This window comes from Neobacillus sp. 204, assembly GCF_046562815.1.
Taxonomy (GTDB): domain Bacteria; phylum Bacillota; class Bacilli; order Bacillales; family Cytobacillaceae; genus Neobacillus.
Genome location: NZ_JBJORY010000002.1, coordinates 346030 through 461372 on the forward strand (window position 1 = coordinate 346030; position 115343 = coordinate 461372).

A 115343-nucleotide genomic window follows, 5' to 3' on the forward strand; every position below is an offset into this window, starting at 1 on the left:
ATAATGACATACAAAATAAGAGACTAGTAGCAAGTCTCTTATTTTGTATAACAAATTACCAGTTTTCTATTTATTACCTGGAGCAGGTTGGTCCACACCTCTTATTCGGTGCTTATGTCCATCGTTTTCGGTTGTATAAAAATCATAATGATGAACATGCATGCCATTCCCTACTGGTATAGCTGGCCCGGAATATGCCTTATAGTGATGGGTATGCCCATTCTCGAAAACAACATAACCTTCTGTATAATGAATATGATTTTGATCCTGAGTCTGAATGGGAGGCGAAGTCACATCTAAACACTGATGAACATGTCCTTGATCAACAGAAGTATAATCAACAGAACCATGATTATGGTGTGGCACAAAGCCTTGAATAAAATCATCCTTACTTACCTTACTCATGCATTCACCTCATTCATTATTTCAAGATTTATTTTATAGATTTTGTTCATTTATTATTTGGGATGCCTTCTTCTGCTGCACAAAACAATCGTAAAACCGATTTTCATGGGAAACCTCCTTTATATGCCATATTATTCATAATATTATTGGATTCACTGAATTATGTTTTAGACAGGAATTCATTTTTTCTTTTCATAAAAGAAGCAATAAAAATAGAACAAAAAAAGAGACTTTCGAAGTCTCTTTTTTTAGCCAAGAAGGAAAAAAGGAAAAATTATTCCGTTTTCTTATCTAATTCTTTCAAAGCATCTGTAAGCTGCTCGTTTAAAGTACCTAATGCTTCTTTATCAAGTGAAGCTGCTTCTGAACCAGCAATGGTTGGGTCCAGGTATTTTTCGATTTTCTCATAGAGGTCTTTGTTATCCTTTTTAACATCGTCTTCAAATGATGACCATTGATCTTCTAATGTTGGCCCCACTTCTTTTACCTTTGCTTGATCGCCACTATCAATTGCTTTTGATAACTCATCCGTAGTTTCTAGCATCTTATTTACCCCATCAGAAACTTTACTATCTGTTGAACCACAACCCGCTAATAGTAATGCACTGCCAAGACCGATTGTTAAAACCATTGACGTTAACTTTTTCATTATAATTTCCAACTTTCACTATAAATTATTGTTAATGATTGCAAGTTTATTATTTTTATATTTTTTGGCTAATAGAAGGATAACTGCTCCAACAACCAGCGCTATTTGAGGAATAGTACTTTCCCATGAAGGGTAGATAGCAAAAAAGTTAATACTTGGGATGTTTTGAGAATTTGTCGTCTGGATGAATCCTGCTAGTTGCAGGCTATGGATTCCCATACCCGTAAACTTAATGCATAGGTAAAATACGATAATACTAGAAACCATAAAGAATGGACGAAGCGGTAATTTCAATCCGACAAATACCATTAAATAAGCAAGAATTCCAAGAATGATTGCTCCAATAAGAAAACCGATAAGTAATGATTGAAGTTTTATTTGGCTTGCCATGCCGATATAGAATAATACTGTTTCTGTCCCTTCGCGAAAGACTGCTAGAAAAGCAAGCACACCTAACGATACAAGTTTACCCGTTGTTAAAGCTGTTTGACTTTTTTCTCGAATATACCGGTTCCAATCAGCAATATTCGATTGGCTATGGAGCCAGTAGCTCATATACAATAACATTACTGCTGCAAAAACACCGGTCCATCCAGCAATTTGAGCATTATTATTACCAAATGCTCCGGAGGAAATGACAAATTTTACAATAATGGCAAGAATCACACTAACTCCTAGACCCGATAATACACCGGACCAAATCCAGCCTTTTCCCTTTCCATCCGCTGATTTTTTTACAAATGACATAAGGGCAATGACTACAAGTAATGCTTCTAACCCTTCACGAATAAGAATCATTGCTGCATCCCAATAAGTGTATTGAGATTTTTCTGCTAAAGGGGTAAGGTATTTGACCATGTTATCGATTGTTTGATTAGCATCCTTATAATTAGGTGGATCAGCCGCAAGCATCGCTTGAATGGTTACTAAATCTCTTTCAGAATCGCTATAGACTGAGGCAGATTGTGCAACCACCACTCCTTCAACGCTTAACCAACTGTTACTCGCCTTTTTAATGCCTTCTAATGCTTTAGCTTGTTCCTGATCCTTTACTTCATTCTTTGTTTCTTGAAGAAGCATGATAAAATCATTTAATGAAATATCTTCCTTCTTAAAACCTGATTCTTTGGGGTAACCACCACTGACTACCTTTTCATTCACAGCCTTTAACCCTTGTAAAGCCTGTAAAACTTGGTCTTGCTTTTTTAAGGTTAAAGCATAGACAACTTTTCCCATATTCGATTCAATATCTCGATAAGCTGTGGCTGAGTCTGCTTTAATCCCTTCTTCAATTTTCCTCCAGGTTTTGTTAAATTGATCATAAGCTTTTTCTGCTGCTGTTAGGTCCCCTTTAGAAGCATATTTGATGGCTTGATCAACTGATTCCTCAGCCTGCTTCATCTCTTCACTTGAATTTCCTGTTGCAAGTACAGGGGTATGAAACCCAATACCGATTAATAAGAGAAGGATAAATATTTTATGTAATATGCTCTTTCTCATTGGATCCTCCTTTTTGGAATCATTCTAATTGAGAATGAATTTCAATATCACCCTATACCTATTGTATTTCTTGTGAAAATGATTGTCAATTAAATATTTTGATTGTTCTCCAAAAAACGTGGTTTTATATTATAGACTTTGGCGGAATTATGGAAAAACAGGTACAAACCTAGAGCCTGTCTTAGTTGTGATACATATACATACAGTACAAAAACACAACAGAGATAGATGGAAGGGGGAGACATCCGCGGATGCAAAAGGAGGAGGTAAAGTCGTATCATGATATTTCATGAATTACCAGCTTCCGAAAGGAGAAAAATTATTCAATGATTTGGTTAACAATCGTATCTTTTTTGCTTACATTAGGATTTATTCTTTGGAGACCCAGAGGAATGAATGAAGCAATTCCTGCCACAATTGGAGCAATTCTTGTCATACTAAGTGGGAGTGTTTCATTATCAGATCTAGGTTTAATTGCGGAAACGATCAGCGGTGCAGCGATTACAATTATGGCAACGATTGTAATGGCTATCGTCTTAGAAAGTTTCGGTTTCTTTAACTGGGTAGCAGAAAAGCTTGCAGAAAAAGCAAAGGGTTCAGGCATCCGATTATTCTGGTATGTCAATCTTTTATGTTTTCTGATGACCCTCTTTTTTAATAATGACGGGAGTATTTTAATCACCACTCCGATATTAGTCATGTTATTAAACAATATGGGCTTAAAAAACCATCAAAAAATACCATATTTACTGTCTGGTGCTTTAATTGCTACTGCGTCAAGTGCTCCAATTGGTGTAAGTAATATTGTCAATCTAATCGCTCTAAAAATCGTCCATATGAGTTTGTATTTGCATACGGCGATGATGTTTGTTCCTGCAACGCTTGGTTTACTAGTGCTGACATGGCTTTTGTTCCTTCGCTTCAAAAGAGTCTTACCGAAAACTGTTCCTACTAAGGTAACTGGTTTGTCACTCCCTTCTTATCATCCACTAAAACCCAGTTCAATGAAGCATGCTTCTGAAAAGGACCGTTCACGGTTTATGCGCAACGTTCTTCTATTTGTATTTGCTGTCCGTGTCAGCCTCTTTGTCGCATCGTTTCTGTCGATTCCAGTCTCACTAATGGCTGTTTTTGGATCGATTATCCTTTTAGGATGGAGATGGGCTTATTTAAAGATACCACCAACCGATATGCTAAAAAAAACGCCGTGGTACATTATCATTTTCGCTTTTAGTATGTATGTAATTATTTACGGCCTCAATAATATCGGTCTTACAGACTGGTTGATTCAATTTATGCGCCCAATGGTATCTGGAAGCCTGCTCCATACAAGTGTGTTAATGGGCGTCCTACTCTCGGTACTGTCAAATATTTTTAATAATCACCCTGCTCTTATGGTAGGAACACTCACGTTGACGAATATGAATTTAGATTTGTTATCCTTAAAAATCGCCTATCTTGCCAACGTCATTGGGAGTGACATGGGGTCATTACTACTTCCAATGGGAACACTGGCCACATTAATGTGGATGCATATCGTAAGAAAAGGAAAAGTAATGATCAGTTGGTGGCAATATATCAAAATCACCATCATAGTTATCCCGCCGGCTACTTTGTTTACGCTTGTTATTCTATATTATTGGGTTTCATGGCTTTTTGGTGGAACACTTCAACAATAAGACAATTGAAAAAAGGAGCAATAAAATGAATATAGATCTATTAGATTTAAGAGATAAATATATTGAGGTTGATATTTCCGGGGGTAGTTTTCACAAGGGGATTCTTATAGATTCTGGATTAGATATCGTTGTAATCTATGATTGCAGGAATAATACATTCCTCTATATCCCATTTGTCCACATTCAACAATTAAAAGAAGTCTTAATAAGTGAAGATACAATTTATGACCCGCCTTCAGAAAAACCAATTACTTCCGATTCAATCTCCTATCGTAAAATATTAATGAGTGCGAAGGGATTGTTCGTCGAGGTTTATGTGACAGGAAATAAATCCATTCATGGCTATTTAACCAGCATAATGAACGATTATTTTGTCTTCCACTCTCATGCTTATAAAACAATGTACATTTCTATGAACCATGTAAAATGGCTCATCCCTTATCCACCAAATACAACGCCCTATTCATTGGAAAATCAAAAACTACCCGGTAAACCAGTATCTGCTACATTATCTAGATCATTTGAAGAGCAGTTAAAAAAATTGGAAAATCAATTAATTATCATTGATGGTGGATATCATGAGGAGAAAATTGGCTTCCTCCAGAAGGTTCATAATAACAAAATGATTCTTATAACAGCTAAAGGGGAAAAAATATATCGGAATCTAGAGCATATTAAAACAATCCAGTTACCATAAAACGGATTTAATAAAGAATTTAACCAACAAATAGAAAGGTGCTATTCATATGAACAAAAAAATGGGCACGAAGAAAAATCCACCCTGTTTTTGCCGACGAGGATGGATTAATCAGTCACTACACTAGGAATATTTTAGACCGTGTTTTAAGGCCACGGTCTTTTTTTTTATTAGACCTACTACCTATTATTAATATATGGATTTTTGCTAACTTTTGTTCAATATTGTAAAAATTTCCATTAATATGTTAAACCATTAAGTAACACAAACTGGTCGAGATGTATTGGATGTAGCCATTTTTTTCGGCTTTTCTCATCAAAATCTAAAATGTATTGGGACTAGTACTAAACAACCATCAATCTCTATAAAATAAATGAATTAATACTTTACAAAAGGTTAACATCGACTCAACTATTTCTTAGTATTTACCGGATAAAATGTAACTATAGCAATTCCTATTCAATGATTCTTTTTAAAATTTCTGATTGGGAGGTAGTTGCATGTCTTATTTTCTTAATTTTCTGTTCCTAGCTTTTATTTCAGCTGCATTTATAAGAATTTTTTATTTCTCATTTTTCAAATCAAGATCAAATAGACATTAAGGGGAATAACCATTCAAAATCCATCTTTTCAACCACATATTTATCCAATCACTTTTTCCATCACCAAAAATTCCGCATCTGTGCTCTTTTACATTTTCTGTACTTCCAATTGACTAATAAACAAAAAAAGAGAAACCCTTTTGGGCTTCCCACAATGAAATCTGTCAAGGTTTGTTCTAATCTAAACTAATAGACACATGTCCTCAAATACTTCGTTCCAATTTTTTGTTTTAGCAAGTGCCTTGCGCTTCTGGATATAGTTTTCTTGGTTCTTGGTGTCTTCTAATTGTTCACAGACATTGATAAATTGGTTCGAGTCATTTGTATCTAAATGAACATAGACAGATTCCTCAGCATATTTTTCCGTTGAAGGTAAATGCATGCCAAGGACAGACTTCCCCGCTGCCAAAAATTCAAATAACTTTAATGGAAATACAGCTTGATTATATTGAGATGATTTGTAAGGCATAATTCCAATATCAATTAAATTCATATATTTTGGAACATCGGAAGGTGCAACACTTCCAGTCCAAAAAACATTACTCTCCGATAATAAATTTTTAAATTCTGGATGATCATTCGTACCATCTGGCCCGACAAATAGAAAAAGCCACTCTCGTTTTTTTTGTGCTACTTCCTTTATTAAATCAAAATCCAGCTTAGGTTTAATTCCTCCGATAAATCCTAAAACCGTTCCGTCAAAATGGTCAGGTAGAATGTTCTCCGTTTGTAATGGATTTGTTGCAAACAAATCGAATTCCACCCCATTTTCAAAGGTAAACACTTTTTCTTCGGAACCTAACTTTTCTACTATTCTTTTACGAAGATATTCTGAGGTGCAAAAAATCACATTTGCTTTTTGAATGATCCGATTTTCTGCTCCTGCTATGATATTCTTTCTAAAATTGGCAAGAATCGAGTTTTTCCCATTGATAGGAGAAGTCCATAAATCACTGCAATCATAAACGACTTTATTCCAAGAAAAGAGTTCAGTAAGTGATGGGAATCCAGGAAATGTATACCATAAATTAACAGTATACTGCTCCTGTTCTTCTTTTAAATATTGTAATAAGGGCTGCACCTTTGTTTTATGAAATACATCAAGATAGCGGCCAAACCGAAATACTTTTTGGGGAAACAAATCTTGGATGGCCCATTGTTTTATTCCATTTGATAATCGTGTATGAGAATTTTCTTTGCGATAGGGTGTTGGACATAACCAGATGACTTCTTTTGTATCTGGATGATTTTGCAGGTATTCTGCAAGCCGATGTCTTCGGTAGCGTAACTGGTCCTGTGCCCACTCTCCTGTTGCCACTAGGATATGTATATTTTTCATTTGTCCCCTCCCCTTTCTAGATTCTTTTAAGTACAGCATGAAAGGCATAATGAGAAAAACACCAAAATGCTTTAAGGACATTTAGCTTTTCAACTCTGCGATACACAAACCAATTCATTTTTGCCGCTTTCCACTTGTTTCTTGATATGGAGGGATTCCCTATCCGATACTCAGCCAAATTTTCATTTAATCCGTAGGCATGGATTCCTTTTTTTAATATTGCTAACCAGGTGGCTAAATCTTGGCGTGTTCGTATATTAGGCATTTGAAAATGGCCTACCATTTGTCGGTCGATCATGACTGTCAAACATCCGATGATCGTATTCTTTAACATATCATCGTACGAAATTTGCTCAGGAGCTGATATTTGTTTGTTCAATCGTACTCCCTCGTTGGTTACGAATTCATATCCGGTAAATGTAAAAGCATAATTGTTGGTTTGCATGAAAGAAAGCTGTTTTTGTAATTTTCCTGGTTTCCAGCAATCATCACTATCAAGAAATGCCACATATCTGCCCTTTGCATACTGCAAAGCTAGATTTCGGGCAACGGCCGCCCCACCATTCTGATTTAAATAAATAACATGAATTCTTTCATCTTCTTTTTCAATACGCTCTAAAATATCTGGTGTATCGTCAGTAGAACAATCATCGACAATAATCATTTCCCAGTTTTGATAGGTTTGCTTTCTTACAGAAGTAATTGTATGTTCGATATACAAACTAGCATTATATGAAGGCGTTATAATCGAGATCAATGGCTGCTGTGGACTCATGTGAAAACCTCCTATTAAAATGACTATTCCCGGAAAACGACGGGGAACACGATCCATAAAAAGCTTAATGTTAGACCTAATAAAATCCCTAATACTGCTCTTTCCTTTGAATTGAAAGCTCTGTTTTCAGTATCGATGGTGTTTATGTCAGCAGGTTTTAATAATTTGGCTGGTTTTATATCATTTAGAGTTGTCTCAAGTTCAATTAAGAGGCGCAACTGGTCAACTTTGGCCTCGGGTGCTACTTGTTCACCCTTTGTTGCTTCAATTTTTTCTTGAATGAATTTTTGTTTTTCTTGGAATTTTTTTTTGTCGATGTCCAGAAAAGCAGTTGTTATCTCGTTTAGCACTTTAGCCGTACTTTCCTCTGAATGATCTGAATACGAAAGTGTTATCAAGTTGTCAGGTCCTGCAGTTACATGTAAATTCGTATAAATTTCCTCAAACCTTTCTTCCCATAAATCCTTCAAATGTAATTCGTAAATCAGGATGTTCGGGTTCGTGAGCATATTAATGACACGTTTAGGATCATTTAGCTCTGGATTATCCTCATAGTTTCCTAAGGTAAGGACTGTATCGAAGGTATAATTTGATTTTGCCTTTCCAACTGGAAGAATCCATCCAATTACACCCAGCAATATCGTTGTTGCTAATAATAGTAGGAAGTATTTGTTCAATCTTTCTTTTAAAATTTGAATCTTATGTCCCATTTAAACCTTGCTCCTTAGTAGGAATTTTCTTCATGATGTTGATATTGTTTGTTCGAAAACACAGAAACCGTACAAATAACAAATCCTAGAAATACCCAATGAAAAAATAGATTACTGACAGAACTCGGACTGATACTAGAAACAATGAATCCGATCAACCCCATCATACACGCTTCAAGTAACCCTTTTTGGTTCCTGTTTCGTTGGACTTTATAAAATCTGTAGAGACTTATGAACAGATAGACATACATGGTGACGTAACCAAGCATTATGATGACTCCAAAATTGCCCATTATTTCAGCGAGCCAATTATGGACTTCAACCACATGGTTTGTTGCATAGACTGACTCGTTTTTTAAATAGTAAGGTACATTGCCTGCCCCCACCCCAAATCCAAAGGTTTCGATCAAGAAGTGAACGGTATTCTTCAGTAGATTTAATCTTGCTACATTAGATGGAAGAATTTCATACCCAGAATAAACAGTAGAAGAGTTAACCACTTTGATTATTTTTGGGATAATTGCAATCGTGCCCACTAGAAAAACCGATGAGCCGATTATAGCTGCCATTCTCTTTAAATAAGCCGGTAGAAGGATATACAGATAAACGGCTAAACCGATCATGACTCCAAGCAGACTTGCCCGTGAATCCGTCAAATAAATGAGATACACACAAATAATCGCAAGAAATAAGCTAGTTGTTTTTAAAAATAGTTGATTACTATTTTTGGTTAAAGATAGATAAAAAAAGAATGATATAGTAAGAAACGTGGCAAAGTCATTTTGATTAAAGAAAACAGATGTTGGAAATGACAGCTTATAAAGTGGAGCCCCATACAAAGTTGATGTCGGCAGCTGAATCTGAGCAAAATGATTTACTAATCCAATCACCATTAACAAGACTGTCATAACCAGCCAAATACCATAAAACAGGAACAAATGATTCATCTTTCTAAAGATAAAGACGGCTAAAAAGACAAACAATAATCCCATGCCCAATAGAATTAACGACTTAATTCCCTCGAAAACTGATTTTGCCCATAGCAGTGATACCGCCCCATAGGCAAACCAAAACAGTAGAAACAAGAGAACACCTTTTACATTTACTTGATTCCAATAATAAGGAAGATTCTTTTCTTTCATTACATGAGAGAAAAAGATCATAGCTGCAACGATTAATACCAAACGATACAAAAATATACTAAAAAAGCCTACATGAATACTTAAAACAGATTGATTCAAAAATGTTGTTATGACTAATAAGGACATCATGCTAGATAATTGGGGTTTATTAATAACGTTCATTTTTATAAGTAAGATTAAAACGATAATTGCCCATACCCCAAGAAAAATTATCATTTCAAACCGCATTTCAACAAGTGAATAGACAATGGCCAATCCTACTAAGAGAAAAGCTGACACACCTGTTGCTTGTTTAACTAGTAGATTACTTTGCATCAAACTTCCTTCTCCTTTTTTAAATTAACCATTTAGTGATAGCGATTGTTTATCCATTGAGAACTGCAGGGTCTCATGTAAACCTTCGTATAGCTTGATAGAAGGCTCCCAATTTAGTATTGCTTTTGTTTCTTCATTGGCAAGAATACTATGTCGAATATCGCCTGGACGATCTTGTTTATAGATTGGGTACAGATTGGAACCAGCTGCTTCCTTCATCGTTTCAAACAGCTCATTGATGGAAATGCATGTTCCAGATGACACTTGAACACAGATATTTTCCTTTGCATGAAGTGCTTTTACATTTGCAGCTGCCACATCTTTAACAAAAATAAAATCTCTCGTTTGCTCTCCATCTCCATAAATAACGGGTGCTCTATTTTCGGTAAGTTGATTGGAAAATATAGCTACAACTCCCCCTTCCCCCTTTGCGTCTTGTCTTGGTCCATATACATTGCTGTAGCGCAAAATACTATATGGCAGTTGATACAGTTCACAAGACATTTTTAAATAATTTTCAACAGATAACTTTGTAAGACCATATGGTGATTCTGGCTGAGTTGGGTGTGAAATGGTGACAGGCAATGAAACCGGGTTTCCATACACTGCTGCAGATGAAGCAAATACAAATTTTTTCACCTTTGATTCAATCGCTGCTTTTATAATGTGCAGCGATCCCTTAATATTTACTTTTTCATCAAATAGAAAGTCCTTTACAGAGGCAGCCACACTTACTTGTGCAGCTTGGTGAATAATATAATCCGGACAAAGAGAAACAATTAATTTAATTACACTAGGATCGGTTATGTCGTGATTATAGGTTTCAATAGGCAGGTGTTCGATGTTTTCTTGTCGACCTGTTGAAAAATTGTCAATTACTGTGACATTGTAATTATTTCGAAGCAATTCCTCCACTATATGGGAGCCAATAAATCCTGCTCCTCCTGTGACAATTACTTTACTCATCCGAAAAACCTCCTATATTGCTTTTGATATGACTGAATTTGTATGAATGGCTGGCCTTCCAACCGAAAGATAGGTAAATCCAAGTTCTTTCATCTTCTCTAAGTCAAAAAGATTTCGCCCATCTATAATCAGAGGCTGGTTCATTAATTGCTTTACTAATGGCAAATCTAATGTTTTTACATCCTGCCAGTCTGTTAAAATCATGCATGCATCTGAATGATCAATCGTTTCATAAATATCCTCTGAATAAGTGCACTGATATCCAATTTGTTTTTTTGCTTCTACAATTGCGATCGGATCATATGCCTTAACGATTGCACCCTGCTCTGTTAAGTAAGGAATAATATCTAGGGCTGGAGAAGACCGAATATCATCTGTATCTGGTTTAAACGCCAATCCTAGAACACTAATCGTTTTTCCTTTTAAGGACCCTAATGCAAGTAATAATTTTTTCACCAGCTGCACCCTTTGCCCTTCATTGGTTTCTATGACTGCTTTGATTAATTTAAAATCGTACCTGCATTCTTCAGCAATGTGCAGAAGTGCAGCGGTATCTTTAGGAAAACAGGATCCGCCAAATCCAACGCCTGCCTGTAAAAATTTATTGCCTATCCGGCTGTCTAGACCAATGCCTGCGGACACTTTGGTCACATCAGCCCCAACGCGTTCGCAAATGTTGGCAATATCATTAATAAATGAAATCTTTGTAGCCAAAAATGCATTGGCAGCATATTTAATGATTTCCGCTGTTTCTAAGGAAGCTTTCACAATATTTGCTGTAAAGGGCTGATGAATTTCCGCAATTATTTGAAAAGCTTTTTCACTTGTGGTGCCAATGACTGCGCGCTCCATATTCATCGTATCCTTGATAGCAGTACCTTCTCTTAAAAATTCGGGATTTGAGACTACGTCAAATGGATGTTTTCCATGGCTGGACTCTCTAATGACTGATTCAATTAATTTTCCAGTGCCGACGGGTACCGTGCTTTTTGTGACGACTACTTTGTAACCATTTAAATTTTCACCAATAGATTTAGCAACTTGCTTTATATAGGTTAAGTCCGCTTTACCTGATGAAGTCATCGGGGTCCCGACTGCAATAAAAATCACTTCAGCATCCTGGATCTCTTGACTGATATTGGCGCTGAATTGAAGTGTTCCTTTCCGAACATTTTTGTGGACCAGTTCTTTTAATCCAGGCTCATAAATTGGCATGATCCCCTGAATGAGATCATTTATTTTTAATTGATTAATATCACAGCAAGTCACCTGGTTTCCTGAATCTGCAAAACAAGTACCTGTAACGAGACCAACATATCCAGTTCCTAAAACAGCAATTTTTTTCATCCTTTTCAATCCTTCCAGTTCTTTAATACTTTCAAAAAAAGACTATATCGTTGAGTAAATGGATTCTATTGTCCGTTGATAGACAGCTTTTAGCAAAACAGCATTGTGATCAACATGAAAGTTTTTTTGAATATTTTCATACAGTTCCTGCTGAACCTGCGTGGTAAAAAGATTTCGATTTAAAACATCGTTTATTCGATTGACCAGGCTTGAAACTGACTTTGTTTCGATTAAAAGCTGACGATGCTCCCCAAATAACTCCGGGACACTTCCCACTGCCGTACTAATCACAGGCACCTTTAGGGCCAGTGCTTCAATGACAACGGTTGGCATTCCTTCTGAATAAGATGGGAGAGCAAACACATCACTAGCAAACAAATAATCTTTTACTCTTTCATTTTCAACCTGCCCTGTTAAGAACAGCCTTCGATTGAATTCAGCATGCTGCCTTAATTTATCTTTAGCTGGTCCATCTCCAACAAACAAAATGGCAACATCATTAGAAAGCCATTGGAGTGAATGAGCGAGTTCAAAAACTCCTTTTGCTTGTGTTAACCTACCAATAAATACAACAATCTTCTTTTCCTCAGGGAGTTGAAGGCGTCTTCTAATTTGGCTTTTGGCTTCATCGGTAGGTTGAAACCGAGTTAGATCGACCCCGATGGGAAGGACCATGCTATTTCTGTCTGTTAACTCCTTGGCTCGTATCTTTAAGCTTTCACCCACTGCTAATACCTGATTTGCAGCAAGGACAGCTTGTTTGAATACTTTTTTGGCACCTGCGCTATAATTGGGATAAATATTTACATCACTACCATGCAATGTTAAAATCCATGGCAGCTTAGTTTGTTCTGCAACAATTCTCGCTGCCCCTCCTGACGGCATGGCAAAATGGGCGTGAATTAAATCGGGCTCTATCTCATAATCAGACATTGTTTTTAAGATGGAAGCAGCAATTCGTTTATCCGGCTGGGCCCATCTAAGTTGGCCCGGAAGTGCTAAATAAGACGGACGGTAGACCGTCACTCCTTTTCGGAGGTACGTTAATGGAATTCTCCTATTAGCACGATATTGCTTTTTTACATATCTGATCAAGGTTGGATGATGCGGCACAGGACAAATCACTGTAACCTCTACGCCTAACCGGATTAATGCTTGAACTTGAGTTTCATGAAAAACACCAAGATCAGGTTTTTCGTCACTAGGATAGACACTTGTAATCCACAAAATTTTCATGATGTTTGCCCTCTTATTTGTTTTTTTACGATCTTTAAGAAAAAATGGGGATACATCTTCCATAAAAGAAAAATATAGACCACTGCACTTATGCCTACTGAAAATATAAGGGGCCAAATGCTTGTTTGATGAAAATAAAGGATAGAAATCTTTTTCAGACAAAAAGCGATCGTAGTTATGAGCAAAGCTAATAGAAATGGAACAGAAATAGTTTTCAAATATTGCCGGAAACGGAGCTGAATTAGCCAGTTTAATAACCATCTTCCAACCAAGAAATTCACAAGGCTTACTCCTGCATAGGTCCAGGCTACAACTTCCAATTTATTCGACATAACTGCTAGCCATAAAGACGCACTATAGACAATGAGGACGGCGGCATCCCAATAAAAAGCAATATTAGCTTTTCCTTTTGCTAAAATAATTGATCCATTTGGATTCATTAAAACCCTAAGAATGCCTACAACTGCCATGATTTGTAAAATAGGAACAGCGTCCAGCCACTTCTCTCCAAAAATAGTTAAGATAAACACATTAGACACGGCCGTGAGACCCATCAAGATGGGAAAGGAAACAAGACTTAACAGCTTTGTCATGTGTAAGAATCCATCTGTTAATAAAACTTGATTTTGGTAACTTTTTGAGAAAACCGGAAAAGCAACTCTGGTAATAATCGGATTAATCTTTAAGACCGGAATGGTCACGATTTGATAGGCAAGATTATAAATACCAAGTGCCTCAGCGCCCATAAATCGTCCGATTAATATCACGTCAATGTTGGAGCCAATTCGATTGACTAACCGTGAGGCTAATTGGTAGGCCCCAAACGCCAAGTATTCCTTGCACTCCGATAAATCAAATACGAATGAGGGCCGCCATTTTTTTTGATAACAGATAAAATAAAGAAGGCCCTTTAATGAATTCAGTACGACTTGTGAAATGACATAGGCATAAATAGGACTAATCGTTAAGATGAGAACGACCATCGTAATGAAAGAGATGATTGTAGTACCCGCTTCAATCGTCCCGAGCAAATTAAAACGTAATTCTTTTTGCAGCAAGTACTGGCATTGCTGCCCGACCGGAGCGATTAAAAACATCACAGCCAATAGTCGAATAAGATCAATTAATTCGCTTCGATGAAAGTACATCGCAATCAGAGGGCTAAAGAGGAATAGGAATACAAACAACCCGATTCCTACCACCACATTAAGCCAAAACAGAGTTGACAATACGCGCGCCGAAACCGCTTCTTTTTGAATCACAGCTGTACCAAAACCAAGATCAAGCACGATCTGGGCAAACACTACAATTGTAGTAATCATGCCGACTAGCCCAAATTCGGATATACTCATTAGTTTGCCAAGTAAGGCAAATTGGATAATTTGGACGGCTGTTATGATAAGAGTAGAAATTCCCGTCCACTTTACTCCTTTATGTAATTGGTTTCTGATGACTGACATATGCTTCCCGCCTTTTTTAACGTGCTCCCGCTCCTGTAAAAATGACTTTAAATGTCTTTAAAATAATTTTCACTTCAAGTGAGAATGTTAAATTTTGTATGTATGCCAGGTCATATTTAAGTTTTTCTCGTGGAGAAATATCATATCCCCCACTAACCTGAGCCAGACCCGTCAGGCCTGGTTTAACAAGCAATCGATTCTCGAATCCCTTTATCTCTTTATTAAATTTTTCTGTAAAGAAGGGTCTTTCGGGTCTTGGACCTACAATTGACATGTCTCCTTTTAAAACAGAGACCAATTGAGGAAGTTCGTCGATACGAGTCTTCCGGATGAATGCTCCCACTTTTGTGATACGAGGATCATTTATCTCTGCCCACTTTGCCCCTCCTTTTTCTGCATCCATTCTCATGGATCGTAACTTCATCATCTTAAATCGTTTGCCATTCTTGCCCATCCGCTCCTGAACATAAATTGGAGAACCTGGTGTTTCAATGACAATAAGGATTGTAAAGAAAAAAACAATTGGGATGGCAATAATTAACCCAACGGTTGCAAGGAAAATGTCATAGGCTCTTTTTAAATAGAGATAATGTTCCACATTCTTTGATAAAGTGAGATTGGATGAAGGGACTATTAGATATTCTTGGTAGTAATTGTAGCTTTTTTCAGTATTCACAAATTTTTCACCCCAAAAGATTTAATATAATGAGACTTGCTAGCTCATACGTAAAGTATAGGTTCATAATTTGAAGTTGCTGTTGAGGAAGGGTGAAGAGTTTGTAAAAGATTTTGAATATTTATTAAGTTTTTAAATACTTTGTAAAGTTTTTTACAAAACATAGGTAGATATAACGATGAAATGAAAAAAACTGCGACAAAAAGAGAATTGGATTTTCCCCTTTTGTCGCAGCTTATTAAATAGAATATTATAAGTTTCTGCTCAAACAACATAAAAACTCCCTCTTGTTTTGACAAGAGGGAGTTGGTTAGGCGATTGATTCTTGATTAGCTAATTTTAAAATTTCTAGAGATTTTATATGGTAGCCTTCGATTTCAAGGACTTTAAATACGTAATTGTCGTATCTAACTTTATCGCCTTCGACGACATCCATTTTTTCTGATAGAATCCATCCACCAATGGTATCCATATCTGAATTTTCGAGATCTAGCCCGAATAAGTCATTAATTTCATCAATAAGGACTTTACCATCAACGATTGTTTGGTTTTCACTAATTTTGTTTATTTCTGGTACTTCGTCTGCATCAAATTCATCACGAATTTCACCGACAATCTCTTCAAGGATATCTTCAACAGTGACTAAACCAGCTGTACCGCCATATTCATCCATTAATATAGCCATATGAACACGTTCTTTTTGCATTTTTACAAGTAAATCGTGAATAGGGATCGATTCAATCACTTGGATTACCGGGCGAATATATTCTTGAATAGAGGATTCAACATTCTTGCCTTTGATATATTCGGTAAAAACTTCTTTCATGTTGACCATACCGACGATGTTATCTTTCTCACCATCAATAACTGGGTACCTTGTATAATTTTCTGTCGTCACAATTTGCAGACATTCATTTAAGGACTGTGAAATGTCAAAGGCTACAATTTCGGTACGAGGTACCATAATTTCATTGGCATTTCGATCATCAAATTCAAAAATATTGTTTACATATTTATATTCTGATTGGTTAATCTCTCCGCTTTTGTAGCTTTCAGAGATGATTAATTGAAGTTCTTCTTCTGAGTGAGCCGCTTCATGCTCCGATGCAGGCTGCAACCCAAAAATTCCTGTAATGAAACGCGCAGAGCCATTTAACGCTTTAATAAAAGGATACATGATTTTGTAAAAGAGGATCATCGGTCTTGCAAACAACAAAGTGACCTCTTCTGCTTTTTGGATCGCAAAAGTCTTTGGTGCTAGTTCCCCTACTACCACATGAATAAATGTTACGGATGCAAATGCAAGGATAAATGAAGTAATACTTGAAACAGATTCAGGCATGTTAAAGTAATTTAATAGCGGGTGAAGAATATGCTCTACCGTTGGTTCTCCTAACCACCCAAGACCTAAAGCTGTAACGGTAATACCTAATTGACATGCAGATAAATATTCATCAAGATTGGTTACAATTGTTTTCGCCGCGATCGCATTCTTGTTCCCTTCACTTACGAGTTGATCAATTCTTGTACCGCGGATTTTAACAATAGCAAATTCATATGCTACAAAAAATCCTGTAAAAGCAATTAAAATTGCTATTATTAATAGATTAGTAATTATCAATGATCTCCTTACTTAATGATTAAGTAAGGATTACACCTCCTGTTTTTTACGTGCTTAAATGATTGATTCTAGCAAAATAGGTATTTAGTTAAATAGTAATAATAATGATTGTGCTAATGTACGGCTTTCTGCCGAAAGTCTGTTAGCAAGCTCTTCTTTTTGTTGTTGATTTAATCTTTGAAGAATCGGTTCCATTACATGAATTTCCTCTTTTAGATGCTGCATAATACTAGCAATCTGTTCAAAATGTTTTTCAGCTTTTTGCCTATCAATGGTATTGTCTGATTTAATCAATTCAATGGAAGACTTTATTTCCTCTAGGGGCATATTCAGATTTTTATAGTGCTCAATCATATTCAAAACCTGAAGACACTCTTCCCCGTACAATCGATAATTAGAATCCGTCCGAATAGGGTTTAGTAAGCCTATTTGGGTGTAATAATCGATTGTCCGTTTAGAAATATTCTTCAATTTTGCTATTTCACCAATACGATAAAACTCCCCAAATTACTCACCCCTTCCCAATTTAATGTTAGTATAACTATACCACACTTCAAACCGTACAGTCAACGTACCGGTTTATATAGTTGGAGCAGAAAGCAACTGTCAAGTTTAACAAAGGCAACAAAAAAGGATCTAGAGCTTAAGAAGTTGTCTCTAGATCCCCTTAGGATTATCGGGTTAAAATAACTGGTCCGTCTTTGGTTATGATTAACGTATGTTCGTACTGAGCCACAAAACTTTTTTCTGTAACAAATGTCCAGCCGTCATCAAGTTGAAATACTTCTTCATCATGGGTTGAGATGAAGGGTTCGAAGGCAATAACCATCCCTTCCTTTAACAAACCATTATCAGAAGTTTCATTATAATTATAAATATATTCTGGTGGTTCATGAATGGTACGTCCAATTCCGTGTCCCGTTAGATTTTTAATGACTGTTAATCCATGATTTCTTGCGGTTTGGAAGACTACTTTACCCATTCCATTTATTTTAGAGCCTGGTTTGGCCTTTTTAAGACCGGCTTCAAAGGCTTCCTTTGCCACTTCACAAATTTTGCTTAAAATTTCTTCGCCTTCTCCAACGACAATCGAGATCCCTGTATCAGCAAAATAACCGTTCTTTGAACCGGAAACATCGATATTTACAAGGTCCCCTTCTTTAATCACTCGGTGACTCGGAATTCCATGAGCTACTTCTTCGTTTACACTAATACACGTAAATCCAGGAAAATCATATTCGCCTTTTGGAGCTGAGACTGCTCCTTCCTTTTCAAATAACGCAGCAGCTATATCATCAAGTTCTTTAGTGGTAATCCCAGGTACCGCTTTTTGCACTAATTCATCGCGAATTGCAGCTACAATTCTGCCAATTTCCTTCAAGCCATTAAAATCTTCTTCCGTTTTTGCAATCATTCTTTTTCCCACCTATAATTTTTATCTTATAACGTTCACTTATTAGATTGTACATTTATCCTTAGGTAAAATCCAAGGATAACAATTTATAAGGGCTAAAAGGACAAAAAAAAACAGAGTCAACACGGCTACTCTGTATTTGTTTCCATCATAATGTTTTTATTTTTTTGATAAAATTTATTTCGAGTTGAAATTTTTCGAAGATTTCTTTGTAAGTGGAATTAATTAAGAGTGGAAAGAGATTTTCAATCGCTTCATCGTAATTTTGGCCTAAAGCTTCCCTAAGAAAGACATATTCATGAAAAAGCAGTGCTTTTTCAAAATCTATCCCTAGTTCGTGTAAACCTTTGTATAATTCCTTCTTAGGTATTTTTAAAATCTTTTTAAATATTTTAATGTTTTTATCAATGAATTTTTCTTCTATATAACGCGTGACATAGTCTGTATACACCATTTGACCAATTGTATTGGTTTCATTTTTGGAGTACTTGAAGCCAATCACTCGGTCTTCTTTATTTTCACGGATGATAAAGGTTTTACTACCTCGCAAATGGGAAATAAAATTTTTGACGCTCTTATCAAATATTTTATCAAATTGAATGATCTTTTGTAGTTTAACGGCAAAGTCAGTATGCTCTTCCCCAATTACAAATAAACGGTCCACAATCGGTAAAAGTTTTAATACCCCCTCCGACAATTGACTGGAGGCATCATAAATGATGATATCATATTCATTTTTCATTAATTTTACTTTTCGTTTTTGTTCCGTTACGGTTAATTTTGAAAATTCATGGATGAGCTCATTTGAAGTCTGCTCTTTTTCTAAGGTTCCGTAGGAAATAAATGCAGCAGATACATTTGTATTTAATTTGAGCCAATTGTATATGGATAAGGCTAATTCAGTAACACCTGATTTTTCTTTTGGAGAGTAAAAGCCAACTAAATACATGTCCCTCACATGCCTTTTATTTAAATAATATTCAAAAGGCAAATAAGTGTTAAAGACAACTATTAAACATTTTTTATTTTATGAAAGTTTATCTAATTCACATTCCTAAAAAAGTGATGTGTTAAAATAAATCTATTGTAAAAATTCTTATTACTGACAGGGGGTTCCGATGAAGAAAATGAATGGTATGGATATTCAATCATGGCTCGAGAGCAAACAGCTTCCATTGTTAGATAATCTCAAGACATTAAATGAAGTATTTTGGGTGAATCCGAACTTAAAAAAGGCACAGCTTGGAATTAACAACTCTCCCCTTACGGCAGCGGATATCAAGGATGCGGAGGAAAGATTAAATCGGTTTGCTCCCTTTCTCGCGTTAGTTTTTCCGGAAACCAAAGCAGCTAATGGGATCATTGAATCTCCATTAGTGAGAATCCCGTCTATGCAGCAAAAATTAGCGCACAATTTCGGTCCGCCTATTTTAGGTGATTTATTATTAAAATGTGATAGCCACCTGCCTATCTCAGGCTCAATTAAAGCAAGAGGCGGGATTTATGAAATCCTCAAACATGCAGAAGAATTGGCTTTAGCACATCAAATGCTAACCATTCATGATGATTATTCCAAATTAGCTAGTAAAAAATTCCTATCCTTCTTTTCTCAATATTCGATAGCTGTTGGTTCAACTGGAAATTTGGGTTTAAGTATTGGGATCATCAGTGCTAAATTAGGGTTTAAGGTAACTGTACATATGTCTGCCGACGCAAAACAATGGAAAAAGGACTTACTTCGCAGTAAAAATGTCATGGTCATTGAATACGAGGAGGATTATAGCAAAGCTGTCGAGCAAGGCCGAATTCAAGCGGAAGCAGATCCTCGTTGTTATTTTGTCGATGATGAAAACTCCCGTGATTTATTTTTAGGATATGCAGTGGCCGCCTCCCGGTTGAAGAACCAGCTGGATCAGTTAGAGATTCAAGTCGATGAAAATCACCCGTTGTTTGTATACCTGCCCTGTGGTGTTGGCGGTGGTCCAGGTGGAGTTGCGTTTGGTTTGAAACAATTGTTTAAAGATAACGTTCACTGTTTCTTTGCAGAACCAACCCATTCTCCTTGTATGTTACTCGGCTTAATGACAGGATTACATGATCAAATTTCTGTCCAAGATATCGGAATTGATAATATAACCGATGCAGATGGACTTGCAGTCGGCAGGGCATCGGGATTTGTTGGTAAAATAATCGAACCTTTTCTGAGTGGAAGTTATACGATTCATGACGAACATTTATACAAATTACTAAAAGACCTTGTTGATACCGAGGAGATTTATCTTGAGCCTTCCGCCTTAGCAGGTATGATGGGACCCATAATCTTATCTAACGAGGGAAAAGATTACTTAGAGAAGCATGATTTAGTGAAAAAAATGCGAAATGCCACCCATATTATTTGGGCAACAGGCGGAAGTATGGTCCCTAAAGAAATGATGGAAGAATATTATCAAAAAGGATCAAGATAAAGTGAAAAAACCATTAATTATTTCCATATTAATATCTATTGGAATATTTATTGTGTTGTCTCCTGTATTGATTCGTTTAGTTTCCTATTTACACCCCATCGTTTTAGGAGTTGTCTTATTATGTATTATGGGGATGGACTTATTGCTGGTTTTACTAATCAGAAAGGAAAAGATTTCTATTCCCTATCCATTATTTTTAGGTTTGATAACTCTCTATACCGTTGCACTTGTGATTTTATTATTTTTTCGACCCAACGATCAAAGCTATAATTCAATAAATCTTGTTCCCTTTTCCACTATAACATTTTATTTGTCAGGAAAAGTGAATTGGTTAATCGCTTTTTATAACCTAGCTGCTAATATTGGTTTGTTTATTCCCTACGGCCTATTCCTAAGATTTAAACGTTTATCTCTGCGGAAGGCATTATTAACTGCCTTCCTGATGATTGCATGCATTGAAGGTTTGCAATTTGTATCTCAACGCGGCAGCTTAGATATTGATGATTTGATTTTGAACGTTTTGGGAGTTTACCTGGGTTGTGTTCTATTCCCCTTTATTCAGCAAGTGGTGCAGATTGAATTAAATAAAGGACCCATCGAATGATGAGTCCTATTTTTTTTATTAAAATATCATCCTGCAAATACGAGCAATAGCCATATATATAAGCTAATTAAGGTGAAAATCAATGTGGCAGGAATGACAACAATGGTAACTTTTATATATTCCATCCAAGTTATTTTAATTTTATTCGTCTTTAAAATATGCATCCACAGTAGTGTGGCAAGAGTACCGATTGGAAGGATCAGTGAGCCGATGTCACTGCCTATGATGTTTGATAAGTAAACGGTTTTCGTTAATAGGGGATCTAGTCCCATGTCCGTTAAAGCAAAGGTTGAAATCATTAAGGCAGGATGATTGTTAAAGATATTGGAAAGAAAGGCGGTTATCACACCCATGGTTAAACTTGCATGGAGCAAACTATCATTGACGATCGGTTTTAGATAGGTTAATAGGAAATGCGATAATCCAATATTGTGTAAACCATACATAATGACATACATACTAAAGGCGAATATTAAGATATGCCACGGAATTTTTCCGACTACGTCTTTTGGGTTTACTTTTAAGTAAATCCATCTCCAAATCAATAAGATTATAGATCCACATACAGCAACCAAAGAGACGGAGATACCAATAAAAGATGCGACGAAAAGACTAATCCTGACAAGGAATACGAAGATAAGCATATTGATCATGAGCTTCTTTTGCTGATTAAATAAATTTTCTGACCCTGGTTGTAGTGGATGGTATGATCGGTTTTTTTGGAGTGGGATTGAGTAGGAGTGAAAGCGGATTTCTTTTGGAATATCTTTCTTGAATACTAGGAATAATAAGTAGGATAAAAATAGTAATCCTAGTACTCCAGGAACAAACATCATTTCCGTTTGAATGTACAAATCCATACCTATAATTTTCAACGCGATTAGATTAACAATATTACTAACACCTATCGGGGCACTTGAGGCAGTCGCAATTAGTGCGCCACTTAATAGGAATGGGATCTTTTGTTGATTTTTTAACTTCAGATTATTTAAAATTAAAATCAAAATTGGTGTTGTAATTAAAATACTTCCATCGTTGTTAAAAAATAGTGTCATTAAAAAGCAAAGTAATAAGGTATTCCAAAATAATCGAATGCCAGATCCTTTTGAAATTTTTAACATTAAAGCTGCTGTCCAACTAAAAAAGCCAAAACTTTCGAGTACAATCGCCATAACGATCGTGGCTATGATGGTAATAGCTGCCCCCGTAACCTTTGAACTTATATCGAGTAAATCTCCTATTGAAACGCTGCCACTTATAAAGACGAGAATGGCCCCTAATGTAGCTGGTATTGCTTCGTTCATATTTTTGGGACGGATAAAGATCAGGACCATTGTTAGAAAAAAAGCAAAGATGGTGATAAATACCGTCGATTGATGATACATAAAAGTTTATTTACTCCCTTCACTTAAGCTTCCTTCTTGATTTTCCGTTTCTTTTATTTCTTTTTTTCTTGTCCTTGCTTCATAGTACGTCCCATTGTGAAGGCTTGTTCTAAACGAATGCCTCGTATTTTGATAAATCAGCAAGTATCTAGAAATAATTTCAAAAATCATTCTAGATTTTTACCTATTTTTTTATTAATAGACGAATGTCACACAGGCTTTTTTCTAGGTTTATGTACAAGAAATGAACAAAAAACCGATACTTTTGAAAGTATCGGTTGCTGTTGTTAATGCTTTTTACCTTTTGGACCTTTTGGACCTTTTTTCCCCTTACTACCGTGGCTGCCGCTGCTACCACTGCCTGAACTTCCGTGACTACCAGAGCTTCCGCTGCCTGAACTTCCATGACTACCAGAGCTTCCGCTGCCTGAACTTCCATGACTACCAGAGCTTCCGCTGCCTGAACTTCCTGAGCTACCAGAGCTTCCGCTGCCTGAACTTCCGTGACTGCCAGAGCTTCCACTGCCTGAACTTCCTGAGCTACCAGAGCTTCCGCTGCCTGAACTTCCGTGGCTACCAGAGCTTCCGCTTCCAGAACTTCCGTGACTACCAGAGCTTCCTGAACTACCTGAACTTCCTGAGCTTCCTGAACTTCCTGAGCTTCCTGAACTTCCGCTGCTTCCTTTTTTTCCTTTAGGTCCTTTTGGTCCTTTTGGTTTTTTGCCGCTACCGCTGCTACCACTACTACCGCTTCCAGAGCTTCCAGAGCTTCCAGAGCTTCCGGAGCTTCCTGAGCTTCCGGAGCTTCCTGAGCTTCCAGAGCTTCCAGAGCTTCCGGAGCTTCCAGAGCTTCCGGAGCTTCCAGAGCTTCCAGAGCTTCCTGTGCTATCGCATCCGCATGTTCCGCAACTACTGCTGCTTCCGCTACCAGAGCTACCAGAACTTCCAGAGCTACCAGAACTTCCAGAACTACCTGAGCTACCTGAGCTACCTGAGCTTCCAGAACTACCTGAACTACCTGAACTACCTGAACTTCCTGAGCTACCTGAACTTCCTGAGCTACCTGAACTTCCGCTGCTTCCTTTTTTTCCTTTAGGCCCTTTAGGCCCTTTTGGTTTTTTGTGACTGCCGCTACTTCCGCTACTTCCACTACTTCCACTACCGCTCTTACCACTGCCAGAGCTTCCACTGCCGCTTTTACCGCTGCCACTCTTACCGCTGCCAGAACTTCCACTGCTGCTTTTGTTGCTTCCGCTCTTACCACTGCCAGAGCTTCCACTGCTGCTTTTGCTGCTTCCGCTCTTACCGCTGCCAGTAGATCCTGAACTTCCTGAACTTGATTTATTGTTACCTCCTTTTTTACCTACAGGATTATTATCTAAAAAACCTACAACACCATTTTCTTTAGCTTGTGAAAGTAAATGTTCAATATCAAGCTTTAGTACCATTTTTCCACCACTTTCTTAACAATTTTTTCTTTTCTATTTCAATTTATGAAGTTTTCTTCCATTTGACATAGACAATCATATAATTTTAGTCTCATTTTTTTTAAGTTTTTGCACACAAACACCCACACAAATGCATATATCTAGAAAAAATGTTATTTAGGAGAATTCAAGTGTTAAAATATGATATTTTAATTAATCCTAAGTGGTTAAGAAAATTGGAAAAAGACATTTGGAATGATGAATTAGTACCTGCTGAATTAAAAATAGGAGAAAATCGGTACAGTATTAAACTTTCTTATCGAGGAAATGTGATAAGGGATAAGAAAAAAAGATCCTATCGAATTGTTTTTCAAAAACCGTACAAGGTCAATGGGGCACATGAAATTCACCTCAATGCCGAATTTTCAGATGTATCATTAAGCAGAAACAAATTATCGCTCGATTTTTTCGATCGAATTGGCGTCATATCTCCCCGCTCTCAGCATGTTTTACTGTATATTAATGGATATAGTAAGGGAATTTATTTAGAGATTGAATCATTTGACCAATATCTACTTGCAAAAAGAAAATTGCCAGATGGAGCTATTATTTATGCAACCAATAATCGAGCAAATTTCTCCTTATTAACTAAGAAAAAAGAAATGAAAAAACGATTAGACCAAGGATACACATTAAAATATGGTGATCAAGAAGATATCCATGATTTACAGAACTTTATTGCTATGATTAATACGTTAAGTAATGAAGACTTTGAAAAAATAATCCCACAAGTACTTGATGTAGAGAAATATTTAAGATGGGTATCTGGGGCTGTGTGTGTGCAGAATTATGATGGTTTTATCCATAATTACGCATTGTATAAAAATGGTAAAACTGGACTATATGAAATCTCTCCTTGGGATTATGATGGGACCTGGGGAAGAAACCTTCACGGCAGGAAGCTTGACTATGACTATGTTCCATTAACTGGATACAACACGCTTTCTGCAAGACTTTTTCACTTTCCACGCTTTAGAAACCAATACAATGATATCCTAACAAATATTTTGGTAAACGACTTTACTCTAGATGTCCAAAGACCTGTTATTAATGACTTATTCGACTCGTTAAAACCACACATGAGACTTGATCCGTTTATAAACTCTACAGCTGAATCATTAGAGCAAGAAAAAAAGGTTTATTTTAATTTTATTAAAAAAAGAAACGCGTTTCTTAAGAAAGAATTATCATCTTTTATAAAGGTAAAGAGTATATGAAATTCAATCATATACTTTTTTTTGCCTATTTTTTCCCAAAACAGGAAAAAAAGGCTACTTTATTAGTACAACATCATCCCGTGATACATATAGATGCAGTGTAAATGTTTATTTAATTTAAAGGAGGATAATTCTTTTATGGAAAAAGAGATGATGAATTTATTTGTGGGCAAAACAATCAAGGTAGATCGCGGAGGGCCCGAATCAAGAAGTGGGAGATTACTAGCTGTTTTAGATGATTTTTTTGTCCTTTTAACTGAAAGCGATGGTGTCGTTTACTATAAGATGAATCACATTAGAAGCATTACAGAAAGTGCTAAAGACGATATGAAGTTCGATTTAAAGGTCCCAAAAAAATTGGATTTTAAATCAGCTGAAACCTTTGTAAAGCTTTTAGAAAGCATCAGATTTCAATGGGTAAGAATTAATCGTGGAGGTCCTGAATCATTTGAAGGTGTTCTGAGCGAAGTAAACAAACACTTTGCTTCCCTGATTGTTAAAGAAGAAGTTGTCCGTGTGTCGATGAAACACATTCGAAACGTAAGCTACGGACTAGTGGTTGATAAAAAAGGTAATGACGGTGACGAAAATTAGTAAAAAAAAGTCGCTTCTCCATAAGAGGAGCGACCCATTATCTCTTAAGGAGGATAACTATGGGGTTAGATAAATTTTCAGCTGCATTAGATTTATTAAAAGGCTTTGAAGTAAATCTATTTGTAGGTGAAGACGTATTTAAAGGAAAATTAATCGGTGTTGAGGCTGACCATGTTGTGTTAGAAACAGAAGATAAATACATTTTTTATTATAACATTGAAAAAATTCAAGCCATTACCAAAAACACAAGATCGTTCAAGCCTGATAAAACGACTGCCAAGTTTCAAAAAACACAGAGTTTAAAAGATTTACTCCAATCGTTTCAGCATACTTGGGTAACGATATTAACTATTAACAAGCAAAGATTTACTGGTGTGTTAAGTGAAATCGATACTGACTTTGCTACGTTAATTAACGGTGAAGAACGAATCTTAATTAAATTAACACATGTGTCCAACATTCTCAAAGGATTTATTAAAGAAGAAACTGTCAAGACATCATCATCAAAAGATAACGAGAAAAATGAAGATTCTGATAATAAAAAGAACTCCAAAGATCAATCATCTTCTTCCTCTAAAAAGGATGATTCTGATAAAGATGATTCCAAAAAAGATAAAAAAACAAAGTCAGAATCAAAAGATGATTCCAAAAAAGATGAGAAATCAAAGTCAGAATCAAAAGATGATTCCAAAAAAGATGAGAAATCAAAGTCAGAATCTAAAGATGAAAGCAATAGCTCTGATAAGAAACAAAAGTCCGAAAAGTCCGACAAAAAACATGAAGCAGCCATCAAAGAGGACTATGTTGATCCAAATAATACCATGGTATGGTCACAACCAATAAAAATTGAAGCAACAAGGGTTCAATCCAAGGATGTGATCACATCTAATTTCTTAAAGATTAAAAATTCTCAGACAGAAGTTAAGGACTCATCTAAAATTATGGCTGAAATGAAAAAGTCAAAAGATGATATGAGTACTAAAGATAAAAAGTCTGAAGAAGTTAAGTCGAGCAAATCGAAAGATAGCGATCAATCGAAGGACATGAAAGAAGTAAAAGAAGCAGTTACAATTCAAATAACAGATAATATACCAGCACCACCGTTAAAATTACAAATGAGTGACGGAAAATCAACAAAAACACAAGAGAAAGCTAAATCTGCCACTTCATCAAACCAAGCAACGAAGAAAACAGAAAATACCAAAACAGTTGAAACAACAACTACTAATAACAGTCAAAATGGATGGAAACAAAAAGAGCAAGAGCAAAAGGTATTTCGTTTTGCTGGTGAACCAGTAAATCGTGATGACCAAAGAGCATTCCCTTTTGCAGGATGGCCAAACAGAAACAACCGGACATCATTGTTCTAATTTAATGATATGATAATAAAAAATGATTAGTAATATATGTTTATTCCCCCTTATTCCCCCTGTTAAAATCCCCAAACACCATACAAATATGAGCTGGGCAGTTCTAACTAGGTATACATGTTATAAATGAATAGTCTTTTCAGCCCTCCTCTATTTGTAAATGGGAAAACCTAGGAAAGGATGTGAGTAAATGAAGTTGAAAGATAATATCGGAAAATATATCAAACTAGAGATTTCAGGGAAGAAATTTATTAGTGGATTACTTATTGATGTAGGCAGCGATCTATGGGTGATTTTTAATGGATATGACTACCTTTACATCCCCGCTATTCATTGCCAAAACTGGAAGTATTTACAGCAAGATGAAATTGATGAATTTACTATTAGTGAAGGCTCAACACCTATATATAATCATAACGAAGAAATCTCACTGCGAAAAACGTTGACAGCTGCTAAAGGAATTTTTACAGAAATTTATGTAACAAGTAACCAAGCGTTACATGGTTATATTATTAGTATTATGAATAATTACTTTGTTTTCTACTCGCCAATTTACAAAACCATGTTTATATCCCTTAACCATTTAAAATGGTTAATTCCCTATACAAATAATCAACGTCCCTACGGTCTAAGCAATTCAAATTTGCCAGTGAATCCAAGCAATATTACCTTTGCAAGATCGTTTGAAGTTCAAATTGAAAAGTTAACTGGTGAATTGATCGTATTTAATATCGCGGAGAACGAAAATGTTATTGGTAAGGTAAAAGAGATTAAGGATAATTTTGTGGAATTGATTGGTGCAAAAGGAGATCCGGTTTTTATCAATCTTCAACATATTAAAACAATCCATATGACTTAATCCGTTATGTTAATTTTTAAATTATAATGGATTATTAGTAAACAAGCTTTTTTTAAAAAAAATAGAGTGTCTAGAGACACTCTTTTTATTAGGAAAATTATTACCTATTATATTTTTAAACTATTTTTCTTTCACGAAAGCAGTTTCTGCTTTTTGGTTAAATGTCAATAATTCAAACGCAATTCCATATAGGAACGTAACTAGGAACATGGAACCAATCATATCAAAAATGACATGCTGCTTTATAAATAGCGTTGAAATAATGATTAAAGTTCCGATAATATGGATACATAAATGGTGAATGACGTGTTTATTTTTAATATGAAGTGAAGCAAGCATGATTGAAAACGTCGTAAGCACATGGATACTTGGGAAACAATTAAATGGACGATCATGGGCGTAAATCCATTGAACAAGTTGATTGAAGACATTATCCCCTATAATGGTTGGCCTTGGGACTGTTGTTTGGAAAAAGAAATAAATAACAAAACAAATCAACTCTCCCACCACAATTAAAATTAACGTCTTCAGGTATACTTTTGTGTCTTTAAAACAAAAGTAAATAAGATAAAAAAAGATGTAAGCATACCAAATGATATAAGGTATGATAAAAATCGACAAAAACGGTATGGCCTGGTCGAAGGATGTACTTATATCGAAAGATTTATGTGAACGAGAATTTAATAATTCGTATATTTTGGCAAGAGCAGGAATGACCAGCAGTAATAGTAAGTAGGGAGCTTTTTTAATTAAGTTTTTCAAGGAAGATCCCTCCTTTAATAAATTAATAACTTTCTAGATAACTAACTTGAAAAATGTCGAACACACTCCATAATACCATATAAATGGAGAAAATAAACGAAATTTCCCAATATCATAAGAGATTTTATCTGGAAATTTCTTTCATGAATAATTTGGTGTCAGGCACCATTCGTGGACACTCCCCTTAATTTGTCCGCCTCCAGTGGACATCGTCTGCAAAAAATTTTAGAAACCCTGGTTTTGGTTTCTATCTTTCCTAATATATACCATGGATTTCCTGTGTAGCAAGGATATTTTAAAGATCTGGAAATTTATGTCTTGCGAAAGTGTCCCAGCATGAGATTATGCTAAACTAAATACAACAAACATAGTAGTTAAGGTGGTGAAACTGTGGATCGAATCATTTTATTTGATGGGGTATGTAATCTATGTAACAGCAGTGTGCAATTCATTATAAAAAGAGACACTGTTGGCTATTTTAAGTTTGCCTCGCTCCAGAGTGAATCCGGCCAGACACTTATAAAAAAATTTGGCCTGAACAATGATTTAAACAGTTTCGTACTCATCGAAAATAACAAAGTCTATCTCAAATCAAGTGCAGCACTTCGTGTTTGCAGTAAACTAGGCACAGGGTGGCGGATATTATCGATTTTCCGTTTCCTCCCTCCTTTTTTTAGGGATTTCCTTTACGACATTGTTGCAAAGAACCGCTATAAATGGTTTGGAAAAGAAGAAAGCTGTATGCTCCCTTTGCCCGAATGGAAGGAAAGATTTTTAGACTAGGCTGTTTTCGTATAGATTATTGTTATTTAGCCCGCAGTCCGAATACACTTCGCTTTCCGCGAGGGAGTTGTGAGCCTCCTCGCTCGGGGGTTTTGGTGCCAGACACCTTAAATCTAACTAATAATTTATTCCTGAAAGCATAGATATTATTAATACTATTTTTTTACAGCAGGAGGGTCTAAATGGAGATTGTTGTTAGACAAGGAGATTCTCTATGGCATTACAGCCAGATGTTTCAGGTTAACTTACAGTTAATAAATGATTCCAACCCTAGGATTGACCCGAATAACCTTTCTGTCGGTCAACAGGTTCGCATTCCAGGTTTTTCTGCCAAGGAATATCAGATTCGCCCCGGAGACTCTTTATGGAGCATTGCTCAAAACATGAATCTTCCTCTAGAAGCAATGGAGCTGGTTAATCCAGAATTAAATGAGGCAAACCTCAACTCTGGGCAAATGATAAAGGTTCCTACACGGGTGAACAGGAGATTAGTTAAAAGTGGACAAAGATATGATTACAGCAAGCTGCTGAACGATATGAACAGATTAAAAAAGGCCTATCCATTTTTGCAAATATCATCAATCGGAAAGTCAGTACTTGGAAAAGAAATTCCCGAGATAAGGATTGGGACTGGTGAAAAAAAGGTTCATTATAATGGTTCCTTTCATGCCAATGAATGGATAACCTCCCTGATCATTATGACGTTTTTAAATGACTATTTATTATCTATTACAAATCATTATCCGATTCGAGGACTCCATTCGTTTCCCCTTTACCAACAAACTACCTTATCAATCGTCCCAATGGTAAATCCAGATGGAGTCGACCTTGTCTTAAACGGTCCTCCTGAAAATGAAAAATGGCAAAAAAGAGTGGTTAATTTTAATAAAGGAAGTACAGACTTTACGGAATGGAAAGCAAATATTAGAGGTGTCGACCTCAATGACCAATTCCCAGCCCGATGGGAATTAGAGAAGGAGCGGAACCCAAATGAGCCTGGACCAAGAGACTATGTCGGGGAAAAACCTTTAGTAGAGCCCGAAGCCATTGCTATGGCGAAACTGACCAAAGAGCGAGATTTTTCACGTGTGCTGGCCTTCCATACACAAGGTGAGGTCATCTATTGGGGATTTGAAAACCTTGAGCCTGTTGAGTCAGAAGGAATCGTCAAAGAATTTGCACGAGTCAGCGGGTATGAACCGGTCAAAACCATTAAAAGCTATGCGGGTTACAAGGACTGGTTTATCCAAGATTGGCAGCGAACGGGGTTTACGATTGAGCTCGGCCGTGGAATTAATCCACTTCCGCTGTCAATGTTCGATGATATTTATAAAAAATCCCTAGGAATTTTCTTGGCAGGACTTTATATGTAAAACAGGAGGCCTGAAAATTTCCCGCCTCCTTTCTCTTTGGAAAGATTAAGATTCTGTATGATATAAAATTATTTTTTACTTAAGGCTCACGCCCCCTGATACGATGCCTTATGGAACCTTTCAATGTACTTAAACAGTTCCTCACCGTGTTCAGGTATATTGGTGTCAGGCACCAATTTTAAAAACATAGCTCGATAGGATTCAGGGACCCATATGTAATCGTGAATGTATTCTGTTAATGTAAAACCGCACTTTTCCCAAAACTGATTTCTTGCCAATGTTTCAGGCGTATTGGCTGATTCTACTTCAATCACTAGACTTTTCACCTTTCCTTTAGTTAATGACCAGTCTTGAATATATTTCATCATTTTCATCCCAATCCCGCGATGCTGCCAATGGGAATGGACGGCTAAATAATCAATGATTAAAGCGTCGGTTCCTTCCAGCTTCCCTGTCAATGCCATGGCCACTACCTGACTCTCCATAATCCCTATATGTAAGTAACAAAGTCCTTTCCGGAACATATTACCTATGATCTTCTCCGGCTTTGCTCCCTTTCCATCAAATGCTTGATGGTAAATGGCGCTTATTTTGTCGTTCCATAGCTTTTCATCCCAATGATCAATTGTTTTAAGTTCCAAGGTCTGCCTGCCTCCTACGCCTTTTATATTACCAAATTACCCAGTAATTTCATTTTTTATAAAAAAAGGGACCTTTGAATTATTCAAAGGTCCAAATGAGGACTTGGTGGTCTATGCCAAGTCCCTAATTAGGAGGTCTAAACTCAGAAGAATTTAAACACCTTTATCTTACCATTTTCCAAATATTCATTCAATCATTATTGCTTTAAAGTGGAAAAGTGGTTCGAAAGACATAGAAAATAAACAAGTTCCACCATAATCGAACTTCATTCCCCCTCTCCCCCTTTTTTTAAATTTCCTAGTTGACATACTTGTATATACAAGCTAGAATGAAAACGTAATCAAAACTTGTATATACAAGCAGCAACCACTTTATGAAACCGTACACATCGCCTGTATATAGAGTGAAAAAAATAGAAGATATAAAATGGGGATATTCCCATAAAACAGGGGGAAAGACAAATGACGAAATACACAGATCCTTCAAAAGATCTCTTAAAACACATTGGCGGTAAAGAAAACATTGCTGCCGTTACCCATTGTGTGACAAGAATGCGCTTTGTTTTAAACGATCCAAGCAAAGCAAACATTAAAGAAATTGAATCCATTAAACTGGTAAAAGGTACATTTACCCAAGCTGGGCAATTCCAGGTCATTATTGGTAACGAAGTACCTAGCTTTTATAATGAATTTGTTAAAATTGCTGGCGTAGATGGCACATCCAAAGAAGAAGCAAAAGTGGCAGCAAAGCAAAATATGAACTGGCTGCAACGTATGATGGCTCACCTTGCTGATATCTTCACGCCATTAATTCCGGCGCTTGTTGTCGGTGGTTTAATCCTAGGCTTTAGAAACATCATCGGTGATATTAAATTGCTTGATGGTGGAACAAAATCGATTATCGAGGTTTCTCAATTCTGGGCAGGTGTCCATTCGTTCCTTTGGCTGATTGGTGAAGCGGTATTCCACTTCCTTCCTGTCGGAATTACCTGGTCGGTTACGAAAAAAATGGGTGGTTCACAAATCCTTGGTATCGTTCTTGGGATTACACTCGTTTCTCCGCAATTGCTTAATGCCTATGCCGTAGCGGGTGCAAAAGATATTCCAGTCTGGGATTTCGGATTTGCAAAAATTGAAATGATTGGTTATCAAGCACAGGTAATCCCTGCAATCTTAGCCGGATTATTACTTGCTTTCTTAGAAACAAGATTACGTAAGGTTGTCCCAAATTCCATTTCGATGATTGTTGTACCGTTCCTTGCATTAATTCCAACTGTTTTAATCGCTCATACAGTATTAGGCCCAATCGGCTGGAGCATCGGTTCCGGAATTTCTCATGTGGTTTATTCAAGCTTAACTTCTGCATTTGGCTGGATTTTTGCGGCAATCTTTGGATTTGCTTATGCCCCACTTGTTATTACAGGATTGCACCACATGACGAATGCCATTGATTTGCAATTAATGAGTGAGCTTGGCGGAACCAACCTATGGCCAATGATTGCTTTATCTAATATTGCTCAAGGTTCGGCAGTACTTGCGATGATTTACATCAATCGTAAAAATGAAGAAGAAAAACAAGTCTCTATTCCTGCAGCCATCTCTTGTTACCTTGGTGTAACTGAGCCAGCAATGTTCGGGATTAACTTAAAGTATGGCTTCCCCTTCCTTGCTGCTATGATTGGTTCTATGATTGCAGGCGTTGTATCCGTTGCTAGTCACGTTATGGCGAATTCAATCGGTGTCGGCGGTCTTCCTGGGATCCTTTCGATTCAGGCACAGCACATGACGATGTTTGCTATTGCAATGTTTATAGCAATTGCCGTTCCATTCATCTTAACGATTGTATTTGCTAAAACACGCATGAATAAATTTACTTTTAAAAAATAACATGAACATCACATATGGAGGAGGGAGCACAAACTCCCTCCTTTTCTCCATGAAGAACTACAATTTAACTAGGAAGGTGTAGGAGATGACAACAGCATGGTGGAAAAAAGCAGTCGTCTATCAGATTTACCCAAAAAGTTTTAATGATACCACCGGGAATGGTACCGGAGATATCCAAGGCATCATTGAAAAATTAGACTATCTAAAAGAACTCGGGGTAGACGTTCTCTGGCTAACTCCCATCTACAAATCCCCCCAACGGGATAATGGCTACGATATTAGTGATTATTACTCGATTCATGAAGAATATGGTACCATGGAGGACTTTGACCGTTTGTTAGTAGAAGCCCACAAACGCGGATTAAAAATCATTATGGATATCGTTATTAATCACACTTCAACAGAGCATGAGTGGTTTAAACAAGCAAGAAGCTCGAAAGATAATCCTTATCGTGACTTTTATATCTGGAAAGACGGCAAGAATGGTGAGGCGCCGACGAACTGGGAATCTAAATTTGGTGGTTCAGCATGGGAATATGACGAGAAAACTAACCAGTATTATCTTCATTTATTTGATGTTACCCAAGCTGACCTTAACTGGGAAAATGAAAAGCTTCGTGCCGCTCTATACGAAATGATGCACTTTTGGTTAAAAAAAGGTGTTGATGGCTTCCGCCTCGATGTCATTAATTTAATTTCCAAAGACCAAAATTTTCCACAGGACAACAGTGATGGCCGTAAATTCTATACAGATGGACCAAAGATACATCAATTTTTACATGAAATGAATGAACAAGTTTTTTCGAAATACGATATTATGACTGTTGGTGAAATGTCATCAACATCGATTGATAACTGTATTAAGTACACGAACCCAACGCAGCAAGAATTAAACATGACCTTTAGCTTCTATCATTTAAAGGTCGATTATCCAAATGGTGATAAATGGACGAAAGCAGACTTTGACTTTCATTCCTTAAAACAAATTTTATCTGACTGGCAAGTGGGAATGAACCAAGGCGGCGGCTGGAATGCCCTCTTCTGGTGTAATCATGACCAACCACGAGTGGTGTCTCGTTTCGGCGATGATGAAAAATATCATAAAGAGTCAGCGAAAATGTTGGCAACTGCCCTTCATCTGCTCCAAGGAACACCTTACATTTATCAGGGGGAAGAAATTGGGATGACCAACCCAAACTTCAACTCCATTGATGAATATCGTGATGTTGAATCTTTGAATATCTTTAACATTAAGAAAGATGACGGAATGGACGAGCAGGAGATTATTGAAATTTTAAAACAAAAATCCCGTGACAATTCGAGAACACCCGTTCAATGGAATGCAACTGAACATGCAGGTTTCACAAGTGGGACTCCTTGGATTGAAACGGCTCGTAATTATCAGGAAATCAATGCGGCAAAGGCACTCAAGGATTCAGACTCGATTTTTTTCCACTATCAAAAACTGATTCAATTACGAAAACAGTATGATGTGATTACAGATGGAGAATATCAGCCTATTTCCAATCAGGATGATGTTGTGTTTGCTTATCTTCGAACAAGTGGAACAAAAACATTGCTTGTTATTAACAATTTTTATGGCAAAGAGCATCCCTTTGTCCTCCCTGCTCATTTACATCTTGATGAGTATGATAGTGAGATGTTACTCTCTAATTATGAGGATTCGCCCTCACTTGGCCAGGAGATCTCTTTGCGGCCATATGAGTCGATTGTGTATTACCTGAAAAGATGAACGGAGATGTCATTATGACGAACAAGTATCTAACAATCTATAACATCATTGTCGAGCAAATTAAAAGCGGAGCAATTCCGCCCCAAACGCTTCTCCCCTCTGAGAACGAATTAAAGGATCAATTCGAGACATCGAGAGAAACGATCAGAAAGGCATTAAATTTGCTCTCACAAAATGGCTATATCCAAAAGGTTAGAGGAAAAGGTTCGATTGTAATCGACATTAGCAAATTTGATTTTCCTGTTTCGGGCTTAGTAAGTTTTAAAGAACTGGCCAACAAAATGGGCAGTAAACCGAAAACGATCGTCAACGAGCTCGAGTTAATCAAGCCCGATGGTATAGTTAGACAGCAGCTTCAGCTGGGCAGTAAAGACCTAGTATGGAAAGTCATTCGTACCAGGGAGATGGGCGGAGAGAAAATCATCTTAGATAAAGATTTCCTAGCAAAAAAGTACGTCCCTTCCCTCACTGAAGAAATTTGCGCGGATTCCATTTATCAATATATTGAAAATGATTTAAATCTGACCATTAGCTTTGCCAAAAAGGAAATTGTTGTGGAGGAGCCATCACCCGAGGATCGTTCGCTCTTAGACCTTGAAGGCTTTCACAATATTGTCGTCATCAAAAACTATGTTTACTTAGATGACGCTACCCTTTTTCAATACACCGAATCAAGGCATCGACCCGATAAGTTTCGCTTTGTGGATTTCGCTCGAAGATCCCATTAATTTTAAAAAGGAGACCGCTTGGCAGCATTGGCGGTCTCCTTTTCCTTTCTTCCTCGTTTGGAAAGGATTTTTATTCATGAAATTGCTACAATATAAGTAACCAATTCGTGAGGTGAAAATTGTATGTGCGGCCGATTCACGTTAACAGCAACGTTCGAAGAAATCATCGATCGTTTCGATATTCAAGCATTTATAGACCAAGAAAATTATCAACCCAGTTATAATATTGCCCCATCTCAGGGTGTCCTTGCCGTAATCAATGATGGAAGGTCCAATCGAATGGGATTTTTAAAATGGGGCCTGGTTCCGCCTTGGGCAAAGGATCCGGCCATTGGTCATAAGATGATTAATGCCCGAGCAGAGACTTTAGCCGAAAAGCCCAGTTTTCGAAAAGCCTTCCAAAAAAAGCGTTGTTTAATCATCGCAGACAGCTTTTATGAATGGAAACGTCATGAGGATAAAAGCAAAACCCCCATGCGGATTAAACTAAAGTCCGATGATTTATTTGCCATGGCGGGCGTATGGGAAGCGTGGAAATCCCCCGAAGGAAAAACGCTCTACACTTGTTCTGTAATCACAACCGGACCCAATGAACTAATGAAAGATATTCATGACCGAATGCCCGTTATTTTGAAGCCAGACGATGAAAAAATATGGCTGGACCCTTCTTTATCTGATGCTAGGGATTTAAATAAATTACTCGTCCCGTTCGATGAAACCTTAATGGAGACCTATGAAGTATCTTCCTTAGTGAACTCACCGAAAAATAACTCAATCGGGCTTATTCAAAAAATTTGTTAATCCTTTTAAAAAAAATAGGCTTATATTTTAATAAATATTTTTTCAATATGGACAGGTTTACTACATGCAAGTACAAGCTTTTACATATTCTGTATTAACCCATAAAAGTTTTCCTTCTTTAGAAAGTGGTTCGACCACTTTCTTTTTTTTGTGGAAAAAAATGGGCAGTGCATCTCGTTTGGAGATATAATGGCAGTAAGGAGAATAATGGATGAGAGGGGCATTTCTATGGACCAGATCGTTGAAAAATTTAAAGACATCCCCACAACCTGTTTATCGGATGCGATGGAAGGCTTAAATAACCTGCACCCTGCGATTAAACCGCTACAAGAAGCATATAAGCTTGCAGGAAGAGCATTAACTGTAAAGATACCCGTCGGTGATAACCTTGCTGTTCTAAAGGCTATTCGCGCGTCAAAACCCGGGGATATTATCGTCATTGACGCCAAAGGAGATCTTTACCGAGCTATTGCTGGTGATTTTGTTATTGGAATGGCTCAAACACTGGGGGTTGGAGGATTTGTTGTGGATGGTGTAATTCGTGACATAGCGGGGATTAAAGCATTGAACTTCCCTGTTTTCGCTAGGGGCACAACAGTCGCTGCAAGCGGTAAAGCCGGGGTTGGAGAAATAAATATCCCTATTTCATGCGGAGGAATGACAGTACATCCAGGCGATATGGTTGTGGGTGACGCGGACGGCGTCGTCGTCATTCCGCAAAGGGTTGAACAAGAAGTATTAGAAGGATCGTTGAAAAAATTAAAAAAGGATCAAATAAGAGAAGAAACGATTTCTGGAAATCGCGATGCCATTCTAAAACATTTAGATGAACTTATAAACAAATAAAACCAAAAGGATGCCATGACTAGCATCCTTTTTTTAGATAGAATAGTAATAAAAGTAGTTCGATTCCCTTTCAAACCCAATTTTTTCATAAAGGCGTTGGGCATTATGATTCTCCTTACCTGTTTCAAGCATAATGCCTTTTGCTCCTGTATCTTTTGCAAACTGAATGGCCTTTTGGATGAGTTTCTCCCCTGCCCCTTTTCCGCGAAATTGTTCTTTCACATACAAATCATTTAATATCCATGATCGCATCATGCTTACCGATGAAAAGGTCGGGTATAACTGAACAAAACCAACGGGAATGCTCTCTTCAACTGCCAGAAAAACAACAGACTCCTCGTTCACTAACCTTGCTTTTAAAAACTCTCTTGCCCCCTCCAAGTCTGACTTTTGCTCATAAAACTCCCTGTATAAATCAAACAGTTCCGTCACCGACTCTAGATCATTCATTGTCGCTTTTTCAATGATCATTATAAATTCCTCCTTAACAAGATCAGTTTACTAGTCTTCGAGATCGATTGATTTTCAAAAAATATAGAAGGATTATTTCAGGTGAATACAGAATATTAAAATAATATCATTCAACCACAAGATTTGTTCGTTTGTTCATTGCTCAATTAGAATATTTGCCTTGGAGGAAATCAACATGAACAGTTTGGACGTTAGGCGCACATTGTTTGAAAGAATGATTCCTTTTAATCATAAGTTAGCACCACTATTCATTCGGGATAGTTTACATTCTATCATTCCAGAAGGTACAGAACATATTTTCGTGATGGGAATTGGTTCAAATGTTATAAATGGTGACAGCCTTGGACCATTTGTTGGTACCTTACTTCATAATCTCTATCCCAAACATTTAACTATATTCGGAAACCTCCAGTCACCCTTAGACGCACAAACACTTATCCCGCAGGTTTCTGGGATTACTCTGCCGAAAAATAGTTTTGTCATTGCTATTGATAGTGTTCTAGGTTCAGAAAGAATCGTAAACTCCATTGTTGTTCGTGACGGCTCCATCCTGCCAGGATCAGGGTTAGGGAAAAACCTTCCACAGATTGGAGATTGCAGCATTATGGGTGTTGTCTTGGAAAACAATCCCACATTGGAATGTTCGCTGCTCTCGACCAACCTCCATCTTATTTACACAATGGCTACAAATATTGCGAAAGGGATATCACTAGCCGTAAGACAATATTATAAATATCCTTCGATTCATCCACTTTTGCAACATAGCTAGAAATCGATTCAAACGATTTATGGACCATATTAATAATATCAGATTTCTCAATTTATTGAAATTTTAGAATCGTATTTTTTAGAAACAAAATAGCCCGGAGCTGCCCCCGGACTCTCGACATTTTTTAGTGTTTATATACTACTGCTCTTGGTCCCATAAATAATTTACAACTGCATCATATTGTTCCTTTGATAAGGAACCTGGAGCAGACTTAGGCATTTTCTTTGCTACAAAACTATAAAGATCTTCTTTCTTTTGAAAATCGGCATGAATTTTCGTTGAATCCAGTTTTACTTGACCACCAGTAATGTCACCTGAACTATGGCAGGTGATACAGCTTTTTTGAAAGATGTCATCGCCTGCAGACGCTGTAGCCGGTTCACTTGCAGGTTTGTTTGCTGGTTCCTTTGATGATTCATCATCACTACAAGCGCTCATTAAAGCAATCATTAAAATAGATAAAACCAAACCGAAAATCCTTTTCAAGCTTTCACCCCTTTTTTTTTAGTTTCCTAGGGGATTGCCTTCTTATTGGAAATAGCGTCCTTTAGGCAATCACTTAGGTGAAAATAACATAGTCTATGACATCATATTTCTAAAGTCCTATGTTTATTCCAGTATTAATACTATGTTTAAGGTACCTTAATTCAAAGAAAAAAAGGATAGATCAAAGCAGAAAACCTGCCTTAATCTATCCTTTTTCTTATTTATTCATTTTCGGAATCTTCTTTATTGAACCAAAGTGGGTCATTATTGTCCTCTTCCCCATTATAGTTGATAAGGATTTCTTCCCCTGCTTTAATGTCTTTGTATGCGTAAAAGTCGAATGTGTGATTTGGAAAATTAATTTCATACGTAGCATTGGGCTCATACGAATGGTTAAAGAGCATCCCATATCCTAAAAGAAGCGCAGTATGGTTAATTCCATATTCAAATGCATAATCTGCAAGCAGCGTTTTCTCAATATGAACATGTTCCTCATTAGGATAAGGAATAACTGGTGCTTCATGAATCAGTTCACCTTTTGCGATATCACGCGTCGCAAATACCCCTCGATTTAATTCCCCATCACTAAGCTTAGAAGTTTTAATCTCAATCATGTTAATCACCTATTAATTTCTTTCCAATGAAGTTTTTAATCTTAATATAGCTTGCCATTAACTAAAGAAGAAAGCAAATGTTTTTTCCTTCCACCTTTATTTATGCTGGTGCCTGACACCCTTTCAGAAAAAACTCATTGTTCAAAAAATGTCAAAAAATATTTCTTATTGGCAACCTGATGAAAAGGTTATTTTTTGAAGTGGGAAAACATAATATAGGAATATACGTTCGCAACAGGAGGCGGTTACATGGGGAAAAACGATGTTTCTTTGATTACTGGTGAAATGTTGATGAAATATTACGAGCTGAATAAGCAAAAGAAAGAAATTGAATTGGAAATGAATGAACTAAAGGATACCTTTCAACATTACTTTAATAATTTAGTTGGTTCTGATCATAAAGGCGAAATTACCATAAGCGGTTATAAACTCCAACGGCAAATTCGAAAAACAGAGAAATATAATGAAGTGGAAACCATTAAAAGATTAGAAGACTTACAGATGAACGAACTTATCCAGGTAGTGAAAAAGCCAGATGATGCCAAAATCAAGGCGGCCCTTCATTTAGGGTTATTAAATCCTGAACATTTAGAGGGATGTATTATTTCAACTATCTCCCCTGCTATCACAGTGAAACCAATCACTCCAAGATAACTTATAAAAGCTCCCGCATTTTTGATGCGGGGGCTTTTTGTTCATAAAAACGTTGTAAAATTATGGAGGAATTTATAAAACAATGGAGAAATCTCTATATGTAGACGCTTACATTTCTTATATGAAAGGGGAAAAAACGTCATGGCAAGTCAAGAAAGTGTATTAGTTAGACAATTTTTAATCTCATCAAAAGCAAGCCAAACAGCAGGAGCTGACATCGAAACAGCAAGAAAGGGTCTAGAGGCATTATCCACCTTAACCCCTGTGGCACCGGATATCATCGTCGAAAAAACAAACATTGAGGGAATTCCAGCCGAATGGGTAATGGCACCCAATGCCGTGGAAGACCGGGTTTTCCTTTATCTTCATGGTGGAGCATACATAATGGGAAGCTGTAATACTCATCGATTCCTTGCATCGAAGCTATCACGGTCAACATCGGCACGTGTTTTAGTCCCTGAATATCGACTTGCACCGGAAAACCCATTTCCAGCTGCGATTGAAGACGCCCTCAAAGTCTATCGCTGGTTGATTTCCTCTGGTATATCTCCGGATAAAATTATTATCGGTGGTGACTCTGCTGGTGGCGGTCTAACTCTTGCTACACTTCTTTCATTAAAGGACGAGGATGAAGCCTTACCGGCTTTGGCGGTACTCTTATCTCCGTGGACAGATATGGAAGGTACGGGTGAATCAATGGAAACTAGGGCTGACTTAGATCCATGGCTCTCCCCGGATGCATCGCGTGCCACACCAGCATTATATATTAGGAATTTGGATCTCAGGCATCCTCTTGTATCACCAATTTATGCGGATTTGTCTGGGCTCCCTTCACTGTTGGTTCATGTTGGGAACGATGAAATCCTCTTAAGTGATTCGGCCCGTCTAGTTGATCGTGCTCGTGCAGCGGGTGTCGAAGTAACCTTTAAAGTATGTGACGAAATGTGGCATGTGTTTCAAACGTTTGCGATTCCAGAAGCTCAACAGTCAATTGACGAAATTGGAGAATTTGTTCAGAAGAAGTTGTATTATTAATAGTTTGTTACGACGATGTCCTTCCACAAAAAGGGCAAATTTTGATAATTTGTGACTAAATGGTATAATCGATCAATAATTACAATTATTTACAAAGGGGCTAATGCACATGTCTGTTGATATTTATCTTAACTTTAATGGGAACTGTCGTGAGGCAGCAGAGTTTTACGCGGAGGTTTTTGGAACAGAAAAGCCGCAAATTATGACCTTTGGGGATGCTCCGCCGAACCCAGAATATTCACTTCCTGTGGAAGCAAAAAACTTAGTCATGCATACAAGGCTTAACATTGATGGAAGTAACGTTATGTTTTCTGATGTTTTTCCTGGTTCCCCGTTTGTTGCAGGTAACAACATAAGTCTGGCAATCGTAAATAAGGACTTAGATAAGATTAATTCCTATTTTAACAAACTGAAAGAAGGTGGCACTGTAGTCATGGAGCTACAAGAAACATTCTGGAGCAAGTGCTACGGTTCCCTAAAAGATAAGTTTGGAATTGAATGGCAATTTAATTATGATAATGGTGAAAGCGTTATGTAATTGGTTTATTTATTAAGAAAGACCGGGCAAATTGCCAGGTCTTTTTTTGTGTCCGTTGAATTTTTCTTCTTTAAAGACATTCTGCACTTCAGTAAGTTACCGTTGAGGAAATTTTATTCGCATAACGGGCATCATAGGCCCTCTATAGTTACCGCTGAATCGAATTTTCTCATTCAACGGGCATCATAGGCCCTCTATGGTTACCGCTGTGCCGATTTTTCAGACTCTATGGTAATCAGACTACTTTGCTCTTCTTCCCATCCTTTGCAAACGTCGATCCATTTCTTGGCAAAGGAATACTTAAATAACTCTTCTTTCGTTAACTCAATTGCTGAGTTTGTGCTTCCACAAGCTGGATAGAGCATATCGAAGCGCTGCATGGAGACATCTAAGTACACATCTAGCTCATTATTCAGCCCGAACGGACAAACACCGCCAATGGCATGTCCAGTTTGTTCAAGTACTTCATCCGGAGTGAGCATTCGAGCTTTGAAACTGAATTGCTGACGGAACTTCTTATTATCAATTTTTGCGTCCCCAGCAGCAACGATCAAGATAGCCTTATCCTCGCTCCCTCGAAAAGATAAGGTTTTGGCAATCCGAGCTGGAGCTACACCAATTGTTGCAGCAGCTTGTTCTACCGTTGCACTAGAGGTTTCAAATTCCATTACATCTTTATCACGGTCCCACTGTTTAAAATGGGCTTTTACACTTTCCAATGACATCTAATTCATCCTTTCTAAATTGTTATAATTATGAATAATAACATAATTTATAAGGATAAAGCGAACAGACGACTTAATCGTTACCGTCCACACGTTTTTTGGGGGGCCACGGGCACGATTAGCCTCTATTCGTTACCAACGACCCCTTTTTTATTTATTAATGGGCACAATTAATCTCTATTTCTTCGGCCGTTTACTTTTTGAGATTGCCATAAGCCATCTTTTTCTAAGAAGTGCTATAATCATTGTTAATAGATTAGATTATTAGTATGGTTTCATAATGGAGGGATAGAATGAATTCGCAAGTAGCAACAGTTTCCTCCCCAAGGCCAAGGGCAAAAGGCATCATTTTAGTGCTGATTGCAGCAACCTTTTGGGGTGTTTCAGGAACGGTGGCTCAATACTTATTTCATCAACAAGGCTTTAGTACGAACTGGCTGGTTGTTAACCGGCTGCTTTTTTCAGGGATTGGTTTATTATTTTTTTCACACACAGTGGGCAAACAAAATATCTGGAGCATTTGGAAAAATAAACAGGATATTTTCCGGTTAGTCATCTTTGGTGTGATCGGCATGTTTGGTGTTCAATATACATATTTCGCAGCCATCGAATATGGAAATGCAGCAACGGCAACCGTCTTGCAATACCTCGCACCTGTGATTATCGTTTGTTACTTAAGTTTTCGGACAAAGAAATTACCTGCGAAAAATGAAATAATGGCGATAGGAATAGCCCTGTTCGGAACATTTCTACTTGTTACAAAAGGAACTATTCATTCACTTTCCATATCAGGCTCTGCTTTTACTTGGGGAATACTTTCCGCTTTTGCTCTTGCATTTTATACCCTCTATCCTGGAAGTTTGTTAAAAAAATGGGGTTCTCTCCTTACAGTTGGCTGGGGAATGTTGATAGGCGGGATTGGCTTTAGCTTGATTCATCCTCCCTGGAATTTTCAAGGTCATTGGAGTTTATCATCCTTTGTTGCTGTGGTTTTTGTCATTATTTTCGGTACTTTAATTGCCTTTTTTTGTTTTATGGAAAGTCTAAAATACATTCAGGCCTCTGAAGCAAGTCTTCTCGCCTGTGTCGAGCCACTTTCAGCTGCCTTTTTAGCTGTTGTCTGGCTCCAAGTATCATTTGGTCCGGCCGAATGGATTGGTTCTTTTTGTATTATTGCAACCATTTTTATATTATCGGCGGTTAAACGGTGACGCCTGACATCACCAAAAAAGTGCTAGGTAAAGCAGCAATGTGATTTAGGTAAAAAAGTGTGAACCATGCCCACTCGGGGTGAGATACCGAGTGGGTTTTGTTGTTTTTTAAACTTAGGAAAACATGGATTTATTTTCCGCTAATTGCCTGAGTTTTTATCACACACCTGCATTAGGGGACACGTCATATGATACATTAGCTGTGAAATAAAAGGGATTCAATCACTACTACCATATAGAACAGCATTATTGGGAGAAATGCCCATTTTCAAAAAAGGAACTTCAGGAGGGACATTTTGAAGACATTATTATTGGAGAACATTTTAACTGCAATGATCATTCAGCCAAATGAAAAACAAAAAGGTATACGGATCAAAAAAGTCACTTATGACAGATTTGAAATTAGGAGTCATACGTTATATTTTCGTTGGAACAATAGAGAGGTTCCTGTTGAAAGGATAATGAATTACAAGAATGTATTCATCGTTACAGATACACCATTTTCGCATATGGAAAGATTAAATCCTGAGCAAATCATTATGGTAAAGGATCTCAAAGACAGTTTCTTTAAATTCACTTCGTATTACAGGCATCTGTTTAACATTCCTGTCGTCGCCATTACTGGTACATGTGGAAAGTCTACTACGAAAGAAATGTTAAAACACATTTTGAAAGAAACACACAATGTGCAGGCAACCATATCCAGCAAAAATGCCGATTATTACAACCTTCCTTATTTAATGGGAATTGATGAAGATACGGATGTAGCAGTGTTTGAAACAGCCGTATCTAAAAAAAGGGATATGACGGAGTCCTGTAAGTATTTTTACCCGACGATTGGAATTATGACAATGATTGATGTGGATCATACGGATAAAATTCGATCATTTGATGATTATCTAGCAGAAAAGGCAAAAATAATGGAAGGTATGAACAATGAGGGAATTCTCATCCTAAATTCGGACGACCCCTATCTCTCCTCCATCGATACTTCTAAATTTAAGGGAGAGATTATAACCTTCGGAAAAAACAAGAATGCTATTTTTAGGATTAAGGAGTATCAAAATAATTCATCCGGCATGACTTTTTGGATTAAATATAAGCGAAGTGAATTTAAAGGATATATACCGGGTCTTGGTGTGCATAATGTATATAATGCAGCCGCTTCATTAGCAGCCGCTGCAATCTTAGGAGTGGATATTCACTATGCTTTAAAGAGACTATCTTCTTATCATCACATGAGATCCCATTTTCAAATCATTGAAGGACGAAATCAAATTACGTTGGTGGATGATACTTGGAAGTCAAATCCTGCTTCCTTAAGAAAAGGCTTAGAAACATTAAGCAGTATTTCATTGCCATCCCAAAGAAAAATTGCTGTTCTGGGAAGAATGGCAGCACTGGGAAAATATGCAGATGAAGAATACGAAAAGGCAGGACATCTACTCGGTGATTCGGGGGTCGATATTCTCATCACCAAAGGGTTTATTGCAAGAGATTTTGAAAAGCCAGCTATAGAGGCAGGAGTAAATCCGAATAATGTTTATCATTTTTCAGATGCAGATGAAATAAAGAGGTTTTTTGATTCATTTTTAATCCCAAATGACATTGTTTATTTCAAAACGGGCGGGGATGACTCAGACTTCGATGATGTCATCGAATATTTAAGAAGTTAAAATAGTAGAAACTTTGCTCATAAAAAGGCAGCTTTCCTTTCATGAACTGCGTCCCAATTCTTCAAAATTGGTGGTTCAGTTCATGAGCGGCAAGCTGCCTTTTTTAGAGATGTGGAAATTAAATTTTGAAGGTATTTAGTGTTTTATTTTATTTCCCGTTTAATGTTTATTTGTATCAGCTAAATATTTAGCATACAAAATCGTATTTATGGCTACATCTAATTCAAGACTATATATATTAGGTGGACCTGGTCTCCAATTCACTTCAAAAAGCCATAGTTTTTGGTTTGCATCAATTCCGACGTCAATTCCTAATTCATCCAATTCATTGTCATATAAAGAATCAAAATGATTTGAAAAACTGATCGCAAACTGTTCAAGGTACTTTTTAATATCATACCAGGAGTCACCAAACTCTGTTTTTAAAAAAATATCCAGGTAAGTACTATAACCACCACTCCCCATATTAGATGTTATGGTCCCTAAACGCCCGATCCTTGGATATATAGAAGTAATCACCCATTTTCCTTCTCCATTTTTTTGTACATGCAACCGGAAATCAAAAACATGACCAGATTTTGTTTGACTTGTAATAAACTGTTGAACTACGTAATCTTGTTCGTGTATTTTATGGGATAACATGTCTAACATTTGTTTTTCATTAATTGATGATTCTAATCCTGCATCATTCATTTTGTAATGATTTGATCCATATTTTTCAATAAAAACAACGCCCCCACCTTGATGCCCAGATAACGGCTTGATAATCACTTTTTGATAACGTTGGATCATGTCAAAAAAAATCTGAACGTCCGTTAATTCATAAAAAGGAATAAGGTACTGTTTAAATTTATTTGCCTTTTTAATTCTGTTATATACCGACAATTTGTCCCCTATTGAATGACTAGTAAACGGAATCCTATCAAACAAATAATCAAAGATTGGTTTAGTTTTCTCACTTGCAAGGTAACTCGCATTATAAATGACATCAGGGAAAGGAAATTCCTTTTCAATCCATTTTCCATTTTCATAGGCTTTTCCTAAAATTTTTTGCTGTTTTATATTCACCTTCCCTAGGGTAAAGTAAAAAAAGGTTACGCCTTCTGCTTTTGCTACTGCGGCATAAGCATATGCTTTCTTTACATTACTTGGATCTCTACGATAATGAAGCATGCCAATTAGCGTCATTTTACTTTTTTTCCACCTCTCCAAATTCTTTTCCTCATAAAAAGACTAGAATTTTTGTTCAATCATTAAAAGCTCATGGTGAACTAACAAATTTTTTGGCTGAACTCTTTTTTTTCAGCACGATCTTGTGACTCGGAATTTTTAAATTGGGTCAAGGTAGAAATGTATATTGCTGGCTGCACGCATGGCAATTCTTTTAGCTTCCATTTTAAAATATGAGGACGCCAAAATGTATCCATAACGATCTCCCATTGATAATGGCGGACGTAATATCTGTCCTTGTCGGGGTTTTATATACACCTCTTCTACACCGGGATATTGAGAGCTGAGCTCTTTCCCTGTTACCCTAATTAATTTTCCTCTAGAATCAACTGTTAAATAATGAGCGTATACATACTTCCTATGTTTTTTAGTAAGATGTGGCTTATTTCCTAACATTAATTGAATCGTTTCCTCTACTAAATTAATTCCAAATCCCACTTCAATGATTCGATTCATCGCTCCACCTGAGATTCTTGGGTTAATTTCAATTAATTTCCATACCCCATTTACTAAGCGCATTTCAAGGTGACAGGCACCATTTTTCATTTCGAAAGCCTTTAAAATAGAACTTACTGTTTCAAGAATACTATCGTACATTCTTTGATTGATATCTGGTAGTAAACAATATCCGGTTACGATAAATCGATGTAAAAAAGTAATCTGTTGTTCGATGATCGCGACAATATGAACTTTTCCATTGTGTACCAAAACTTCAATTAAGTATTGGGGTCCTTTTAGATACTCCTCCAGTAAAATCTGTTCATTTTTTTTTCGTAATTCTTGTATGGCCACCTTCAACTGGTTCTCGTTATTTGCCAGGAGAACATCTTTTGAGCCGGCAGATGCGGGAGACTTTAAAATAAGAGGTAAATAGTCCTTGGCTTGATTTATAAAATACTCTAAGGGGTAATCTGGTGTATAAAGGGCATAATAGGGAGAATTTGGGTGTCCTTTGAGAAGCTCACGAGTTAAAACTTTATTTTCCATTTTTAAAATGGAATCTGTAGAGACAACACTTGTACAAAATTCTTCTGATAATACTGCTGCTAAATGAACGTAAGAATGTACAAAACTAAAAATGCCTTTTATTTGTTTACCTTGTTTTTGAAGTTTGCTGACGTTTTTTTTTAATTCATCATAATTGGATGTTTCTACTAAAATCATTTGATGGACTTCGGGAAATTCTGTTCTTTGTTGAATGAATTTTTGTCTATTGGTGAATAACACCGTAAAATAGCCGAGTCTTTCTGCAGCTTTTATTGCTTCTCTACTGGAGCCGGATTTGTTCGTTTCAATAAATACAATGGTTCGCATAAGCCATGTCATCCTATCTTTGAAAGTTTTTTAATGAAGGATGTAGCTTTACCAGTTTTATATGTTATTATCTGATAAGTACAATTTATTATATTGTCATAGGACAACAGTGGTATGGACAATCGTCATAATTCTTAAGACAATTAAATGAAAGAATTTCTAAAAATGAAAAGAGTGACTGCAATTTAGCAGTTTTTTTATTTGATCTAAATATCAACAATGAAATTTAATAGATCCTAAGTAAAAAAGCAAAAAAAGATGCCACATATTTTATTTGACTAATATGTGGCATCCTTTTATTTTATTAGATTTTTTCAATTAGTGTCTTGATCAATTTTACAGGTCTGCTTTGACGTTTATTCACCTAAATCAACATTGTGGTACACTTGTTGAACGTCTTCTAACTCTTCTAATACATCAATCAATTTCTCGAATTTAGCTTGTGCGTCTTCTGGAAGTTCGACTTCATTTTGCGGAAGCATGGTTAATTCAGCCACAGTAAAGTCCGTAACTCCAGCATTTTTGAATGCTTCTTGCACAGCATGGAACTGTTCTGGCTCAGCATAGACAATGACTGATTCCTCTTCTTCAATGATGTCACGAACGTCCACATCGGCTTCCATTAATAGTTCAAGAACATCTTCCTCGGTTTTTCCTTCCACACCGATTACAGCCGTTGCATCGAACATATAGGCCACAGAGCCACTTACACCCATGTTCCCGCCGTTTTTACCAAATGCAGCACGTACATCTGATGCGGTACGGTTTACGTTATTTGTTAAGGCATCAACGATAACCATGGAACCATTTGGTCCGAACCCTTCATAGCGAAGTTCGGAATAGCTTTCCTCGGAACCGCCTTTTGCTTTTTCAATTGCACGGTCAATAATGTGTTTCGGTACATTATATGTTTTTGCACGCTCGAGCACGAACTTTAAAGCCTGATTGGATTCAGGATTAGGTTCACCTCGTCTTGCAGCTACATAAATTTCAACTCCAAATTTAGCGTAAATACGGCTTGTATTTGCATCTTTTGAAGCTTTCTTTTCTTTAATATTGTTCCATTTACGTCCCATTCTGAACACTCTCTTTCTGCTTCCTGAATCTACACAAAATTATTATCATGAATTAGGCTGCATCATCAACAAAGTTCAAAATAATAATTAGGAGTTCATTACTTATTTGATGTATATATCATTGACAAATAATATTATACCTTAATTGCAACATTTGTTAAGTGTCTATTAAGCAAAATTGTCCAAGAAGTTGATTTTCATCCCTTTTATACGACAAAAAGAGGTCGAAACCTCTTCGTTCGACCTCTGTCTATTAATATGGAACTATACCAACATTTGAAACAGGGTACTATCCTTATTTACTTCACGATATAAAAATCCCTTCGCTTTGATTCGTTCAATCAACGGCGAGTAATCTTCCTTATCCTTCAACTCAATTCCTACCAACGCAGGACCTGTTTCGCGATTATTTTTTTTCGTATATTCAAAATGGCTAATATCGTCGTTTGGTCCGAGGACATCTAGTAAAAACTCACGTAAGGCACCTGGACGCTGCGGGAAATTGACAATAAAATAATGCTGCAGTCCTTCATAGATTTTTGAACGCTCTTTAATTTCCTGCATCCGGCCAATATCATTGTTGCCACCACTGACGATGCAGACAACCGTTTTTCCTTTAATTTCTTCTGCGTACATATCCAAGGCTGCCACTGATAGTGCACCTGTCGGCTCAACTACGATAGCATTTTCATTGTATAAAGATAAAAGTGTAGTGCATACCTTGCCTTCTGGAACGACAAGAATATCGTCAACGAGCTCCTTACAAATGGCAAAAGTCAACGAACCCACCGTCTTGACCGCTGCCCCGTCCACGAAGGGATCAATTTCTTTTAAGGAAGTTACTTCCCCTTTTAAAAAGGATTCCTTCATACCAGGAGCACCCTGGGGTTCCACACCAATTAATTGTGTTTGAGGAGAATAGTGTCTTAAGTATGTACCAACTCCAGACAATAGTCCTCCCCCGCCAATTGCGGCAAATAGATAATCAATTTTTTCAGGGCAATCATTGAGTAGCTCTACCGCTACCGTTCCTTGTCCAGCAATAACATCGGGATCATCAAACGGATGGATAAAGGTCCGATTTTCTTCTTGACTGCATTCCATTGCTTTTTCATAAGCATCGTCAAAAGTATCTCCTACTAAAACAATTTCTACATCCTCTTTGCCCCAAAATTTTACCTGATTGACTTTCTGCTTCGGTGTCGTACTCGGCATAAAGATTTTTCCATGAATATTTAGGAGATGACAAGAATATGCTACGCCCTGTGCATGATTTCCTGCACTTGCACAGATAATTCCATTCTTTAACTCGTCCTCATTCAGTTTTTTAATCCGATTGTATGCTCCGCGGATTTTAAAAGACCGAACGCTTTGTAAATCTTCGCGTTTCAAGTAGACATGGCAGCCATATCGTTCTGACAACAAGTGATTATATTGCAGCGGAGTTGGTGAAATTTCATCCTTTATGTTATGGCTAGCAATAATAATATCCTCCACATTAAACACTTTCTTATCAACTTGTTGATTCATCTTTTTTCCCTCCTAAATTTTTGCATCCATTCATAAGTTCAAATACTATTTATTAAACACAAAAAACTCGTCCCCATAGTATAGGGACGAGTGAACTCGCGATACCACCCTACTTCCACAGCAAACAAACACTGCGGCTCTCGATCAACGTACCATTCCAGTACGTGTTCCATTGTAACGGCGGACATTCCGGTCTAGCTTACTTCACTTTTTTCAGCTACACATCTCCGAGATGATCTTCGCATACGTCCTGACATCGACTTTCAGCAACTGTCGACTCTCTGTAGAACAAGGGCATATCCTACTCTTCTCTTCATTGATTCTTCTTCAATTTTTTATAAGGTTACCACTGAAAAAAATGCCTGTCAATATTTTTTGACTATTTTAATTATTTTGTTAATTATAAAGCGCTTACATCGAATAAGCCTTCTTTTTACCCAGTTTATTGGTTATTTTTTAAATTTTATTTCTCCATCAATAATCGTCATTTCAATTTCTGTATGAAGTAGTTCGTCAGGATTCTCCATTTTAAATAGATCGTTAGAATAAACCGTGAAATCAGCCAACTTCCCTCTTGAAATGGATCCCTTATGATTTTCTTCATTGGTGGCATAAGCGCCTCCGACTGTAAATAGTTTAACAGCCTCAAGCATCGAGAGGTTCTCTTTTGCATTCCATCCCTGATGAGAATCCCCAGGAGATCTACGGGTTACTGCAGCATGAATACCAAGTAAAGGATCGACAGGTTCGACTGGTGCATCAGACCCACCGGCACACAAAACGCCAGAACCGAGTAACGTTTTCCACGCATATAGATAGTTCTCCCGCCTATCTCCCACTCTTTCTATCACCCATGGATAGTCCCCAACTACAAATCTTGGTTGTATATCAGCAATCCGGCTCGGGTCTGCTAATCGATGAACTAAATCCTCCCGTACCAGTGACGTATGAATGATCCGGTCACGGTATTCGACTTTTGGGAATTGATCAAGGATATCTAGAACATTTTCTAAAGCCTTGTCGCCAATCGTATGGACTGCTAGTGGCATGGAATGTTCTCTTATGTCTCTAACTACCTGATAAAGGGTCTCTTGATCATACATGGCATCACCAAACTGGTTTGGTTGATCATGATACGGCTCCGACAGAAGAGCGGTTCTTCTTCCAAAAGCACCATCAGCAAAAATCTTAATCGCCCCGATTTGTAATTTCTCATTTCCGAATCCTGCATACATCCCTCTTTCTTTCAATTGATGAAGATAGGGATAATCGATAAGTAAATTACAGCGTAATCCTTGTCCCTCTTGGTTAATTAATTCATTAAAAAGCCGATATGTTTGATCTAAACCTCCTAAATACGCAGGATCATTGGTATGTACACTTGTTAAACCCTTTTTCATCGCAAATTGCATCGCTTGCTGCAAACCATCCTTCAACTCTTGGCAGGTGCGCTCCGGTATATATTTTGTAATCAGTTGTGATGCCGATTCGAGCAGTAGTCCTGTCGGTTTATTCGTTCTCGGATCAAATACGACCGTGCCGCCAGTTGGTACTTCATTTGTGGGATGATACTGACTCATTTCAAGAGCCTTGCTATTCACCAAAAAGGCATGGTGACATATCCGTTTTAGATAAATTGGACAGTGGGGTGCCACATGATCTAATTCCTCTAATGTTGGAATGCCTCCTTCCGTAAAGAGATTTTCATCCCATCCCATTCCAATGAGCCACATACCAGGCGCAACTGTATTGGCCTTCTGTCTAATTTTCTCAAGCATTTCGTCCTTTGATTTAACGCCTGTTAAATTAAGGTCTAAAAAGTTGAACGCCACACCAGACAGATGCAGGTGGCTATCAATGAGGCCTGGAGTGACCATTTTCCCTTGTAAATCAATGACCTTGGCCCCATCTCTTCCCCATTGTAAAAGCATATCCGCGTGCGACCCTAAATCTACAATTCTCCCCTTTTCAACAACGACCGATTCCACTATTGACTGACTGGCGTCTAATGTATAGATGGCTCCGTTCGTAAAAATTTTCTTGGTCATCCTATCTCTCCTTACAAAAATGAACTTTTCTTCTATTATAATTAGTAAATCGACAGCAAGATAGACGTATTAATGTCGTTTTCACTAATGGCTCTAAGAAAATTTGATCTTTACCATGGAAAAAAACTCTTTCCGACTGAACGAAAAGAGTTTTATAAAAGTATATTTGAGTGCTTTAATCGGATCCAGTAATTAACAAATCATCTTGGATGGTTGCTAGGACTGTTTGAGAATTAACTTCTTGCCCCTTCTTAATAGGTAATGATTTTATATACCCACTGATCCCGACAGAAATCTCTTCAATTCTACCGTTCTGGGTTTTAATTAAAAACAGTTTCTCCCATTCATATACATGATTATTTTCCTCTGTTAAAACAGATTCCACGGTACCAGAACATGGACTGAAAATGGCTTCTTCCGTTACAGACAAATTTCTCCACTCCTTTTTTTATTTTATACAGTCATAGATCAGATAGAGGTTTTTTCCGTCCTATCCGTATATGGGAGATTACTATCTTATGAAGCTTGCTCTAATCCTTTTACACCCATCCTCTAAAACGAGAGGCTTCAGCTACTTTCTTTATTCCAATCATATAGGCTGCTAAACGCATGTCAACTTGATGGGTTTTAGATGTTTGATAAATATTATCAAAAGAACTAACCATTACTCGTTTAAGCTTTTCATCAACTTCTTCTTCGGTCCAATAATAACCTTGATTATTTTGCACCCATTCAAAATAAGATACAGTTACACCGCCGGCACTTGCAAGGATGTCTGGAACAAGGATCACACCGCGATCGGTAAGGATCTTAGTTGCCTCAAGTGTGGTTGGTCCATTCGCCGCTTCCACGACAATCGCTGCTTTAATATTGGCTGCATTTTTAGCAGTGATTTGGTTTGAAATGGCTGCCGGAACAAGAATATCACATTCTAATTCTAGTAGTTCTTGGTTTGTGATCGTAGTTTTAAATAGTTGCGAGAAAGTACCGAAACTATCCCTACGATCAAGCAAGTAATTTATATCCAGACCGTTTGGATCATAAACTCCGCCATACACATCAGATACAGCGACAACCTTCGCACCTGCATCATGCATAAATTTTGCTAAGTAACTTCCAGCATTTCCGAAGCCTTGAATAACAACGCGGGCACCTTGAAGCGGTTTATTGATTTTCTTCACCGCTTCTTCAATGCAGATGGTAACACCACGGGCAGTCGCTGTTTCACGACCTTGTGAACCGCCGAGCACGATCGGTTTCCCTGTAATAAAACCAGGTGAATCGAATTCACGTAAACGGCTGTATTCATCCATCATCCATGCCATAATCTGTGAATTAGTATAAACATCTGGTGCTGGAATGTCTTTAGATGGTCCAACAATTTGACTAATGGCACGAACATAGCCGCGGCTTAAGCCTTCAAGCTCTCTAAAAGACATGTTCCGCGGATCACAAATGATGCCGCCTTTACCGCCGCCATATGGAAGGTTTGTGATACCACATTTTAAACTCATCCAAATAGACAATGCTTTTACTTCTTCTTCATCCACCTCAGGATGGAAACGGACGCCGCCTTTCGTTGGGCCGACCGCATCATTATGCTGGGAGCGATAACCAGTAAATATTTTGACAGTACCATCATCCATTCTTACGGGAATACGGACTGTTAACATTCTGATTGGTTCTTTTAATAATTCATACATTTCGTTGTTATAGCCTAATTTTGTTAATGCTTGTTGAATAATCGTTTGGGTCGAATTGAATAAATTTAACGATTCTTGTTCCTCTTGTTGTTGGTTTCCCATTTCAGTTAGCATTGTCTCTATAGACATGTAAGCACCCCGTCGCATAATAGATTACTAGCCTTTTTTTATTAAAAAATTAACTTAATACCGTTTTAATTTTCTCAAAAGCCCAATCGATTTCTTCTTTGGTAATGGTAAGCGGTGGTGCAAAACGAATGACTGTGTCATGGGTTTCTTTACATAATAAACCTTCGTCTTTTAAGCGCTCACAATATGGTCTTGCCTCTTCTGTTAGTTCAACGCCGATGAACAAACCTCTGCCTCTGACCGTTTTAATTTTTGGATTGTCGATGGACATTAATTTTTCAAAGAAGTATTTCCCTAATTCAAGCGAACGTTCCGCTAGTTTTTCTTCCTCAATTACATCCAATGCCGCAAGTGACACTGCGCAAGCTAATGGATTCCCACCGAAAGTTGAACCATGTGAACCTGGATTAAATACGCCTAATACATCAGAATTTGCTACGACACAGGAAATTGGGAATACACCGCCGCCTAATGCTTTACCTAAGATCAACATGTCCGGGTTTACTTCTTCCCAATCACAGGCAAACATTTTACCTGTACGTGCTAAGCCCACTTGAATTTCATCAGCAATGAACAATACATTGTTTTCTTTACATAAATCAGCAGCTGCTTTTAAGAATCCTTCTGGTGGTAAGATAATCCCAGCTTCACCTTGAATTGGTTCGATTAAAAATGCGGCTGTGTTCGGTGTAAACGCCGCTTTTAGTGCTTCAAGATCACCATAAGGGATTAAATTGATTCCAGGAAGCATCGGTCCGAAGCCGCGCTTATATTCTGGGTCAGATGATAAGGAAACAGCCCCCATTGTCCTGCCATGGAAATTCCCTATACAAGCGATAATTTCTGCTTGATTTTCAGCAATCCCTTTTACATCATATCCCCAGCGACGAGCAGTCTTAAGTGCCGTTTCAACCGCTTCCGCTCCAGTATTCATAGGGAGTGCCATATCTTTATTAGTTAATTGACATATTTTTTCGTACCAAGGGCCAAGTTGATCATTATGGAAGGCACGAGAAGTTAGTGTTACCTTATCAGCCTGGTCTTTCAATGCTTGGATAATTTTAGGATGACGATGTCCTTGGTTAACAGCTGAATAAGCACTTAGCATATCCATGTAACGGTTTCCTTCTGGACTTTCGACCCAAACTCCTTCTGCCTTCGCAATGACGATTGGCAGTGGATGATAGTTATTGGCACCAAATTTATGTGTTTGTTCAATAATTTGATTGGTTATGTTTGTTTCTGTAACTGTCATGATATTTCCTCCTTTTAATTTCCTAAGATAGGTGGTCTAAAACCATCTACCCGAGGCATCTAAGTTGTAGTATTTTATAATGTTTCAGATGTTGTTTTTGCTTGCATGTGGAGCAGTAAATATTCAGGACCGCCGGCTTTGGAATCCGTTCCAGACATATTGAAACCGCCAAACGGTTGGTATCCAACAATGGCACCAGTACAAGTCCGGTTAAAATATAGGTTCCCCACGTGGAATTCTTCGCGTGCACGTTCGATATGCTCACGATTATTGGTAATCAGAGCACCTGTTAAACCGTAGTCGGTATTATTAGCAATGGTCATCATATGGTCAAAATTACGTGCTTTACTAATACCAAGAACAGGTCCAAAAATTTCTTCCTGCATTAGGCGGGCTTTTTCGTCTAAATCAGCGAAAATCGTTGGTTGAATGAAGTACCCTTTTGTATCATCTCCTTCTCCACCAGTCATAAGTCTGCCTTCTTGTTTGCCAATTTCAATATAATTCATGATTTTATTAAAGGACTTTTCATCAATAACTGGACCCATATAAGTATTTGCATCTTCAGGATTGCCAAGAGTGAGCGTTCTTGTTAAGGCTACAACCTTCTCAAGGACCTCATCATAGACCTCTTGATGAATGACGGCACGGGAACCTGCAGAACATTTTTGACCTGAAAAACCGAAAGCGGAGTAGACAATGCTAGCTGCAGCTAAATCTAAGTCTGCGTCATTATCGACAACCACTGTGTCCTTACCACCCATTTCAGCAATGACACGTTTGATCCAGATTTGTCCTGGATGAACCTTAGCTGCTCGTTCATTAATGCGGCAGCCTACTTCGCGTGAACCGGTGAAGGACACGAAGCGAGTTTTTGGATGATCAACGAGGTAATCACCAATTTGCGCGCCGCTTCCTGGTACAAAGTTTAACACTCCTTTTGGAAGTCCTGCTTCCTCCATTAACTCTACGAATTTTGCCGCAACCACTGGTGTAGAGTTAGCTGGCTTGAGAAGAACTGTATTCCCCGAAACAATCGCAGCAATCGTGGTACCTGCCATAATCGCTAATGGGAAGTTAAAAGGTGAAATAATAATTCCGACCCCAAGTGGGATATAGTGATATTGATTAAATTCTCCGCCACGGCTTTGTACTGGTGAGCCTTCTTTAAGTCTCAGCATTTGGCGAGCGTAATACTCGATAAAGTCGATTGCTTCAGCTGTATCAGCATCTGCCTCTTTCCATGGTTTTCCGGCTTCTTTTACTAGATAAGCAGAGAACTCGTGTTTCCGGCGGCGCATAATTGCAGCTGCCTTGAATAAGATGTTTGCACGATGTTCCGGCTTCCACTTTTTCCACGTTTCAAATGTTGTTAATGCGGCATGCATAGCTTGTTCTGCTAATTCTTGGTCGGCCATTGAGACTCTACCAATGACTTCTTCTTTATTTGCTGGATTAATAGAGATAATTTTTTCTTCCGTTGTAATTGATTCGCCGCCAATCACGACTGGATAATCTTTTCCTAATTGCGATTGAACGTACGCTAGAGCTTCTTGGAAAGACTGTTTATTTTTTTCATCTTCAAAGTTTGTAAATGGTTCATGAGTATACGATTTCAATTGGTTAATCCCCCTTGTCGTTTGCTACATAAAATTAATATGCAAGTTCTGTGCCAAGTTGATTTTTGCGTAAATAAAGGGTTTTCAATTCCATTGACGCCAAAATATTTTGCGCAAAATATATAATTTATAGAATATAGCAAAAATATTTTGCGTTTTGACGATTCAAATCAATAATTAGACGCAAACATTTCATATTTAAGAAAATTAGAACCTACTCCAAAATAAAAATACCATTAAGCCGTGTTTTTCATGGTATATTGAGTTTAATAGAAAGAAAATTCCGATATTTAAAAGGAGAGATTCATATGATTATCCCTTACAAAGGTATTTCCCCTGCTGTCCATGACTCTGTATTTATAGCACCAGGTGCCTATTTAATCGGTGATGTAAGGATTGGCAAGGATTCATCCGTTTGGTTTAATGCGGTACTACGTGGAGATGACGGACCAATTATCATTGGTGAACGCTGCAGCATTCAGGATAATTCAACGATTCATTTATTCGAAGGATTCCCCGTCGAAATTGCTGATGATGTTACCATTGGCCATAATGTTATTTTGCATGGCTGTAAGGTTGGCAATCGCTGTATTATTGGAATGGGTTCAACACTTTTAGACAATGTAGAGGTTGGCGAGGATTGTATTATTGGGGCCAATACACTTTTAGCTGGAGGTATTAAAATCCCACCCCGTTCGCTTGTGTTGGGGTCTCCAGGAAAGGTGATCCGTGAAATCACCCAAAAGGACCTCGAACTGCTGCAGATGTCAAGCGAGCACTATGTTCAAAGGGGAAAAGAGTTTAAGGAGATACTTAAATAAACGGAACGTTTAAGTAAATTGGTATTCATGAGGACAGAACTCAGGCGTATAAACCAATAACTGTCCTCATGAGGCGGTCATGAGGACAAAACTCAGGCACGTAAACCAATAACTGTCCTCATGAAACATTCACGAGGACAGTTTATTAAACATCAAGACTATTCACTCTCACTAAAGGCGGTTGTTTTTGCTGGAATGAGGAAACTTAGGACAATGGTGATCAGGCTCAAGCAAAGGGCATATAAGAACACGTATTTCATTCCAATCACGATGTTTGCCGCTTGATTGATAATTAGACCCATGACTGTAACCCCGATGGATGTTCCAATGTTTTTTAGAAACATTTGCAGCGAAGTAGACATTCCTTTGATCTGGGGTTCTGCAAATTCTTGAGATGCGATAGTTCCAACCGCAAATAATAAACCAAAGGAAACACCCTGGATCGTTAAGATGATAAACAGTCCGAAATAGGATATATCCGATATGAATAAATATAAGGCTAATCCAGAAAGCGTCGTTATCAAGCTTCCGATTATAAATAAGAGTTTGTAGCCAAAGCGAAGAATCCACTTTCCTGCCGGGGTACTACCGAAGGTCCAGCCAACGGCAATACTTAACAAGATTAATCCACTTTTATAAATACTCATCTGATTGCCCTCTTGGAGGAACAAAGGAATAAAGTTGGAAGTTCCAAAAAAGGACAAACAATAAACTAACATGAATAAATTTGTCATGAGGATTCCCTTGTTCTTAAACAACGAAACAGGCAGAAACGGATGTGTTTCCTTCCTCTCTACTAACACAAAGACAATTATTCCGATGATTCCTAAGATAATGTACCAAATTGAATTTTGGATATTAGTAGATAACAATAATAGCGTGATCGAAACCCCAAATAAGAAGAAACCTTTGTAGTCAATATGGGTCTTCTTAAATTCCATTTGTTCTTTATAAGGAAGCAAACAAAGCACGCTGGCAATGCCAATGGGAATATTGATAAAGAAAATCCATCTCCATGAAAGGGCTTCAACAAAGAAAGAACCCAATATAGGTCCAACAATGGAAGAAATGGCCCAGATACTGCTAAAAACCGCTTGAATTTTCCCCCGTCTTTCAATCGTAAATAAATCTCCTACGATCACCATAGAAAGTGGAATCATCCCGCCTGCTCCTAAACCTTGAATACCTCTAAATATAATGAGAGTGACCATGGAATTCGCCATCCCGCAGAGGATCGATCCTAGTGTAAATAATCCCACAGCAAACATTAACAGCTTTTTCCGACCATACATATCCGATAATTTACCGTAAAGCGGAACGGTAACTGTACTCGCTAACATATACACTACAAATATCCAAGCAAATAACTCCATCCCGCCAAGTTGTTTAACAATTGTCGGGCTTGCCGTTTGCATAATATTTGCATCAAGTGCTGAAATCAAGGTTGTGATCACAAGCCCCCAAAATACATACTTATTCTTTTTCATATCTTCCTCCAACACCGTTTATAGACATTAATTAAAATCCCGGATCCCTTTATGAAACATTACTAATACGGAAATAAGAACGATGACTGTACTAAAGGTAACGAAAGTGAAGATTTCACCGATTCCTTCTGCTACCCATCCAGTTAGCAGATAACCAACCGGTAGTAAAGCAAAGGAACCAAGCATATCCAAACTCACGACCCGTCCGAACTTTTCTTCGGGGACCAGTTCTTGAAGACTAATTTCCCAAATCAAGCCAAACAACATCATCCCTGCCCCTTCTAGGAACATAAAGACCATTAATAAGGGAATCGACGAAACGAATGGCATTAACAGTAAGGCAAGACCACTTACAGCCACACCAATATAAGCGAGCAGGCCTCGCTTCTTCCATTCTTTTCTTAACCCAAATACAAGACCGCAGACGATTGCTCCTGCTCCTGATGCCGACAGGACGAGACCAAAGACAACAGGTTCAAAGTCATAATAGATATTAATGAGCCAAGGAAGTAAGATTCGAATAATCCCGCCTGAAAATATATTAATTAACGAGAATGTTAGAATGGTAATCCAAAGCCACGACTCCTGCTTCAGCACTTCAATGCCTTCGAAAAAATCTTGTTTGATTGAGTTTTTTTGTCCTAAGGGAACGATTGACTTTTGAAAAGTTAACGATCGAAGGCTAAATAAAAAGAACAACGAAATTATGTATGTGATCGCATCGATCCCAAACCCCCAAGCCGCTGAAAACGAGCCGACAATTATTCCTCCGATAATGGGTCCAAAGATTCTTAAGGCCTGCACGCTTACTTGGGTAATCGAATTGGCCGCATTACGAATATCCTTAGTAAATACTTTCGCTCTTACGGCCGAATAGGCCGGCTGAAAGAAACTATCCATTGTTCCCATAATAAACATAATGATGAACAGAAAAACCATGTTCAGTTGACCCATAAAAGCAAAAACAGCTAATAGCAGCATCAGAAAAAACCGAACAAGATCAACCACAAACATAATTTTCACCTTGTTCATTTTATCAACCAGGATACCTGAAACAGGGAGAAGAATGACAAACGGCAGCATATAAACAGCCATAACAGTCCCCATCATAGCCGTTGACTTTGATACTTGAAGGACAACAATCGGAAGAATCACATTCGTTATCGAACTTCCTAATAAAGAAAAGATTTGGCCAAAAAGCAAAGCCGTGAAATGTTTAGATTTCATAAATAGGTGAAAAAAAGGAACTTCTTGATGCACCTGTTTAGTTTGTAACGAACTCACAATCCCCCTCCTAATCTCTTGAATCTATCTCCATAGTGATATTTTATCATTTTTTCAAATAAATAGAAGAAGCCATCACTAAGAATGGCTTGTTTCCATCTTTAATAATGGCTGGGTAATCGTGGGTAAAATGATTTCAATCGTAGTTCCTTCATTAATTTTACTATAAATGTTTAGTTCCCCATTATGGCCTTCAATAATTTTGTAGCAGGTCATTAACCCGAGACCGGTTCCCTTTTCCTTAGTTGTATAAAATGGCTCACCGAGCGTGGAAATCCGTTCTTGCGGAATACCAACACCTTGATCGATAATCTGAATCGAAATTTTTCCTGCTTCTTTTTCCTTTACGGCCACATGAATATTTCCGCCCTTAGGCATGGCTTCCATCGCATTCTTAAGTAAATTTAGAAAAACTTGCTTTAACTGATTTTCCTCACAGCTGATCAACGGCAAATCATTGTCAAATTCCACCATGATTTGAATATTATTTAGAAGTGATTGGTTGTTAATTAAGGTGATAACATCCTTTAATAGAATCTTAATGTCCTGTGTCCTATATACGGCTGCTGACGGTTTGGCAAGGACTAGGAATTCTCCGACGATTTCATTAATCCGGTCGAGCTCCGATAACACAATCTCATAATAGTCCTCTTTCATGGTACCCGTCTTTAAGAGTTGAATAAATCCTTTAATGGAAGTGAGGGGATTTCGGATTTCATGGGCGATCCCTGCTGCCATTTGACCTAATAAGGCTAATTTTTCGGACTTTTGAAGGAGACGTTCGGTTTCTTCCATTTTTTCCGTAATATCCTTCCCAATCGACAGGATTGCCTCTTTTTCTCCAAAAACGATAAACAAGGAAGATGCCTCAAATAAAAAGGTTGATCCATCCAATCGCTTTGCTTTGTATTCAATCGTGTTTACGGGCTGTTTTTCTTTCTTTATTTGTTTATATCGTTCCAGCAAACGACTCTTATATTCGGGAACAATAAAATCCAAAATGGACTTCCCAATTAAATCTTCTAGTTTCGTAGCACCACTCATGGTCATCGCAGCCTGATTTACATATAATAATTTATGATTCCGCGTAATATAGACGGGTGCAGGCAATGAATCTATCAACTTCTTATAGCTTTCTTCACTCTCACGTGCTTTTTTTTCATAGTAGCGCGCTTTATCATATTGCCAGCCCACTACCCAGGCAATCAGGGTAAAAAGAAAAAAATCGATCGTAAAAAAAGGTTGATGATCGTAGATCTTTTGAAAGCTGGTAAATAATATTGAAATCAGCACCAGGATAATTTGACCAGATTTATTCATAATTCCGCCCTCTTAAATAGGTATATTCACTTACTCCAATTCGACATATTTTTATTAAATCCTCTATTGAAAACGATAAATTTAATTATGGAGAGAAACAGGAAAAAAAATTACCTAAATTCAATGGCAAATCATTCATTACATTTACGGAGTATGATTTATAAAGAATGGCAGAAAAAAGAGCCTATAATATTCATTATAAACTCTTACAAACTAAATAATTTTTATATAAACATTTCTTCTTTAATGCTTTCAGGAAACCACGATAGTTTTTCTGATAATTTCACCACTTCTCCGATAACAATCATCGCTGGATTTGCGATTCGATTTTCATTTACAATATCCACAATCGTCTCGAGGGTTCCGACTACTGTACGTTGATTTCCGGTTGTCCCTTGTTCAATGACAGCAATTGGTGTGGAAGAATCTTTACCAGAGGTTTGCAGTTGGTGACATATAAATGGAAGGTGTTTGACCCCCATATAAATGGCAAGCGTATCGACCCCATGGGCGAGATGGTCCCAACGAATGTTATTTGGTTTACCGCTCAAACAATGGCCTGTAACCACGGCGAAGGAACGGCTCAAATCTCGATGAGTGACCGGTATTCCCGCATAGGCTGGGGCGGCAATTCCCGAAGTAATCCCTGGAACCACTTCAAAATCAATACTATTTCGAATCAATACCTCGGCCTCTTCCCCTCCTCGGCCAAAAATAAACGGGTCGCCTCCTTTTAAACGAACAACCCATTTACCTGCCAAGGCTTTTTCGACCAATAATTGATGGATGGAATCTTGGGAAACACAATGGTTCCCCGGCTCTTTTCCACAATAAATGATTTCGGTAACAGCATTGGCATAATTTAATAACACCGGATTCACGAGTCGATCATATAGAATGACTTCTGCCTGCTCAAGGCATTTCATTGCTTTCACCGTAATTAAATCAGGATCGCCAGGCCCGGCTCCAACAATATAGACTTTTCCCTTTTTATCGGTCATATGAACCTGACCTCCTTTTTAGTAGACTAATCAATGAGAAGAAACACTTCATCTCCGTCTATTCTAGTTTGATAGGTTTTTACACAGCCAGTATCTGGCTCCTGTACCTTTCCGTTATCCAAACATATTTTCCAATCATGCATGGGACAAAAAACAAATTCTCCGCTGACCAATCCTTCGCTCAATACCCCGCCTTTATGCGGACAGCGATTTTCAATCGCACGAATGGTCCCGTTTAATAATTTGAATACTGCCACTTCTTTATCACCGACACATACGGTCTTTCCTAATCGTTCTGGAAGATCCCGTACAGAACCGATTGACACCATTTCTACGCTTTTTTTTGTCATTGGATGATTTCCTCCTTAAAATGTAGGTTCTTAAGACATGACCACAGTCTCAAACAATTCTTTTCTTACTTTTTCATCCTCTGTTATGGTTTTCCATGGATCCTTGATCACCGATAATGCATCATCCATGCGTTCATTTAAGGCTTGACGTTTTTCCTTATCGTCAAGAACGGAGCGTACATGTGTTAGCCCCACACGTTCAATCCATGCTGACGTACGTTCTAAATAGTTGGCTGTTTCACGATAATATTGCAGGTACGCGCCGGTAATCTCCATCGCCTCTTCAGATGTTTTTACTTTGTATAATAGATCTCCTCCACGTACATGGGTACCGCCATTTCCGCCTACATAAAGTTCCCACCCGCCGTCAATTCCTATAAAACCAATATCTTTAAACCCAGACTCTGCGCAGCTTCTCGGACAAGCAGAAACAGCCATTTTCACCTTATGCGGCGTTTGAAGTCCTTCGAATTTCTTTTCGAGGTCGATGCCGAGTCCCATGGAATCTTGGGTTCCAAAACGGCAGAACTGTTCACCGACACATGTTTTAACTGTACGTAAGGACTTTCCATAGGCAGAACCAGAAGGCATATCCAACTCCGTCCATATTTTCGGCAAATCTTCCTTTTTAACTCCGAGTAAGTCGATTCGTTGACCACCGGTTAGTTTTACTAAAGGTATTTCATATTTATCTACCACGTCCGCAATGCGGCGTAAGTCTTGCGAATTGGTTACACCACCATACATCCGCGGTACAACAGAATACGTTCCATCCTTTTGAATATTTGCATGCATGCGCTCATTGACAAATCGGGACTCTCTTTCGTCCTTATAGTCAATCGGATTGACCATACCCAAGTAATAGTTCAGAGCGGGCCGGCATTTTGAACACCCTTCCTCTGTCATCCACCCAAGCACATTCATCACTTCTCTGATGTGGGTCAAACCTTTTGCTTTAATCTCTTCAACAACTTCATCTCTCGATAGTGTAGTACAGCTGCAAATCGCTTCTTTCTGAATCGAGCTGTCAAACTCTGAACCAAGTGTAAGCTGTAATACTTCCGCGACAAGCGGCTTACAGCCCCCGCAAGACCTTGATGCACTTGTACAAGCTTTGATCTCATCAACGGATGAACAACCTTGATTCTGAATCGCCTCGATAATCGCTCCTTTGGATACCCCATTACATCCACAAATAATTTCCTCTTCGCTCATAGAAGCAACTAAGCTGCCACCAAATTCCTCATTAAGAGGTTGTAAGAGTGATACTTTTGTTGTATAGGAAACATCTGCTTGTTTTTGAATCATCGAAAAGAGACGATTTCCATCACTGCTATCACCAAACAGCACAGCTCCAACAATTTTATTGTCTTGGATGACGATCTTCTTATAAATACTGTCATTTCCATCAAAGACTTTGATGGCTTCTTTTCCTTCGCCTTCCATAAAGTCTCCTGCTGAAAACACCTCAACCCCTGATACCTTCAATTGTGTGGATAATACCGAGCCTTGATATCCCTTTGTTTCAAGCCCGCTGATGTGTTTCGCTAATATTTTCCCTTGTTCAAACAAGGGGGCTACTAGACCATAAACGGTTCCGTTATGCTCGGCACATTCACCAACTGAATAAATATCCGGAACACTCGTTTGCAAGTAATCATTGACGACAATTCCACGATTAACTGCTATCTCACTTGCTTTGGCTAATTCGATATTTGGCTTAATACCAACAGCCATCACAACTAAGTCTGCATCAAGGATGGTTCCATCACTAAACCGTAAACCTTCGACACGATCATTTCCAAAGATTTCTTGCGTTTGTTTTTCTAAAAGAAATTTCATACCTTGCATTTCTAATTCGCTTTGGAGCAGTTTTCCTGCTTGCGGATCTAATTGCCGTTCCATCAAATATGGAGCGAGGTGAATGACTGATACATCCATTCCAAGGTTTAAAAGGCCTCTCGCCGCTTCTAGTCCGAGCAATCCACCGCCAATGACGGCCGCTTTTTTATACTCTTTCGAGGTCTCAAGCATCACTTCAGTATCCTTTATATCCCGAAAAGCTGTCACACCTTTCTTATCTGCTCCCGGAATCGGAAGGATAAATGGGAGGGAACCCGTTGCTAAAATCAATTCATCATATGGTTCTATTCTTCCTAAGTCCGTGATAACCACTTTCCGCTTCGAATCGACTTTAATTACCGTTTCGCTTGTAAACAATTGAATGTTATTTTCTGTGTACCAATCCCAGTCATTAAGGGTAATGTCCTTTACCGCTGTATCCCCTTGTAATACTTTTGAAAGAAGTATTCTATTGTAATTCGGATGCGGTTCAGCTCCGAAAATAGTAATCTCAAATGATTCTCTTGATAGTTTTAAGATCTCCTCAATAGTTTTCACTCCAGCCATTCCATTCCCTACTAGTACCAACTTTTTCTTATCCATGGTAGCTTTCCTCCCCTATGAAAGTTTCTTAAACTATATCACAGCCTAACTAAGAACTAACCTACCGTGTGAGATCTTCTAACATAAAAATTTTTAATTTAGGAAATCGATAGCTGGACTCACCTTCACAGCGCTGACTTTAAAGCCAGGCATTTTGCAGGCGGGATCCAATTCTTTTGCGACGAGGAGATTAATATTTTGTGAATCTGCCCAGTGAAAAGGGACAAAAATGGTATCCTGACGAATGGTTTCCGACCATTTGCTTCTGACCACCACACTTCCTCTTCTTGATTCGATTTTCACTAAGGCTTGATCTGGAATCTGATATTTACTTGCAGCTACAGGGTGAATTTCCATAAATGGTTCTACATTTCGCGCAGCTAAGGCTGGACTTTTCCTTGTTTGCACTCCTGTTAAGTAATGTGACATGACTCTTCCTGTTGTTAAATAAAGCGGAAACTCATCACATGTTTGTTCTTTTGGAATCTCCGGAATGTTTGGTACCACTACCATCGATGCCTTTCCATCTGAATGGGCAAAGGATGTTTCAAACACTCTTTTTGTACCTTTATGGTCAAGGGCAGGGCATGGCCATAATATTCCGCCTTCCTGTCTCAGTCGTTCATAGGTAATCCCGAAATAATCAGCATTACCTCCACGGCTCGCCCATCTTAATTCAGTAAATATTTCCTCAGCAGATGAAAAGGAAAAATACTCTTCCTTTCCTAGCGCACGGGCAATTTCACAGATGATTTGCCAATCATGTTTCACTTCTCCCGGACACGGATAGCTGGCTTCCCGCAATGTTACTCGTCCCTCTACATTCGTCATCGTTCCTTCATCTTCTAAATAGGATGAGGCAGGCAGGATGACATCTGCTAATCTTGCTGTTTCTGAAACAAACAGATCCACCGCTACAAAGAAGGTTAATTTTTCAATCGCCTCTTTGACAAAGTGGGCATTTGGATTGGAGACAATCGGATTCGAACACATGAGAAATAAACCCTTTATTTCCCCTTCGTGGATTTTCTCCATCATTTCATAGGCCGAAACACCTTTACGTGGTAACTCCTCCTTGTTAACCCCCCATACACTGGCCACGTAGTTTCGATGTTCTTCGTTCTCAATCGAACGATATCCAGGAAGCTGGTCAGCTTTTTGGCCATGCTCTCTCGCCCCCTGGCCATTCCCTTGGCCGGTAATGGCTCCATAACCACAGCCAGGCTTGCCAATTTTACCAGTTGAAACCAGAATATTTAGGAAATTGCGTACGGTCATCGAACCATCGGTGTGCTGTTCGACCCCTCTCGCTGTAAAAATCATTCCTGTTTCCTCTTTTCCAAATCTTACTGCCGCCTTACGAATGAGCGGGATTGGAACGCCGGTTATTTCTTCAATTTCATCTAAACTGAGGGATAACACGTATTCCCTGACCTCTTCAAACCCATTTACCCGTTCTTGAATAAACGCCTCATCCACATAATTTTCTTCAATGATCACTTTCAATAACCCATTGGCTAACACGGCATCGGATCCTGGTTTAGGCTTCAAATGCAAGTCTGCTATTTTCGTTGTGGCTGTTTCGCGTGGATCAATCGCAATAATATAGGCGCCATTTTCTTTCGCTCTTTCAAAATAAGGCATAATAGTGGGCTGGCATTCAGCGATATTCGTCCCCGCTAACATGATACAACGAGTAGTTGGAATTTCCGATAAACTATTCGTGAACCCGCGGTCCAAACCAAAGGTTTGACTCGCTGCAGAAGCAGCCGCGGACATACAAAGACGACCATTATAATCAATGTATTTAGTTTTTAATGCGACCCGTGCAAATTTACCCAATAAGTAGGCCTCTTCATTTGTGACTGATGCACTCCCATAAACCGCTAAGGCATTAAGGCCAGATTCCGCCTGAATCTTAGTAAAGTTTTCTTTAATGTGATTTAATGCTTCCTCCCATGAGACCCGAACAAATTCTCCATTTACTTTTAACAATGGATATTTCAAGCGGTCTTTATGAAAAGCATGTTGATGAGCATTCATGCCCTTAACGCATAAACGCCCCTCCGAAGTTGGATTCTCTTTTCCAACGGTTATATATTTTTTTCTCGTCACAATGGATTGTTCAATCAATTGCATTTTACATTGCATGCTGCAGTAAGGACATTGCGACTCGTATTTTTTCTCTGATTTCACTTCTTGTTCCTTTGTCCGAAAATACTTTAATAATGCTTCCGTCAAGATCGCTCACCCTTCCTTCACTTTTTTTAAATTGAACATTTCTTACAAAACGGTTGATGATTTGGAACTTTTAACTAAGAACTTTTTGCGCAAAATATGATCTTTCTCTAACCGTCGCAATAATTGCTGGCGATAGTCTAGGTCAAACAGAATTTCTCGCACATGCACTAAACCGACCCGTTCAATCCATTGCCAAGTACGTTCAAGGAAATTGGCGGTCTCACGGTAATACTGAACAAAAGCACAAATAATATCGATCACATCATTGTTCGAAGATTCAAGGCATAATAATTCTCCCGCGCGGACATTCCGGCCGCTGCTGCCACCGACATAAATTTCCCAGCCAAGACCCGTTCCGATCACACCAATATCTTTCGTCGTTGAACCAGCCCCGTTATGCATACAAGCAGATACGCCCATTTTTACGCGATAGGGAGTTGTCAGAAATTCCAACCTTTGTTCGAGGCCGACAGCCAGCTGAATCGATGATTGTTTGTCACAACGGCAAATATGTTCCCCAATACTGGTTTTTACATTTTGAACCATATTCCCATAGGTGGCACTTACTTCCATGTTCAAATCCGCCCACACGCCAGACAGATTTTCTTTCTTCACACCCATCAAATGAATTCTTTGTTCACTAGTGACTGCAATATTTGAGATGCCGTATTTCTCTGCAACATCAGCAATCGACCGTAATTGTTCTGCCGTTGTTTTTCCGCCGTACATTTGTGGGACAATGGTGTACGTACCATCCTGTTGAACGATGGCATTCATTTGTTCGGATACAAACAGCGTTTCTTGGTGGCTCTCATATTCCGGATAAATCATGCCTAAATAATAGGCTAAAGCAGGACGGCAGGTAGAACATCCTTCCTGATTGCCCCAATCAAGAATTTCCATCACTTCTTGTACAGAAGTCAAGCCTTGCAATTGCATTTCATAAACCACTTCATCTTCTGTTAACGAGGTACAGGCGCACATCGATTTTTGTTCAATGATCTCATTAAAATCATCGCTTTGAATGTAGGTGAGAAGATCGGAAACTAAAGGTTTACAGCCGCCGCATGATCCAGATGCCTTGGTGCACTTTTTTACTTGATCCACGGTCGTTAATCCTTTTTTTAGAACCGCTTCAATAATGGACCCTTTTGCGACTCCGTTACAATTGCAAATGATTTCACTTGGGGTCATTGCTGCGACGGAATCCCCTTCTATATTTGATGATTGAAAGAGTGTAACTATCTCTAGGTCGGACACATCTTGTTTTTTCAAAATCATCTCTAGTAATCTCGTACGATCCCGAGTATCTCCAAACAACACTGCGCCCACCATTTGAGAATCTTCAAAAACAAGCTTTTTATAAACACCCTCTAATTCATCAAAAATCTCAATAGACTTAAGATTCTCATCACAAGTAAACTGACCGACCGAAAACACATCTACACCCGATATTTTTAATTGGGTCGAGAGAACAGTTCCTTCGTACCCTTTAGATTCCAGACCACAAATCCGTTTCGCTAAAACTTTCCCTTGGTCATAAAGAGGTTTGACTAATCCATAGACAATCCCTCGATGTTCCACACATTCACCGACAGCAAAAATATTCGGTCGATTCGTTTCCAGATAATCATTAACCAGAATCGCTCGGTTTGTTACGATTCCGCTTTCTTTTGCTAACTGGATATTAGGTCTCACCCCTACAGCCATCACTACCAAATTAGCCGCTATTTCGGTATCATCCTTAAAGGTCACTCTTTCCACCCGTTCGCTTCCGCATATCTCCTTTGTATCTTTTTCAAAAAGAAATCGTAAACCTTGCCCTTCCAACTCTGTTTGCAACAGCTTCGCTGCGGTTTCATCGAGTTGTCTTTCCATTAAATATCGGGCATTATGAACCACTGTTACTTCCATCCCAAGATTGAGCAGACCTTTGGCAGCTTCTAAACCTAAGACTCCACCGCCAATGACGACCGCTTTTTTGAATTGATTCGCTGTGTCTATCATGTTCTGACAATCTTCAATCGTCCGAAACGTGATGACACCTTCTTTATCAGCACCCGGTAAAGGGAGGAGAAATGGAACGGACCCTGTTGCGATAATGAGTCGGTCATAAGAGAATTCTCGACTTTTATCCGTTTTTAACAATTGTTTTTCTGGATCGATTTTTATCACTGTTTCTCCTGTAAATAGCTTGATGTTCTGTTCGTTATACCATTCACGATCATTGATGGTAATCTCATCAAACGTGGTGCCTCCCTGCAAAACCGCTGATAATTGGATCCGATTATAGTTAGGATGTGGTTCACTTCCGAAAATAGTAATCTCAAAGGAATGTGGAGCATTTTGTAAAATCTCCTCAATACACCGCACCCCTGCCATTCCATTTCCTATCAAAACGAGCTTTTGCTTATCCATTCTAAATACCTCCGCTAGTTAAATATGTGGATAACTGCAACCATAAATATCACCTATTATTCCATAAAATTCAGCAAAAGGAACCGATTGTGTAACATTTTCTAACACGGTAAGTTCTATGTCAGGGTACCTTACATACTAGGTGACATTCTCGCTGCCTATCGGATATTGTTGAACAAAGCAAGAGCAATTCACATTCCAACAGTGTTAAGGAGGGAAAATTATGAAAAACAATATCGGTTTATTTTCATTCTTGGTGTTACTAGTAAGGGTGATGTTTTCGAAAGATAGTTGTTTTGAATGGTAATTGGATAAAAATTCTGATGGTAGGTACCTATGAACCAAAAAAAAATGTTTTACTAGAAGGGAGCACAATACTATGAAGTTATCAGATCTAAAAAAAAGCGGTCATGCGCCATCATTAGCGGCATCATTCTTATACTTTGATGTTAGTTTCATGATTTGGGTTATCTTGGGGGCCCTCGGGGTTTATATTACAAAGGACTTTGGGTTAACCCCCTCTCAGAAGGGATTTATTGTTGCTGTTCCAATTCTAAGCGGATCGTTTTTCCGCCTGATCCTTGGGGTTTTAACGGATCGAATCGGACCACGCAAAACAGCCATCAGCGGAATGCTTGTTACCATCATTCCACTTGGATGGGGCTGGTTATTTGGTCAAACATTAACTGAACTTTATATGATTGGAATCCTTCTTGGTGTTGCCGGAGCAAGCTTCGCCGCAGCCATTCCCATGGCAAGCAGATGGTATCCTCCGCATTTACAAGGACTGGCGATGGGAATAGCGGGTGCCGGGAACAGCGGCACGCTTTTTGCCACCTTATTTGGACCGCGGCTTGCTGAAGAAATGGGCTGGCATAATGTATTAGGATTAACACTGATTCCTCTGTTGGTCGTATTTATTTTGTATATCATCATGGCAAAGGATGCTCCTTCGCAACCAGCACCAAAACCGGTGATTGAATATTTGAAAGTATTTAAACAAAAGGATACCTGGTATTTTTGTTTGCTTTACAGTGTTACCTTCGGGGGATTTGTGGGTTTGTCCAGTTTCTTAAGTATCTTTTTTGTGGATCAATATGATTTATCAAAAGTAAGAGCTGGCGATTTTGTCACTCTATGTGTGGCAGCAGGCAGCTTTTTCCGTCCCGCTGGCGGATTTATTGCGGATAAAATCGGCGGAGTTCGCCTGCTAACCTTCTTATTCATTGGGGTATCCCTTAGTATGTTCGGCGTGAGCCAGCTTCCTCCTTTAGCTTTTGTAACCATTTTATTGTTTTTTGGAATGCTCTGCCTGGGAATGGGCAATGGCGCAGTCTTTCAATTGGTGCCGCAGCGCTTCCAAGAGGAAATTGGGATGATTACCGGGATTGTTGGTGCGGCCGGCGGAGTTGGCGGATTTTTTGTTCCCAATATCTTGGGAACGCTAAAGGAAACTACGGGCAGTTACGGAACAGGCTTTATGGTATATACGGGGATTGGCATCGCAGCATTGGTATTGTTACTTATTGCACAAGTTTCATGGCGAAAAACCTGGTCGCCAAAGGAAGCTTCTGTTAAAAATTAACAAGCACACTCAAAGAAAACGCATTTGCTACTCTTGATAGCAAATGCGTTTTTCTATTACTTAATAATGCTATTTTTGCAAATTTACTTTTGTTGCAGAAGATAATGATAAACCGCCATCATTTCCCTTTTATTCAACTCGCGAATTCGATTGAAAATCGGAATTTCTGCAATGTCCTCTTGGTTGATGCTTTCAGGAACGACATCCATTACTTTGCCCGTTAGCCAGGTATTCACATCGATGCCATCAACGATTTCCTTCCGCCCTTCTTCATTGATGCCACTTGCTGAACAACTAACACATGGGATTGATAATTTTTGCACGCCATCATGGAGACCATCTTCTGAAATGACTTTCTTCCCTTTACAGAATGGACAAGGATGACTAGCCTTAATTTTATTAATTTGCGTAACAATCTTTTTGTAACTAAACGCCTCATAGACATACGTGAGTTTCTTGTATTTTCCATTGGTGAAGTACTTATCAATAATCCTTTCTCTCGTTTCAGTAATATTGGCAAAGTCACAGATTGTGAGTAGATTTTTGCTGCTGATGGCTTCGATATTACCTTTAATACTGCCCCAGAATGGTAAGGCATTTTGTAGAACCACTTCATAGTGGGTGAAGCTGGCTAGCTCTAGTTCAAGCATTTTTAGCGCTACTTGTGTTTCCCTTGGAAGGAAAGACACATCTTCCGTGAGCGACATATCGCCGCCAACAATAGCTCTTAGTTTTTCCAGTTCAGGTAACTTCCCTACTAACTGAATGACCCGATCAATCGGTTGCTGAATAATTTCCCGAATATCCGTGTCCGCAAAGGCTAATTTTTTATGATGGTTTAGTACGGTACCTTGGCAAACCGGACAGGTGATCATCTCTTTTGATGCTTTCATCTGCTCTTTAATGATCGATTTCGAAATAAACATATAACGACCGATGATGTAGTTAAAGCCTTCCCATGTCCTCGATGCTTTACCCGCTTTATCATAAAACGACTTTTCCCAATAACCATATAGGAAGGTCTGTTTTTCTGCTTCTGTCATCTCATTAATGCTTTTACTAATATCTTGACCAAGTTCATTCTTTATCTCGTCAAAAAGAAATTGCAATTTTGGATATTGATAATATTTTAATACTTCCATTACGTCTGGATGTAATAAGCCATCCCAGAATGGCACGGTTTTGTCCTGAATAACAACATCAATATCAAATTGTTCTATGACACGACGACCAGAACAACACGGACAATGATTTTCTTGATGATAGAAATCAAAACTCCTAGTATCTTTATTGGTCGGATGCGCAGCCACTATATGATTAATAATTCCACCAATTTCATAGAGAAAGCTGTATTGACTATATAAATGTCTTTCTAGATCGATGGCGATGACAGGTGCGATCTTGTCGGATTCGTATTCACCATAAATCAACCGGGCCATTGGCGATAAGCTTTTTAAGATTCCACCCTTATAGACATTTTCTGCATTTTTAAAATAAGCGATATGATCCTCATGTAAATAATTAACTCCAGTTTTTAACCTTAGTGTTGAAGTAATTTGCACAGGAGCCACTTGATCTTCCTCGTTTTTTTGACAAGCATAGTCATCATGACTGACAACATCTAGATGTTGGACAGGAGCAAGCTGCCTTTTACCAAAATCAACGATAAAATCAGAGCTATCTAGCATATAAGAATTATGTTCGATCATCATGATAGAAACAGATTCATCTTGAAGAATGACCCTAACACTATCAATAAATTGGTTTAAAATATTTTGTGATAAACCTTTTGAAGGCTCGTCAAAAATAAACAATGTATGCGGGTTTCTTGAGTTCGCAAATAGCTCAGATACTAAATGAACACATTGAAATTCACCTGTCGATAAACTTTGTGTTTTCCTTTCCAAGGTCAAATACCCAAGTCCAAGTTTGATCAATAAGCTTAAGCGTTTATGAGCGATGTCTTCATTTGGCAATTCATCAATAATGTCTTCAATCGAACGCCCGAAAATATCATCAATTTCTTCACTATATTTTGTGAGTTTCCTTTTAATATCAAGAAACGTCGCAACCGTTGACCGACTGGTAATTGATTGGTTTCGATCTTGGCCTACCATAACTAATTTATCTTTTGGATATCGCTTTAGAAAATCTTTGGCAATACACTCATTCACGAGAGTAGATTTCCCACATCCCGACTCCCCCGTAAAAGTGACCAGTCTATTTTTAGGTATCTGGATTTCCGCCATTTGTATATTACGACAGTAAAGGTCATGAAATTGATAATAATCAGTTGGCGCCGCTGGGTTTCGTTCCCATGAGATTGGCTTGGGCCGTGGTGATTCCCCCACAATTTCCCCGCCATATTTCCCACTGCCAGGTCCAAAAAACAATTGTTCATCTGTTGCATCGAGGACCGTATCCGAATGATCAATGAGCCAAATTTGATTCTTAAAGCCTAATTGTTTAATCTGTTCTAAAATTTTCAATAGGGTTTGGTGATCAAGACCAACGGAGATTTCATCAATGATAATAACCGTATCTTCACTCGTTGCCATGAATTCTGCCAAGTAAAGTCGTGTTAATTCTCCACCTGACAAGGTACCCATAATCCGATTCAGTGTTAAATACCCAATATTCATATGGATGATATTTTGGAGAATATGTTGTTTTGGTTCACTAATATGTAAGACTTCTGCTAATGAGAGAATCGATTCAATACTTAGATTGTTGATATCGGAAATAGTATGTGGTTGATCAAATAATTCAAGGGTATATTGCTCCACTTCATGATTGTAGCGCTTCCCTTTACACTTTGGACATTCGACATTTTTAGTTGTACCGCGTCCCTTACAATCGGGGCACCAGCCTAATGCATTATTAAATGAAAAAACTTCCGGTGATAGATTAAATTTAGCAGCTAACCGATCGCGAATCTCTTTAAATACGCCGGTATGAGTGCCAATGGTTGACCTTGGATTGGAAGAAATCGATGATTTTCCGAGAAAAAGGACTAAAGGCATTTCTTCCATCTTAATGGCACTGAAATTGGTTTCCATGATATTGGAAAATAAATACTGGTATTCAGCCTTTGGCAATAAGGAAACGAGACGTTTCTTGGATTCCTCACCAATTGTTTGACAAAAAGTCGTCTTACCAGATCCAGACAAACCGGCAATTCCTAACGACTTTTCAACTGGCAGTACTGCATCTAAATGGTTAATATTGTTCGCAATTAATTGATTGATTTTCATCCATCTATCCTCTGAATTCTCTAAATTTACTCATTTCATGTTACCATAACTACTAATGGCATACTAAATACAAAAGGCTCTTTTCGTAAACTTTGTTCCTATTGGAGCTTAATAAAGGTCATTTACTAAGTCTCTAGGCAATTTCCGCAAAGGTTCTCACGAAAAGATGCCACGAAGTATATAGTTAAACGGGGTGATGAACTTATACGAGAAACAACAATCTATGCGAAAATAGCCATACAAAAAAAATAAAAAACTCGTCTTTCATAAGAAAAAACGAGTTTTTTGCTGTTATTCTAGCTAACTTGAATTTCATTATAATTATCTTTCCAAAACATCTTAAAAGAAAGCTCTATTCATGTTAGAACCACAATCTTAAATGATAGTCATATTCAGGGATATCCTTACTTTCATCTGCTTCTTTCTTTGGGGTACATTCATCACAAGGTTCTTCCGACTGGTTATGTTTACATTGTTCAAATAAAAGTTCCATTGTTTGTTTCCCCTCTCCTATATCTTATTCTCTATTTTAATGGAAACGCTTTCAATTGTCTTGTGGTTATTCCTGGAAATCATCAATCGTTGGATATTATAGTGAAGAAATAGAAGAGAAACAACAATATTAAAAATTGTTTCTCCATAGATTCAACTTTATCTCATTTTTCTTTAACCGTTCATGAAGTTAACGAGCATCCCTTGTTTTCAGGAAGGCACCAATGACACTCAAAAACTCATCCGGTTCCTCCACATAAGGCATATGGGCACTGTTTTCAAACACATGGAACTCGGAACCTGGTGTCAAACTACTGTAATACTTGGTTGTTTCCGGGGTCGCCTCATCAAACCGCCCGCAAGTATAAAGTGTTGGAAAGGTGATTTCCTTTAATCGCGGGGTACAATCGAATTCTTTCAGATTGCCCAGGACAGTAAATTCAGAAGGTCCCCACATGATATTGTAAACCTCAGGATTTCGATAGTGAGAACCTTTTTTTAACCATTCTGGATAAGGATTCAGTCGACATACAAAGTTTTTGTTAAAAACCTCTGTGGCTTTTTTATATTCATCAGTGTCTGTCGTTTCATTTTCCTCACATCTGATGATCGTTGCCTGAATTTCTTTAGGCAACTTTTCAAGATTGCGTCGTTGATCTTGTTCCCATAATGGAGCACTCAAGCAGGGACTTGAGAAAATAACACTTTTCACCCCGCTTGGCTTGGTCAAACAATAAGCTGCAGCAAGTGTTGTTCCCCAAGAATGGCCCAAAATATGTACTTCATTAAGGTTGAGAGATTGTCTTATCTGTGCTAATTCCTCAACAAATCTCTCAATTCTCCATAGTGATGGATCTGATGGACGATCTGATTTCCCACATCCTAATTGATCGTAAAAGATAACAGGACGGTCCTCAGCTAGAGCTTTTAACCCTTGAAGAGAATAGGATGACGATCCCGGTCCACCATGCAAAATAATCACAGGAGTCCCCACGGCATCTTTATTAAAAAGTTGATACCATACCCTTCCACCAGTTACATCAATGTATCCCTCTTCGAACATAAGTCATTTCCCCTTTAATTAATTCGTGTCTCTAATGGAATAGGTTCGACATCTTCGCAAAAAATTCCTGTTTTTTACCTTGATTCCGTTAATGAAGGAATTTCATGATTTCAGTTTTCTTTAGATAATTTACCACTCCAATGCTTTTGTACTTCACTAATTTGAGTATTAAACATTTCCTTACCATAAAGATAGAAATCCTCACCACAATCGGTTTTTGTTATTTGAAGAGTATCGTATTGGATTTCCTTCCCACTACTCGTGGTAAAAGTTCCACTACCATCGCCAGAAGTGCAATAATTGTCTATTTTAGTTCTTCCTCCCATTTCATCAACGTAATAATATTTATCATTAACGGTAGCACCTTCAGTAGTCCTAGGAGTAGAAGTAAAAGAAATACCATAATGTTCTATTTCAGTGCCTTCTAATTCTATTAAATTCTCTACATTTACTGGAATAACTGAAAATTCTCCTTCTTTCTTTATAGGAGGTTCCTCCGAAACATTATAGTAAACCACTATAGACCCCTCAAAACCATTAGGAATTAAATAGATATTATTCGTTTTCTTTTCAAAAATTGGTTCATTAAAATTTACTGCCCCATATATCCCTAATGAGAAGAAACTTATTGTCATAAACCCGTTTATAATGTACATTTTTCTATTGAATTTGTATAGGTTGGTGTTCTTCTTTTGCCATTCTTCTAATAAGAAAAAGAGTAAGGAGCATACCCCTGCAAATAGACCAAGCCTACCAATTACAAGAGTTGTTAAAAAGCCGAATAATATATGTATAAAACCTGCAACTATAAATCTATATTTTATTAGTTTTTTTGTAAGAAAATCTGATAGAAATGAAATAGGTATACCAAAAAGAAAGTTACCTATTGCAGAATAAAAAAGGACAATTATAAAAAATACTGCAGAACCCTCCTGTATCAATTCAAACAGGAAAAATAACACTCCCAATATAAGTGTTGTGAAGAATGCCGATTTTAACTTTCTTACCATTGTTTTCTCCTTTACATTTTACTATTCCTTTGTAAATTGAATTGTTATTTTTATACCACCTAATATAAAACGAAATATAGTTGATTCATAGTGTGATTATACTGAATTTCTTTATATCACCAAAAGGATTAGGATTAATTAATCCTAAAATAATTGCAAAGATAGTACTTGAAACTGATGCTGATATTATTTTCCATGGTAAAATTGTCATTCACCCCCTGCTTGTCAATTTTCCTATATTTTAACATATAATAGTTTGGAATTTTTCTTTTCTTCCACTCACCTGCTTACGTTACAATAAGAAAAGCTGCCACAAAGGACAGCATTGATCTCTCGCTAAAGCCCCCTTTTGCCATAAGGGCCAGAACTTATTTTATTTTAATCGTTATCTAATACCAATGGTTTTTGATATTAAGGATTTGAAGGAACTACGGTAATTCCTTCTAAGCTGTTCGAACCGTCACCTTTTATTCCTGTAATTATCCATTTTTCGTTTGAATTTTCCACCGTAAGATATGCTTTTACGGATCCTGCATATCCCGTAGAAGTAGCCAGCCTAAACTCCACAGTGTAAGCCTCTACTCCTTTATCCGTTTTCTTTCTTTTTGATATGGAATATTTATCAACCCACGGGCTTGAAAGTCCAGTTACCCAATTTTGCTCTTCAAATATTCCTTTGGTCTGTTCCTGTAGTTCCTTGGAAAGAACAGCAAATTGTACGGCACCGTTTCTCATTTTTACGGCTTTAGCCCATGTTTGAACTGCCTCGTTTGCAGATTGAGGTGCTATCCAGTCTTGCAAGAGCTCTACCTGACGTTGCAGTGAATTTGGGTCTGGTGTAACGTTTGTTACAACACTATCCGATTTAGTCGAATTCGCAGCATATGCAACACCGTTTAGTAAACCAATGGCAAAAAAAATTGAAATAAACAAAAGCATCCAATTTCTTCTTCTCACAAATATGCCTCCCTGATTTAGTTTAACTTACGAATAGCTAAGCGATCTAATAGTTTATTATTTTCTCCATTTATATTTTAATCATCCCGCCATTTGATTCTTTGCATCTGCTGGACAAAAGACAGAAATATGGTTGATGGTAGATTTTGAACCTATGAATTTTAATTGGAATTTCTCATTCACGTTATATACCCATATTGTGTCACCGTTACTGTAATGAATTTCATTTGGTTTGCCAAGCACTCCATTTACCTCGTCAAAAGTTATTAGTTGAATCTCTTTTGAATAGGAGCGTACATCAAAAATTTGTTCTCCCTTATTAACACCGAATACAATACCATGGCTGGTATAAGTGAAATATCTATTTCCTGCAACAAAATCTTGTTGATCTGGCTTTCCCCATTTTGCGATTACCTGATCAATAACCGTTGTATCCGCAGGAAAACTACAATTTTTGACTGTTCCAACTTTAGCAAGTGTTACAATTTCGTGTATCAATGTAGCATTTTTATTATCAGTTATGTTTTGTTGTGAATTTGATGGGTTATTGGATGGGTTTTTTGGTCCATTATTTTGAGTTTGATTGGGAGAACTAGGACTAGTCGTAGATTGCTTTGGTGGAGAGGTTGTAGATTGCTTTTCTTGATCATTAGAACAGCCTACTAGAAGCACAAATAGACATGGAATAAAAAAAGTTTTTACCGTTCTTTTCAAATTTTTTACATCCTTTCAGGGAAATTTATAATTATAATTGAAGATCTTTATTTAGGTAGTAAAATGGATCATTCTTCTATCATACCCTCCTATATTATGAAGTGTTCATTCTAAAGTGTTATGTTCGTTGAACATGGTTAAAGTAATATTGTTTTATCAACATACCCCCTTTACTTATTTAAAACGAAATGAGCTTATAAATTGTTACATTAATTACAAAATTTTTCTTTTTTTGTGTAAAACTAAAAAAGATGAACTGTTGTTACAGTCCATCTTTTTCAACTCTCCGGTAGTTAAGTGCAATTTTTCACAATCTGGATTTTGGAATTATAAAAATCATTCTTCATTAAGAGATTTGCAAAATAAACAAAAGTAATATTTTTAATTAGTCCTAATGAAATGAATATGCCATCTAAGAAACAAAAACGCACAAATATAATACGGTGCTGAGTACAGTAATTTCCAACCAGTAAAGTTAACATATTTTAGGTGTACTAAGACAGCTTCAAAAAATAAAGAGTAAGCTACCCAAACAGTTAGGTAAAGAATAAATTTATGCACTTTTTTGGGCATAAAATTAAGAAAAATTATGCCGTAGGAAGCTCCTAATGTCCATTCCAATAGATGGACACGTAGTTGAATTCCGCTTCCATCCAACTCATAAAGTTTAAAGTATAAACACAAAACAAAATCTGAACTTAAATTAATCATGGCGATTATAAACCAAGTTACATATATCTCTTTTAATGTTAATCGCTTTGGCATAAACCAGATAACAAGAAGGTTAATACTTAATGCTGTATAAGTAAACCACCACATATCTAAACCACCTTAATAATACAAGCATTAAAAAATTAAAATTAGGTTTTCCTAAAATGGAAAATCCAATACACATATAAATTTTATATTTACTAACCTGCCACGTAACTTGAAGAAGAAAAAAGAATTTCCGTTAGAACAAACATACCTTCGTAAAACTTTCAAGTAACCTGCGTACCTCATTTGCTATAATAGTTAGATATAAAGATAGTTTACGATAGTAGAGGTGACAACATGAAAAAAACGATAGGTATGTTTGCTCATGTCGATGCAGGAAAAACCACATTGGCAGAACAACTGCTCTTCCACACGAAAACAATTCGACAAAGAGGACGTGTCGATCATCAGGATACCTTTCTCGATACACATGAAATTGAACGACAAAGAGGGATAACCGTATTTGCCGATCAGGCGATGTTTTCTTATAATGAATCCACTTATTATTTGATCGATACTCCAGGTCATGTCGACTTCTCTCCCGAAATGGAACGGGCGATTCAAGTGATGGATTACGCGATTGTGATTATTAGTGCGGTAGAAGGAATCGAGGGTCATACTGAAACTGTTTGGAGACTCTTACAAAAGCACCATGTTCCAACCTTTTTCTTTATCAATAAAACCGATCGCGTTGGTGCCGATTCTGCACGGGTCTTAGATGAAATCCGCAGCAACTTAACCACAGAAGTGTTTGATATGACGGAGACTTTGACCCAGGGGAAAATGAATGATGAACTGATTGAATTTATTGCTGAACGTGACGAATCCCTTTTGGAAACATACATGGTAACTGGATATCATCCACAAAATTGGTTAGAAACCACGAGAAAGCTAGTAAAAGAAAGACAGATTTTCCCCTGTGCTAGCGGTTCGGCTTTACAAGATAGTGGCGTCAACAGCTTCCTTGAAAAATTAGACCTATTAACCAGTTCCGATTATCCAAGTGATCCTCCCTTTTCCGGCCGTGTTTACAAGATTCGCTATGATGAAAAAGGCACAAGGATTACGTTTATCAAAGCACTGCAAGGGACATTAAAAGTTAGGGATGAATTAAGTTACAGTGTGGATGAAAACCTTCTCCGCGAAAAAATAACGCAGATAAGACTTTATAATGGAAGTAAATTTAAAACGGTCGACCAAGTAGTCGCAGGTGATATTTTTGCTGTATCAGGATTGTCAGCCACTACGGCTGGGGATGGTCTGGGAACATTACAAGAAAAAGCCGAATACGAAATGGTTTCGGCATTAAAGTCCAAAGTTATTTTCGAACCATCAATGAATGTAAAAGAAGTGTTACGGTATTTTAAAATGTTAGATGCCGAAGATCCTTCTCTAAATGTCACCTGGGAAGAACGGACTCAGGAAATCCACATCCATGTCATGGGGGTCATCCAACTTGAGGTTCTTAAACAGGTAATTAAGGACCGCTTTCTTTTTGATGTTTCGTTTGCTGAACCGGAGATCCTATATAAAGAAACAATCGGTTCAGAGGTCATTGGTTATGGCCATTTTGAACCACTAGGACATTATGCGGAAGTGCATCTTAAATTAGAGCCAAGTGGGAGAAATAGTGGGATTTCTTTCGAAAGTGTTTGTCATACCGATGATTTACCGGTCGGAACGCAGAACGTAATCCGGAATCACCTTTTTGAAAGGGAACATCATGGATTACTTACTGGGTCGCCAATTACCGACCTGAAGATTACGTTAGTAACAGGACGAGCCCACAACAAACATACCTCTGGCGGGGACTTTAGAGAGGCAGCTTTCCGAGCATTGCGCCAAGGTCTTGAAAAAGCTAACAACATCCTGTTAGAACCTTTTTATGATTATAAAATCAAAGTGGATATAGAACATATGGGGAAAGTCCTCACCGATATCCAGAATGGACACGGCAGCTTTAACCCACCAATTACCGATGGAAATAAAACCCTATTAACAGGGAAAGTTCCTGTTGCTACCTTTATGAATTATGGCCCTGAGTTTGCCTCGATTACACAAGGAAAAGGAACACTAAACCTAGTTGTTGGAGGTTATTACCCTTGCCATAATCCAAACGAGGTAATGGAAAGGATCAATTACAATAAAGATGCAGATCCAGAATATACCTCGTCATCCATCTTCTGCTCCAAAGGGCAAGGCTATTCCGTGCCGTGGGATGAAGTGGAAAGTGAAATGCATTGTTTAAAGTAGATTCAAAGTTTATGAATTCATGAGGTCGTAATCTATATTTAATTCAATTATCTTACAGACACAGTTGTCATACCCTAATGACGACTGTGTCTTCACTTTTTCTGCAGTTAGGGTCGTCAATAAACCCTATTGACGACCGTTCCTTCACTTTTTTCCCAATTAATCATTCATCCAATGTTCCGGGATTTTTAAAGTAGATGGTAATTTTGTGGTACGATCGCCCTTTGCTGAATTGACTTGTGCTTGAGTCAGGAACAGACTTCCTGTCAGATTTGCTCCTCGTAAATCAGCGTCTCGCATGTCCGCCCCAATGAGGTCTGCCATTCGGAGATCAGATTTCCTTAGATCCGCAGCAATCAGCAATCCCCCTCTTAAATTAGCTCCTCGCATGTCCGCCCCTTTTAAATTGGCTCCAATGAAGTCTCTCCTTTTTACGTTTTTCTTAGCTGATACTTTAGCACGGACAAGTTCACTTGTACGGAGAAGTAAATCATTAACGATCGCTCGATGGGCAGGAACATTTACCTCTAGAATGGATAGTGGATTTAGATATGTTAGTTTCTCAGTTTCTTCAATAGCGGATTGCAATTCTTTATAAATAGGCTGCGCCTCTTCTAAGTTAAGAGCCTCCTGTAAATAACAAAGCATCTCATGCAGTTGCTGCATAATCGGAAATACATCAAACATCTCTTTTGCTAAAGCTGGTTGATCCCGCCAATCGTTTCCACGATAGGTAACTTGTGAAACTTTTTGACCAGCACCAAAACACTCATAGCCAACACAGCCTCTAAATCCTTCCTTTCTAAGATTCTTATGAATCCCACAACGAAAATCAGATTGTAAATTGGGGCAAGGAGTACCTGCTTCTTTATCCAACGCAAAATCTGCCGACTTTGCATATGGCAAAGCCACACAGCACAAACCAAAGCAATTTATACAATCTGACCGTAAACTATGAAAATTATTGTCTTTTTTTATTAATTCATTTGCCAATCCAACCGCTCCCTTATACGTTCTTCTAGATACCATTTTTTAACTTAACTTTTTAAATGCCAGCTTACGATATATTCAGTCTGTTCATTAAGGAGATTTATCTTGGGTTCCTCTACAGTCCAATTGCCTTTAATGTTTAATTCCTGACATGCTAAATCAAACTGACACATCGCTATTCCTATATCCAATAACTGCATATCATAGCCTAATTTAGTGCTATAATTCGGTGTATGTTCGATGTGAAAATGACAAACTTTACGATCATCAGAAACCACGAGTCTCCACGGTTGTTTGTTGGAAGCAGAAGGTCCAAGCCTCACCATATCTATCGGTACTTCAAGAAGACCTGCATTTTCCTTTGTTAAGGTCCTTTCAAAGTTGGCATCATAAAAAAGCTTATCCCAAGACTTTTTATTATCTGCTTTTACGACTAAACGAACGGCTTTATCAAAAACTCGTTGTTTTTGTTTCGGATAACCAATGGGTGTGATACAAGGAATAAATCTTCGTTCATCTAACTGAATCTCCTTTTCAAAGGAATTCCGATTGAACGTCCCTCCCATCCAACATGTACCGATTCCTAACTCTGTCAAAAATAAAATCAACTTTTGAAAAGTGTAGGCAAAATCGACGAGAGAATACTGATTGTTTTCGGTGATCCCGATTATATACGCACTTGGATTTTTGATAAATCCATAGGTTCCTAACTTAATCCCTTTGTCAGTAACATTGTTAGTTACCTCGACCAACTCAATTTGACCTTTTTTTCCAAACGGTCCTATTAAATTGTTTTCCTCATTGAAATAGTCATTTATTTCTTTTAGATGATCTGTAGTTATCTTTTGAGTTTCATAGGTTCTAATCGATTGACGTTTTTGCATTGTTTCAATGACCGACTTTTTAAAAATCATAAAGTCCTCGCCTACCTTTGGATATATGCTTCTAATTTAACACAAAATATCCTCTCATCCATAATAAGATGAGAGGGTATTTATCTAGTAATCTATTTAGGTAAGAGCTTTTCTTTTTAGAGCATGACTGTTTAAATTCTTACTATTCCAATAAGCCATACCGCAGGCAATTAATAATAAAATACCTGTTACGATAAAAACACTTTGAACAGGGAATATCCCACCGAGGAATCCGCCAATAATCGGACCAATCATCCCGCCGATTTGGTTAGCCGTTTGATTCAAACTAAAGGCCCTGCCACGGAAATCTTCAGGTGTTGACTTCACAACAAGACCATTGAGCGCTGGGAAGACGGCACAGAAAAATATTCCAAATACAAAGCGAATGATTGAAAATCCCCATATTTCACTGAATAAAATTTGAGCGATTGTTCCTACTCCACCACCCAATAACCCAATAAATAAAACTCGCTGAAAGCCCACCTTGTCAGCCCATTTCCCCCAATAGGGAGCGAACAAGGCGCTTGCGATTCCAGGCAATGAGAACACAACTCCCGCTAATAAAGAGGCATTTTCAGAAGATCCTCCCAATTTCACTATATATAAAGGAAGCACAGGCTCAATCGTCATGATCGAACAACTCGTAACGACAGTGAGTAGGAGTACGAGGAAAAACGGACGATTCGTCAAGGCCAATTTAAAGTCATTTTTTACAGAACCCCGTATTTTACTAGGCGTGAAATTTTCCTCCACTACCCAAAAAATGATAAGTAGTGTGGCAAGAAAAACAATCGTTCCTGCACTGGCAAAGGCCCACCGATTTCCTACTAGATGTGATATCCCTCCACCAAGCAAGGGTCCAAGGATACTTCCTGAGGCCGACGCAGAAGAAATAAGAGAAAGGGCATAGCCCACCTTGTTTCCGGGTGTATTGGTCCCAATCAATGCGATGGCACCAGGAATGAATCCACTTAATAATCCCTGCAAGATTCGTAGAGATAGGATTTGATACGGATTGGTGACAAATGCCATTAACGTATAGATGACAAAGAGGGCAAATCCGGCCCGAATAATCATTGGTTTCCGCCCATATTTGTCAGCCATCCTGCCCCAAAATGGCGAGGCGATCGCTCCTGAAAAAAATGCCGCACTAAATAATAATCCTGACCACAATTCCGTATGCTCATGCACACCTATTTGTAAAAGAAAAATTGGCAAAAAGGGAATGACCATGGAAAAGCTTGCTGCTGTAAAAAAGACCCCAATCCAAAGCACCCATAAATTACGTTTCCAGTTTAGCATGCTGCTCCATCTCCAATGTTTGATTCGATTTAGTAAATTTCTCCTTAGCCACTTTTAATATCGTCTATAATAACATACTGACAAATTATTTTCATTTCCGAAATATTCGTATACAGAAATTTATTCAAAAATAAAAAAGACCAGGATGCCTGATCTTTTCGAGCCTTTCAGTACAGATATTATAGTATTTTTTCATTCCCTGAATTTTTCCTGACGAAATGAACTAGGAAAGTGGCCGAGAACACTGCAATTAAGATTGAAAAGAATACAAATTCATCTAATTGGTATCCAAAGGCAGAGACAATCATTTTTATGGCGATAATGGCAATTAAAATAAATGCAGTGATTTCCACTTCAGGGACTTTTTCAATTAATACCAAGAATAGTTGAGCAACCCCTCGCATCATTAAGATTCCAATCACACCGCCTATAAATAAGACCCATTCCTGATTTGAGACTCCAAAGGCCGCAATGACGCTATCTAGACTAAAGGCAATATCCATAAGTTCCACGGTTAAAACCGTTCTCCAAAAGCCCATTTTTTTACTTTGAACCTCGTCTTCGCCGTCATTATTCTTGATAAAGTTTTGAATGACAATCCAAAGTAAGTAATGCCCACTGACAATTTTTATCCAGCCAATATGGATTAAAGTAACACCTAACCCAATCGCTAAGATTCGAAAAAGATACGCACCAAAAATCCCATAGAACAACGCTTTTTTTCGTTGATGTTTAGGTAAATTTTTCACTAATATGGCTAAAACGAGGGCATTATCAGCAGATAGTAGACCTTCAAGAATAACTAGTGTCCCTATCACTCCCCAACTTGTTGGGTTCGTAAATACTTTCTGGAGTGCATCTAGTGAAAAAAATGTACTATAGCTATTGAAAATTTCTTGTAAAAACTCCATATTGTCTCCCTTTCCATCGCTTTATTTTGTTTCCCTTGACCTATGTCCTATCTATTCAAGGAATAAAACGATTCTGCTTTTCCTCATAATGCTTGTCCCTCAAATTTATCCATTGCCACACGGTGGTTGGCTAATTTCTAGCATCCTTATTTAAATGTATGTAAACTTTTAGAATAAATGAACCAAATTCATCTCCACCCCTAAATGGATGTATCCAAAAAAAACATTATTAAGTCATCTATTTTGGGTACGCCAATTGAAGGGTCAAGTTCAGTGGAATCTTGTGAATTTCTTCGTAATAACATCAAAAAAACGATCCGGCTTCCGAATCGTTTTTAATCAACTTTGTGGTTGGTTATGCTTCAAAAATTACTTCATAGCTACCGAAAAGCTGTACTTATACATTAACCCTTTATTATTAATTTGAGATTTTTTTACACATGTTGTACCAAGTGACGCCCCCATGTTTGGAACTAGACACACCACTATTAAGGTAGCCGAATTTTTCATAGAATCTAATTAATTCCTGTTTACATGTAAGCGTAATAGTTTCTCGTTGGTTTGTTCTTGCTTCTTTTTCAAGATGTGCAAGTAACGCCGCTGCCACGCCGCACTTTTGAAAATCGGGAGACACCGCTAATCCCAAAATACTTTGATGACCGCCAAAAGCTGGATTTCTTTGGGTCATACTAAATAAATCATCTGTTATGTACGCTTTATCGATCACAGGACCATTAACTAATCCCACGATTTCACCATCCATTTCCGCAACAAAAAAACTATCTGAAATCATCTCGATCCGCTTTTCAAAGGCAATTTTCGTAGCTGCCTCATCTTTTGAAAAACAAAGATTCTCAATGACTACAAGTTGAGACAAGTCTTCCATTCTAACGTTCCGTATCTTTATCATGTTATCGACCCTCCAACTATCCAATTATATTAATGATTCATTATATAGCAAAAAGGAACCTTGTTTCTCCTGTAAATGAACGCTCATATTTTTAGCTTAATATAATGTGTAAAGTTTGGGTCCCCAATGCTTTTTGAAAATCCAAGCGAAGTATAAAACCAATCTCCGTCATCCGTATCTGTATGAAGAACTACTTTTTTAAAAGTTCTTCTTGCAGCAAATAGAATCTGATTAACTAAGAATCTGCCAATCCCTTTTCTCCGATACTCCTTTAATACATAAAACCTTCTAAGTCGACCTATTTCGGGATCATTTGAATAAGGATCGATATTCATTCCGCCAATTGCAATTAATACACCTTTGTCATTGAAAACACCATATAAGCCCTCCCCTTTTTTATTAAAGGTATTTGTCCCATTTTTATAATCATTAACCAACCTTTCTATAAAACAAAAACCACCTTCTTTGCTTTCCATTATTAAATGAGAGATATCAATCGTCATAAGGTTTGTTATTTTCTCTATTTTAAAATCCAGCATAAAATCCTCCAATCCTTGATAATTTCCCCTAATACATGGAAATGAACTCATTGAATTTATCATATTTGCCGAATTGTCCTTTACGGGCATGTCTAACTTACATAAACTAAAATAATTAATCCATTTGGAGTGAAAAAAATGTCCTCTAACTTAATAACGAATATAAGAACCGCCTTGGCCTACACGGTACAAGCCATTCGCTATGCCGATAATGCCTTAATCCTCTTCCTAGAAATGTCTGCCTTTCCTTTACCACCGAACCCAATTAAAATCCAATTCTACCAAGACGTCGTCGATTATCTTACAGAAGCGTATCTTGCCATAAAAGCTTTACCTTTTGATACTTATTTTCCGAGTGACCCGGTCATTCAAGTCGCCCCAATTGTTGCCCAAGTTCAAGAAAACCAACACCTTATTAATCTTTCAGACAATCGGATATCCTTAGCATTAGATAAGACCGAAGATAGCATTAACTACATTGAACAAGCAATTCTGTTAATTAATAAAAATGAAAGACTAAATGGACAGCTCTTTTTCATTAAACTTATTTTAGTAGAAGCACGTGACGCCCTCGTTTCAGGACTTAATGAACCAGATTTTATCGTAGGTTAAGAGCCGGTAGATTTATTGGCTCTTTTTTATTTTAAGAGAATTTCCATTTAATATCCAGCGAATGTCGTAAGTTACGTAAAATATGTAGTAAGTGCCTGTAATTATGTAATAAGAATCGGTTGTAAGAAGAAATTTCCATTTAATATCCAGAAAATGTCGTAAATTACGTAAAAAATGTAGTAAGTGCCCGTAATTATGTAATAAGATCCAAGATTTATGTAATAAGTGCCTAAATATATGTTATAAGAACCTGTTATTAGAGATGATAACCAACTTTTAGAAAGCAAAAAACCGCCTTTTAGCGGTTTCAAGCAAATCTATTTGGTTAAAATTTCCCTTCACTATTAAAGTACCTATATTTTGGCCCACTTCTATATCTGTGTCCTAGTAATCAAAATAGTTTTTATTCAGTTATCTCTATCACAAATGGGAACGCTCTGACCGTTTCATTTTGTTTAAACTCAGCCCAAATTTTATAAATCCCAGGCTTATCGAAGGTTGTTTCAAAAATCGGTTCTTGATCATTAGACGGATGAACATGAAGGAACTTCTTTCCAAACTCGTCAAGAACTACGACATGACCCATCGCTCCTAAATAAGGGGTTAAATTGGTTTGATCTAAGTCGAAGGATAACGTTACAGGTTCGCCTGCCTTAAATGAACTAACATTTAGTGTTACAGTTTCTCCATCCACGGTTTTGATGAACTGTTTATCTGGAATAAGCTCATGTCCATGGGAAGTATCAGTTGGATTGCCTACGATAAACGGAACTGGTTCTACAACGTAAGCGAAATCCTTCGGCTTAATATCGATAAACGCTTTATAAAATCCGTCAGGAAGGTTATTTTTAATTGTAAATTCCCCTTTACCAGTACGTTCTGGATGAACATGGTAATACTTCTCTAGTTGTTCATCGACGATGATTAGATGAAGTTCCTTCTCATGGTTTACTTCTAGCTCATCAATCGGGTTGCTTGCCTTGTCTTTTAAAAATATCTTAATCTCGCTTTTATCATTTTGGACAAATACATTGACCTCGCTGCTTTCATGATTTCCAGAAGCCATTTCATGCCCCTGTGCGCTTTCATTTTCTTCCTGATGACCTCTACTCATTTCTTGGTTACTTTTGTTTTCCCCCATCTCCATTTTTTCACCGTGGCCATGAGCGGCTGTTGTTTGATCTTCCCCAATCCATTTATCATAAGCCTGGAATCCAAAAATGACGATCGTAACATAAAGAATCCCAGCCAGTGCCCATTTTCTCATTCCTGTCACTCCTTTATTATTTAACTTTTCACTTCAATAAGTTTTATTCGCTGTAAACGCAATGCATTTAACACAACCGACACGGAACTGAAAGCCATAGCTGCCCCTGCGAGCCATGGTGCTAAAAGACCGATTGCAGCAATTGGGATTCCAACCACGTTGTAAGCAAACGCCCAAAATAGATTTTGCTTAATATTTCGAATGGTTTTCTTGCTCATGATAATTGCATCTGCAATAGTATTTAAATCTCCACTTATTAAAGTAATATCAGCAGCTTCCATAGCAACATCTGTACCTGTACCTAAAGCCATTCCAATATCCGCGACAGCTAATGCTGGGGCGTCATTAATTCCATCTCCGACCATTGCCACTTTTCTTCCTTCTTTTTGAAGTTTCTTCACTTCGTCTGCTTTTCCCTCTGGAAGAACCTCAGCAATTACGTGGTCAATACCAACCTCCTTACCTATAGCCGCAGCAGTCCTCTTATTGTCACCGGTAATCATTACAACGTTAATGTTCAAATCTAATAAACGCTGAATGGCTTCTTTTGATGTTTCTTTGATGGTATCCGCTACAGCTACAATACCAATGTAACTTCCATCAATGGAAACCAACATTGCCGTTTTTCCGTTATCTTCTAGGCTTTCCATAGTTGATATTGCTTTTGTAATATCGATATTTTCTCTTGTCATAAGTCTTCTAGTTCCTATTAGAATCTTTTTATTCTCTACAACAGCACTAATTCCATAACCAGGAATAGCTTCAAATTCTTGTACCTCTTTAAAAGTAATATCTTTCTCTTTTATCCCTTGAACAATGGCTTGTGCTAATGGATGTTCCGATTGATTCTCTGCAGAACCTATGATGGATAAAAAGTCTACCTCCTTCATATCTACATGTAAAATAACGTCAGTTAATTGTGGAGTTCCTTTTGTAACCGTTCCAGTTTTATCTAAGATCACTGTATCGATGTGATGTGTCGTTTCAAGATGCTCTCCGCCTTTAAAAAGAATACCGAATTCAGCTGCTCTTCCTGAACCAGCCATAATGGACGTTGGAGTAGCAAGGCCAAGTGCACAAGGGCAGGCAATGACTAATACAGCAATTAATTTTTCAAGAGCTTCCGCAAATTCCCCTGGACTAATCCAGATAAACCAAATCAAAAACGTCACTATCGCAATACCGACAACAATCGGAACAAAGATACCTGAAATTTGATCGGCTAGACGTTGTATCGGTGCCTTTGAACCTTGTGCCTCTTCAACAACTTTGATAATTTGTGCTAATGCTGTATCTCTGCCGACTTTTGTCGCTTTAATTTTTAGGAAACCATTCTTGTTGATTGTTGCACCGATAACTGAATCTCCAAGAGTTTTATCTACAGGAACACTTTCGCCAGTTAACATGGATTCATCAAGTGCTGATCGGCCTTCGATAATTTCACCATCCACTGGTACTTTTTCACCTGGTTTGACGTAAACAATATCACCAACCACTACTTCTTCTAGAGGTACTTCCTTTTCAATTCCATCACGCACAACAATTGCCGTTTTAGCTTGAAGACCCATTAACTTTTTAATGGCTTCTGATGAGCGACCTTTTGCTCTAGCTTCAAAAAGTTTACCTAAAATAATTAAGGTAATCAGAATGGCACTTGTTTCGTAATACAGCTCAACCATATGTCCATGAGAACCTATGGATTTAATGGTCATATATAAACTATAAAAATAAGCAGCTGATGTTCCTAGGGCGACTAAAACATCCATGTTTGCACTTTTATTTCGCAATGCTTTATATGCCCCTAGATAAAACTGCTTACCAATAATAAATTGGACGGGTGTGGCAAGTGCTAATTGCACCCATGGGTTCATTAGCATATCTGGAAGATAAATAAAGGAGGTAAAGGAAAAGTGACTAGCCATGGCCCATAATAACGGCAAGGATAGAATTAATGAAAAAATAAACTTACCTTGCTGATTCTTTATTGCTTTAAGGCGATGATCAACATTTTCTTCTTGCTCTTCCTTTGGATTAGCCCCATAACCTAATTTTTCTACCTGTTTAATAATATCTTGTTGACCAATTAAGGAAGGGTTATATTCTACTGTTGCACTTTCTAATGCAAAGTTAACGGTGGCTTTATCAACACCTTCCAGTCTATTTAATCCCTTTTCAATTCTTGTGGCACAAGCTGCACAGGTCATTCCAGTAATATTGAATTCCTTTTTTTCCTTTACAACATCATAGCCTAAATTCTGAATTTTCTTCTGAAAATCCTGGTCTGAGACCATTTCGGGATCAAATTTGATAATGGACTTTTCAAGTGCTAAATTAACATTCGCTTCTTTTACGCCTTCCATTTTTTTGAGCCCTTTTTCAATTCTAGTTGCACATGCCGCACAGGTCATTCCGGTAATTTGAAAATTTGTTTCTTTTATCTCATTCGTCATATTAAACACCTCTCTTATACTGGTGGGGGGTATATTTTATTGTTAAAGATAACGTGCTTTTCTAAGCACGTTATCTGTTTAATTTATTCAACATCATAGCCTTGGTCATCAATTGTTTCTTTTATTGTAGTTAATAAAACCTCTGAAGGATTAAATTCTACATCTACATTTCCTTCTTTTAAATGAACTCTTACGGATTTTACACCATCTAATTTACCAACACTGCCTTCAACAGCATTCACACAATGACCACAAGACATTCCAATTACCTTTAATGTTACCTTTTCCATTTATAAACACTCCTTTTATTTTTTTAATAATTTTTCGATTGTTAAAAGCACTTCATCTAATACTTCTGTATCTCCCTCGTTAATTCGTTCCAATACACAAGTTTTTAAATGACCTTCAAGAAGAATCTTAGCCACACTATTCAATGCAGACTGTGTAGCTGCAATTTGGTTAATGACATCATCGCAATAAGTGTCTTTTTCGATTAAGCCCTTTATTCCACGAATTTGACCCTCGATACGATTTAAACGAGTAACCAAATTTTTCTTCACTTTCTCTGAATGATGGCTTTTTCTTCCTTCAGGAAGGTGACAATCATGATTCATGTTTTCATCCATTCTATCGCCTCCACATTTACATTATACTATACCCCCCTGTAGTATGTGAAGGGGTTTAGAAAATATTTTTTTTAATAATAACCCATTATTAGAAAGTTCATATTGGACTAGGCATTCTATTCTTGCAAATAAAAAGCACCGCAGTTGCGGCGCAGTTTATTACAAAGACTGTGTCTTTTTTATTTTGGGAAGGCTTGTTGTTTAGAAACTCGTATCATTTCATTAGGAAAATATTTATTAAAATATTTTTCCACCATTACATGAATATCTTTTCGATACCACTTCGATAATTCATGTTCTTGGAATAAAGCTGGCATTCCTAATCTTTCTGAACGTTTCCCCATCGATCCATCCCCGATACTTAGCGTATCAATCCAAATATGGTCCACAATTCCATCTAATACTTTGGGAAAGTCAGGGGTAAATGGTAAAACAGGAGAAATCGAAGATTGGGTCGATATTCCCGCATCGTGAATTTTTTTTAAGGCTTTTAGCCGTAAGTTAATGCCAGGTGCATATGGAGCAAATATTTGTTTCATATCTTCTCTATCGGTTTCAATCGTCATCGATACAAGAATTTCACATTTATCTTTTAATTTTACTAACAGATCAATATCTCTTGTAATGAGTGGGCTTCGGGTTTGGATTTGAAGAAAGTCAGGTGGATTTTCAATCATTTCTTCTAATATCCCCCGCGTAATATTAGTATTACGTTCGATTGGTTGGTAAGGGTCAGTTGCAGAGGACATAAATATATTGACTGGTTTATTTTTTTTACGAAGTTTTATGATTTCATTGCGGTAATTTTCTGCTGCGTTTGTTTTTATGTCCAACCATTCTCCCCAAGGGATATCTTTGAATCTTTGAATTGGCATTTCTCTTACATAACAGTATCTGCAAGAAAATGCGCAGCCGCTATATGGATTTAATGAATGTGTAAATCCAACATCCAAATATCCCTTTGCTTCAGTAAGGATTTTCTTAGCAAGTGTTTCTTTTATTTCCATCCCCAAATGGAATCCCCTCTCCATATTGTTTAACGTATATTTTAGCATTTTTCCTCTCGATAATCCTCTTCTTCCCCCCTTTGGTGATAAACAAGTTTTTAACCGTGTATACAACTTTTTGCTTAGTTTACAAAATCCCTAAAGGTTGGCGGACCCTTGAATAAAAAATCTTTTGATACAAACAATATTTATAAATTACTAGCCGATTAGGAGTGAGTCAAATGGTAAATATATTGGAAACATTCATGGATGCAATGAAATCGTCGACAGATCAAGACGAAAACCAACCACTTCATGTCGGAGAAGTGATGGCATGCTGGATTTACTTAGCTGGACTTGAATTAGCCAAAGTATCTGTTCAAGCAGGTATAAATACCACAACGGATGATGAACTAAGAGCAATTCTTGAAGAAGATATGGAACTTGGGAACAGTCAAAGGAAACGACTCCATGATTTCATGATTAAGGAAGGAATTACGTTACCTCCTGCCCCTGAAGATATGCCAGTATCAGACCCTAACAGTATTCCTCCTGGTGTTAAATTAACGAATGATGTAATTGCAAACGAATTATCTTTAAAAATCATAAGTTTAATTATGCGTGCAGCTGGTGCAGCCTCCGAATCGATTCGTACGGATGTTGGTTTATTATTTATTCAGTTTCAAGCAGAAAAATTTGCTTTCGCAACTAGATTAAAACATTTAATGCGTAAACGCGGATGGATTAAAGTACCACCGTTTTACGTTCCACCTGGTTCATAGCACCTATTAAGTTAGGGGTAAAAAAGAAAAAAACCTAAACCACTAAAATTTAAGACATAAAAAGTCCCGATTTTAGTGATTTGGGTTTTGCCTGCATACACGAGTAACAATTCTATAAACAACTTTATTATATTCATGTTTAAGAATTTTTGGTGACCCTATTAAATTTTTTCTTCAACTCTGTCAAGTGCCTTGCCCAACATAATGATTGCAACGATAATGTTCATATTGGTCCAAATCCGCATGAACACTCTCCACTTGAATGGTTGCATGTTCCAAATCAAAGGTATCATGTAATTCTCTTAATGCATTCTTTAAAATCAAGTCGTGATTTTGATTTGAAATCACTAAGTGACAACTGATAGATGGGAAATTTGATGTGATACTCCACACATGAAAATCATGCATACTTACCACACCTGGAATTTGAAGTAATTTTTCTCGCACTTTTTCTACATCTAATTTCGCTGGTCTTCCTTCCATCAGCATGTGAATCGTATCGCTAGTTATCCCAATTCCACTTTTTAAAATTAATAGAGAAACAATTAGACTAGTAATGGGATCGGCTATGGTCCAGCCAAAATACATAATCAGTAAGGAGGCAATAATAGCACTAACAGATCCGAGTAAATCACCGATCACATGCAAAAAGGCGGCTCTCATATTTAGGTTCTCACTAGTTTCCGATTGATGCATTATCCAAGCAACAATTATATTTACAAACGCACCTATACTAGATATCAATAGCATTCCCGTACTGGAAATTGCTTGAGGTTCAGTAAAACGTTGAAAAGACTCCCACATGATTAAAATAGAAATGACAATTAATAAAAACCCATTAAATAAAGCGGCTAAAATTTCCAAGCGCTGATAGCCAAAGGTTTTACTTTCACTCACTGCCCTTCTCCCTAAAATAAAAGCTAGTAAGCCCACTCCCAAGGAAATGGAATCACTTAACATATGCCCAGCGTCTGAAAGAAGTGCCAGACTATTTGTCATGGTCCCTCCAATGAACTCCATAATCATAAAAATGGTAATAATTAGAAAAGCTATCATAAATGCTTTTTTATTTTGGGTGTGATGACTGTGATTGTGCCCCATGTAACCTCCTTTATCATTAACAAATTAAATTTAATAAGATCGTATGGAAAGACGGGAGGAAGCAGCATCCTATTAAGATGAATAAATATTTATCCTAGTCTATCATTCAATCTAATAAGAGAAATATATTCGACTAAATCTAGTATTATACCTATTAATTTACTGATTAACATATGCACGATACTACATTCAATTATGGTATGATGGAATGAGTTAATTATTTAAGGAGTGAAATCATGAGTGTACATAAGGATTTAATTAAACATGCGGCAAATCAACACGAAACCTATCAAAAATTCTTAGCTCTCGATCAACAACGGGAACAATATATCGAAGAGGCTATTGAGTTATGTAAACAAGGCCTCCCCTTTTCTACTGATAAAATAAATGCAGTCACCAATAGTATTAATAAAATCAACCTCCGCTTTATTCCAACAAGACAAAATGTTACGGGTGAGATGGTTCAGGAGTTCGTAAAAAAATTGTAGCTGATAAAAAAAGAACGGACAGTTTGTAAACTGTCCGTTCTTTTTTATTGATGATTATGGTTTAAAAATTGTCGCGATGACTTGATCATAGGTCATTTCTGTATCAACTGTGAATGTACCCGGACGCAAATTTTTCTCGACACCTTTTTTCTCAACATCTTTGGAGAATTTAAAAGCATCACTGACGATCTTTGATTTTACAAGCATTTTACCGACATCGATGCTTGTCATTCCTTGTGTCACGGAAATAACCGCTCGGTAGGCAATCTTTTTGGAATTATTATTAGTATTTGCAGTATTTGCAGCCGCCGAGGCTGCTTTTTTTGCTGCGTCTAGCGTCTTATCATATTCTGCCTTCGGTTGGACAACATAACCGGCAGCTAAAAGCATATCCTTCATTTCTGCTTCTGTTGGCTGAACAACTGTTGTCTGCTCGGTTTTGGTTGGTTTAGGAGCCGCTTTTGTGACCACAGGATCTTCAGTGAAGTAAACAGCACCACAAATGGACGAAGCTAGGAGAATTCCGGCCGCAAAGCTGCTCACTACATTAATTTTCATGGGCTAATTTGCTCCTTTCATCCTTTGGTGCCAAATAAGGTGCAAGGAATTGTTGAATTTCACTCTCTGAAACTTGTTTTTTCTGTGCAATGGTCTCAATCGAATATTTGCGTTTATACAAATCTAGCACTTCACGCTTAAAAATCATTTCTTCAGGAGTCAGCTGAACGCCTGCTTCCTTTGTGACCACCTCTATATCAAGTTCTAAATTACGAATTTGCTCGTGCACATTATTGATATCTTTCATAACAGCAACATGAACCATATCAATTTCCTTATGTTTTTGTTTTTCTGCCTTTCGATTCGACATTATTGAAACGAATAGCAGCACAGCTGATATTGCAATCAACAGAATTAATGTCCATTCCATCATTTGTTTCCTCCTTATTTTACATAGCAATCCACAATTCCTTATTATACATCGTAAACAAAAATTTTTCGACGAATTCTATGCAAATGAGACACAAGTCGGATGGATTTGACAAATCAAACCTTTAATTCTATAAAATTACTTCACAATTCAAACTCCCATTCTTCGCTAAGCCTTAAATAAAGGACAAGAAGGATGTTTTCTAAATCAACAGTCGTTTTCCCAGTTGGGTCCAAGCCGATTTTCGGAAATAATAGTTCGGAGATTTGTTCGGTAAGTTGATTTCTTTCCGTTAAAGGGATTTGCAGAAAACGATTTACGTATGTATTAACCAACTTCCATTCCTTCATCCCTAATGATTTCAAAGTCCACTCATCGATCGTAAGATCAACTTCTGAAAGGCATCTGCTTTCGATTTCCTTTTCTAACGGTGATTGTTTCTTTTTCCGTTTTGCTTTTCGCTCATGCACGACAATTGTGCCCGCAACAAGATCGCCTAACCGTTTATGCTTTGAATGGAAAAAGATCATAATAACCCCTAGAAAATAAGCCGTTGGTAAGGAATCAATGATTCGAATCAGATTCCGAATAAAGCTGGAAAGCAATGTGATACTATGGCCATTCTCCTGAATAACCCTGATTCCCATTAACTTCTTCCCAATCGTTCTTCCACCTGAAAAAAACTCAAACACAAAAAAGTAGCCCCAATTAACGAGAAACAATGCAATAATCGTTATCGCAATAGGGAGGGAATTACCGATGAAAATAAATTCCATTTTTGACATCCCATCTAAGACGAAAAAAAGGAGGATGACCGACAAAATGTTAAAAGTCATCAATAGCAACTGATCAATGATAAAAGCGGCTGACCTGCTGCCTAACCCGGCAATTTGAAATTGAATCGAAACGAATTCTGGTGTTTTAATATCTACATGATCTTCTTTCATGCGTTTCCCCCGTCACTTGGTTGATTATTTCTATTTCTATTTTTCTACAATATTACTATAATAAGGAGAATAAAGACTAATTATCCATAGTCCCTTAAAGTAGGTGTCATAATGAATGTGAAACAATTTGTGAAAATGCATCGAGAAGAATGGAAACAGCTGGAACAGTTAATCACAACCTTAAGTAAGCGTAGAAATGCCATTACTGGTGATCGAATCACTCAATATCATCGACTCTATCAAAAAGCAGCCCAGAATCTCTCTTACAGTCAAACCTTTTTTCCTCATGATGAAGTGACCCACTATTTGAACGGACTTGTCGCGAAATCACATAATCTTTTATATAAAGACCAAGTTTCTAGCTTCAAGCAAATCCGTCAATTTTTTAGTCAGAAATTTATTGGGCTATTACTAGAGCAATGGAGATTTATCATGGTGGCAATGATCTTATTTCTGATTGGCACCGTAGGGAGCTTTCTATCAGTTATGAATGATCCATTGCATATCTATTCAATTCTCCCAGCGGAAATTGCCAAGAGTGTGGACCCGGATCAACTCGGGAAGGGTCATAATGCGGTGGACTCCTCCCTCATGTCGGCTAGCATCATGACCAATAATATCAAAGTCGCCATCTTTGCTTTTGCAGGAGGAATCACCTTCGGGCTCGTTACCGTCTATTTAATGGTCTACAATGGCATCATCATTGGAGCGCTCGCCGCTTTGTTTTGGCATCATGGGAAATCGTATGATTTTTGGGCATACATCGTTCCTCATGGGATGATCGAGCTGACGGCCATTTTTATTGCAGGCGGCGCCGGTCTTCTGATGGGATATAAACTGTTTGTTCCAGGACAATATTCGAGGAGTTATCAATTAAAGCAGCAAGCGATGCGCTCCGTTCAACTCCTGCTCGGTACTATTCCGTTGTTTGTCATTGCCGGCATCATAGAAGGCTTCATCACTCCGGCAGCGATTTCATTAGAAGCAAAGTACATCGTGGCTATCTTAACCGTGATCGGGCTCATCCTTTATGTTGTGATAGGCAAGCTTAAACTCAGGCAAAGCTATAACAGATTCTGATTTATCATCTCAATATAATGAGAAACGGCGGTAATCGCCAATTTCTCTTCGCGGGCCTCGATCATGACGAGGCCTTGTTTTTCCCATTTGTTTTTTTCTCTCTTTTTAAAAAGAATTTGCTGCTGCGCAATACTTTTCCTCATCGCTGCTTGAACTGTATTTGGCTCCTCTCTTACTCTTTTTAAAAGCGTCTGATCTTCAATTCCAATCATTACAAATAAGTGTCTTTGTCTAAGCCGTTTGAAGAGGATAAGTGCACTTTCCTCATGGAGAAAAGTGCGCACATCACTAAATAATAACAACAGACTTCTTTTCTTTTGGACCATTTCAAGGTATTGCAACACGGCAGCGTAATTAGATTCAGCTGCATCCACGTTTAATGAATAGATGGCTTGAAGAATCGTCTGCAAATGTGCCATTCCTTTGGCAGGCGGTACAAAGACTTTAATATCTTTTGAAAAGGCGAGGACAGACACATAATCTCCCTTTTGAAGGGCGGCGGCTGTCACTGTCAAGGCTGCTTCTAACGCTTTTTCCAAGCGATTCCCCGTCGCCATTTCCGACCCCATCATTCTTCCGCAGTCAATTAAGATCGTAATATACTTTCCGTGCTCCGGTTCATATTCATTGGTCATCACTTCACGAAGCTTGGCTGTTTGACGCCAGTTGATTTTACGAGGGTCATCCCCCACCACATAATTCCTAATCTTAGAAAATTCTCCAACACCGTTCTGCTGCCTACGTATCTTTAACCCTTCGTACATCAAATACTTCTGCGCATTTTCTAAATACTGTTTGGTCTCCGTTAAATCCGGAATGACTTTCACTTCAGCCTTTAATTCAGCTGTTACTTGCTTTTCCCATAATCCCAGTAAACTCCTATAACGAAAATAAACTTTATTTATCTCGTACTTTCCTCGTACCAAAGGAGTAGTCTCATAGGAAATCCTCATTGCTGTCTCCTTTGGTATTGATCCAACAATGGGAAACGGCCTTCCAAAGGACTGCGGTAAATCATCAACCAAGCGGTATGAAAAAGAATAGGTTGAGGTATTTTGAACCTCGATCGTTACCGGATAAGTAATGCCTCTTTCCAATTCTGCTGAAATCGTCCGTTGAAAAGATAGCTGTTTTTTGGAGGGTGAAAAAAACAAATCTAGCAGACTTACCAAAAATAAAATCAAATTTGTGCTAAAGACCAGCCCCCATGAGATTTCCCACACGGTACTAATCCCTAAAACAATGGATAGAAAAAGGTAAACCAATAATAATTGTTTGGTCGGTAATACTCCTTTATCTTGGAACAGGAACCGAGCCCACCAGCTCTTCAATAATTTGGTCAACGGTTGCTCCCTCCAATTCTACATACGGCGATAACTGAATACGATGGCGTAGTGCTGGTTTGCTGACCATTTTAATATCGTCCGGTGTAACGTAATCCCTGCCTGAAAGGTAGGCCCAGGCTTGAGCTGCCTTTCCAATCGAAATTCCTGCTCTCGTACTTGCCCCAAACCGGATCGCTTCAGCTTCACGTGTTTTCCTGACAATTTTCATCATGTAATCTAATACATTCTCGCTTACCGTTACTTTTTCAATTTCCCTTCTAATTCTTAAAAACTCGTCCATATCTAAGATGGCGGCAACAAGCTTCTCGTCAAAGCTGTTTTCAATGACTTGTTTTAAAATATTTTTCTCTTCCTCGAAACTTGGAAATTCAATTCTCAGTTTAAAGAGGAAACGGTCCTGCTGTGCTTCTGGCAATGGGTACGTTCCTTCAAATTCAATTGGGTTTTGGGTGGCCACCACAAAAAATACCTCAGGTAATGGATACGTTTCACCTTGGATCGTCACTTGTTTTTCTTCCATGGCTTCTAACAAGGCTGCTTGTGTCTTTGCTGGGGTCCGGTTAATTTCATCAGCTAACAGGATATTTGTAAAAATCGGCCCTTTCATCGTTTGAAAGGTGCCCTCCTTCATATTGTAAATCGTGCTTCCAGTGATATCACTTGGTAATAAATCAGGGGTAAATTGGATCCGGTTAAAGGTTCCTCCTAATAGATTGGCCAATGTTCGTACCATTTGTGTCTTACCGGTGCCAGGCACTCCTTCTAATAGGACATGACCCCCAGCTAAAATAGCAGATAATAATAGTTTAAGATTTAGGCTTTGTCCTAAAATCCGCTCTTCATATTTGTCCAAAAAGGATGTTAATTCTGTTTTCATTCTTCAACCTCTCTCCTTAATTGCTCGAGCTTTCTTGACCATAATAAGTATTCCTGTTTTGTCAGTTTTTCTTTTTCAAGGATGTTGACCAATCCTACTAAAAAGGAGTTAATTTCACGAACTGACAATCGAGTCAACTTTCTCTCAATATAACTAGATAAATCCTGCCATTCTCTGTTATATGGTATCTGCCATCGTTCTTGAAGTAGCAGCTTGACATAGTCTGCTTGGATCATGATCGAATCATGATACCGTTTGCCGCGGAGGTACCAAGCAGCGAGTGCATTCACTCCCTCATCACTAAAACGAACAGTCTCTTCCCTTGGAACGAAAATAGGACCGAAACGCTTTCCCTTCATCCAAAGCCAGAGGATCATCAATAGGGTCGCTTGGACCACAAGAAGTAAGAACCACATAGGGTAGACATGCCAAACCGAAGCTGCATTTTCACCGCCATGAATGTATTCATCAAACAGGATCGAGTCTGATCCCTCTTCATTTAGTAGATACAAAAGCAGGGGTAGATGATCCTTCTTTAACAGCTTGCTATTCGTCATCCACTCAGGGGCGATGGCAACAATTAATTGCCCCTTTCCAAACAATTGTTTAACAGCAATCGGACCGCCCTGATCAGATAGTAATACCTGATTTCCCTTTCCAGACTGCAAACGGATGGTTGAATCAAACTCAGCACGATAGGGTGTATGGTCTTTTGTAAATACCTTCAATGTTCCATTAACGTCGGTTACATTCGTTTTGATATCAAACATACCCTGTGGATCGTTTTGCATCAATAAAATGGTATTGCCAGCTTTCATATAATTGATATAGGCCTTCATCTCTTTCCGTTCAAAGGGAAAAGATGGTTCAACCATGATCAGCATTTGGTGGTCTGATGTGGCAGATAGTAAGTCTGGTGAATGTCTCCAAATCTGCCCATCCTTTTCCTTTTTTACATATGTATAAAATGCCTTCACTCCACTAGGAGCAGGTGACTCGGCAAGATAATCTGGATAATACTGCGGTTTGGGTAAAGAACTTAAATAACTGAAGACCAAAAATAAACTAAGCAGGATGGCCAGCCCTATCCAGGTCCGAATGTTGGAAAGAGGTTTCATCATCTATTCTCCTCCCTCCTATCACCAAGAACCTTCCTTGTCTCATGATGGAACTGCAAATATTCTTCTTTCCAAACATTGCGTTCTCCGTAGGTCACTTCTTCAAAAAATTGAGCAAACTGATAGAATTGTTCTGCTTTCTGCAGATCTACTTTCCTTAGTTCATCATAATAATCCCAATTTGTTTTCCAAATTCTCGCCTCCAGCATCCCTTTTTCATGAAAGGAAAGAAGCAAGGCTAAAAACAAATGGCGGGTGGATAATCGATAATCCTCTAAACTCTCCTGGTTTTTTGCCTCTTCTAGATGTCTTTGAGACGTCCAATTCATTTCCTTTATCGATTGGAGCGGTTTTTGTTTACGAAGGGTCCGATTGCGCTTCATATTTCGAATCAGTAGAAAAGTTGATAATGCTAATAGGATAATAACAATAACGATGACAGCAATGAGGATGGGACCAGATGCCCAGCTTGCTGAATCGATGGCAGGAAACAATTTTTCCAACTGAGTGGCGATCCATTCTTTTGCTTGCTCCCACCATGTGGCAATGAATCCCTTTGATTCGTAATAAACTCTATATTCTTTTGTTTTTAAAATTTCTTCAAGGTCATCTCGTGCCTTGTTAGTATCGAACATACTCATCACCCAACATAATTTAATCCACCGTTTTGAATTCTTCAATCATTTCTTTTAAATCATCGGCATCATGTCTTGTTTTGGCATCCAGATACATAACCCCATAGCCCACCGAGAAAATCATCGTCGTGATCAAAGTGACGAGGTTCGTAATTAATGTTAGCAGCACACTATTCCCTAAAACCATTCCGAACGTCATTTGAACACCAAAACTAATACTTGAAATGATAAAATAAAAGACGATATAAAGACCCATCAAAACCCAGGTCCGCTTCCTTGATAGTCTCCAGCTTCTTCCTAATCCAGGGGATACCTTATCAATGACAACAGAACCAAAATAAAAGCTCCAGCGGGTTAATAATAATCCAACACCAATGGCAATGCCGAGAAAAAGAACAACTCCTAAAAGAATTCCTCCAATTGGATTCACGGAAGCCGCCACGACAAAACCAGTGACACCTACGATTGCGAGTGGCACAATGATAATCCCCAAGCTAATCAGCCCAAATAAAATACTGCTTCCCATGATGGGCCAAAATCGTGAAAAGGCTTGTTTAATGACCGAACCCACGGTATATTCTTCATTTCGTCGAACATGATTGATGGTAAAGAGAATGGCTGCCTCTGCCACAGGTGCCAAAATAGCACTAACGATACCAATGATGATAATGCCAATGTCAGCTCCGAGGCTGCTGGAATCGAATGTTCCTGACTCTTCAAAACTCGTAAGAATTTGCTCATACCACGCTCCACCACTGCCAACTTCTCTAAAAAAGCTAGTTCCAGAACTAAGTTGCAGGATCGCTTGAACCAAGTAAACGGGTCCCATGAAAATCAGTAAAATCATGAAAAAGTCCTTAAAGCGATTTTTAGTTAGATGAAAGGTATGATCGAGTATTTCTCCAAATCCTTTTGGGGTAGAAAACTTTTTATCCAACGTTGAAGTCCTCCTAGTATAATAATGAATATGACCTATTTTATCATCATTCAGATATATTTAGTGTAAAAAGTTGTCAATTGACGTGAAATCTAGACCAGTTTCAATGGAAGTGAGTTATTTTTCGAATAAGATTCAAAAGTTTGTCCAAAAATAATAATGGTTTGGAGTTTTTTACATATCAATTAATAGAAGTAAGAGGATAGACAGAAAGTGGTGGTGAAATCACATGGGTTGGATTTGGAATCAGCGGCAGCAAAGTAACGCTTATGGATATGATATCGTTGATCAAAAATTAATGACTGAGCGGAAACCGACGGGGGTTACTGTCATTACCCCCGTTTATAATGCTGAAAAATACTTAAGAAAAACAATCGATTCTGTTGTTACTCAATCCCTTGGCATGGATCAAATTGAATTTATTTTAATCGATGATTGTTCCACGGACTCTTCAAGAAAAATCCTGTTAGAATACTCTGCAAAATTTGCTAACATCATTGTTGTTTTTCTTAAGAGAAATACTGGAACACCAGGTCGCCCACGTAATATTGGGATTGAATTATCTCAATCAAAATATATTACTTTTTTAGATGCCGATGATTGGCTTGAACCCACTGGACTTGAAGTATTAACAACGATTCTAGCGGAAACTGGTGATGACTATGTTGTGGGCAAAACGATTCAAGTTACATCAAAAGGTATGTCAGTTGTCGGTGAGCATGAGTCCTGCAAGGAAAGAAGAAGTGTGTCACCCTTATCGATTCCACATATTTTCCATCATTTAGGGCCAAGAGCACGCATGATAAAAACGAACATCCTAAAGGATAATCAAATTCTATTTCCTGAAATGAAATTTGCAGAGGACAAGCAATTTTTCATTGATGTGCTTACCCAATGCGATACGATTTCAACAACTGAACAACCAATATATTATTTAAATCGGCTTGATAACCAAGATACACGATTAACTAATCAGACCAATATTATCCAAAAGACCAATTGTAATCTCAAAGTCATTAACCATATTATCAAGAAAAAGTTAGCGCTAGAAAAAGAGAAGATGGTTTTAAACCGACTCTATGAATTTGATTCGATTACACGGTTTTTTAATACACCACATTTTCATAAAACGAAACTGAAACGGGTCTATTACTATAAATTTAACCAAGTGTTAAAAACAACGAAAAAGTTAAATTATGAGTTTTCTGAAGAATTCATCCAACCCATGAACAAAGTGGTCTATCACTTATTTCGCGATAAAAAATATAAAGACCTTGAGAACCTTATTGTCTGGGAAAAGCAGGAGAAAATTAAAGATGTTATGATAAAAGATCATCTTCCCTTTGTGGTTGTTCCATTCTTAGAAGACAAATATAAATATATTCGTATTCCCATGCATTCCGTTTTAGAAGATGAATATGTGGATCAGAATAAATACACCCTTAAATTTAAAGTGTTTGGCGATCATTTGGACACACTCGCACATGGACTGATTCGGGATACAAAGAATGCCCTGCTGGAATCTTCCCTTCCTGTAAGTGTTGATAAAAGCGGGAATGGAACACTTGCACTGGATTTTGACGTATTAAACCAGCTGCCGACATCGAACTACTCCATTTTTTTACGTTTTAATGATTATTTGAAAATAAACATCAGAAAACCCACCCAAGGCAAAGCCACCTATCACTATAAAAACCGTGAGTTTACTTTTTACGATACCATTTACTCTAACATTGGCCTAAAAATTTCTTCTATAAAATAAAGGGACAGTATATGATGGCTGTCCCTTTGTTTGGTGTACATTTAGTTTTCCTTTTTCACTACTTGGTCATCATTTTCATATACAAGCCAATCAGAACCTTTGATGTTGTTTGATGCGTCAATGATTTTCTGCTTGACTCTTTTCTTTTCTGAGCCGGTTAATAACGTCGGTTGATAATCATTCCTTGAGGAAACCGAAGAAATTGAAAAGGGTACGACGTTGATTTCCTTCGTATCTGAAAGTACTCCATTTTTCAAATGAAAGGTTTGTTGAAATACAAATGTATCCTTGTCACTTGGATTTCTATTCCCGCCAAACATGAAGTTGCCGAGACTGTAGACAATAAATTTCCCATTATATTCTTCAATTCCTTGAACAACATGAGGATGGTGCCCAAGTATAAGGTCTGCACCACTATCGATGGTATATCGGGCCAATGACTTTTGGGAGCTGTCAGGGACATAATGCCGTTCACTCCCCCAATGATAATGTACGAGAATGATCCCGGCACCTTGCGCCCGTAACTCTTTAATATCCTTTGCCACTTGACTGCGTAATTCTGGTGTGTCTGACCACCCCTCATAACCCAAAGCACCAATTTTCGTATCTTTTACGGTTGTAATATATTTATGGTCATAACCAAAGTAGCCAATATTTTGATTCTTTAAGGAAGTAATCGTATCCTGATAGCCTTGATCTAAGTAATCATGGATATGATTGTTTGCTAGATTTACTGCTTCAATCCCTCCTAATTCAAGAATTTTCGCATAGGCTGGGTCACCTTTAAAGCGAAAAGTTTTTACCGCTTTTTGGGTCGCATTTGTAAGGGTTGTTTCTAAATTGACTGTTGTGAAATCATCATTTACAAAAATATTATCTAAGCCTTTTACAAAATACGGCAGTCCATTGTCATCAGCCGCTTTGATGAAGGAAGAACTATAATTAAACGATTCATCCGACCCTAGTGTAAAATCACCCGCTGCACTAATCTTAATGGTTGTTTCCTTGACCGGTTCAGGCTTGATTTCTGGTTTGCTTTCTGGCTTCATTTCTTGTTTTGGTTCCTCTTTTTTTTCCTTCTCAGCATCTTTCCCCTTATTCTTAGAGAGGTTCGAAGCAGCATTCTCTTCCTTCATACTGCTGTTCAAATAAAAACCACCAGAGATAAGCAAAATTACTACCAGGATAAGAAAAGGTAGAAATGATTTCTTCCGTCTTCGTCTTGTGTCTTTTCTACTATTCATAATCCAAATTTCCCCTTTTTACACTTAACTTTTCTTTTTCTACAATAAGTTCACTCAATACTCTATATAAAAATATAACCCATGGCCTCCTCCAGGAGGAAGTAAACCATGGGTTTAGAGGATGTATTTTTTACAGTTGCGAAAACTCTTCCACTAACTCACCAAATCGTTTCAGTGAATTTTCAATTGGATATGGTGTCGTTAAGTCGACACCGGTTTTCTTTAATAATTCAAGTGGATAATCCGAACTGCCGCTCTTTAAGAATTCTAAATAGGAATTAAGTGTCTCCTGATCACCTTCTAGTATTTTGGTCGCCAAATGAATCGCTGACGCAAATCCAGTAGCATATTTATAAACATAGAAAGGGCGGTAAAAATGAGGAATTCTTGACCAGCCAAATTTTACTTCTTCATCGAAGACCACCTCATCTCCATTATATTCCCGGAATAATGTCTCATAGGTTTGATTAAATACTTCCACATTTAGCGGCATTCCTTTTTCCGCCATTTCATGTGTCCTCATCTCAAACTCAGCAAACATAACCTGTGTAAAGAACGTCCCCTTAAATTGATCGATGAAATGATTCACTAAATGTTTCCGAACATCAGGATCTTTCTCGTTGTTTAATAAATAATTAATTAAGAGGACTTCATTAACGGTTGACGCCACTTCTGCCACAAAAATGCTGTATCGCGCCGTTATTTGTGGTTGATGCTGCGAACTTAACCGGCTGTGAACCCCATGCCCGCATTCATGGACCAACGTGAATAAGCTGTCCAAATCATCCTGATGATTTAAAAGGATATAAGGATGGACGCCGTATACCCCAAGATTGTAAGCACCAGAACGTTTCCCTGGAGTTTCTCTGACATCTAAATAACGCGCCTCTTTAAACTCCTTCAGAATATTGACATAGTCTTCCCCAAGCGGGGCTAACGCCTTGCACATCGTGTCATAGGCTTCTTCAAATGAAATGACTTGCTTCACACCGCTTATAAGCGGGACGCTCATATCATATTGACGAAGCTCATCCAGACTCAATTTTTCCTTACGAATCCGTGAATATTGATGGAGAGGACTGATATTTTGTTTGGCTGTTTTGATGAGATTCTCATAAACCTCTTTTGGTACATTATCTCCAAACAGGGCTTTTTCCAACGCTGAAGGATATTGACGAATTTTAGCCGTTGTCACATTATTTTTGATCGCAGCTGAAAGCGTAGCAGCAATGGAATTTTTTAATTGCAGGTAGGGAAGGTAATAGGCCTTATAGGCCTCTCTCCGTTTTTCACGATCGGTATCTTCGATTAATTTAGAGTACATTCCTCTCGTTAGCTCAACAGGGTTACCGTTCTCACTGGTCACTTCCCCGAATTTAATATCTGCATTATTCATCATGCCAAAAATATTCCCTGGTGCTGAGAGAGCTTCCCCTAATTGAGAAAGGACCGCTTCCTGTTCCTTTGATAATACATGCTGCTTGTAACGAAACGACTCCCATAAATCCTCCGCAAAGTAATCCAGCATCTTCTCCGCTTTTATGTATCCTGATAATGTGTCCTCATCAAGGCTTAATAAATAGGGCATAAAGAAGGAGGTGGAAGCACTAACTTTTACACTGAGTTGTTTTGCTCGGTCCAAATGGGATTGTGCCTGAGTATCCCTTGTATTTTCATCCACTCTCAGCATCGCATAGGCATAAACTTTGTTGAATAGAAAAGATAACTCTTCGCGCTGATTGAGATATTGATACAACGTATGGCCATCCTGAATCGTTCCATCATATTCCTTAAGGTTAGCAGCCGTTTCTTCTATCTTAAAATAATCCTCTTCCCATTTGTGGATATCTGAATAAATATCCTCTAAGTTCCACTTTTCCTCGATAGGTACTTCATTTCGATTGGTATAGTTCACCATTCATTATTCCGCTCCTCTCTATGTAAAAAATTTCAAACATTTATAATCTCTATCATAATCAATATATTCGAAAATTCCTATTGGTAACCCTGAAAAAAGAACACATAAAAAGCAGGCCACCGAAATGACCTGCTTCCTTAGAAATAATTATTTGGATAACTCTTTCTCTTTCTCAATGACTGCCAATCTTTCCTGGACCTCTTCTTCACTTAAACCGTGCTGTGCCACATAACGGTTGCGAGGATGAACGCGGCACTCATGTGAACAACTGCGAAGGTGCTTATGTTCGTTCTCCTCCGAGCAAAGAATTTTTCGGTTACATTCTGGGTTAGCACAATTTACGTAGCGTTCACAAGGCTCACCCGAGTAAAAATCCTTCCCGACAACGACATGCTCTTTTTGATTAACAAGAACACTTATACGCTCATCAAACACATAAAGCTGTCCATCCCATAGTTCTCCCTGTACTTCAGGGTCTTTACCATAGGTAACGATCCCGCCTTCAAGCTGTGATACATCTTCAAAACCTTCTTGAAGCAGCCAGCCAGAGAATTTTTCACAACGAATTCCACCTGTACAATAAGTAAGAATCTTTTTGCCTTCAAATTCCTGCTTATTTTCTCGGATCCATTGTGGAAGGTCACGGAAATTAAGAACATCCGGTCTAACAGCCCCTTTAAAATGACCTAGATCATACTCATAATCATTTCGAGCATCGATGACAACCGTATCTTCTTTCTGCATTGCCTCAAAGAATTCCTTTGGTTTCAAATGCTTCCCTGTTTGCACATTTGGATTGACGTCATCTTCCAAACGCAAAGTGACAAGCTCCGGTCTGCACCGTACCTTCATTTTTTTAAAGGCATGCTCGGACGCTTCATCAATTTTAAAAATAGTCCCTGCAAACAGTGGATGTTCATTCATATATTTCATATAGGCGTCAGTTTGTTCAATGGTGCCTGACACCGTCCCGTTAATACCTTCAGATGCAATGATAATTCGCCCTTTGAGGCCAAGTTCATTACATAAATTAAGATGCTCCTGGGTCACTTCTTCAGGATTCTCTATAGATACATATTTATAATATAATAACACTCTATATTCTTGATTCATGGTTACCACCTTACAATTTTATATATAAAAAACACTTGGTTTTTAGCATTAACCTTATGATTATAGCAAAAACCAACATGTATATTCAAATTTTTTCACTTTCCAAAGGATGTAATTCATGCTAAGGTGGATATTACCATCCGACTTTCTCCCTTATTCTGTTATAATTTTCTATGTGAGAAATTGTAAGGAGGAACACAAACTATGAAGAAACGTTATCTCCTCCTTAGCCTGGTAATTGCGGTTACCTTCATTGGAGGAATACTAACTGGAGTCCTTTTTTCCAAAAACAATCAAAAGCAAGAGCGTCCTAGTACGCTAATTATAGAGAATGCACCTAAATCGGCTATTAAACCCAATCCAAAAGAGCTGCCTAAGTTGAATAAAGTACCATCAAAGGTACTCATTGGTTATGTTCAGGATTATCGTGACCCAAACATTGTTGATTATTCGAAATTAACACATGTTATTTTCTCGTTTGTTCATCCTACGAAGGATGGCGGGGTTATGTTTAATGGCGATCTACCTTTAAAAAACCTTAGAACAGTTGTTAAAAAAGCAGAAAAGTATGACACGAAAGTCATGCTTGCGATTGGTGGATGGTACCACATCAAGGGTGGCGAATCCTATAATTATTTTAAACCAGCAATCTCTAATCCTAAATCTAGAGCAAAGCTAGTTAAAGAGCTTACTAATATCGCAGTCCGCGAAAAGCTAGATGGGATTGATATCGATTTTGAACACCCTCGCACAGCAGCAGATGCAAAAAATCTTGCTGCCTTCGCAAAAGAGTTAAGTGCACAGCTCCACCCGAAAAAGAAAGAGCTGTCTATTGCGGTCAATTCTAAAATTCATGCGGTAACGTTAACGGAAGTTGGCTTTATTCAGTATGAACCAACCATGTTCCAGTATGTCGACCATGTCAATATCATGGCCTATGATGGTCAGTGGGACGGCGGTTACAATGCCGCTAATTTATCGCCTTATCCGTATACTGAGAAAATTGTAAACTATTGGACGAACCTATTTGATACTCATAAACTTTCAAAAGAGAAATTAGTATTAGGCGTCCCGTCTTACGCTCAACCGGAAGATCCTAAAATTAAACAAGTCTCATTTGCTGCGATTATTAACAAAAATCCAGCGTATGCCGGAAAGGACACCGTGAAAATGAATGGGACGACCTACCATTATAACGGTGGTGCGACGATGAAAAAGAAAACACGTTTAGCCCTAGATCATGGCTTTGGTGGGATGATGATGTGGGAAGTTGGTCTAGATGCCCAAGGGTCACACAGTCTGACAGGGACCATTTCTTCTGAACTAAAAGCGTTGAATAACGAACCAGTTAAATACTATACAGCAAAAGGCTATTAACATGAAAAGGCTGTTCCCAGAGGGGGACAGCCTTTTAGTTTGTAAGGCGTGCTTCATCGGCAATCAGTTGATACGAGCGGATACGATCTTCTGGATCATGGGTAATGGTGACAATCATGATCTCATCCGCGTAATAATCTACTTGCAGAGCCTTAAGATTTTGGTACACCCTTTGTGGGTTCCCAATGATCATCTTTTGTTTCATTTTTTCTAATGATTCCTTTTCAAGAACTGTTAGTAGATACTGCTTTGCTTCCTCGACAGATGGAACTCTGCCGCCTTCTCCTTTTATCCTTTGGAATGCCCAAATAAGCGTGCTTAAAGCGACCTCTTCCGCCTTCTCATCTGTTTCGGCACAAATAGTTGTAACAGTTACAATTACCTGTGGCTGTTGATCCTTTTTCCGTGGCTTAAAAGACTCTAGATATTGTTGGATAATCTCTTTCCCGTCCTTATCGCTCATAAATTGGCCAAAGGCATACGGAAGGCCATTTTCTGCTGCTAATTTGGCACTTTTTTTACTAGTACCAAGAAGCATGGAACAGGCGGATCTACCGGGATTGGTGAGGCAGATAATTTAGCGAATTCATGGTCAACAGGAAAATTCCCCTCTAAAAAGTGCAGCAGGTTTTCCACCGAGGCAGGCATGTTCCATATCTGCTGCAGAAAGTTATCTGATAAGGCATTGGTTGCTTCAGCGGAACCACCCGGTGCCCGACCGATACCAATATCAATTCGACCTGGAAAAAGCGTCGCCAACATATTGTAAACTTCTGCCACTTTATATGGCTTGTAGTGTGGTAATAAGACCGCTCCCGAACCAATTCGAATTTTACTCGTATTTGCACCTATGTAAGCTAACATCACTTCAGGTGCAGAACAGGCTAAACCCTCTAAACCATGGTGTTCAGCAATCCAATAACGCGTATAACCAAATGTTTCAGCTGCTTGGGCTAATTTCATCGATTCATTTAATGCTTCATTGGCCGTTTGATTTGAAGAAATTGGTGCTTGGTCTAAGATACTTAACCTCATCCCTATCTTCCTCCTTTCATTTAGGAAAATGATATATTAAATTGTCGTCAATACCTCTATTGGCGACTGTTCTTTCACTTTTTTCACCATTTTTGTCATCAATAAGTCCTATTGACGACTGTTCCTTTACTATTTTTTACTGTTTCAGTCGTCAATAAGCCCTATTGGCTACCGTCCCACCTCTTTTTTCACAGCTTCGGTCGTCAATCATATAAATGTTTTTCTAACTCCTGTCTGATATGAGCAGGAATCGGTTCAGATTTCTGTGTTTGTAAATTAAAATTAACATACACAGTCGTACCCCTTGCGCATAACCGATTTTCCTGGTGAATCTCTTCGTACAGTTCTAAACTCGAATTACCAATTCGTTTCACCCATGTTTTAATTTCTACATGTTTTCCAAAATAAATCTGGTCAACATAATCGACATGCATATTAAGGATAATCATTTTCCAATTTTCAAACGAGCTATCAGGTGTAAACAATTTAAACAGTTGATTTCGTCCAGCTTCAAACCATATGGGAACGGTTGTATTATTTATGTGGCCCACACCATCAGTCTCAGAAACTCTGGGCTCGAGTATGGTCCTATACATCAAAATCCCCGCCTTTATCATTTGTAACACCCTCGAAGGCCAGTTGGTAAATTTGATAAATAACCTCCCGATCAAGCTTTTTAGGGCTCCGTGACAGCAATCGTTTTTGCTTTACCGCGTCATCAGTTAAGCTGTCAAGAGCAGACTCTGGAATTCCATAGTCCTTTAAGGTAGTGGGAAGTCCCACATCCTCTACTAATCTAAAAAATAATTTCAAAAAATCCTCCGCAGTTCGTTCGTCTACATGTTTAGATAAAATATTCCCAACCATATTCATCTTTTTAGGACAACTTGAGGTAATATATTTCATTACATACGGAAGTAATACCGCATTAGATTCCCCATGTGGCAACTTAAATTGACTTCCTAATGGATAGGCCAAGGCATGCACGCCCGCAACTCCTGCATTGAAAAAAGCTAATCCAGCAAGATAGCTTCCATAACTCATGGCGGTTCGTGATTCAAGGTCCGCACCATTTTCCACAGCATTCTTTATCGCCCCGCCAATCAGTTCAATCGCCTTAATGGCGAGTGCATCGGTTGCTTCATTTGCATTAATAGACAAAAATGCCTCCACCGCATGGGTTAATGCATCAATCCCTGTCGCTGCGGTGATTCTTTTGGGGACAGTGAGCGTTAATTGTGGATCCACAATGGCAACATTGGCGAGTAAATAATCATGAGTGACAACATCTTTAGTTCCTTCGAGTGATAAGACGGCAATATCCGTTACTTCGCTTCCGGTGCCTAAGGTAGTTGGTATCAATATTTTAGGGATTCCGTGACGCTCCAATTTCCTGGTGCCAGTTAAATTTAAATAATCGGACACGTCTCCTTCATTTTGAGAAATGACTGCTGCCAACTTTGCTAGATCAAGAGCACTTCCACCCCCAAATCCAAGTACACAGTCAAAGCCTTCCTGCCGTGTAT

104 protein-coding genes, 1 pseudogene and 1 other annotated feature (2 of these 106 only partly in view) are annotated in these 115343 nt (G+C 38.0%); of the genes and pseudogenes, 31 read left to right on the forward strand and 74 right to left on the reverse strand.

Features of this window, described 5'->3' with window-relative positions; translation table 11 throughout:
* A protein-coding gene (locus ACJ004_RS05810; RefSeq protein ID WP_410891739.1) for a TIGR03943 family putative permease subunit crosses the window boundary here: on the forward strand, positions 1 to 4 show its 3' portion. 929 nt of this gene lie to the left of the window's left edge; the window shows 4 of its 933 coding nt (coding positions 930-933); its start codon lies beyond the left edge, outside the window; its stop codon occupies positions 2 to 4.
* A gap of 62 nt (positions 5 to 66) precedes the next feature.
* Here ACJ004_RS05810 and ACJ004_RS05815 read toward each other — a convergent pair whose 3' ends face one another.
* The 3 genes from ACJ004_RS05815 to ACJ004_RS05825 all read right to left on the reverse strand — a co-directional run bounded on the left by ACJ004_RS05815 (position 67) and on the right by ACJ004_RS05825 (position 2554).
* Positions 67 to 405 (reverse strand): YmaF family protein, encoded by a 339-nt coding sequence (locus tag ACJ004_RS05815; RefSeq protein WP_410891740.1) that lies wholly within the window; start codon positions 403 to 405, stop codon positions 67 to 69.
* Positions 406 to 679: 274 nt separating this feature from the next.
* A complete protein-coding gene (locus ACJ004_RS05820) occupies positions 680 to 1054 on the reverse strand; it encodes a hypothetical protein (protein ID WP_410891741.1) in 375 nt (124 codons plus the stop codon).
* A gap of 18 nt (positions 1055 to 1072) precedes the next feature.
* Positions 1073 to 2554 (reverse strand): FTR1 family iron permease, encoded by a 1482-nt coding sequence (locus tag ACJ004_RS05825; protein WP_410891743.1) that lies wholly within the window; start codon positions 2552 to 2554, stop codon positions 1073 to 1075.
* A gap of 326 nt (positions 2555 to 2880) precedes the next feature.
* Between ACJ004_RS05825 and ACJ004_RS05830 the strand changes: the two genes are divergently transcribed.
* Together ACJ004_RS05830 and ACJ004_RS05835 are read left to right on the forward strand one after the other, a co-directional pair.
* Entirely contained in the window at positions 2881 to 4233 is a 1353-nt protein-coding gene (locus ACJ004_RS05830) for an arsenic transporter (RefSeq protein WP_410891744.1), read from the forward strand.
* A gap of 25 nt (positions 4234 to 4258) precedes the next feature.
* Positions 4259 to 4930, forward strand: a complete 672-nt coding sequence (locus tag ACJ004_RS05835) for a DUF2642 domain-containing protein (RefSeq protein ID WP_410891745.1) — start codon at positions 4259 to 4261, stop codon at positions 4928 to 4930.
* Positions 4931 to 5713: 783 nt separating this feature from the next.
* Here ACJ004_RS05835 and tuaH read toward each other — a convergent pair.
* The 13 genes from tuaH to ACJ004_RS05900 all read right to left on the reverse strand — a co-directional run bounded on the left by tuaH (position 5714) and on the right by ACJ004_RS05900 (position 19482).
* Positions 5714 to 6871 (reverse strand): teichuronic acid biosynthesis protein TuaH, encoded by a 1158-nt coding sequence (gene tuaH / locus ACJ004_RS05840; RefSeq protein WP_410891747.1) that lies wholly within the window; start codon positions 6869 to 6871, stop codon positions 5714 to 5716.
* A 16-nt stretch (positions 6872 to 6887) separates the two neighbouring features.
* Entirely contained in the window at positions 6888 to 7646 is a 759-nt protein-coding gene (tuaG, locus tag ACJ004_RS05845; RefSeq protein WP_410891749.1) for a teichuronic acid biosynthesis protein TuaG, read from the reverse strand.
* Positions 7647 to 7669: 23 nt separating this feature from the next.
* Positions 7670 to 8356 carry a hypothetical protein gene (locus ACJ004_RS05850; RefSeq protein WP_410891750.1) on the reverse strand — a complete coding sequence of 229 codons (687 nt, stop codon included), beginning with the start codon at positions 8354 to 8356 and terminating at the stop codon, positions 7670 to 7672.
* 14 nt (positions 8357 to 8370) lie between these two features.
* Complete coding sequence (gene tuaE / locus ACJ004_RS05855; protein WP_410891752.1) at positions 8371 to 9813, reverse strand: teichuronic acid biosynthesis protein TuaE; 1443 nt, start codon at positions 9811 to 9813, stop codon at positions 8371 to 8373.
* Positions 9814 to 9837: 24 nt separating this feature from the next.
* Positions 9838 to 10779: an NAD-dependent epimerase/dehydratase family protein gene (locus ACJ004_RS05860; RefSeq protein WP_410891754.1), complete on the reverse strand. Its 942-nt coding sequence runs from the start codon at positions 10777 to 10779 to the stop codon at positions 9838 to 9840.
* 12 nt (positions 10780 to 10791) lie between these two features.
* The gene (tuaD, locus tag ACJ004_RS05865) at positions 10792 to 12126 is read right to left on the reverse strand and encodes a UDP-glucose 6-dehydrogenase TuaD (protein ID WP_410891755.1); all 1335 of its coding nucleotides are present in this window, start codon (positions 12124 to 12126) and stop codon (positions 10792 to 10794) included.
* A gap of 42 nt (positions 12127 to 12168) precedes the next feature.
* Complete coding sequence (tuaC, locus tag ACJ004_RS05870; RefSeq protein WP_410891757.1) at positions 12169 to 13362, reverse strand: teichuronic acid biosynthesis protein TuaC; 1194 nt, start codon at positions 13360 to 13362, stop codon at positions 12169 to 12171.
* Positions 13359 to 14822: a teichuronic acid biosynthesis protein TuaB gene (gene tuaB, locus ACJ004_RS05875; protein WP_410891759.1), complete on the reverse strand. Its 1464-nt coding sequence runs from the start codon at positions 14820 to 14822 to the stop codon at positions 13359 to 13361. Before tuaB ends, tuaC begins: the two co-directional genes overlap by 4 nt.
* A 16-nt stretch (positions 14823 to 14838) precedes the next feature.
* Positions 14839 to 15498 (reverse strand): sugar transferase, encoded by a 660-nt coding sequence (locus ACJ004_RS05880; RefSeq protein ID WP_410891760.1) that lies wholly within the window; start codon positions 15496 to 15498, stop codon positions 14839 to 14841.
* A 310-nt stretch (positions 15499 to 15808) separates the two neighbouring features.
* On the reverse strand, positions 15809 to 17119 hold the full coding sequence (locus tag ACJ004_RS05885; RefSeq protein WP_410891761.1) for a hemolysin family protein: 1311 nt from the start codon (positions 17117 to 17119) through the stop codon (positions 15809 to 15811).
* A gap of 84 nt (positions 17120 to 17203) precedes the next feature.
* Positions 17204 to 17608 carry a MerR family transcriptional regulator gene (locus ACJ004_RS05890; protein ID WP_410892130.1) on the reverse strand — a complete coding sequence of 135 codons (405 nt, stop codon included), beginning with the start codon at positions 17606 to 17608 and terminating at the stop codon, positions 17204 to 17206.
* Between the two features lie 184 nt (positions 17609 to 17792).
* Positions 17793 to 18533 (reverse strand): type I methionyl aminopeptidase, encoded by a 741-nt coding sequence (gene map / locus ACJ004_RS05895; RefSeq protein WP_410891762.1) that lies wholly within the window; start codon positions 18531 to 18533, stop codon positions 17793 to 17795.
* A gap of 148 nt (positions 18534 to 18681) precedes the next feature.
* The gene (locus ACJ004_RS05900; protein ID WP_410891763.1) at positions 18682 to 19482 is read right to left on the reverse strand and encodes a hypothetical protein; all 801 of its coding nucleotides are present in this window, start codon (positions 19480 to 19482) and stop codon (positions 18682 to 18684) included.
* Positions 19483 to 19651: 169 nt separating this feature from the next.
* On the opposite strand from ACJ004_RS05900, the gene dsdA reads away from it, so the two are divergent.
* Together dsdA and ACJ004_RS05910 are read left to right on the forward strand one after the other, a co-directional pair.
* Complete coding sequence (gene dsdA / locus ACJ004_RS05905) at positions 19652 to 20998, forward strand: D-serine ammonia-lyase (protein WP_410891764.1); 1347 nt, start codon at positions 19652 to 19654, stop codon at positions 20996 to 20998.
* Position 20999: 1 nt separating this feature from the next.
* On the forward strand, positions 21000 to 21602 hold the full coding sequence (locus ACJ004_RS05910; RefSeq protein WP_410891765.1) for a VanZ family protein: 603 nt from the start codon (positions 21000 to 21002) through the stop codon (positions 21600 to 21602).
* Between the two features lie 26 nt (positions 21603 to 21628).
* On the opposite strand, the gene ACJ004_RS05915 is transcribed toward ACJ004_RS05910, so the two are convergent.
* Both ACJ004_RS05915 and ACJ004_RS05920 read right to left on the reverse strand, forming a co-directional pair.
* Positions 21629 to 22987, reverse strand: a complete 1359-nt coding sequence (locus ACJ004_RS05915) for an arsenic transporter (RefSeq protein ID WP_410891766.1) — start codon at positions 22985 to 22987, stop codon at positions 21629 to 21631.
* Between the two features lie 184 nt (positions 22988 to 23171).
* Positions 23172 to 24251, reverse strand: a complete 1080-nt coding sequence (locus ACJ004_RS05920) for a hypothetical protein (RefSeq protein WP_410891768.1) — start codon at positions 24249 to 24251, stop codon at positions 23172 to 23174.
* A 354-nt stretch (positions 24252 to 24605) separates the two neighbouring features.
* On the opposite strand from ACJ004_RS05920, the gene ACJ004_RS05925 reads away from it, so the two are divergent.
* The 4 genes from ACJ004_RS05925 (at position 24606) to ACJ004_RS05940 (ending at position 28514) form a co-directional block, all read left to right on the forward strand.
* Positions 24606 to 25691, forward strand: coding sequence for a CotH kinase family protein (locus tag ACJ004_RS05925; protein ID WP_410891769.1), 1086 nt, complete (start codon positions 24606 to 24608; stop codon positions 25689 to 25691).
* Between the two features lie 138 nt (positions 25692 to 25829).
* Positions 25830 to 26285 (forward strand): hypothetical protein, encoded by a 456-nt coding sequence (locus tag ACJ004_RS05930; protein WP_410891771.1) that lies wholly within the window; start codon positions 25830 to 25832, stop codon positions 26283 to 26285.
* 59 nt (positions 26286 to 26344) lie between these two features.
* Positions 26345 to 27655 (forward strand): hypothetical protein, encoded by a 1311-nt coding sequence (locus ACJ004_RS05935; RefSeq protein WP_410891772.1) that lies wholly within the window; start codon positions 26345 to 26347, stop codon positions 27653 to 27655.
* 190 nt (positions 27656 to 27845) lie between these two features.
* Positions 27846 to 28514, forward strand: a complete 669-nt coding sequence (locus tag ACJ004_RS05940) for a DUF2642 domain-containing protein (RefSeq protein WP_410891774.1) — start codon at positions 27846 to 27848, stop codon at positions 28512 to 28514.
* A 120-nt stretch (positions 28515 to 28634) separates the two neighbouring features.
* Here the strand turns inward: ACJ004_RS05940 and ACJ004_RS05945 are convergent, their stop codons facing one another.
* Positions 28635 to 29276 carry a phosphatase PAP2 family protein gene (locus tag ACJ004_RS05945; protein ID WP_410891775.1) on the reverse strand — a complete coding sequence of 214 codons (642 nt, stop codon included), beginning with the start codon at positions 29274 to 29276 and terminating at the stop codon, positions 28635 to 28637.
* A 390-nt stretch (positions 29277 to 29666) separates the two neighbouring features.
* Here ACJ004_RS05945 and ACJ004_RS05950 point away from each other — a divergent pair, with 390 nt between their 5' ends.
* Positions 29667 to 30059, forward strand: a complete 393-nt coding sequence (locus ACJ004_RS05950) for a thiol-disulfide oxidoreductase DCC family protein (protein WP_410891776.1) — start codon at positions 29667 to 29669, stop codon at positions 30057 to 30059.
* 182 nt (positions 30060 to 30241) lie between these two features.
* On the forward strand, positions 30242 to 31432 hold the full coding sequence (locus tag ACJ004_RS05955; protein WP_410891777.1) for a M14 family metallopeptidase: 1191 nt from the start codon (positions 30242 to 30244) through the stop codon (positions 31430 to 31432).
* 86 nt (positions 31433 to 31518) lie between these two features.
* Here ACJ004_RS05955 and ACJ004_RS05960 read toward each other — a convergent pair whose 3' ends face one another.
* Positions 31519 to 32073, reverse strand: a complete 555-nt coding sequence (locus ACJ004_RS05960) for a GNAT family N-acetyltransferase (RefSeq protein ID WP_410891778.1) — start codon at positions 32071 to 32073, stop codon at positions 31519 to 31521.
* 462 nt (positions 32074 to 32535) lie between these two features.
* Between ACJ004_RS05960 and treP the strand changes: the two genes are divergently transcribed.
* The 5 genes from treP to ACJ004_RS05985 all read left to right on the forward strand — a co-directional run bounded on the left by treP (position 32536) and on the right by ACJ004_RS05985 (position 38088).
* Entirely contained in the window at positions 32536 to 33960 is a 1425-nt protein-coding gene (treP, locus tag ACJ004_RS05965) for a PTS system trehalose-specific EIIBC component (RefSeq protein WP_410891779.1), read from the forward strand.
* 85 nt (positions 33961 to 34045) lie between these two features.
* Positions 34046 to 35713 carry an alpha,alpha-phosphotrehalase gene (gene treC / locus ACJ004_RS05970; RefSeq protein ID WP_410891780.1) on the forward strand — a complete coding sequence of 556 codons (1668 nt, stop codon included), beginning with the start codon at positions 34046 to 34048 and terminating at the stop codon, positions 35711 to 35713.
* Between the two features lie 14 nt (positions 35714 to 35727).
* Positions 35728 to 36441, forward strand: coding sequence for a trehalose operon repressor (gene treR, locus ACJ004_RS05975; protein WP_410891782.1), 714 nt, complete (start codon positions 35728 to 35730; stop codon positions 36439 to 36441).
* 123 nt (positions 36442 to 36564) lie between these two features.
* Positions 36565 to 37242, forward strand: coding sequence for an SOS response-associated peptidase (locus ACJ004_RS05980; RefSeq protein ID WP_410891783.1), 678 nt, complete (start codon positions 36565 to 36567; stop codon positions 37240 to 37242).
* 228 nt (positions 37243 to 37470) lie between these two features.
* Positions 37471 to 38088: an RraA family protein gene (locus ACJ004_RS05985; RefSeq protein ID WP_410891784.1), complete on the forward strand. Its 618-nt coding sequence runs from the start codon at positions 37471 to 37473 to the stop codon at positions 38086 to 38088.
* A 33-nt stretch (positions 38089 to 38121) separates the two neighbouring features.
* Here the strand turns inward: ACJ004_RS05985 and ACJ004_RS05990 are convergent, their stop codons facing one another.
* Positions 38122 to 38559 (reverse strand): GNAT family N-acetyltransferase, encoded by a 438-nt coding sequence (locus tag ACJ004_RS05990; RefSeq protein ID WP_410891785.1) that lies wholly within the window; start codon positions 38557 to 38559, stop codon positions 38122 to 38124.
* Positions 38560 to 38734: 175 nt separating this feature from the next.
* Here ACJ004_RS05990 and yyaC point away from each other — a divergent pair, with 175 nt between their 5' ends.
* Positions 38735 to 39328, forward strand: coding sequence for a spore protease YyaC (yyaC, locus tag ACJ004_RS05995; protein WP_410891786.1), 594 nt, complete (start codon positions 38735 to 38737; stop codon positions 39326 to 39328).
* A gap of 138 nt (positions 39329 to 39466) precedes the next feature.
* On the opposite strand, the gene ACJ004_RS06000 is transcribed toward yyaC, so the two are convergent.
* Complete coding sequence (locus ACJ004_RS06000; protein ID WP_410891787.1) at positions 39467 to 39814, reverse strand: c-type cytochrome; 348 nt, start codon at positions 39812 to 39814, stop codon at positions 39467 to 39469.
* A gap of 221 nt (positions 39815 to 40035) precedes the next feature.
* On the reverse strand, positions 40036 to 40428 hold the full coding sequence (locus ACJ004_RS06005) for an SET domain-containing protein (RefSeq protein ID WP_410891789.1): 393 nt from the start codon (positions 40426 to 40428) through the stop codon (positions 40036 to 40038).
* Between the two features lie 249 nt (positions 40429 to 40677).
* Here ACJ004_RS06005 and ACJ004_RS06010 point away from each other — a divergent pair, with 249 nt between their 5' ends.
* From ACJ004_RS06010 to ACJ004_RS06020, 3 genes are all read left to right on the forward strand, one after another.
* The gene (locus ACJ004_RS06010; protein WP_410891791.1) at positions 40678 to 41082 is read left to right on the forward strand and encodes a hypothetical protein; all 405 of its coding nucleotides are present in this window, start codon (positions 40678 to 40680) and stop codon (positions 41080 to 41082) included.
* Between the two features lie 141 nt (positions 41083 to 41223).
* Positions 41224 to 42117: an alpha/beta hydrolase gene (locus ACJ004_RS06015; protein WP_410891792.1), complete on the forward strand. Its 894-nt coding sequence runs from the start codon at positions 41224 to 41226 to the stop codon at positions 42115 to 42117.
* Between the two features lie 109 nt (positions 42118 to 42226).
* A complete protein-coding gene (locus ACJ004_RS06020; RefSeq protein WP_410891794.1) occupies positions 42227 to 42655 on the forward strand; it encodes a VOC family protein in 429 nt (142 codons plus the stop codon).
* 200 nt (positions 42656 to 42855) lie between these two features.
* On the opposite strand, the gene ACJ004_RS06025 is transcribed toward ACJ004_RS06020, so the two are convergent.
* On the reverse strand, positions 42856 to 43380 hold the full coding sequence (locus tag ACJ004_RS06025; RefSeq protein WP_410891795.1) for a YbaK/EbsC family protein: 525 nt from the start codon (positions 43378 to 43380) through the stop codon (positions 42856 to 42858).
* A gap of 293 nt (positions 43381 to 43673) precedes the next feature.
* Here ACJ004_RS06025 and ACJ004_RS06030 point away from each other — a divergent pair, with 293 nt between their 5' ends.
* A complete protein-coding gene (locus ACJ004_RS06030; protein ID WP_410891796.1) occupies positions 43674 to 44591 on the forward strand; it encodes a DMT family transporter in 918 nt (305 codons plus the stop codon).
* A 296-nt stretch (positions 44592 to 44887) separates the two neighbouring features.
* A complete protein-coding gene (locus ACJ004_RS06035; RefSeq protein ID WP_410891797.1) occupies positions 44888 to 46267 on the forward strand; it encodes a Mur ligase family protein in 1380 nt (459 codons plus the stop codon).
* A gap of 159 nt (positions 46268 to 46426) precedes the next feature.
* Here the strand turns inward: ACJ004_RS06035 and ACJ004_RS06040 are convergent, their stop codons facing one another.
* The 9 genes from ACJ004_RS06040 to pruA form a co-directional block, all read right to left on the reverse strand.
* Positions 46427 to 47455: a YheC/YheD family endospore coat-associated protein gene (locus tag ACJ004_RS06040; protein WP_410892131.1), complete on the reverse strand. Its 1029-nt coding sequence runs from the start codon at positions 47453 to 47455 to the stop codon at positions 46427 to 46429.
* A gap of 141 nt (positions 47456 to 47596) precedes the next feature.
* Positions 47597 to 48811, reverse strand: a complete 1215-nt coding sequence (locus ACJ004_RS06045; protein ID WP_410891799.1) for an ATP-grasp domain-containing protein — start codon at positions 48809 to 48811, stop codon at positions 47597 to 47599.
* Positions 48812 to 49167: 356 nt separating this feature from the next.
* Positions 49168 to 49887, reverse strand: a complete 720-nt coding sequence (locus ACJ004_RS06050; protein WP_410891801.1) for a YebC/PmpR family DNA-binding transcriptional regulator — start codon at positions 49885 to 49887, stop codon at positions 49168 to 49170.
* A 264-nt stretch (positions 49888 to 50151) separates the two neighbouring features.
* Positions 50152 to 51417 (reverse strand): threonine ammonia-lyase IlvA, encoded by a 1266-nt coding sequence (gene ilvA / locus ACJ004_RS06055; protein ID WP_410891803.1) that lies wholly within the window; start codon positions 51415 to 51417, stop codon positions 50152 to 50154.
* 79 nt (positions 51418 to 51496) lie between these two features.
* Positions 51497 to 51743, reverse strand: a binding site (T-box leader).
* 123 nt (positions 51744 to 51866) lie between these two features.
* The gene (locus tag ACJ004_RS06060; RefSeq protein ID WP_410891804.1) at positions 51867 to 53465 is read right to left on the reverse strand and encodes an amidohydrolase; all 1599 of its coding nucleotides are present in this window, start codon (positions 53463 to 53465) and stop codon (positions 51867 to 51869) included.
* 175 nt (positions 53466 to 53640) lie between these two features.
* A complete protein-coding gene (locus ACJ004_RS06065; protein ID WP_410891805.1) occupies positions 53641 to 53895 on the reverse strand; it encodes a biotin/lipoyl attachment domain-containing protein in 255 nt (84 codons plus the stop codon).
* Between the two features lie 109 nt (positions 53896 to 54004).
* Positions 54005 to 55270 (reverse strand): Glu/Leu/Phe/Val family dehydrogenase, encoded by a 1266-nt coding sequence (locus tag ACJ004_RS06070; RefSeq protein WP_410892132.1) that lies wholly within the window; start codon positions 55268 to 55270, stop codon positions 54005 to 54007.
* Between the two features lie 76 nt (positions 55271 to 55346).
* Positions 55347 to 56552, reverse strand: coding sequence for an ornithine--oxo-acid transaminase (locus ACJ004_RS06075; protein ID WP_410891806.1), 1206 nt, complete (start codon positions 56550 to 56552; stop codon positions 55347 to 55349).
* Positions 56553 to 56626: 74 nt separating this feature from the next.
* Positions 56627 to 58171 carry an L-glutamate gamma-semialdehyde dehydrogenase gene (gene pruA / locus ACJ004_RS06080; protein WP_410891808.1) on the reverse strand — a complete coding sequence of 515 codons (1545 nt, stop codon included), beginning with the start codon at positions 58169 to 58171 and terminating at the stop codon, positions 56627 to 56629.
* Between the two features lie 308 nt (positions 58172 to 58479).
* Here pruA and ACJ004_RS06085 point away from each other — a divergent pair, with 308 nt between their 5' ends.
* Entirely contained in the window at positions 58480 to 58992 is a 513-nt protein-coding gene (locus ACJ004_RS06085; protein WP_410891809.1) for a gamma carbonic anhydrase family protein, read from the forward strand.
* Between the two features lie 158 nt (positions 58993 to 59150).
* Here ACJ004_RS06085 and ACJ004_RS06090 read toward each other — a convergent pair whose 3' ends face one another.
* The 8 genes from ACJ004_RS06090 to nirB (ACJ004_RS06125) all read right to left on the reverse strand — a co-directional run bounded on the left by ACJ004_RS06090 (position 59151) and on the right by nirB (ACJ004_RS06125) (position 71538).
* Positions 59151 to 60479, reverse strand: a complete 1329-nt coding sequence (locus ACJ004_RS06090; RefSeq protein WP_410891811.1) for an MDR family MFS transporter — start codon at positions 60477 to 60479, stop codon at positions 59151 to 59153.
* 27 nt (positions 60480 to 60506) lie between these two features.
* Positions 60507 to 61763 carry an MFS transporter gene (locus tag ACJ004_RS06095; protein ID WP_410891813.1) on the reverse strand — a complete coding sequence of 419 codons (1257 nt, stop codon included), beginning with the start codon at positions 61761 to 61763 and terminating at the stop codon, positions 60507 to 60509.
* 78 nt (positions 61764 to 61841) lie between these two features.
* Positions 61842 to 63083, reverse strand: coding sequence for an ATP-binding protein (locus ACJ004_RS06100; RefSeq protein WP_410891814.1), 1242 nt, complete (start codon positions 63081 to 63083; stop codon positions 61842 to 61844).
* Between the two features lie 224 nt (positions 63084 to 63307).
* A complete protein-coding gene (gene cobA / locus ACJ004_RS06105; RefSeq protein ID WP_410891816.1) occupies positions 63308 to 64084 on the reverse strand; it encodes a uroporphyrinogen-III C-methyltransferase in 777 nt (258 codons plus the stop codon).
* Positions 64085 to 64110: 26 nt separating this feature from the next.
* Entirely contained in the window at positions 64111 to 64434 is a 324-nt protein-coding gene (nirD, locus tag ACJ004_RS06110) for a nitrite reductase small subunit NirD (RefSeq protein WP_410891817.1), read from the reverse strand.
* Positions 64435 to 64464: 30 nt separating this feature from the next.
* Positions 64465 to 66879, reverse strand: a complete 2415-nt coding sequence (gene nirB / locus ACJ004_RS06115) for a nitrite reductase large subunit NirB (protein WP_410891818.1) — start codon at positions 66877 to 66879, stop codon at positions 64465 to 64467.
* Positions 66880 to 66972: 93 nt separating this feature from the next.
* Positions 66973 to 69120 (reverse strand): assimilatory nitrate reductase catalytic subunit NasC, encoded by a 2148-nt coding sequence (gene nasC, locus ACJ004_RS06120; RefSeq protein ID WP_410891819.1) that lies wholly within the window; start codon positions 69118 to 69120, stop codon positions 66973 to 66975.
* A gap of 42 nt (positions 69121 to 69162) precedes the next feature.
* Entirely contained in the window at positions 69163 to 71538 is a 2376-nt protein-coding gene (gene nirB / locus ACJ004_RS06125) for a nitrite reductase large subunit NirB (RefSeq protein ID WP_410891821.1), read from the reverse strand.
* A 379-nt stretch (positions 71539 to 71917) separates the two neighbouring features.
* Here nirB (ACJ004_RS06125) and ACJ004_RS06130 point away from each other — a divergent pair, with 379 nt between their 5' ends.
* Complete coding sequence (locus ACJ004_RS06130; protein WP_410891822.1) at positions 71918 to 73123, forward strand: nitrate/nitrite transporter; 1206 nt, start codon at positions 71918 to 71920, stop codon at positions 73121 to 73123.
* Positions 73124 to 73206: 83 nt separating this feature from the next.
* Here ACJ004_RS06130 and ACJ004_RS06135 read toward each other — a convergent pair whose 3' ends face one another.
* From ACJ004_RS06135 to ACJ004_RS06165, 7 genes are all read right to left on the reverse strand, one after another.
* Entirely contained in the window at positions 73207 to 76377 is a 3171-nt protein-coding gene (locus tag ACJ004_RS06135; protein WP_410891824.1) for an ATP-binding cassette domain-containing protein, read from the reverse strand.
* Positions 76378 to 76738: 361 nt separating this feature from the next.
* A complete protein-coding gene (locus ACJ004_RS06140; RefSeq protein ID WP_410891826.1) occupies positions 76739 to 76870 on the reverse strand; it encodes a hypothetical protein in 132 nt (43 codons plus the stop codon).
* A gap of 189 nt (positions 76871 to 77059) precedes the next feature.
* Entirely contained in the window at positions 77060 to 77932 is an 873-nt protein-coding gene (locus ACJ004_RS06145) for a proline iminopeptidase-family hydrolase (RefSeq protein WP_410891827.1), read from the reverse strand.
* A 110-nt stretch (positions 77933 to 78042) separates the two neighbouring features.
* Positions 78043 to 78942, reverse strand: a complete 900-nt coding sequence (locus ACJ004_RS06150) for a DUF6843 domain-containing protein (RefSeq protein ID WP_410891828.1) — start codon at positions 78940 to 78942, stop codon at positions 78043 to 78045.
* Positions 78943 to 79353: 411 nt separating this feature from the next.
* A complete protein-coding gene (locus tag ACJ004_RS06155; RefSeq protein ID WP_410891830.1) occupies positions 79354 to 79899 on the reverse strand; it encodes a hypothetical protein in 546 nt (181 codons plus the stop codon).
* 81 nt (positions 79900 to 79980) lie between these two features.
* Positions 79981 to 80613 carry a YjgB family protein gene (locus ACJ004_RS06160; protein WP_410891831.1) on the reverse strand — a complete coding sequence of 211 codons (633 nt, stop codon included), beginning with the start codon at positions 80611 to 80613 and terminating at the stop codon, positions 79981 to 79983.
* A 381-nt stretch (positions 80614 to 80994) separates the two neighbouring features.
* The gene (locus tag ACJ004_RS06165) at positions 80995 to 81432 is read right to left on the reverse strand and encodes a hypothetical protein (RefSeq protein ID WP_410891832.1); all 438 of its coding nucleotides are present in this window, start codon (positions 81430 to 81432) and stop codon (positions 80995 to 80997) included.
* 234 nt (positions 81433 to 81666) lie between these two features.
* Between ACJ004_RS06165 and ACJ004_RS06170 the strand changes: the two genes are divergently transcribed.
* Complete coding sequence (locus ACJ004_RS06170) at positions 81667 to 83622, forward strand: GTP-binding protein (protein WP_410891833.1); 1956 nt, start codon at positions 81667 to 81669, stop codon at positions 83620 to 83622.
* 159 nt (positions 83623 to 83781) lie between these two features.
* Here the strand turns inward: ACJ004_RS06170 and ACJ004_RS06175 are convergent, their stop codons facing one another.
* From ACJ004_RS06175 to ACJ004_RS06200, 6 genes are all read right to left on the reverse strand, one after another.
* A complete protein-coding gene (locus ACJ004_RS06175) occupies positions 83782 to 84615 on the reverse strand; it encodes a pentapeptide repeat-containing protein (protein WP_410891834.1) in 834 nt (277 codons plus the stop codon).
* A 44-nt stretch (positions 84616 to 84659) separates the two neighbouring features.
* Positions 84660 to 85526 carry a nitroreductase family protein gene (locus ACJ004_RS06180; RefSeq protein ID WP_410891835.1) on the reverse strand — a complete coding sequence of 289 codons (867 nt, stop codon included), beginning with the start codon at positions 85524 to 85526 and terminating at the stop codon, positions 84660 to 84662.
* Between the two features lie 96 nt (positions 85527 to 85622).
* A complete protein-coding gene (locus ACJ004_RS06185; protein ID WP_410891836.1) occupies positions 85623 to 86828 on the reverse strand; it encodes an MFS transporter in 1206 nt (401 codons plus the stop codon).
* Between the two features lie 179 nt (positions 86829 to 87007).
* Positions 87008 to 87739 (reverse strand): TerC family protein, encoded by a 732-nt coding sequence (locus ACJ004_RS06190; RefSeq protein WP_410891837.1) that lies wholly within the window; start codon positions 87737 to 87739, stop codon positions 87008 to 87010.
* Positions 87740 to 88157: 418 nt separating this feature from the next.
* Entirely contained in the window at positions 88158 to 88649 is a 492-nt protein-coding gene (locus ACJ004_RS06195) for a GNAT family N-acetyltransferase (protein ID WP_410891839.1), read from the reverse strand.
* 83 nt (positions 88650 to 88732) lie between these two features.
* Positions 88733 to 89188: a GNAT family N-acetyltransferase gene (locus ACJ004_RS06200; RefSeq protein ID WP_410891840.1), complete on the reverse strand. Its 456-nt coding sequence runs from the start codon at positions 89186 to 89188 to the stop codon at positions 88733 to 88735.
* A 138-nt stretch (positions 89189 to 89326) separates the two neighbouring features.
* Between ACJ004_RS06200 and ACJ004_RS06205 the strand changes: the two genes are divergently transcribed.
* Positions 89327 to 89800: a hypothetical protein gene (locus ACJ004_RS06205; RefSeq protein WP_410891842.1), complete on the forward strand. Its 474-nt coding sequence runs from the start codon at positions 89327 to 89329 to the stop codon at positions 89798 to 89800.
* A 403-nt stretch (positions 89801 to 90203) separates the two neighbouring features.
* Here ACJ004_RS06205 and ACJ004_RS06210 read toward each other — a convergent pair whose 3' ends face one another.
* The 5 genes from ACJ004_RS06210 to ACJ004_RS06230 form a co-directional block, all read right to left on the reverse strand.
* Complete coding sequence (locus ACJ004_RS06210) at positions 90204 to 91067, reverse strand: hypothetical protein (RefSeq protein WP_410891843.1); 864 nt, start codon at positions 91065 to 91067, stop codon at positions 90204 to 90206.
* Between the two features lie 20 nt (positions 91068 to 91087).
* A complete protein-coding gene (locus ACJ004_RS06215; RefSeq protein WP_410891844.1) occupies positions 91088 to 93517 on the reverse strand; it encodes a heavy metal translocating P-type ATPase in 2430 nt (809 codons plus the stop codon).
* 83 nt (positions 93518 to 93600) lie between these two features.
* Positions 93601 to 93807, reverse strand: coding sequence for a copper chaperone CopZ (gene copZ / locus ACJ004_RS06220; RefSeq protein ID WP_410891845.1), 207 nt, complete (start codon positions 93805 to 93807; stop codon positions 93601 to 93603).
* Positions 93808 to 93822: 15 nt separating this feature from the next.
* A complete protein-coding gene (locus tag ACJ004_RS06225) occupies positions 93823 to 94143 on the reverse strand; it encodes a metal-sensitive transcriptional regulator (RefSeq protein ID WP_410891846.1) in 321 nt (106 codons plus the stop codon).
* Between the two features lie 179 nt (positions 94144 to 94322).
* Entirely contained in the window at positions 94323 to 95150 is an 828-nt protein-coding gene (locus ACJ004_RS06230; protein WP_410892133.1) for an SPL family radical SAM protein, read from the reverse strand.
* 221 nt (positions 95151 to 95371) lie between these two features.
* Here ACJ004_RS06230 and ACJ004_RS06235 point away from each other — a divergent pair, with 221 nt between their 5' ends.
* Positions 95372 to 95911 carry a DUF3231 family protein gene (locus ACJ004_RS06235; protein WP_410891848.1) on the forward strand — a complete coding sequence of 180 codons (540 nt, stop codon included), beginning with the start codon at positions 95372 to 95374 and terminating at the stop codon, positions 95909 to 95911.
* 183 nt (positions 95912 to 96094) lie between these two features.
* On the opposite strand, the gene ACJ004_RS06240 is transcribed toward ACJ004_RS06235, so the two are convergent.
* On the reverse strand, positions 96095 to 97012 hold the full coding sequence (locus ACJ004_RS06240) for a cation diffusion facilitator family transporter (protein WP_410891850.1): 918 nt from the start codon (positions 97010 to 97012) through the stop codon (positions 96095 to 96097).
* Between the two features lie 236 nt (positions 97013 to 97248).
* On the opposite strand from ACJ004_RS06240, the gene ACJ004_RS06245 reads away from it, so the two are divergent.
* On the forward strand, positions 97249 to 97500 hold the full coding sequence (locus tag ACJ004_RS06245; protein ID WP_410891851.1) for a DUF2533 family protein: 252 nt from the start codon (positions 97249 to 97251) through the stop codon (positions 97498 to 97500).
* A 54-nt stretch (positions 97501 to 97554) separates the two neighbouring features.
* Here the strand turns inward: ACJ004_RS06245 and ACJ004_RS06250 are convergent, their stop codons facing one another.
* From ACJ004_RS06250 to ACJ004_RS06260, 3 genes are all read right to left on the reverse strand, one after another.
* Positions 97555 to 98058 (reverse strand): aminodeoxychorismate lyase, encoded by a 504-nt coding sequence (locus ACJ004_RS06250; protein WP_410891852.1) that lies wholly within the window; start codon positions 98056 to 98058, stop codon positions 97555 to 97557.
* Entirely contained in the window at positions 98048 to 98428 is a 381-nt protein-coding gene (locus tag ACJ004_RS06255) for a hypothetical protein (RefSeq protein ID WP_410891853.1), read from the reverse strand. The genes ACJ004_RS06250 and ACJ004_RS06255 overlap by 11 nt, the downstream gene beginning before the upstream one ends.
* A 143-nt stretch (positions 98429 to 98571) precedes the next feature.
* Positions 98572 to 99375 carry an RDD family protein gene (locus ACJ004_RS06260; protein WP_410891854.1) on the reverse strand — a complete coding sequence of 268 codons (804 nt, stop codon included), beginning with the start codon at positions 99373 to 99375 and terminating at the stop codon, positions 98572 to 98574.
* Positions 99376 to 99486: 111 nt separating this feature from the next.
* On the opposite strand from ACJ004_RS06260, the gene ACJ004_RS06265 reads away from it, so the two are divergent.
* Positions 99487 to 100455, forward strand: coding sequence for a stage II sporulation protein M (locus ACJ004_RS06265; protein ID WP_410891856.1), 969 nt, complete (start codon positions 99487 to 99489; stop codon positions 100453 to 100455).
* Here the strand turns inward: ACJ004_RS06265 and ACJ004_RS06270 are convergent.
* From ACJ004_RS06270 to ACJ004_RS06290, 5 genes are read right to left on the reverse strand one after another with little or no spacing between them, the layout of a single operon-like run.
* Positions 100440 to 101798: a DUF58 domain-containing protein gene (locus ACJ004_RS06270; RefSeq protein WP_410891858.1), complete on the reverse strand. Its 1359-nt coding sequence runs from the start codon at positions 101796 to 101798 to the stop codon at positions 100440 to 100442. The two genes, ACJ004_RS06265 and ACJ004_RS06270, sit on opposite strands and share 16 nt — an antisense overlap.
* On the reverse strand, positions 101749 to 102678 hold the full coding sequence (locus ACJ004_RS06275) for an AAA family ATPase (protein WP_410891860.1): 930 nt from the start codon (positions 102676 to 102678) through the stop codon (positions 101749 to 101751). The genes ACJ004_RS06270 and ACJ004_RS06275 overlap by 50 nt, the downstream gene beginning before the upstream one ends.
* Positions 102675 to 103799 carry a DUF4350 domain-containing protein gene (locus ACJ004_RS06280; protein WP_410891862.1) on the reverse strand — a complete coding sequence of 375 codons (1125 nt, stop codon included), beginning with the start codon at positions 103797 to 103799 and terminating at the stop codon, positions 102675 to 102677. Before ACJ004_RS06280 ends, ACJ004_RS06275 begins: the two co-directional genes overlap by 4 nt.
* Positions 103796 to 104431, reverse strand: a complete 636-nt coding sequence (locus tag ACJ004_RS06285; protein ID WP_410891864.1) for a DUF4129 domain-containing protein — start codon at positions 104429 to 104431, stop codon at positions 103796 to 103798. The genes ACJ004_RS06280 and ACJ004_RS06285 overlap by 4 nt, the downstream gene beginning before the upstream one ends.
* A gap of 19 nt (positions 104432 to 104450) precedes the next feature.
* Positions 104451 to 105368 carry a hypothetical protein gene (locus ACJ004_RS06290; protein WP_410891865.1) on the reverse strand — a complete coding sequence of 306 codons (918 nt, stop codon included), beginning with the start codon at positions 105366 to 105368 and terminating at the stop codon, positions 104451 to 104453.
* Positions 105369 to 105597: 229 nt separating this feature from the next.
* Between ACJ004_RS06290 and ACJ004_RS06295 the strand changes: the two genes are divergently transcribed.
* Entirely contained in the window at positions 105598 to 107130 is a 1533-nt protein-coding gene (locus tag ACJ004_RS06295; RefSeq protein WP_410891866.1) for a glycosyltransferase family 2 protein, read from the forward strand.
* A 41-nt stretch (positions 107131 to 107171) separates the two neighbouring features.
* Here ACJ004_RS06295 and ACJ004_RS06300 read toward each other — a convergent pair whose 3' ends face one another.
* The 3 genes from ACJ004_RS06300 to trhO form a co-directional block, all read right to left on the reverse strand.
* Positions 107172 to 108374 carry a CapA family protein gene (locus tag ACJ004_RS06300; protein WP_410891867.1) on the reverse strand — a complete coding sequence of 401 codons (1203 nt, stop codon included), beginning with the start codon at positions 108372 to 108374 and terminating at the stop codon, positions 107172 to 107174.
* Between the two features lie 130 nt (positions 108375 to 108504).
* Complete coding sequence (gene pepF, locus ACJ004_RS06305) at positions 108505 to 110292, reverse strand: oligoendopeptidase F (RefSeq protein ID WP_410891868.1); 1788 nt, start codon at positions 110290 to 110292, stop codon at positions 108505 to 108507.
* Between the two features lie 147 nt (positions 110293 to 110439).
* Entirely contained in the window at positions 110440 to 111405 is a 966-nt protein-coding gene (gene trhO / locus ACJ004_RS06310; RefSeq protein ID WP_410891870.1) for an oxygen-dependent tRNA uridine(34) hydroxylase TrhO, read from the reverse strand.
* Between the two features lie 204 nt (positions 111406 to 111609).
* Here trhO and ACJ004_RS06315 point away from each other — a divergent pair, with 204 nt between their 5' ends.
* On the forward strand, positions 111610 to 112782 hold the full coding sequence (locus tag ACJ004_RS06315) for a glycosyl hydrolase family 18 protein (protein WP_410891872.1): 1173 nt from the start codon (positions 111610 to 111612) through the stop codon (positions 112780 to 112782).
* 34 nt (positions 112783 to 112816) lie between these two features.
* Here ACJ004_RS06315 and ACJ004_RS06320 read toward each other — a convergent pair.
* From ACJ004_RS06320 to ACJ004_RS06330, 3 genes and pseudogenes are all read right to left on the reverse strand, one after another.
* A pseudogene (locus tag ACJ004_RS06320) lies at positions 112817 to 113817 on the reverse strand (LLM class flavin-dependent oxidoreductase).
* Positions 113818 to 114020: 203 nt separating this feature from the next.
* Entirely contained in the window at positions 114021 to 114413 is a 393-nt protein-coding gene (locus tag ACJ004_RS06325; RefSeq protein WP_410891874.1) for an acyl-CoA thioesterase, read from the reverse strand.
* Positions 114406 to 115343 carry the 3' portion of an iron-containing alcohol dehydrogenase gene (locus tag ACJ004_RS06330; RefSeq protein WP_410891876.1) on the reverse strand. Its footprint extends 241 nt past the window's final position, so 938 of the gene's 1179 nt are visible here — the last part of the coding sequence; its start codon lies off the right edge, out of view — the gene reads right to left on this strand; it ends in the stop codon at positions 114406 to 114408. The genes ACJ004_RS06325 and ACJ004_RS06330 overlap by 8 nt, the downstream gene beginning before the upstream one ends.

Excerpts from the sequence above, each read along its gene's own strand:
- ACJ004_RS05815 (WP_410891740.1), bottom strand. The coding sequence starts at position 405 with ATGAGTAAGGTAAGTAAGGATGATTTTATTCAAGGCTTTGTGCCACAC.
- ACJ004_RS05820 (WP_410891741.1), bottom strand. The coding sequence starts at position 1,054 with ATGAAAAAGTTAACGTCAATGGTTTTAACAATCGGTCTTGGCAGTGCA.
- ACJ004_RS05825 (WP_410891743.1), bottom strand. The coding sequence starts at position 2,554 with ATGAGAAAGAGCATATTACATAAAATATTTATCCTTCTCTTATTAATC.
- ACJ004_RS05830 (WP_410891744.1), top strand. The coding sequence starts at position 2,881 with ATGATTTGGTTAACAATCGTATCTTTTTTGCTTACATTAGGATTTATT.
- ACJ004_RS05835 (WP_410891745.1), top strand. The coding sequence starts at position 4,259 with ATGAATATAGATCTATTAGATTTAAGAGATAAATATATTGAGGTTGAT.
- tuaH (WP_410891747.1), bottom strand. The coding sequence starts at position 6,871 with ATGAAAAATATACATATCCTAGTGGCAACAGGAGAGTGGGCACAGGAC.
- tuaG (WP_410891749.1), bottom strand. The coding sequence starts at position 7,646 with ATGAGTCCACAGCAGCCATTGATCTCGATTATAACGCCTTCATATAAT.
- ACJ004_RS05850 (WP_410891750.1), bottom strand. The coding sequence starts at position 8,356 with ATGGGACATAAGATTCAAATTTTAAAAGAAAGATTGAACAAATACTTC.
- tuaE (WP_410891752.1), bottom strand. The coding sequence starts at position 9,813 with ATGCAAAGTAATCTACTAGTTAAACAAGCAACAGGTGTGTCAGCTTTT.
- ACJ004_RS05860 (WP_410891754.1), bottom strand. The coding sequence starts at position 10,779 with ATGAGTAAAGTAATTGTCACAGGAGGAGCAGGATTTATTGGCTCCCAT.
- tuaD (WP_410891755.1), bottom strand. The coding sequence starts at position 12,126 with ATGAAAAAAATTGCTGTTTTAGGAACTGGATATGTTGGTCTCGTTACA.
- tuaC (WP_410891757.1), bottom strand. The coding sequence starts at position 13,362 with ATGAAAATTTTGTGGATTACAAGTGTCTATCCTAGTGACGAAAAACCT.
- tuaB (WP_410891759.1), bottom strand. The coding sequence starts at position 14,822 with ATGTCAGTCATCAGAAACCAATTACATAAAGGAGTAAAGTGGACGGGA.
- map (WP_410891762.1), bottom strand. The coding sequence starts at position 18,533 with ATGATTGCAAAAACGGAAGAAGATTTTAATGGCTTGAAGGAAATTGGC.
- ACJ004_RS05900 (WP_410891763.1), bottom strand. The coding sequence starts at position 19,482 with ATGTATTTAGTTGGCTTTTACTCTCCAAAAGAAAAATCAGGTGTTACT.
- dsdA (WP_410891764.1), top strand. The coding sequence starts at position 19,652 with ATGAAGAAAATGAATGGTATGGATATTCAATCATGGCTCGAGAGCAAA.
- ACJ004_RS05915 (WP_410891766.1), bottom strand. The coding sequence starts at position 22,987 with ATGTATCATCAATCGACGGTATTTATCACCATCTTTGCTTTTTTTCTA.
- ACJ004_RS05930 (WP_410891771.1), top strand. The coding sequence starts at position 25,830 with ATGGAAAAAGAGATGATGAATTTATTTGTGGGCAAAACAATCAAGGTA.
- ACJ004_RS05935 (WP_410891772.1), top strand. The coding sequence starts at position 26,345 with ATGGGGTTAGATAAATTTTCAGCTGCATTAGATTTATTAAAAGGCTTT.
- ACJ004_RS05940 (WP_410891774.1), top strand. The coding sequence starts at position 27,846 with ATGAAGTTGAAAGATAATATCGGAAAATATATCAAACTAGAGATTTCA.
- ACJ004_RS05955 (WP_410891777.1), top strand. The coding sequence starts at position 30,242 with ATGGAGATTGTTGTTAGACAAGGAGATTCTCTATGGCATTACAGCCAG.
- treP (WP_410891779.1), top strand. The coding sequence starts at position 32,536 with ATGACGAAATACACAGATCCTTCAAAAGATCTCTTAAAACACATTGGC.
- treC (WP_410891780.1), top strand. The coding sequence starts at position 34,046 with ATGACAACAGCATGGTGGAAAAAAGCAGTCGTCTATCAGATTTACCCA.
- treR (WP_410891782.1), top strand. The coding sequence starts at position 35,728 with ATGACGAACAAGTATCTAACAATCTATAACATCATTGTCGAGCAAATT.
- ACJ004_RS05980 (WP_410891783.1), top strand. The coding sequence starts at position 36,565 with ATGTGCGGCCGATTCACGTTAACAGCAACGTTCGAAGAAATCATCGAT.
- ACJ004_RS05985 (WP_410891784.1), top strand. The coding sequence starts at position 37,471 with ATGGACCAGATCGTTGAAAAATTTAAAGACATCCCCACAACCTGTTTA.
- ACJ004_RS05990 (WP_410891785.1), bottom strand. The coding sequence starts at position 38,559 with ATGATCATTGAAAAAGCGACAATGAATGATCTAGAGTCGGTGACGGAA.
- yyaC (WP_410891786.1), top strand. The coding sequence starts at position 38,735 with ATGAACAGTTTGGACGTTAGGCGCACATTGTTTGAAAGAATGATTCCT.
- ACJ004_RS06005 (WP_410891789.1), bottom strand. The coding sequence starts at position 40,428 with ATGATTGAGATTAAAACTTCTAAGCTTAGTGATGGGGAATTAAATCGA.
- ACJ004_RS06010 (WP_410891791.1), top strand. The coding sequence starts at position 40,678 with ATGGGGAAAAACGATGTTTCTTTGATTACTGGTGAAATGTTGATGAAA.
- ACJ004_RS06015 (WP_410891792.1), top strand. The coding sequence starts at position 41,224 with ATGGCAAGTCAAGAAAGTGTATTAGTTAGACAATTTTTAATCTCATCA.
- ACJ004_RS06020 (WP_410891794.1), top strand. The coding sequence starts at position 42,227 with ATGTCTGTTGATATTTATCTTAACTTTAATGGGAACTGTCGTGAGGCA.
- ACJ004_RS06025 (WP_410891795.1), bottom strand. The coding sequence starts at position 43,380 with ATGTCATTGGAAAGTGTAAAAGCCCATTTTAAACAGTGGGACCGTGAT.
- ACJ004_RS06030 (WP_410891796.1), top strand. The coding sequence starts at position 43,674 with ATGAATTCGCAAGTAGCAACAGTTTCCTCCCCAAGGCCAAGGGCAAAA.
- ACJ004_RS06040 (WP_410892131.1), bottom strand. The coding sequence starts at position 47,455 with ATGACGCTAATTGGCATGCTTCATTATCGTAGAGATCCAAGTAATGTA.
- ACJ004_RS06045 (WP_410891799.1), bottom strand. The coding sequence starts at position 48,811 with ATGCGAACCATTGTATTTATTGAAACGAACAAATCCGGCTCCAGTAGA.
- ACJ004_RS06050 (WP_410891801.1), bottom strand. The coding sequence starts at position 49,887 with ATGGGACGTAAATGGAACAATATTAAAGAAAAGAAAGCTTCAAAAGAT.
- ilvA (WP_410891803.1), bottom strand. The coding sequence starts at position 51,417 with ATGAATCAACAAGTTGATAAGAAAGTGTTTAATGTGGAGGATATTATT.
- ACJ004_RS06060 (WP_410891804.1), bottom strand. The coding sequence starts at position 53,465 with ATGACCAAGAAAATTTTTACGAACGGAGCCATCTATACATTAGACGCC.
- ACJ004_RS06070 (WP_410892132.1), bottom strand. The coding sequence starts at position 55,270 with ATGGGAAACCAACAACAAGAGGAACAAGAATCGTTAAATTTATTCAAT.
- ACJ004_RS06075 (WP_410891806.1), bottom strand. The coding sequence starts at position 56,552 with ATGACAGTTACAGAAACAAACATAACCAATCAAATTATTGAACAAACA.
- ACJ004_RS06085 (WP_410891809.1), top strand. The coding sequence starts at position 58,480 with ATGATTATCCCTTACAAAGGTATTTCCCCTGCTGTCCATGACTCTGTA.
- ACJ004_RS06090 (WP_410891811.1), bottom strand. The coding sequence starts at position 60,479 with ATGAAAAAGAATAAGTATGTATTTTGGGGGCTTGTGATCACAACCTTG.
- ACJ004_RS06100 (WP_410891814.1), bottom strand. The coding sequence starts at position 63,083 with ATGAATAAATCTGGTCAAATTATCCTGGTGCTGATTTCAATATTATTT.
- cobA (WP_410891816.1), bottom strand. The coding sequence starts at position 64,084 with ATGACCGATAAAAAGGGAAAAGTCTATATTGTTGGAGCCGGGCCTGGC.
- nirD (WP_410891817.1), bottom strand. The coding sequence starts at position 64,434 with ATGACAAAAAAAAGCGTAGAAATGGTGTCAATCGGTTCTGTACGGGAT.
- nirB (WP_410891818.1), bottom strand. The coding sequence starts at position 66,879 with ATGGATAAGAAAAAGTTGGTACTAGTAGGGAATGGAATGGCTGGAGTG.
- nirB (WP_410891821.1), bottom strand. The coding sequence starts at position 71,538 with ATGGATAAGCAAAAGCTCGTTTTGATAGGAAATGGAATGGCAGGGGTG.
- ACJ004_RS06130 (WP_410891822.1), top strand. The coding sequence starts at position 71,918 with ATGAAGTTATCAGATCTAAAAAAAAGCGGTCATGCGCCATCATTAGCG.
- ACJ004_RS06135 (WP_410891824.1), bottom strand. The coding sequence starts at position 76,377 with ATGAAAATCAATCAATTAATTGCGAACAATATTAACCATTTAGATGCA.
- ACJ004_RS06140 (WP_410891826.1), bottom strand. The coding sequence starts at position 76,870 with ATGGAACTTTTATTTGAACAATGTAAACATAACCAGTCGGAAGAACCT.
- ACJ004_RS06145 (WP_410891827.1), bottom strand. The coding sequence starts at position 77,932 with ATGTTCGAAGAGGGATACATTGATGTAACTGGTGGAAGGGTATGGTAT.
- ACJ004_RS06150 (WP_410891828.1), bottom strand. The coding sequence starts at position 78,942 with ATGGTAAGAAAGTTAAAATCGGCATTCTTCACAACACTTATATTGGGA.
- ACJ004_RS06165 (WP_410891832.1), bottom strand. The coding sequence starts at position 81,432 with ATGTGGTGGTTTACTTATACAGCATTAAGTATTAACCTTCTTGTTATC.
- ACJ004_RS06170 (WP_410891833.1), top strand. The coding sequence starts at position 81,667 with ATGAAAAAAACGATAGGTATGTTTGCTCATGTCGATGCAGGAAAAACC.
- ACJ004_RS06180 (WP_410891835.1), bottom strand. The coding sequence starts at position 85,526 with ATGATTTTTAAAAAGTCGGTCATTGAAACAATGCAAAAACGTCAATCG.
- ACJ004_RS06185 (WP_410891836.1), bottom strand. The coding sequence starts at position 86,828 with ATGCTAAACTGGAAACGTAATTTATGGGTGCTTTGGATTGGGGTCTTT.
- ACJ004_RS06190 (WP_410891837.1), bottom strand. The coding sequence starts at position 87,739 with ATGGAGTTTTTACAAGAAATTTTCAATAGCTATAGTACATTTTTTTCA.
- ACJ004_RS06195 (WP_410891839.1), bottom strand. The coding sequence starts at position 88,649 with ATGATAAAGATACGGAACGTTAGAATGGAAGACTTGTCTCAACTTGTA.
- ACJ004_RS06200 (WP_410891840.1), bottom strand. The coding sequence starts at position 89,188 with ATGCTGGATTTTAAAATAGAGAAAATAACAAACCTTATGACGATTGAT.
- ACJ004_RS06205 (WP_410891842.1), top strand. The coding sequence starts at position 89,327 with ATGTCCTCTAACTTAATAACGAATATAAGAACCGCCTTGGCCTACACG.
- ACJ004_RS06210 (WP_410891843.1), bottom strand. The coding sequence starts at position 91,067 with ATGAGAAAATGGGCACTGGCTGGGATTCTTTATGTTACGATCGTCATT.
- ACJ004_RS06215 (WP_410891844.1), bottom strand. The coding sequence starts at position 93,517 with ATGACGAATGAGATAAAAGAAACAAATTTTCAAATTACCGGAATGACC.
- copZ (WP_410891845.1), bottom strand. The coding sequence starts at position 93,807 with ATGGAAAAGGTAACATTAAAGGTAATTGGAATGTCTTGTGGTCATTGT.
- ACJ004_RS06225 (WP_410891846.1), bottom strand. The coding sequence starts at position 94,143 with ATGGATGAAAACATGAATCATGATTGTCACCTTCCTGAAGGAAGAAAA.
- ACJ004_RS06230 (WP_410892133.1), bottom strand. The coding sequence starts at position 95,150 with ATGGAAATAAAAGAAACACTTGCTAAGAAAATCCTTACTGAAGCAAAG.
- ACJ004_RS06235 (WP_410891848.1), top strand. The coding sequence starts at position 95,372 with ATGGTAAATATATTGGAAACATTCATGGATGCAATGAAATCGTCGACA.
- ACJ004_RS06240 (WP_410891850.1), bottom strand. The coding sequence starts at position 97,012 with ATGGGGCACAATCACAGTCATCACACCCAAAATAAAAAAGCATTTATG.
- ACJ004_RS06245 (WP_410891851.1), top strand. The coding sequence starts at position 97,249 with ATGAGTGTACATAAGGATTTAATTAAACATGCGGCAAATCAACACGAA.
- ACJ004_RS06250 (WP_410891852.1), bottom strand. The coding sequence starts at position 98,058 with ATGAAAATTAATGTAGTGAGCAGCTTTGCGGCCGGAATTCTCCTAGCT.
- ACJ004_RS06255 (WP_410891853.1), bottom strand. The coding sequence starts at position 98,428 with ATGGAATGGACATTAATTCTGTTGATTGCAATATCAGCTGTGCTGCTA.
- ACJ004_RS06260 (WP_410891854.1), bottom strand. The coding sequence starts at position 99,375 with ATGAAAGAAGATCATGTAGATATTAAAACACCAGAATTCGTTTCGATT.
- ACJ004_RS06265 (WP_410891856.1), top strand. The coding sequence starts at position 99,487 with ATGAATGTGAAACAATTTGTGAAAATGCATCGAGAAGAATGGAAACAG.
- ACJ004_RS06275 (WP_410891860.1), bottom strand. The coding sequence starts at position 102,678 with ATGAAAACAGAATTAACATCCTTTTTGGACAAATATGAAGAGCGGATT.
- ACJ004_RS06280 (WP_410891862.1), bottom strand. The coding sequence starts at position 103,799 with ATGATGAAACCTCTTTCCAACATTCGGACCTGGATAGGGCTGGCCATC.
- ACJ004_RS06285 (WP_410891864.1), bottom strand. The coding sequence starts at position 104,431 with ATGTTCGATACTAACAAGGCACGAGATGACCTTGAAGAAATTTTAAAA.
- ACJ004_RS06295 (WP_410891866.1), top strand. The coding sequence starts at position 105,598 with ATGGGTTGGATTTGGAATCAGCGGCAGCAAAGTAACGCTTATGGATAT.
- ACJ004_RS06300 (WP_410891867.1), bottom strand. The coding sequence starts at position 108,374 with ATGAATAGTAGAAAAGACACAAGACGAAGACGGAAGAAATCATTTCTA.
- pepF (WP_410891868.1), bottom strand. The coding sequence starts at position 110,292 with ATGGTGAACTATACCAATCGAAATGAAGTACCTATCGAGGAAAAGTGG.
- trhO (WP_410891870.1), bottom strand. The coding sequence starts at position 111,405 with ATGAATCAAGAATATAGAGTGTTATTATATTATAAATATGTATCTATA.
- ACJ004_RS06315 (WP_410891872.1), top strand. The coding sequence starts at position 111,610 with ATGAAGAAACGTTATCTCCTCCTTAGCCTGGTAATTGCGGTTACCTTC.
- ACJ004_RS06325 (WP_410891874.1), bottom strand. The coding sequence starts at position 114,413 with ATGTATAGGACCATACTCGAGCCCAGAGTTTCTGAGACTGATGGTGTG.